91 protein-coding genes and 1 pseudogene (2 of these 92 cut by a window edge) are annotated in these 115,343 nt (G+C 58.4%); 41 read left to right on the forward strand and 51 right to left on the reverse strand.

The genetic code is table 11. The annotated features are described in order from the left end of the window. Positions 1 to 457 carry the 5' end (the start) of a DUF4382 domain-containing protein gene (locus VFQ24_14395; protein ID HET9179543.1) on the reverse strand. 998 nt of this gene lie to the left of the window's left edge, so the window shows 457 of its 1,455 coding nt (coding positions 1-457); the start codon lies at positions 455 to 457; the stop codon falls past the left edge of the window. On the opposite strand from VFQ24_14395, the gene VFQ24_14400 reads away from it, so the two are divergent. Then, complete coding sequence (locus tag VFQ24_14400) at positions 357 to 686, forward strand: hypothetical protein (GenBank protein ID HET9179544.1); 330 nt, start codon at positions 357 to 359, stop codon at positions 684 to 686. The genes VFQ24_14395 and VFQ24_14400 overlap by 101 nt on opposite strands. A 324-nt stretch (positions 687 to 1,010) precedes the next feature. Here VFQ24_14400 and VFQ24_14405 read toward each other — a convergent pair whose 3' ends face one another. The 6 genes from VFQ24_14405 to prfA form a co-directional block, all read right to left on the reverse strand. Further along, a complete protein-coding gene (locus VFQ24_14405) occupies positions 1,011 to 1,946 on the reverse strand; it encodes a hypothetical protein (GenBank protein ID HET9179545.1) in 936 nt (311 codons plus the stop codon). A 317-nt stretch (positions 1,947 to 2,263) separates the two neighbouring features. Further along, entirely contained in the window at positions 2,264 to 3,355 is a 1,092-nt protein-coding gene (locus VFQ24_14410) for a Gfo/Idh/MocA family oxidoreductase (protein HET9179546.1), read from the reverse strand. Positions 3,356 to 3,841: 486 nt separating this feature from the next. Further along, positions 3,842 to 5,161, reverse strand: coding sequence for a CCA tRNA nucleotidyltransferase (locus tag VFQ24_14415; GenBank protein HET9179547.1), 1,320 nt, complete (start codon positions 5,159 to 5,161; stop codon positions 3,842 to 3,844). 100 nt (positions 5,162 to 5,261) lie between these two features. Then, positions 5,262 to 6,431 (reverse strand): DNA polymerase IV, encoded by a 1,170-nt coding sequence (dinB, locus tag VFQ24_14420; GenBank protein HET9179548.1) that lies wholly within the window; start codon positions 6,429 to 6,431, stop codon positions 5,262 to 5,264. Positions 6,432 to 6,437: 6 nt separating this feature from the next. Beyond that, positions 6,438 to 7,310, reverse strand: coding sequence for a peptide chain release factor N(5)-glutamine methyltransferase (prmC, locus tag VFQ24_14425; protein ID HET9179549.1), 873 nt, complete (start codon positions 7,308 to 7,310; stop codon positions 6,438 to 6,440). A 30-nt stretch (positions 7,311 to 7,340) separates the two neighbouring features. Beyond that, complete coding sequence (prfA, locus tag VFQ24_14430) at positions 7,341 to 8,426, reverse strand: peptide chain release factor 1 (protein HET9179550.1); 1,086 nt, start codon at positions 8,424 to 8,426, stop codon at positions 7,341 to 7,343. A gap of 709 nt (positions 8,427 to 9,135) precedes the next feature. Here prfA and VFQ24_14435 point away from each other — a divergent pair. Together VFQ24_14435 and VFQ24_14440 are read left to right on the forward strand one after the other, a co-directional pair. Further along, positions 9,136 to 12,672: a carboxypeptidase regulatory-like domain-containing protein gene (locus VFQ24_14435; GenBank protein HET9179551.1), complete on the forward strand. Its 3,537-nt coding sequence runs from the start codon at positions 9,136 to 9,138 to the stop codon at positions 12,670 to 12,672. 367 nt (positions 12,673 to 13,039) lie between these two features. Continuing rightward, a complete protein-coding gene (locus VFQ24_14440) occupies positions 13,040 to 14,326 on the forward strand; it encodes a tetratricopeptide repeat protein (protein HET9179552.1) in 1,287 nt (428 codons plus the stop codon). Between the two features lie 217 nt (positions 14,327 to 14,543). On the opposite strand, the gene VFQ24_14445 is transcribed toward VFQ24_14440, so the two are convergent. Beyond that, on the reverse strand, positions 14,544 to 15,872 hold the full coding sequence (locus tag VFQ24_14445; protein ID HET9179553.1) for a redoxin domain-containing protein: 1,329 nt from the start codon (positions 15,870 to 15,872) through the stop codon (positions 14,544 to 14,546). A gap of 450 nt (positions 15,873 to 16,322) precedes the next feature. On the opposite strand from VFQ24_14445, the gene VFQ24_14450 reads away from it, so the two are divergent. The 7 genes from VFQ24_14450 to pyrE all read left to right on the forward strand — a co-directional run bounded on the left by VFQ24_14450 (position 16,323) and on the right by pyrE (position 22,124). Then, positions 16,323 to 17,081 carry a sterol desaturase family protein gene (locus VFQ24_14450; GenBank protein ID HET9179554.1) on the forward strand — a complete coding sequence of 253 codons (759 nt, stop codon included), beginning with the start codon at positions 16,323 to 16,325 and terminating at the stop codon, positions 17,079 to 17,081. After that, complete coding sequence (locus VFQ24_14455; GenBank protein ID HET9179555.1) at positions 17,078 to 17,857, forward strand: SDR family oxidoreductase; 780 nt, start codon at positions 17,078 to 17,080, stop codon at positions 17,855 to 17,857. The genes VFQ24_14450 and VFQ24_14455 overlap by 4 nt, the downstream gene beginning before the upstream one ends. A 120-nt stretch (positions 17,858 to 17,977) precedes the next feature. Next, entirely contained in the window at positions 17,978 to 18,871 is an 894-nt protein-coding gene (locus VFQ24_14460; protein ID HET9179556.1) for a hypothetical protein, read from the forward strand. 177 nt (positions 18,872 to 19,048) lie between these two features. Continuing rightward, positions 19,049 to 19,504, forward strand: coding sequence for a Holliday junction resolvase RuvX (gene ruvX, locus VFQ24_14465; protein ID HET9179557.1), 456 nt, complete (start codon positions 19,049 to 19,051; stop codon positions 19,502 to 19,504). Next, complete coding sequence (gene mltG, locus VFQ24_14470; protein HET9179558.1) at positions 19,501 to 20,580, forward strand: endolytic transglycosylase MltG; 1,080 nt, start codon at positions 19,501 to 19,503, stop codon at positions 20,578 to 20,580. The genes ruvX and mltG overlap by 4 nt, the downstream gene beginning before the upstream one ends. 192 nt (positions 20,581 to 20,772) lie before the next feature. Then, positions 20,773 to 21,540, forward strand: coding sequence for an orotidine-5'-phosphate decarboxylase (gene pyrF, locus VFQ24_14475; GenBank protein ID HET9179559.1), 768 nt, complete (start codon positions 20,773 to 20,775; stop codon positions 21,538 to 21,540). Next, positions 21,537 to 22,124 carry an orotate phosphoribosyltransferase gene (gene pyrE / locus VFQ24_14480; GenBank protein HET9179560.1) on the forward strand — a complete coding sequence of 196 codons (588 nt, stop codon included), beginning with the start codon at positions 21,537 to 21,539 and terminating at the stop codon, positions 22,122 to 22,124. The genes pyrF and pyrE overlap by 4 nt, the downstream gene beginning before the upstream one ends. 71 nt (positions 22,125 to 22,195) lie before the next feature. Here pyrE and VFQ24_14485 read toward each other — a convergent pair whose 3' ends face one another. From VFQ24_14485 to rsmA, 11 genes are all read right to left on the reverse strand, one after another. Next, positions 22,196 to 23,473: a dihydroorotase gene (locus VFQ24_14485; GenBank protein ID HET9179561.1), complete on the reverse strand. Its 1,278-nt coding sequence runs from the start codon at positions 23,471 to 23,473 to the stop codon at positions 22,196 to 22,198. A gap of 771 nt (positions 23,474 to 24,244) precedes the next feature. Continuing rightward, complete coding sequence (locus VFQ24_14490; GenBank protein HET9179562.1) at positions 24,245 to 24,919, reverse strand: ribonuclease HII; 675 nt, start codon at positions 24,917 to 24,919, stop codon at positions 24,245 to 24,247. A 65-nt stretch (positions 24,920 to 24,984) separates the two neighbouring features. After that, complete coding sequence (gene rplS / locus VFQ24_14495; GenBank protein HET9179563.1) at positions 24,985 to 25,341, reverse strand: 50S ribosomal protein L19; 357 nt, start codon at positions 25,339 to 25,341, stop codon at positions 24,985 to 24,987. A gap of 234 nt (positions 25,342 to 25,575) precedes the next feature. Next, entirely contained in the window at positions 25,576 to 26,358 is a 783-nt protein-coding gene (gene trmD / locus VFQ24_14500) for a tRNA (guanosine(37)-N1)-methyltransferase TrmD (protein ID HET9179564.1), read from the reverse strand. A gap of 130 nt (positions 26,359 to 26,488) precedes the next feature. Next, complete coding sequence (rimM, locus tag VFQ24_14505; GenBank protein ID HET9179565.1) at positions 26,489 to 27,079, reverse strand: ribosome maturation factor RimM; 591 nt, start codon at positions 27,077 to 27,079, stop codon at positions 26,489 to 26,491. A 38-nt stretch (positions 27,080 to 27,117) separates the two neighbouring features. After that, entirely contained in the window at positions 27,118 to 27,348 is a 231-nt protein-coding gene (locus VFQ24_14510) for a KH domain-containing protein (GenBank protein HET9179566.1), read from the reverse strand. Between the two features lie 124 nt (positions 27,349 to 27,472). After that, on the reverse strand, positions 27,473 to 27,706 hold the full coding sequence (gene rpsP / locus VFQ24_14515) for a 30S ribosomal protein S16 (protein ID HET9179567.1): 234 nt from the start codon (positions 27,704 to 27,706) through the stop codon (positions 27,473 to 27,475). A gap of 110 nt (positions 27,707 to 27,816) precedes the next feature. Continuing rightward, positions 27,817 to 29,172 (reverse strand): signal recognition particle protein, encoded by a 1,356-nt coding sequence (ffh, locus tag VFQ24_14520; GenBank protein HET9179568.1) that lies wholly within the window; start codon positions 29,170 to 29,172, stop codon positions 27,817 to 27,819. Positions 29,173 to 29,744: 572 nt separating this feature from the next. Continuing rightward, positions 29,745 to 32,126 (reverse strand): DNA translocase FtsK, encoded by a 2,382-nt coding sequence (locus tag VFQ24_14525; GenBank protein HET9179569.1) that lies wholly within the window; start codon positions 32,124 to 32,126, stop codon positions 29,745 to 29,747. A gap of 232 nt (positions 32,127 to 32,358) precedes the next feature. After that, positions 32,359 to 34,050: a ribonuclease J gene (locus VFQ24_14530; protein HET9179570.1), complete on the reverse strand. Its 1,692-nt coding sequence runs from the start codon at positions 34,048 to 34,050 to the stop codon at positions 32,359 to 32,361. A gap of 87 nt (positions 34,051 to 34,137) precedes the next feature. Further along, positions 34,138 to 34,935: a 16S rRNA (adenine(1518)-N(6)/adenine(1519)-N(6))-dimethyltransferase RsmA gene (gene rsmA / locus VFQ24_14535; GenBank protein ID HET9179571.1), complete on the reverse strand. Its 798-nt coding sequence runs from the start codon at positions 34,933 to 34,935 to the stop codon at positions 34,138 to 34,140. A gap of 146 nt (positions 34,936 to 35,081) precedes the next feature. Here rsmA and glgA point away from each other — a divergent pair, with 146 nt between their 5' ends. The 7 genes from glgA (at position 35,082) to VFQ24_14570 (ending at position 42,768) form a co-directional block, all read left to right on the forward strand. Beyond that, complete coding sequence (gene glgA / locus VFQ24_14540) at positions 35,082 to 36,560, forward strand: glycogen synthase GlgA (protein ID HET9179572.1); 1,479 nt, start codon at positions 35,082 to 35,084, stop codon at positions 36,558 to 36,560. Between the two features lie 29 nt (positions 36,561 to 36,589). Next, on the forward strand, positions 36,590 to 36,919 hold the full coding sequence (gene trxA, locus VFQ24_14545) for a thioredoxin (protein ID HET9179573.1): 330 nt from the start codon (positions 36,590 to 36,592) through the stop codon (positions 36,917 to 36,919). 151 nt (positions 36,920 to 37,070) lie between these two features. Beyond that, positions 37,071 to 38,399, forward strand: coding sequence for an adenylosuccinate synthase (locus VFQ24_14550; GenBank protein HET9179574.1), 1,329 nt, complete (start codon positions 37,071 to 37,073; stop codon positions 38,397 to 38,399). Between the two features lie 42 nt (positions 38,400 to 38,441). Then, on the forward strand, positions 38,442 to 39,680 hold the full coding sequence (glp, locus tag VFQ24_14555; GenBank protein HET9179575.1) for a gephyrin-like molybdotransferase Glp: 1,239 nt from the start codon (positions 38,442 to 38,444) through the stop codon (positions 39,678 to 39,680). Positions 39,681 to 39,712: 32 nt separating this feature from the next. After that, positions 39,713 to 40,207, forward strand: a complete 495-nt coding sequence (gene moaC, locus VFQ24_14560) for a cyclic pyranopterin monophosphate synthase MoaC (GenBank protein HET9179576.1) — start codon at positions 39,713 to 39,715, stop codon at positions 40,205 to 40,207. A 98-nt stretch (positions 40,208 to 40,305) separates the two neighbouring features. Next, a complete protein-coding gene (locus VFQ24_14565) occupies positions 40,306 to 40,791 on the forward strand; it encodes a MogA/MoaB family molybdenum cofactor biosynthesis protein (protein HET9179577.1) in 486 nt (161 codons plus the stop codon). 87 nt (positions 40,792 to 40,878) lie between these two features. Next, positions 40,879 to 42,768, forward strand: a complete 1,890-nt coding sequence (locus tag VFQ24_14570) for a tagaturonate epimerase family protein (protein ID HET9179578.1) — start codon at positions 40,879 to 40,881, stop codon at positions 42,766 to 42,768. Between the two features lie 18 nt (positions 42,769 to 42,786). On the opposite strand, the gene VFQ24_14575 is transcribed toward VFQ24_14570, so the two are convergent. Further along, entirely contained in the window at positions 42,787 to 44,055 is a 1,269-nt protein-coding gene (locus VFQ24_14575; GenBank protein HET9179579.1) for a lactate racemase domain-containing protein, read from the reverse strand. 63 nt (positions 44,056 to 44,118) lie between these two features. Beyond that, a complete protein-coding gene (locus VFQ24_14580) occupies positions 44,119 to 44,952 on the reverse strand; it encodes an SDR family oxidoreductase (GenBank protein HET9179580.1) in 834 nt (277 codons plus the stop codon). A 229-nt stretch (positions 44,953 to 45,181) separates the two neighbouring features. Here VFQ24_14580 and VFQ24_14585 point away from each other — a divergent pair, with 229 nt between their 5' ends. After that, entirely contained in the window at positions 45,182 to 45,961 is a 780-nt protein-coding gene (locus VFQ24_14585; protein HET9179581.1) for a glucose 1-dehydrogenase, read from the forward strand. A 33-nt stretch (positions 45,962 to 45,994) separates the two neighbouring features. On the opposite strand, the gene VFQ24_14590 is transcribed toward VFQ24_14585, so the two are convergent. The 5 genes from VFQ24_14590 to thiD form a co-directional block, all read right to left on the reverse strand. Further along, positions 45,995 to 47,779 (reverse strand): tetratricopeptide repeat protein, encoded by a 1,785-nt coding sequence (locus VFQ24_14590; GenBank protein ID HET9179582.1) that lies wholly within the window; start codon positions 47,777 to 47,779, stop codon positions 45,995 to 45,997. A gap of 100 nt (positions 47,780 to 47,879) precedes the next feature. Next, the gene (locus tag VFQ24_14595) at positions 47,880 to 49,307 is read right to left on the reverse strand and encodes a glycosyltransferase (protein HET9179583.1); all 1,428 of its coding nucleotides are present in this window, start codon (positions 49,305 to 49,307) and stop codon (positions 47,880 to 47,882) included. Positions 49,308 to 49,311: 4 nt separating this feature from the next. Then, positions 49,312 to 50,796 (reverse strand): hypothetical protein, encoded by a 1,485-nt coding sequence (locus tag VFQ24_14600; GenBank protein ID HET9179584.1) that lies wholly within the window; start codon positions 50,794 to 50,796, stop codon positions 49,312 to 49,314. A 335-nt stretch (positions 50,797 to 51,131) separates the two neighbouring features. Then, positions 51,132 to 52,769: a thioredoxin domain-containing protein gene (locus VFQ24_14605; GenBank protein ID HET9179585.1), complete on the reverse strand. Its 1,638-nt coding sequence runs from the start codon at positions 52,767 to 52,769 to the stop codon at positions 51,132 to 51,134. A gap of 153 nt (positions 52,770 to 52,922) precedes the next feature. Then, positions 52,923 to 53,738: a bifunctional hydroxymethylpyrimidine kinase/phosphomethylpyrimidine kinase gene (thiD, locus tag VFQ24_14610; protein HET9179586.1), complete on the reverse strand. Its 816-nt coding sequence runs from the start codon at positions 53,736 to 53,738 to the stop codon at positions 52,923 to 52,925. A gap of 127 nt (positions 53,739 to 53,865) precedes the next feature. Here thiD and VFQ24_14615 point away from each other — a divergent pair, with 127 nt between their 5' ends. Continuing rightward, positions 53,866 to 54,147, forward strand: coding sequence for a hypothetical protein (locus tag VFQ24_14615; protein ID HET9179587.1), 282 nt, complete (start codon positions 53,866 to 53,868; stop codon positions 54,145 to 54,147). Between the two features lie 140 nt (positions 54,148 to 54,287). Here VFQ24_14615 and VFQ24_14620 read toward each other — a convergent pair whose 3' ends face one another. The 5 genes from VFQ24_14620 to pyrB form a co-directional block, all read right to left on the reverse strand. Continuing rightward, positions 54,288 to 55,709, reverse strand: a complete 1,422-nt coding sequence (locus VFQ24_14620) for a sulfatase (GenBank protein ID HET9179588.1) — start codon at positions 55,707 to 55,709, stop codon at positions 54,288 to 54,290. A 73-nt stretch (positions 55,710 to 55,782) separates the two neighbouring features. Continuing rightward, the gene (locus VFQ24_14625; protein ID HET9179589.1) at positions 55,783 to 56,556 is read right to left on the reverse strand and encodes an ABC transporter ATP-binding protein; all 774 of its coding nucleotides are present in this window, start codon (positions 56,554 to 56,556) and stop codon (positions 55,783 to 55,785) included. Then, the gene (locus tag VFQ24_14630) at positions 56,549 to 57,643 is read right to left on the reverse strand and encodes an ABC transporter permease (GenBank protein ID HET9179590.1); all 1,095 of its coding nucleotides are present in this window, start codon (positions 57,641 to 57,643) and stop codon (positions 56,549 to 56,551) included. The genes VFQ24_14625 and VFQ24_14630 overlap by 8 nt, the downstream gene beginning before the upstream one ends. A gap of 348 nt (positions 57,644 to 57,991) precedes the next feature. Beyond that, entirely contained in the window at positions 57,992 to 58,390 is a 399-nt protein-coding gene (locus VFQ24_14635; protein ID HET9179591.1) for a helix-turn-helix domain-containing protein, read from the reverse strand. Positions 58,391 to 58,661: 271 nt separating this feature from the next. Continuing rightward, positions 58,662 to 59,585 carry an aspartate carbamoyltransferase gene (gene pyrB / locus VFQ24_14640; GenBank protein HET9179592.1) on the reverse strand — a complete coding sequence of 308 codons (924 nt, stop codon included), beginning with the start codon at positions 59,583 to 59,585 and terminating at the stop codon, positions 58,662 to 58,664. 430 nt (positions 59,586 to 60,015) lie between these two features. Here pyrB and VFQ24_14645 point away from each other — a divergent pair, with 430 nt between their 5' ends. Next, positions 60,016 to 61,146 carry an HD domain-containing phosphohydrolase gene (locus tag VFQ24_14645; GenBank protein HET9179593.1) on the forward strand — a complete coding sequence of 377 codons (1,131 nt, stop codon included), beginning with the start codon at positions 60,016 to 60,018 and terminating at the stop codon, positions 61,144 to 61,146. An 80-nt stretch (positions 61,147 to 61,226) separates the two neighbouring features. On the opposite strand, the gene VFQ24_14650 is transcribed toward VFQ24_14645, so the two are convergent. After that, positions 61,227 to 61,553, reverse strand: a complete 327-nt coding sequence (locus VFQ24_14650; GenBank protein ID HET9179594.1) for a hypothetical protein — start codon at positions 61,551 to 61,553, stop codon at positions 61,227 to 61,229. A gap of 318 nt (positions 61,554 to 61,871) precedes the next feature. Between VFQ24_14650 and VFQ24_14655 the strand changes: the two genes are divergently transcribed. The 3 genes from VFQ24_14655 (at position 61,872) to VFQ24_14665 (ending at position 65,014) form a co-directional block, all read left to right on the forward strand. Next, the gene (locus VFQ24_14655) at positions 61,872 to 62,810 is read left to right on the forward strand and encodes a serine hydrolase (protein ID HET9179595.1); all 939 of its coding nucleotides are present in this window, start codon (positions 61,872 to 61,874) and stop codon (positions 62,808 to 62,810) included. Positions 62,811 to 62,888: 78 nt separating this feature from the next. Beyond that, positions 62,889 to 64,040, forward strand: a complete 1,152-nt coding sequence (locus tag VFQ24_14660) for a radical SAM protein (GenBank protein ID HET9179596.1) — start codon at positions 62,889 to 62,891, stop codon at positions 64,038 to 64,040. A 95-nt stretch (positions 64,041 to 64,135) separates the two neighbouring features. Continuing rightward, entirely contained in the window at positions 64,136 to 65,014 is an 879-nt protein-coding gene (locus VFQ24_14665; GenBank protein ID HET9179597.1) for an SAM-dependent methyltransferase, read from the forward strand. A gap of 65 nt (positions 65,015 to 65,079) precedes the next feature. On the opposite strand, the gene VFQ24_14670 is transcribed toward VFQ24_14665, so the two are convergent. Continuing rightward, positions 65,080 to 65,679: a class I SAM-dependent methyltransferase gene (locus VFQ24_14670; GenBank protein HET9179598.1), complete on the reverse strand. Its 600-nt coding sequence runs from the start codon at positions 65,677 to 65,679 to the stop codon at positions 65,080 to 65,082. Between the two features lie 459 nt (positions 65,680 to 66,138). On the opposite strand from VFQ24_14670, the gene VFQ24_14675 reads away from it, so the two are divergent. The 3 genes from VFQ24_14675 (at position 66,139) to VFQ24_14685 (ending at position 73,519) form a co-directional block, all read left to right on the forward strand. Then, complete coding sequence (locus tag VFQ24_14675) at positions 66,139 to 69,189, forward strand: hypothetical protein (GenBank protein HET9179599.1); 3,051 nt, start codon at positions 66,139 to 66,141, stop codon at positions 69,187 to 69,189. A gap of 81 nt (positions 69,190 to 69,270) precedes the next feature. Next, complete coding sequence (locus VFQ24_14680) at positions 69,271 to 70,350, forward strand: VWA domain-containing protein (protein HET9179600.1); 1,080 nt, start codon at positions 69,271 to 69,273, stop codon at positions 70,348 to 70,350. A 427-nt stretch (positions 70,351 to 70,777) separates the two neighbouring features. Then, positions 70,778 to 73,519 carry a glycosyl hydrolase gene (locus tag VFQ24_14685; protein ID HET9179601.1) on the forward strand — a complete coding sequence of 914 codons (2,742 nt, stop codon included), beginning with the start codon at positions 70,778 to 70,780 and terminating at the stop codon, positions 73,517 to 73,519. Positions 73,520 to 73,698: 179 nt separating this feature from the next. On the opposite strand, the gene VFQ24_14690 is transcribed toward VFQ24_14685, so the two are convergent. Next, complete coding sequence (locus VFQ24_14690; GenBank protein ID HET9179602.1) at positions 73,699 to 73,866, reverse strand: hypothetical protein; 168 nt, start codon at positions 73,864 to 73,866, stop codon at positions 73,699 to 73,701. A 446-nt stretch (positions 73,867 to 74,312) separates the two neighbouring features. On the opposite strand from VFQ24_14690, the gene VFQ24_14695 reads away from it, so the two are divergent. After that, a complete protein-coding gene (locus VFQ24_14695; GenBank protein HET9179603.1) occupies positions 74,313 to 74,678 on the forward strand; it encodes a VOC family protein in 366 nt (121 codons plus the stop codon). A gap of 73 nt (positions 74,679 to 74,751) precedes the next feature. Here VFQ24_14695 and VFQ24_14700 read toward each other — a convergent pair whose 3' ends face one another. From VFQ24_14700 to VFQ24_14715, 4 genes are all read right to left on the reverse strand, one after another. Further along, the gene (locus VFQ24_14700) at positions 74,752 to 76,890 is read right to left on the reverse strand and encodes a sulfatase (protein HET9179604.1); all 2,139 of its coding nucleotides are present in this window, start codon (positions 76,888 to 76,890) and stop codon (positions 74,752 to 74,754) included. A gap of 237 nt (positions 76,891 to 77,127) precedes the next feature. Further along, positions 77,128 to 78,240: a UDP-N-acetylmuramate dehydrogenase gene (murB, locus tag VFQ24_14705; protein HET9179605.1), complete on the reverse strand. Its 1,113-nt coding sequence runs from the start codon at positions 78,238 to 78,240 to the stop codon at positions 77,128 to 77,130. A 30-nt stretch (positions 78,241 to 78,270) separates the two neighbouring features. Continuing rightward, positions 78,271 to 79,863 carry a fatty acid--CoA ligase gene (locus VFQ24_14710; GenBank protein ID HET9179606.1) on the reverse strand — a complete coding sequence of 531 codons (1,593 nt, stop codon included), beginning with the start codon at positions 79,861 to 79,863 and terminating at the stop codon, positions 78,271 to 78,273. Between the two features lie 81 nt (positions 79,864 to 79,944). Then, complete coding sequence (locus VFQ24_14715; protein ID HET9179607.1) at positions 79,945 to 81,249, reverse strand: MFS transporter; 1,305 nt, start codon at positions 81,247 to 81,249, stop codon at positions 79,945 to 79,947. A gap of 261 nt (positions 81,250 to 81,510) precedes the next feature. On the opposite strand from VFQ24_14715, the gene VFQ24_14720 reads away from it, so the two are divergent. Next, positions 81,511 to 83,157, forward strand: a complete 1,647-nt coding sequence (locus VFQ24_14720; GenBank protein HET9179608.1) for a hypothetical protein — start codon at positions 81,511 to 81,513, stop codon at positions 83,155 to 83,157. Between the two features lie 50 nt (positions 83,158 to 83,207). Here VFQ24_14720 and VFQ24_14725 read toward each other — a convergent pair whose 3' ends face one another. The 4 genes from VFQ24_14725 to VFQ24_14740 form a co-directional block, all read right to left on the reverse strand. Then, complete coding sequence (locus VFQ24_14725; protein ID HET9179609.1) at positions 83,208 to 83,381, reverse strand: hypothetical protein; 174 nt, start codon at positions 83,379 to 83,381, stop codon at positions 83,208 to 83,210. Positions 83,382 to 83,536: 155 nt separating this feature from the next. Further along, positions 83,537 to 83,977 (reverse strand): DUF6677 family protein, encoded by a 441-nt coding sequence (locus VFQ24_14730; protein ID HET9179610.1) that lies wholly within the window; start codon positions 83,975 to 83,977, stop codon positions 83,537 to 83,539. Between the two features lie 377 nt (positions 83,978 to 84,354). Further along, positions 84,355 to 87,015 (reverse strand): ABC transporter permease, encoded by a 2,661-nt coding sequence (locus VFQ24_14735; protein ID HET9179611.1) that lies wholly within the window; start codon positions 87,013 to 87,015, stop codon positions 84,355 to 84,357. 131 nt (positions 87,016 to 87,146) lie between these two features. Further along, complete coding sequence (locus VFQ24_14740) at positions 87,147 to 87,488, reverse strand: PadR family transcriptional regulator (protein HET9179612.1); 342 nt, start codon at positions 87,486 to 87,488, stop codon at positions 87,147 to 87,149. Positions 87,489 to 87,777: 289 nt separating this feature from the next. Between VFQ24_14740 and gcvT the strand changes: the two genes are divergently transcribed. The 8 genes from gcvT to VFQ24_14780 all read left to right on the forward strand — a co-directional run bounded on the left by gcvT (position 87,778) and on the right by VFQ24_14780 (position 98,281). Continuing rightward, positions 87,778 to 88,887: a glycine cleavage system aminomethyltransferase GcvT gene (gene gcvT, locus VFQ24_14745; protein ID HET9179613.1), complete on the forward strand. Its 1,110-nt coding sequence runs from the start codon at positions 87,778 to 87,780 to the stop codon at positions 88,885 to 88,887. Positions 88,888 to 88,949: 62 nt separating this feature from the next. Further along, entirely contained in the window at positions 88,950 to 89,339 is a 390-nt protein-coding gene (gene gcvH, locus VFQ24_14750; GenBank protein HET9179614.1) for a glycine cleavage system protein GcvH, read from the forward strand. Continuing rightward, positions 89,339 to 90,739 (forward strand): aminomethyl-transferring glycine dehydrogenase subunit GcvPA, encoded by a 1,401-nt coding sequence (gcvPA, locus tag VFQ24_14755; GenBank protein ID HET9179615.1) that lies wholly within the window; start codon positions 89,339 to 89,341, stop codon positions 90,737 to 90,739. Before gcvH ends, gcvPA begins: the two co-directional genes overlap by 1 nt. Further along, positions 90,736 to 92,223 (forward strand): aminomethyl-transferring glycine dehydrogenase subunit GcvPB, encoded by a 1,488-nt coding sequence (gcvPB, locus tag VFQ24_14760; GenBank protein HET9179616.1) that lies wholly within the window; start codon positions 90,736 to 90,738, stop codon positions 92,221 to 92,223. The genes gcvPA and gcvPB overlap by 4 nt, the downstream gene beginning before the upstream one ends. A gap of 346 nt (positions 92,224 to 92,569) precedes the next feature. Continuing rightward, positions 92,570 to 96,352, forward strand: coding sequence for a chromosome segregation protein SMC (smc, locus tag VFQ24_14765; protein ID HET9179617.1), 3,783 nt, complete (start codon positions 92,570 to 92,572; stop codon positions 96,350 to 96,352). 191 nt (positions 96,353 to 96,543) lie between these two features. After that, the gene (locus VFQ24_14770) at positions 96,544 to 97,434 is read left to right on the forward strand and encodes a phosphoribosylaminoimidazolesuccinocarboxamide synthase (protein HET9179618.1); all 891 of its coding nucleotides are present in this window, start codon (positions 96,544 to 96,546) and stop codon (positions 97,432 to 97,434) included. 22 nt (positions 97,435 to 97,456) lie between these two features. Beyond that, positions 97,457 to 98,032: a CvpA family protein gene (locus tag VFQ24_14775; protein ID HET9179619.1), complete on the forward strand. Its 576-nt coding sequence runs from the start codon at positions 97,457 to 97,459 to the stop codon at positions 98,030 to 98,032. A 15-nt stretch (positions 98,033 to 98,047) separates the two neighbouring features. Next, positions 98,048 to 98,281: a helix-turn-helix domain-containing protein gene (locus tag VFQ24_14780; GenBank protein ID HET9179620.1), complete on the forward strand. Its 234-nt coding sequence runs from the start codon at positions 98,048 to 98,050 to the stop codon at positions 98,279 to 98,281. Between the two features lie 162 nt (positions 98,282 to 98,443). Here VFQ24_14780 and VFQ24_14785 read toward each other — a convergent pair whose 3' ends face one another. Next, on the reverse strand, positions 98,444 to 99,796 hold the full coding sequence (locus VFQ24_14785; protein HET9179621.1) for a hypothetical protein: 1,353 nt from the start codon (positions 99,794 to 99,796) through the stop codon (positions 98,444 to 98,446). 576 nt (positions 99,797 to 100,372) lie between these two features. On the opposite strand from VFQ24_14785, the gene VFQ24_14790 reads away from it, so the two are divergent. From VFQ24_14790 to VFQ24_14810, 5 genes and pseudogenes are all read left to right on the forward strand, one after another. Then, positions 100,373 to 101,713 (forward strand): inositol-3-phosphate synthase, encoded by a 1,341-nt coding sequence (locus VFQ24_14790; protein HET9179622.1) that lies wholly within the window; start codon positions 100,373 to 100,375, stop codon positions 101,711 to 101,713. A 93-nt stretch (positions 101,714 to 101,806) separates the two neighbouring features. Continuing rightward, complete coding sequence (locus VFQ24_14795) at positions 101,807 to 103,039, forward strand: dipeptidase (GenBank protein ID HET9179623.1); 1,233 nt, start codon at positions 101,807 to 101,809, stop codon at positions 103,037 to 103,039. Then, on the forward strand, positions 103,036 to 103,731 hold the full coding sequence (locus VFQ24_14800) for a peptidylprolyl isomerase (GenBank protein HET9179624.1): 696 nt from the start codon (positions 103,036 to 103,038) through the stop codon (positions 103,729 to 103,731). The genes VFQ24_14795 and VFQ24_14800 overlap by 4 nt, the downstream gene beginning before the upstream one ends. A 98-nt stretch (positions 103,732 to 103,829) precedes the next feature. After that, positions 103,830 to 104,360 carry a peptidylprolyl isomerase gene (locus tag VFQ24_14805; GenBank protein ID HET9179625.1) on the forward strand — a complete coding sequence of 177 codons (531 nt, stop codon included), beginning with the start codon at positions 103,830 to 103,832 and terminating at the stop codon, positions 104,358 to 104,360. Between the two features lie 123 nt (positions 104,361 to 104,483). After that, positions 104,484 to 104,888, forward strand: a pseudogene (locus tag VFQ24_14810) (four helix bundle protein). Positions 104,889 to 104,941: 53 nt separating this feature from the next. On the opposite strand, the gene mdh reads toward VFQ24_14810, so the two are convergent. From mdh to VFQ24_14850, 8 genes are all read right to left on the reverse strand, one after another. Next, a complete protein-coding gene (gene mdh, locus VFQ24_14815; GenBank protein HET9179626.1) occupies positions 104,942 to 105,868 on the reverse strand; it encodes a malate dehydrogenase in 927 nt (308 codons plus the stop codon). Between the two features lie 185 nt (positions 105,869 to 106,053). Then, positions 106,054 to 107,493, reverse strand: coding sequence for an NADP-dependent isocitrate dehydrogenase (locus tag VFQ24_14820; protein HET9179627.1), 1,440 nt, complete (start codon positions 107,491 to 107,493; stop codon positions 106,054 to 106,056). Between the two features lie 160 nt (positions 107,494 to 107,653). Next, positions 107,654 to 110,374, reverse strand: coding sequence for an aconitate hydratase AcnA (gene acnA / locus VFQ24_14825; GenBank protein HET9179628.1), 2,721 nt, complete (start codon positions 110,372 to 110,374; stop codon positions 107,654 to 107,656). Positions 110,375 to 110,509: 135 nt separating this feature from the next. Continuing rightward, a complete protein-coding gene (locus VFQ24_14830) occupies positions 110,510 to 112,090 on the reverse strand; it encodes an acido-empty-quinoprotein group A (GenBank protein ID HET9179629.1) in 1,581 nt (526 codons plus the stop codon). Beyond that, complete coding sequence (locus VFQ24_14835; protein ID HET9179630.1) at positions 112,087 to 112,914, reverse strand: c-type cytochrome; 828 nt, start codon at positions 112,912 to 112,914, stop codon at positions 112,087 to 112,089. The genes VFQ24_14830 and VFQ24_14835 overlap by 4 nt, the downstream gene beginning before the upstream one ends. Before the next feature lie 487 nt (positions 112,915 to 113,401). Next, positions 113,402 to 114,202, reverse strand: a complete 801-nt coding sequence (locus VFQ24_14840) for an MBL fold metallo-hydrolase (protein ID HET9179631.1) — start codon at positions 114,200 to 114,202, stop codon at positions 113,402 to 113,404. A gap of 69 nt (positions 114,203 to 114,271) precedes the next feature. Next, positions 114,272 to 114,757, reverse strand: coding sequence for a carboxymuconolactone decarboxylase family protein (locus VFQ24_14845; GenBank protein ID HET9179632.1), 486 nt, complete (start codon positions 114,755 to 114,757; stop codon positions 114,272 to 114,274). A 149-nt stretch (positions 114,758 to 114,906) separates the two neighbouring features. After that, positions 114,907 to 115,343, reverse strand: partial view of a radical SAM protein gene (locus tag VFQ24_14850; protein HET9179633.1) — the final stretch only. 859 nt of this gene lie beyond the right edge of the window; the window shows 437 of its 1,296 coding nt (coding positions 860-1,296); its start codon lies off the right edge, out of view — the gene reads right to left on this strand; the stop codon is at positions 114,907 to 114,909.

Below are 115,343 nucleotides of genomic sequence, written 5' to 3' on the forward strand. Positions count from 1 at the left end.
TCGTAATCTGGGAGGCCGGAATCTTGATGCCGGTTTGCGCCTGGCTGGACAATTGCAGTTCCACCGCTGTGCCATCCGATCCGTCCAGATTTCTGGGGACCACACAATTGAACCCTCCAGTGGTGCAGGCATTGCCCGAAAGGGACCCAGATGCGTTGTTCGCCATCAGAATCAGGCGGATCTGCTGGTACTTGCCCGGCGGGAGCGATTTTTGGCCAAGCATGAAGAGCGTGCCGCAAAAATTCGGGGTGGCGGTTGGGTTCAATGACAGCAGGTCCACCTGCTGGGGCTTGTTGGAGAGGTCTACAAGGGTCTGCCAGCCGCTATTGTCTGTAGCACTGATGTTTGCCTCGACTTTGGTAATCGTCACCCATACATGGTTGAAATCGAGCGAACATGTCGGTGGGTCGCTGAGAAAAGTCCTGACGGTGCCGGTGGTCGGGCCGGAAGAAGACATCGTGCTGCCGCCGCAACTGATCAAGGCAGCAACCGCAAATGATAAAACCAATGAAAGCGCAAGCGCCGTGCAAGCACGGGCGTTGCTCCTGCTGATCCACATGGTTCCTCCTGAATTGAGCACGTTGAGCATTAACGTCCTGCTGAAAAACTCCCTGTGTGAAGTCATCGTGAGCGAAGCGGCGGTTGTTACACAACTCTGCTCCCAAGCCGCCAGGCTCAGAACATAACTCGATAGTCAGCGTCCCCCGGTAGAAGTTTGTATACCACCGTGTAGGAAACACCCGCAATAGTAGGCCAGCTAGTAACTACGTAGCAAAATAAGCGGCTTCTAACGCTTGCCTTGAAACACGTCCTGAGTTGGCGGCTGGCCAATCCCTCGCCAGGCGCAGGTAAACCCGTGAGGGTTAAACAAATGTCAATCGAGTAGTGCTATCGGCGGCGAATCGGAGAGAGACTTCCGCCGCTGCATTTCATGGTTGTCGAAAAGCCATCGAGACAGAGGCTTCGACGGATTCAATGACGAGATCTGTTCTTCTTTGCCAAACTGAGAATCACTGGCTGTTCGCGCCGGCAGCCGGATGGCTCAGGTCAGCGCTAGCAGGCTGCCCGGCTGGAGGGCCTGCCGAGCCGGCACCGGTCACCGGTGTTTGGCTGGCATTCGCGGCGGACATCCGGCTTCCTTCGTATTTCGGCGCACTGACGTATCCGTGCATGTGGTTCTTGCTGATGCTGTTGACCACAAGCTGCAGCGGCTGTCCAGCCTGCTCCGTATAAAAGACCACCGGCTCATAAACGTTGATATGCTTCTTGACCAGTTCCCGGTCGTTTACAATGACGTGAAGATCACAAAACTGGTGCTTCGAGTTTGTCTTCCGGAGTGATACTTCAATCGGCCCAACGCGCTGGAAGCGATTGGCCTTAGTCATGTCAAACTCGAAGTAATTGCGCTCGCCCTTCTTTTCCAGTTCAACGAGCTCCGCGTGGGTTTTGGCGATGGAGCCGTTCAGCTCAGCCCGAGTCGAGTCCAGATTGCCCTGGAGGTCGGAGCGGGTCTTCGCAATGTCCTCCTGAGTAGACGCTATAGCTTTTTGATGCGCAGCAAGCTCGCCCTGCACCTCTTTCCATCGAGGGTCGTCCCTGTTTACTACTTTTTTGGCGCCGGCCTGGTGGCGAATGTGTTCCCGCCGGAGCTCAGCGGTGCGCCGAGCCTCCTCAGCAGCCTTTTCGCGTGCCGCCTGCTGCGTTTGCAGAGTGTTCAACTCAGAGGAGAGAGTTTGAACCTGCCCTTTCGTCTGCGTCAGGGAAGCCGTTAGCTCGTCATTACGGGCCGAGAGTTGGCTGGCTACTTTTTGCTGCTGAACGATGAATCCAACGGCGACCGCAACAACACACAAGAAAAGCACTGCCGCCACCCACAAGGGATTCAGGCCCCTGTGGGACGATTCGGGAATGTTCTCATTTGCATGCTGATTCAGATTCTGGTCCATAGGTTTTACTCTCTCAATCGGGTTGCTGCGCAGCGACGGCTTTGAACTCCGGAGATCAGGAAAGGGCCTCTCCGGAATACTTCTTCATTCTCGGGAGCGCACTCCGTAAAAGCCTGATCAGGCCATTTGCAGCAACCATCAAAATTGGAAGTCGCGTGTGTCATTCTTCAACACAAAGCGCCGACCTGTGGCTAAGCAAAAGCCCTGCCACAGGCGGGGGATCGGCTAATCGACTTGTCTACAGCAGGTTAACACCCAACTTGGGAAAACTCCCGCCGCCGTGAATGAGAACAGTTTTCTTGTAAGGTGCAAAATTTTCATGGTACGGGGGTATTCGACGAAACCGATGGCATCCGGCGGCCCATTCCCCTCCTGGCTTCTCCCGTCGGGTCGATGGGAACCCAGCGTCCTTCACGTGCCGCCTGATAAATCGCCTGCATCACTAGGACATCGCGGAGCCCTTCAAGTCCGTCCGGCTCCGGGTCTCTCTCCTTCCGGATGGAATCAGCAAGAGCGTCGAGCTCTAGTGCAAACTCGTCTATGATCCGGAAGCGTTTTTCGAACCAGCGTCCACCGATCTTGCCGAACAGCCGTCTTTCTTCGTCGAATGCGAAGGCAGGGTCAAGCGCCGCCCAACCCTTTTCTCCAAAAACTTTGAGGAAGCTGGCCTGTGCAGCCCCAAAACTGGAGGTGGCCTGCACGAAGAGAGCATCAGGAAATTTGAGCTGAAAACCGATGCTTTCTTCGACGCGCCTGAAGCATTCGGGATGTGTGGACCAGCTATAGGCGCTGGCTTCGAGCGGTTCCTTGCCCGTCAGCCATCGAATGGTATTCACGCAATAGACGCCAACGTCCACCAGCGATCCGCCGCCAGAAGCCGCTGGATCAAAATGCCACGCTGGCACACTCTTTCTGGATGGCAGAAAGATGGTGAATGCAGAATGGATGAGCTTCAGCCTGCCAAGCTTCCCGGCAGCAATAAGCTTTTTAAGAGCAAGGCTCGCGGGCTCAAAATATTTCCGGTAAGCGATCATCAGCCGCACGTTGCTCTCCCGGCAGGCCTGGATCATCTCCCGGCACTCGTCGGGGGTCCTGGCCATTGGCTTTTCGCACAACACGTGCCGTCCGGCTCGCGCCGCCTGCACAGAGTACCGGGTGTGGGTCCCGTTGTCCGTGGCGATGAAGACGGCCTCGACATCAGGATTCGCAAGGCACCGCTCATAGTCTTCGTAGGTGTATGACGCGCTTGCGCCAAAGCGGGTGGCCAGGCGTTTGGCTTTCTTCAGGTCACCGCTGACCACGGCAACCAGTTTTGCTTTCCTACTGTGGCGGAAGGCAGGCAGTACGGCAACTTGCGAAATCCTGCCCAGACCCACCACCGCATAGCCAACTCTTTTCTCGTTCGTCATTTAGAACTCCTGTCCGAAATAGATGGATTCTACACCAGGCGCCGGCTCCATCAGCAGACCTTTGTTTTCCAGCCGGAAAAACGAGTGATCGGGAGGGCATCAGAAAGCCGCCATGGGCGCAGAATTTCGCGCTCGCATTCAGCTTGACTTTTGCACTCGAAGGACTAAATTAGTATCAGGAGGCACAGAGGTGCATGTGCTGTACGCCGGTTCGGACAGGGGTCCCGGTGTGAAGCCACAAGAACTCAAGCTGCTTGCTACTTTCTAACCGAACCATAGGGCCACGTATCTACTCTTACGGTTGAGGTCTCCGTCTGCTGGATCCGACGGTATGAGGAGGGTCCCATGTTTCAGATGATCAACGAAGATAAACCCACTGCTGAAGACCGAAAAATGCTGTGGGTTAAAGTTGGGCTATTCGTAGTTCTGAGTGCTGCACTGGGCGGAGTGGTATACTTCTTCGCCACCACACCCTTTGGAAGGTGACTACAAACGATTCACGGGGAACCGTCGATGCACAAGCCGAAGTGCATCTTCCTGGGTGTGAATCTCGCCTTCTAACTGGGCATCTTCCACCACCTGAAGAATCTGCTTGAACACCGGTCCTGGCTTGTAGCCCTCACGTATAAGATCAATCCCGGACAGAACACAGGGAGGCCTGATTTCCTCTTCCGGAAGCTCACCGAGCATTCGTGTGGCCAGGAGGTAGTTGTCAAGTTTCCCATGACTTGCCAGACAATCCAGCCGATGCAGCTCCAGGTGTTCCTCAAAGCCCTGCATTCGCAGAAATCGAATCTGCGTCGATCTCTTCATTTGCGGAAGGTCCTTAAATCTAAGGTGGTGACGCACCAGTTCAACAACCCGCTCTGTGTCCCGTAGGGAAAGCCGCAGCCTTGTGCAGATTTCTTCCGCCATTTTCGCCCCGACCTCGACATGGTGGTCAAAGCGAATACGCTCCCGCACGGCAAAGGTTCGCGGCTTGCCGACGTCGTGCAGCAACACGCCAAGGGCCAGTGTCGGCGTCGGTTTTTCGAGTCCATCCAGCATCATCAGGGTGTGCGTCCACACGTCGCCCTCGGGATGGAACTCCGGCGGCTGCTCAACGCCCTGCATGGCCTTCACCTCCGGCAGCACCTGCTCCAGAAGATGGGTGCTGTCCAGGAGTTCGAAGCCCCGGCGCGCCTGCCCTTCCGTCAGAATTTTCAGGATTTCGTCGCGAATCCTTTCGGCGCTGATCAGCCGGATTTCGCCGGCCAGTTTTCTGATGGCATCCACAACCGCGGGGTCAAGCTCAAAGTTGAAGCGGGCCGCAAAACGCACGGCGCGCAGCATGCGAAGCCGGTCCTCGCCGAAGCGTTGGTAAGGGTCGCCAACCGTGCGCAGCCTGCGGCCGATGATGTCCGCCTGGCCTCCTACATAATCGATCACTCTGTTTTTCAAGGGATCGTAGAGCAGGCCGTTGATGGTAAAGTCACGCCGGCGGACGTCCTCCTCGGCAGACCGCGCGTACTCCACCTTGACGGGATGCCGGCCATCCGTATAAAGGCCGTCGCGCCTGAAGGTTGCTACCTCCACGTTCCCTTCTTCGCGCGGAACAATCACCACCCCAAAATTCGCACCCACCGTCAGGCTTTCCGGAAACATCCCGACCACCTCCGCCGGTTGCGCTGAGGTGGCGATGTCGTAGTCCTTCGGCTCATTGCCCATCACGATGTCACGCACGCAGCCGCCCACCAGGTAGGCGTCAAACCCGGCGCCTCGTAATCGCCGAACAATTTCGGTTGCCGCGTGGCGCTTAGTTTCCATGAGTGTCCTGGATGGTGCTCCGGTCCCTTTCCGGTTGGCCGCTTCCTCATCAGCCACAACGCTGCCTTCGCAACCTTCGCCTCGACCAAAGTACCACGAGCTACTTCTTTTCCCGCTCCAGAGACCGGGCCAGTTGGACAGCATCGAACCCGTAACGCCCCCGCACCTGGTCTGCGGCGCGAAGCACACGGTCCAGCTTTTCGCGCTTCGCCGAATCAAACAGGCCGCGCTGGAAGGTTGAGCTGTCCAGTTTCGACGCGCGCACGCCTACCAGCCGGATCCTCTCCTGCCCGTCCCACGCCGCGCTAAACATCCGCAGAACGTGCTCAAAAATGACTGAATCCAGATGGGTCGGCTCGTCCAGCGTTGTGTCGCGCGTGATCGTTTCGAACCGGTGGTTGCGGAGCTTTAATCCGATCGTGCGCGCAAACACCCGATGCTCCCGCAGGCGTCTTGCAACAAGCTGAGAAAGATAGGATAGCGTCCGTTCCAGCTCTTCGGACTCTGCCGTGTCTACCGGGAAAGTGGTTTCGTGGCTGATCGATTTCGGCTCCTCTTCGTAAGCGTAGGCTTCAATGTCCTTGCCCATCGACTTGGTGAAGAGCCATTCGCCGTACTTGCCAAATTTATTTCGCAGGCGCTCGGCCCCGTAAGTCTGCAGGTCGCCGATGGTCACAATGCCGAGCGAGAGGAGTTCGGGCTCCGTTACCTTTCCAATGCCCGGCATGCGGCGGACCGGCAGCGGCGCAAGGAAAGCCGCCTCGCATCCTGGGAAGACGTAGAGCAATCCATGAGGCTTGGCCTGGTCGGAAGCGATCTTCGACACCAGGTGCGACGTGGAAGCGCCTACCGAGCAGTTCAGCCCCGTCCGCTTCTGGACACTCTGGATCAGCCGGTCAGCAGCGCTCAACATTCCGCCGTGCAGGCGCTCGGAGCCGGTCAGGTCCAGATAGGCCTCGTCGATGGAAACCATCTCGATGACAGGGGTGAATTCCTGGAAAACCTCGTAAACTTTGTGCGAATACTCACGGTATTTTGCATGCTGTCCGCGGAGGAAGATAGCATGGGGACAAAGCTTTTTTGCCGTTCCGATCGCCATGGCGGAGTGGACGCCGAATTTGCGGGCTTCATAGCTGGCCGCGGTCACTACGCCCCGGCCATCCGGGTCCGCGCCCACGACAACCGCCTTGCCCTTGAGCGATGGGTCAGCCAATTCCTCGACGGACACGAAGAAGGCGTCCATATCGACGTGAAGAATCTGGCGAAGCATAGCTGATCAACCGGTCTTTCGCGCGATGATAACGCGTGGGATTCCGGCGAGGTCCTGGCGCACTTCCCGGTCCCGCCAACCCTCTCCCAGCAGGCGCAGGACTGCGTCCCTCTTATTGTAGCCAATCTCAACCACCACTGAGCCGCCCGGCTTGAGGAGGCGGCGTGCCTGCGGAAACAGCCGGGCATAGACCTCCTCGCCCTGGAGAAGACCACCCCACGCAAGGCGCGGCTCAAATTCACGCACCTCGCGCTGCACACCGGCGAGTTCGTCATGTCCCACATAGGGCGGATTGGATACGACAAAATCGAACGTATCCGCGAATTCCGCACGAAGCAGGAAGTTAAGCAAGTCGGTTTCAAGCAACCTGACCTGCTCCGCCGCCCCCAGGCGCTGGGCGTTCCGCGCCGCAACTTCAAGCGCATCGGCTGAGATGTCCGTGGCGTACAGTTCGGCGCGCGGCAGTTCTTTGGCCAGAGCAATAGGAATACACCCGGAGCCGGTGCCCACGTCTGCAATGCGAAAATGGCCATCCTTGGACAGGCCTTCCAGGCGGACCAGGTCGAGCACTGCCTCGATGATGTGCTCGGTTTCCGGCCGTGGAATCAGGACCGCGGGCGCCACTTCAAAATCCAGGCCCCAGAACTCCTGATGGCCCGTGATGTACTGGGTGGGTTTCCCTGTACACCGCTGGCCTATCAATTCCATGTAGGCTTCAAACTGCTCACTCGGAATTTCCCGTTCGGGATGCGTGTAAAGAAAGGAGCGGTCCTTTTGAAGGACGTGCATCAGCAGCAATTCCGCAGCCAGGCTCGCAGAAGGTACGTCTTGTTCCTGCAGGCGTTTCAACCCCGCCCGGAGCGCATCACGAAGTTGCATGGCAGATACCAGGAGCCACGCGGGCAATCATCAGGCAGCGACGGTCGCCTGCTTGAGTTTTTCAGTCTGGTAGTGGGTGATCAGGGCGTCGATGATTTCGTCCAGCTTTCCATCCAGGATGCGGTCAAGCTGGTGGAGCGTGAGGCCAATGCGGTGGTCGGTTACGCGGTTCTGCGGAAAATTGTAAGTTCTGATCTTTTCACTGCGGTCGCCGGTGCCCACCATCGTGCGGCGCTCTTCAGAAATCTGTTTCTGCTGCTCTTCGAGCCGCTGCTCGTAAAGCCTGGAACGCAGAACGCGCATGGCCTTGGCGCGGTTCTTGATCTGCGACTTCTCGTCCTGGCACGAAACCACCATGCCTGTGGGCAGATGCGTGATGCGAACTGCGGAGTAAGTGGTATTCACCGACTGGCCGCCCGGCCCTGAAGAACAGAAAGTGTCAATGCGGACCTCCTTGGGATCAATCTGCACATCCACTTCGTCAGCTTCGGGAAGCACCGCGACGGTTATTGCAGAGGTGTGGATCCGGCCCTGCTGCTCAGTAGCAGGAACGCGCTGAACGCGGTGGACGCCGCTTTCGTATTTCAGGCGGCTGTAAACGTTCTTACCTTCGATCACCGCAATCACTTCTTTCAGACCGCCAACGCCCGAGAGCGATGAAGAAAGCACATCGACTTTCCATTTCTGCTCTTCCGCATAGCGTCCGTACATGCGGAAGATCTCCTGCGCAAAGAGCGTCGCTTCATCGCCTCCCGTTCCCGCGCGGATCTCAAGCACGATATTCTTTTCGTCATTGGGGTCCTTCGGCAGCAACAACACTTTCAATTGGCCCTCAACCGCCTCCTGCCGCTTCTCGAGTTCCGCCAGCTCTTCTTGCGCCAGAGCCCGCATTTCTGAATCGGAGGATGAATCTTCCAGCAGGGACTTAGTTTCCACCAGCGCCTTCTGAACTTCCTTCCACTCCCGGAAACGGTCAACGAGATCCTCGAGTTCTGCATGGCTTTTTGCTGTCTTTTGGTAGGCAGAGGGGTCCCCAAGCACCCGCGGGTCGCTCAGTGCCGCCGTCAGGTCCTCATAGCGTTTCTCGATCTCTTCCAGTCTGGCAAGAAAAAGCATCTCAACAACCCTTCATCAGCGGTCAATGCAATGCGATCGTCCTGCACGGGCCTTGCGCTCAAGAGTCCTTCAAACTCCAGCAAACTCTCATGTTTCTCGATTTCATGCGAGCGCCGTGTCGGATGAGTGCGCTAAACAAGACCTTCCAAAAGGATAGCCGGGTCTGATTAACGTGTCAATGAACCGGGCCGTCCTTTGCAGATCGTGGCGCGCGGAAGGGCCGCTGGAAATTCCGGCAAAGGGCTTGACACGATAGTAAAGTTGTCATATATATAAGCCAACAATCGATTGTCAATACCTGCTGTTTTGGCGTTGTTGATTGCGTCGAGTTGCCAGGGTCTTCGCGATAGCACGATCGCCGAAAGCAAATCAGGGGTTCTGCGAAAACTCTAAGTTTGATTTAGGCATGGCAGACAACATGCCAGGAGTGATCCGCCCTGAACAAGGAGGCTTTGGCCAGTTGACATAACGCCTGTCCTCGCTTTCTTAATCTGAAAAGTTCCGGGCGTAATAGCCGTCTAGCAATTCCGGTCAATCCTCTTCCTCGACTTCAGAACACTTTGACCGGTCCATAGCCGATGTCACCAAGCGCACTCGCCGGAACATTTCCTCGCTCGATATTCACAAGCGACTCAAATGCTCCGGCTTTTGTGGTGACGTTTCCTTAATTCACCTCAAGTGAACTTGAGGACTTCATGAAAGGAGCATCATGCGCGATATACAAGCGAAAGCGATCATTGCAGTGTTCCTGGGTATCCTGCTTTCTAGTACGCTTTGGGCCCAGTCGGATTTCGGGACCATATCCGGATACATCAAGGACCCGTCGGGCGCCACCGTCCCGGGGGCCGCGGTCACGGTGAGCAATCAGAGCGGAGTTCTACGCCAGGCCAAAACGGACACAGGAGGTTTCTATTCCATTCCCAATCTCCCGCCCAGTTATTACACCATGACGGTCGAGGCGACTGGTTTCCAGAAGTTTGTGTCAAATAACAACAAGCTAGACCCGAGCGGCCGTCTGGCATTAAACGTCGCGTTGCAAGTGGGCGCAACCACACAAACCGTGGAAGTTACAGCCCAGGTAGCAACGCTGCAAACTCAATCCGCAGCCGTGCAAAAGCTGGTTACGCGGCAGCAGATTGACTCCCTGGAGCTCAACGGACGCAATCCTGTCAACCTCGCCCAGCTTGCGCCGGGGGCGCAAGGCGGAACCCTTGCCGGTTTGAATTTCAATTTTGGCCAGGGGCCGGCGCACTTCAACGGCTCCCGCAATTGGAACAACGTGATCACCGTTGACGGCGCAATCGCCACGCGCACACGCGCCAACGGCACCAGCCTGGGTTCCGCTGACGAGGATTCCACCGAGGAGGTCCAGGTGTTGGGCGCGGACTACCCCGCAGAATACGGCCGGACCGCCGGCGGCCAGATCCGCATCGTCACCAAGAGCGGCGGCCCTCAATTCCACGGCGCCGCGTACGAATATGTTCGGAACACCTTCCTGAACGCCAACACCTGGCAGCGGAACGCCAACACCACGACCACCGGCCTGGCCGCCACCAATTTCGTCGCGCCCGATCACTACAATGACTTCGGATACAACATTGGCGGGCCCTTCTATATTCCCGGCCATTTCAACACCAACAAAGACAAAGTGTTCTGGTACTGGGGTGACGAATTTACCCGAAACTATTTCACGGACCAGACCACCATGACCGTTCCTTCCTTGCTGATGCGGAACGGCAACTTCAGCGAGCTGCTCGATCCAAACAATTTTTACTATCACAAGGCGGTACAACTCATAGACCCCAAGACCGGGCAACCCTTCCCCGGCAACATCATTCCAGCGCCCGGAACCGCTACATCAGGTTCGACCGCCAGCGCCAACGGGCTTGGACTTCTCAACGCCTATCCATTTCCCAATCTCACAACGCCTGTCAACGGCAACAAGAACTTTTTCCTTTCCGCCGCTCATCCGCAGCGCCAGCAGAAAAAGACGATTTCCGTGGATGTGAACGTCACACCCACTCAGCGGCTTCGTTATCGCGGCCTTTACTACACGTTTTTTGAGTATCAGCCGCTCGACGGCAACAGCGGAGAAACGCCGAAGTTCTTCAATCGGCCCAACTTCACGAACTCCCTCGATTACACCTGGGTACTGAGCCCAACCAAGGTGAACGAGCTGCTGTTGAGTGTCAGCCATGACCGCGTCCTGATTCCGGTGAACGAGGCGGGCTTTGTTGACCGCACCACGCGCGGCGTCAACTTCCCCTATATTTATCCGGTCTCTGAAAAACTGATCCCCAACCGAATTCCCACCATAAACATGTCGGAGTTCGACGGGTTAAGCGGCGGTCCATATCCCTCGCACTCCGCGGGACCCATTGTGGACCTCTCGGACAATTTTTCCTGGGTGAAGGGCAATCACACCATCAAGTTCGGTGGTTTGTGGGAATGGCAGGGCGAGAACAACAACGACGAAATCAACGTCTCGGCCTGCAACACCTGCACGAACACACAGAACGGGCAATTCCTTTTCAGTGATAACGGTGGAAAATTCGTGCGTCCGGGCTACACGGTGGCGTCATCGGGCGCCGCAGTCGCGAACGCCGCGCTGGGCCTGTTTGATTCGTACTCAGAAATCGGCCATAGAGCCTACACCATCTTCCGCGGCAACATGTACGAAGGATTTGCGCAGGATGCCTGGTCAGTCACAAGCAAGCTGCACATCGACTACGGCGTTCGTTACACAATCATCGTTCCCTACCACGCGGATTGGGGCAACATGATCGTTTTTGACCCAACGTTCTACAATCCTGCAAGCGCCGTAACGGTTGACCCCTCGACCGGCCTGATCACCGGTTCCCCAACCATCAATCAGCTTTACAACGGCATGGTGATTCCGGGCAGCGGGTTCCCTTCATCGGCTATGGGACGCGTCCCCGAAGCCTCTTCCGGCTTGTATAATGACCTGTTTCACGGATTGCCCAACCATTACGGTTTCGTCCAGAAAAACACTGCTCAGCCGCGTGCCGGCATCGCCTATCGCTTGACTGACAAGACTGTGGTGCGCGCTGGGATAGGCCGCTTCATCACTCGCCTGGGAGATAGCGATTCGATCTTCCTGGGCGGGAATCCACCCTTCCAGCCGAACGCCAGCACCTCCTTTGGTTTTGTGGATAATCCTGGCGGGACGGGAGTCAACCCGGTTCCACTGGTGGTGACCACCGCAGCAAGAGACACCAAGAGCCCGGAGGCCTGGACATGGAACGTCACGGCGGAAACTCAACTCCCCTGGCACTCCCTCCTGAGTGTAGCTTACGTCGGGAGCCATGGGCTGCACTTGCAGCGCCAGGCGGATATCAACCAGCCTACCCTGGCCACAGTCGCAGCCAATCCTGGCATAAACCTTAACGCCATCCGGCCCTACAAGGGTTTTGGGTCCATTCGTCAATCAAACGGCGTGGCGACTTCCCAGTACAAGTCGTTGCAAATCGGCTGGAGCCGCCCCTTCGCCAAGGGCCTGCTGTTCAGCTTGGCCTACACGCTATCCAAGACCATGGATAGCGGATCTAACGTGCGCGATGTGGTTCCGGACACCTACGACACCAGCTTTCTGTGGGGGCCGTCGGAGTTTGACGCGCGCAACAACCTGGTGGCCAGTTTCCTCTACCACCTGCCCTTCTTCAGCACTCAGAGGGGTTTGGCCGGCCAGGTGTTGGGTGGCTGGGAGGTCTCGAGCCTACTCCAATTCCAGAGCGGAAATCCGTGCAGCGTGGCCGGATCGACTGACTATGCCGGCGTGGGACTCGACTCGAACTTCGGCTGCGGTGTGAACGGTCAATATTGGGTAGAGAACGGCAAGCCGAAGCTCGTCAAGACATTCGGACCAAACGGCCAGTGGTTCTCAACGACCAACCCCGATGGGTCGCCCATTTTTACGGCGCCTCCCGCGGGTACCTTCAATACGCAACGCGTTCGGGACACCATCTATCAGCCTGGGTTTAACAACTGGAACTTCGGAGTCTTCAAATCATTCCCAATCCGCGAAAGCATGGGGCTCCAATTCCGCGCCGAGGCTTTCAACTTCCTGAACCACCCGAATTGGTGTGGCCCGAGCGGTTGCAGTGGCACTACGAATATCGGCCTCAACCCCACTTCGGCGACCTTTGGCAAAGTGCTGACCAAGGGTGGCAGCCCAGGAAGCGGTGGCGAGCGCAACATCCAGCTCTCACTGCGCTTTTATTTCTAACCATGAGGAGATTTGAGCGCCGCGAAATATGCGCAGAAGGGCGCGAAGAATCTCTTCGCCACTTTCACGAGGACCGCAGGGGTGAGCGGAACGCCTGCCCCTGCGGTTTTTTCCTGATAAGGAATGGCGGATCCGGTTGAAGGCCGTCCTTCCCTGGAAACAAAGTTCTCCAGCCAGGTCAGCCGCCCTGGAGGCGGGCGACTTCCCGCCTGTCCGCCTAAATTTCCAGTCAGAATTTGATATACTTCGGCCCTGTTCCCGTCTGCTGGCTTGGTTCCGTTGAAAGCCGCCCTGGGCTTTGCTGGCGGAACAAGGAAGGCGGCGTGGTCCTGCTGTCGGATGGCGGCGGTAGGCCAAACGAGGTCGAATGCGGATACAAGTGGAGGGCCGGTTCGCACAGAGAATCCTGATGATCTCGCTGATCGCGGGATTTATACTGGCCACCGGATGGATTATAAAAACCTGCCTCGCTTACCGTGCCGGTCACACCCTGACGATCGACAGCCTTCGGCTGGCTACCCGGCTAAATCCCCGGGACTCCACATACCATGTTCAACTGGGCCGCCTGTATCAATACAGCATCGAAAATCCAAAGCCGGCCGAAGCCATTCAGCAGTTCCAGGAAGCCGTCAAGGTGAACCCTTACGATCCGGATGCCTGGATCAATCTGGCGGCCGCGCACGAATTCCAGGGAGACACTTCCAGCGCTGAAGAAGACTTGCGGCACGCATCCACTCTGGCGCCCAACCTGCCCCAATTCCAGTGGACCATTGGAAACTATTTCCTGCTGCACGGAAATACGCAGGAGGCTTTCCAGCACCTGAAAGTAGTACTGGCCGGCTCGCGCCAGTATGACCGCACGGTCTTCAACGTTGCCTGGAAGGCTTCCGGCAACGCTCAACAGATCCTTGAGCAGCTCATCCCGAATAAACTTCCGGCGGAATTCAGCTATCTGAACTATCTGACTGCCGAACAGCGCTTCCCCGAGGCCGCGGCCGTGTGGAAGCGCATTGTGGCAACTCCGGATACCTTCAAGCCGCAAGAAGCCTCAGGCTACATCGACACCCTTGTCAAAACCGGCCAGGCCGGCGCGGCCTACGAGGTCTGGACGGGTCTCCAGGGGAGGGGACTGGTCCAGGCCTCGCCAGGCGGGCCAAACCAGAACCTGATGACCAACGGAAATTTTGAAGACCCTCTGCTCAATATGGGGTTCGGCTGGAGAATTCAGGAAGTTCCCGGGGTGTACGCCGGCCTGGACACGGCCACCTTTCATTCGCCAGGACATTCACTTTCCGTGCAATTCACCGGAAAGCAGAACTTGAATTATCACCAGCTCTTCCAATTCGTCAGGGTGTCGGCCAATCACGCGTATGAACTGAAAGCCTTCATGAAAACGCAGGACGTCACCAGCGACAGTGGGCCGCGCCTTGAGGTTGTCGATGCTTACGACCCTCGTGCACTCGACAAATTTACGCCTGGAATGACAGGGACAAGCGGCGGCTGGAATCCCCTCAACATGGAATTCAAGACCGGACCCAAAACCCAGCTCATCCTTGTCCTTTTGGTGCGCTCGCCCAGCAGTGCGGACGACGACCCTGGAATCGCCGGTAGAGTCTGGCTCGACGACGTGCAGATCAGCTCTGCGACAGAATGAGAAAATAGAGAGCAATAAAATTGGCGCGCGATCAGGACCTTCCACTCGCAACAGGCCCATCGGCCACGACGTAAAACGCTCTCTAAAAGGTTGACGAAAAACCCTCTGTACCACGTCATCCTGAGCGAAGCGAAGGATCTGTTTTGGTCATTTTCAGTGAGATACAGCAGATGCTTCGCTTCGCTCAGCATGACGGGTAACCTTTTTCAACAACCTGCTAAAGGTGAGAAAAGTGCGTCTGGCAATCATTGCCAAACGTGAATGAATTGATCGTCAGTCCGGAGCGGGTGGGAAATAACTCCACCTTGTGGCTGCCGGATTTCGGGTTGGCAGTCAGGTAGTACATCCGCGGCTCACGCACTTCGATGTACGAGTGCCCTTCAGCGTCAAATCGAACGTCAACCCCCGCGTTCTGCTTTGTGAGATCTTTTCCGTCCTGACGAATGTAGACTCGTGATGGACGGCCGTGTTCCACATTCATCACAGAATACAATTCCCGCGCGTGATAGCGCATGACGAGCTCGTCGGTGGAAGGAGCATCTCTGTTTTTCTTTCCGCGGTAGATCATCCCGTTGCTTTGGCCGGAAGTATTTCCCTTATCCGTTTCCCAGCGCCCTGAGACGGCCGCGTGCCCATCCTCGACGTTGGCCGGAAGGGCGTAATCGATCGCTTTCCCCTTGCGGTACCCTTCTTTGTTGGAAAGGATCCCACGATCTCCCCACTGGCCCACATACATTTCAGGCGTCGTCTCGCCACAGGACGGAGCAAATGCATTTCTCTCCGGAGGAATCGCGTAACTCGGGGGGAATTGCAATCCCGGGTGAGCTTCCTTCAGAAGCTGCTGGATGGCGTGTTCCAGCGCGCTGTCTTCGCCTTCGCCGGAACGGTTGTAGCGAATGTAACCTTTGGCATCAATCAGGAACCGGTTCGGCCAGGTGGAATTGTGATAGGCGCGCCAGATCAGGAATTTGTCGTCAACCACAACCGGGTAAGGAAGCCCAAACCTCCTGACCGCCTCCTTCACGTTAGAAACCTGATAGGCGATGTCGAATTCCGGACAGTGGACACCGACGATTTCAAATCCGTACTTGTGGTATCTCTCATACCATTTCTTATTCTCATCGAACGTGCGGACGCAGTTGATACAGGTGTACTCCCAGAAGTCGATCAGAACGACTTTGCCCTTCAGCCCTGCCATCGTCAGCGGCCTTGAATCTATCCATTGCACGTCAGCCCCGGCCGGGGCCGTTGGCGATTCGGGCATGCCTGGAGATTCCGGCGCACGAGTGTCCGGCGCGCCCCGAGGAGAGGCTATTGAGGCTGGCGGAGTAGAGGGCGGAGCAGAAAATTGAGAGCTGGGAGATGATTCGACTGGGAATTCCGGCGCGCGCTCGTGCATCTTGATCAATCCTGAAGCGCCAGATTCCTGAGGCAGCAGGCGGCCTTGATTCAGCAGGAAGCCGGCCACAAGGCAACAGAAAATGAGCACGGCTCCCGTGACCTTGAAAGTGGTCCTGCCGGCCAGGTCTGTGTTGAGATCAGACATAGGTCGTCCTTGGTGCGCAACAGGCGAATCGAACGCGGAATCACAATGATGTTGTTCCGCCGCTTAGCCCCGGCTCGAACGCCGAACCGGCCAGACCGGCCCAATGCGAAGCGCATGCGGTCGCATCCATTCTATCTGATTTCCATCTAAAAGCTATGCAGAGCAGCCCCCGGCCAGTGTCGTCATCTTTCCAACGCACATGGCTGCAGGCGGCCCCACAACGAGGACAGCTTGCCTATAGAATCCCGTGCGTCACTGATCTCAATCGCGGTCATCTGGGTTGAGAACGACCGTATTGATGATGTCGTGACGCCGGGGTAAAATCTACTGATTGTAACTGAACAATCGGGCCGCATCCCTGGAAAACCACGCAGGCGCAGGAAAGTAACGGTGATTTTGCTGGTGCATCTACTGATGGAGATGGCGAGACCTTGCAGGCTGAGAGGATGAATGGTAAAGATCGCTTCAGGGGGAACCGTGGCAACTGAACAGCGTGAACACCGGCTGGCACATTCCGATGTGCCGTTTGGCGTCTATAAGCGCCAGCAGGCCCGCATTTCCCGGCATCGACTTTACCCGATGACAGTTTTTTACACCTTATATGCACTTGTGGTCCTCTTCTTCGCGCTGCGCTCGCCACGCCCTTTGACGGCGATCATTTTCTACGCCTGCGGCCTGCCGATCTGGACTTTCGTGGAATATCTGTTCCACCGCTTTGTGCTGCACGGACGCTTCGCTCCCGGCAAAGGAATCATCCGCAAGTTCCTGCACGAGCGTCTGGATCCGCTCCACTGGGAACACCATGCGCGGCCTTTCGACGGGCATCATATCAATGGAGAGCTCCGCGACCTGCTCCCTTTGTTCTTTGTTGCCGCGCCGGTCAGCCTTCTCGCTCCGGTCTACACGCTTCCAGTCCTTTTGGCAGGGGTGGTGCAATGCTATGTGGTCGAGGAATGGGTCCACCACTCGGTGCATTTTTATAACTTCCGAAGTCCTTACTTCCGTTATATCAAACGGCACCACTTTTACCATCACAGCCCGAAAGGCATGGAAAAGGGGTATGGCCTGACCAACGGCTTCTGGGATATCGTTTTCAAGACGCGTTATTCCGGCCCGGTGCGGGCAGCTCTTTACCACGGAAAGCGTTCTGCAGCCCCGCGTACAAACGCCCGGAACCCACAAACTGCGGCCTCCGAGCTTGAGGCATGAGACCTCCCTTCTATTCACTGATTACGGGCGCCTCCAGCGGCATCGGAGAATGCTTTGCGCGTGAGCTTGCTGGGCGTGGGAAAAATTTGCTTCTGGTCGCCCGATCGAGTGACAAACTGGAGGCGCTGGCAAGCGAACTCAAGCGCGCACACAGCATTCTCGCCGAACCTTTGGCGATGGATTTAGGCGAACCCGGGGCAGGCGAACGCCTGGCTCTGCAGGTTGGCGCGCGCGGGCTAGGGATTGATCTCCTCATCAATAATGCCGGCTTCGGCGCTCGCGGGAGATTCTGGGAACTGCCCCTCGACAAACAAACGGCCCTGATGCGCCTTCAAATCGAGACGCTGATGGAGTTGACTTTTCATCTTCTGCCGGGAATGATTGAGCGGCGAAGTGGCGGAGTCATCAATGTTTCGTCGATGACAGGTTTTCAGCCGATCCCCTACGCCACAGCATACGCAGCCACAAAGGCCTTTATGAACAGCTTCTCGATGGGGCTTCGGGAAGAGTTGAGGCCTTACGGGGTGGCTGTGGTGACGCTCTGCCCCGGCGGCACTCGGACCCATTTTGTGAACGTTGGCGCGAGCGAGGGACGGCACAAATTCCCTGGCGGCCCGCAGCCACCAGAGGAGGTGGTGACGGACGCCCTCGACAAGCTCCAGCGCGGCGGCGGCCTGGTTGTGCCGCGCTTTGTCAACAAGGCCAGCATTTTTGCGCAACGGTTCCTGCCTCGCGAAACCATCGCCAAAGTGCTGGCCAGGATGAGCAAAACCTGACCAGGAGCAGATCACTTCGCAATTAGCTGGAGTCACCTCAGAGTTGTTTTTATTCCCCATAGTCTATAGTGTTAGTCTTGCCTTTGGAGTGTGCGGAACATCGGACCCAGGAATGTTGTTATGAGTGAAAGGGAAGACGGCGTGTCCTGGCTGCACAGGCTGGGGAGTCTCATCGCGGTCCTGACGTTTTTCCTTTACGTGACGGGGGCGCTCGGGTCGAGCGCTGGGCAGGCGCCCAACGGTTCCCCAGGTAAGTCCGCGCATGCCGTAATGGTTCTGGCTGTTGCGGTAACCGCATTGACCGTTCTTTTCGTTTGGCGGTTGTGGAAGAGCAATTCGCCACGTTACCTGAAAAACCTGGGAGCCATAACGGTCGCTGTACTTCTTTTACTGGCGCTTGTGGAACTGGGTCCCGTGCCCAATCTTTTTCCCGCAGCAGCAGCGGTTGGCTACACATTCGGCATTCTGACCTTTTTCTGCCTAACGGTATGCCTGGCACTGTTTACGCGGACCGACTGGCGATGGGATGAGCCGAAAGCACCAGACCTCGCCTCCCCCTCCATCCGGCAAGTGCTGGTTTTCACAACAACGGCAGTGTTCGTAGAGCCATTCCTGGGAAGGGCCTTCCGGGAACAGGCCATCGGGATTGCGCCGCACCTGGTACTGGGAATTGCCGCCATGGCCGGCTCGCTATGGGTCCTGGAAATGGCGCTGACCAAGTTTTCGCACCTGCGCGCATTCAAGATCTCGGCAGTCTTCCTCGCGGAAGTGGTTGGCTTGCAGCTTTTCTTCGGGATCGTATCCTACAGCATGGCCCTCAACGGGCGCGCTGCTCCCGGAACCCAGCCGGGGCTCTCGGTGATGAATGCCACTCATGCTGCAGTAGGCGCGCTGGTCCTGGCGACGAGCCTTTTTGTTGCCTGCCAGGGGTTCAAGTATTTTGCGCCCGCAATGTCCGAAGTTTCTTCCGCAATTTTGAATGATCATCAACAACCGGAACCGAGGGATGGCTGAACAGTTTCCAGGCTTGCTGATTTCGAGTGGCACCGGAACTGTCCAACCGCAATTCGCTTATTGCTAGCGGCCCATCGAGGCATCGCGCGGCACGGTGTATCATAAGAGGCAGTGAAAGCCAGAGGGGCAGCCAGGAAAAGATCTACAGGGTTGCTTTCCGCCCCACAGGAAGGAAGCTTGCCGGCACGGGTATTGGCGATCGACTTTGGTCTCAGGCGCATCGGGCTGGCTGTTTCTGACACCCTGGGCATCACGGCACAGGGGATCCCAACTCTTCAGCGAACTGCCGTGCGAAAGGACATCGAATATATACGCGCTGTAGCCCGGGAGTATTCCGTCGGGAGAATCATCGTTGGAAACCCAATCGGCCATGCCGGCAAGGCGACTTCAATGTCGCGTCACGCGGCAGATTTTGCCAAAAAACTGGGAGACCGTTCGACCTGCCCGGTGGAGCTTTGGGACGAGCGATTGACCAGCGCGGAGGCCAACCGCATGCTCAAAACGGCGGGCATCAGCATCAACAAACGCCGACAGGCGGTTGACCGGGTGTCGGCTGTGCTGCTCCTCCAGAACTACCTGGACCACCATGCCAACCTGGCCGCACAGAATGACGCCGGTGGAGGCCGCCCTTGAAGAAACGGGTCTTCGCGCTCGTCATCCTTCTAGTTGTCGCCGGTCTCGCCGCTGCAGGTGTTGAAATTCTGCGCCCTTATCGCGGTCATGCCGGTCAGGTCATCGTTGAGATTCCACCGGGAACACAGGCGCCGGAGATTGCGACCCGGCTGGCGAAGCAAGGCGTGATCTCCCATCAGTGGCCATTCCTCCTGATCTATGGCGCAGGCCGGTGGCGTTATCATGTCAAAGCAGGTGAGTACCTGTTCGACCGCCCTCTGCGGCCGCTGGACGTCTATCGCAAACTCGTTCGCGGTGAAGTCTATTTCCGCTCGGTCGTTATTCCTGAAGGCTCCAACCGCTTCGATATCGCGCGAATCCTGCAAAGAAGCCTCGGGACCGACCCTGAAGATTTCCTGCGGGTCACCGAGGAAGCGTCTCCGATCCATGACCTCGATCCGAAGGCGCAAACGCTCGAGGGATATCTTTTTCCGGACACCTATCGTTTTGAATTCCACCCCACGACGGCACGAATCGCCTTGACCATGCTGGCGCGCTTCCGGACGGTTTTGCGTCAGAGCTTTCAAAAAGACCTCAACCAGTCGCATGAGAACCTCCATCAGGTGCTGACGCTCGCGTCCCTGATTGAAAAAGAAACCCCGGACCCCGACGAGCGCCCCATCATCGCTCAGGTTTTCGGGTTGCGCTTGCAAAAAGGGATGCTTCTGCAGTGTGATCCTTCCGTGGCGTATGCTGCCGAGATGGCCCATTTGCCGCCGGCGCCCATCACAGAAAGCGACTTGAATCTGAAGTCGCCTTATAACACGTATGTCCACACCGGGCTGCCTCCGGGCCCGATCTGCAATCCGGGAAGAGCTTCCATTCTTGCAGCGCTTCATCCTGCTTCCACGGACTATCTCTACTTTGTCAGCAACAATCACGGCGGCCATCAATTTGCCAGAACGCTTGCGGAACACCAGCGCAACGTGGCGCAGTATCGAAAACAGGCGGCCGCGCTCCGGCACATCGAACCGGACGAAGCGGGAACATCGCAACAACGCGCACACACAATTAAGGCAAAAAAGCGGCAACGCTAATTCCTCCGCCGGTGAGGTGTGACACGAAACCAAGGCGCGCGAATCATCTGGTGATACTGCGAGCGGCGCCATCCGGCGCGGGCCTGCGTGCTCGAGAAGGTTTTTCCATTTAGTTTTTCTTCGAGACAATTTACAATCCCTGTTTACCCGTTTTTCAGTCTGCATGCCAGCGTTCGATGAAACGAGTCCTATTTGAAAAAGGAGATTGCAGTGCAGGTCCGAGACAAGCTGATTGTTGCGCTAGATTTTAGCACCGCTGAGGCCGCCACGCAGATGACGGACAAACTGCGCGGCCGCGCCGGCATGTTCAAAGTCGGGATGGAGGCATTCACCGCGGAAGGTCCGATGCTGGCCCGGTATCTGGTCGATTCGGGAGAAAAGGTGTTCCTCGATCTGAAGTTTCTTGACATCCCCAATACCGTTCGCGGCGCCTGCCGGGTGGCGGCGAATATGGGAGTCACGCTGCTGAACGTCCACGCCCTGGGCGGAAGAAACATGCTGCGTGCGGCGCTCGATGGAGCCGCGGAAGGCGCAACCGGAAGTCGGCCCCGTCCGCTGGTGCTCGCCGTGACCATCCTCACCAGTCTGGCTGCCGGAGACCTGGATGAAATGGGCATCGCCGGCCCTCCCGAGAGCGCCGTTCTTCGCATGGCGCGCCTGGCGCAGTCCGAGGGGCTGGACGGCGTAGTGGCATCTGCACGAGAAGTTTCCGCTCTACGCAAAGAATGTGGGCCGGAGTTTGTGATTGTTACTCCGGGCATCCGGCCCGCGGGTGCTGCTGCAGACGATCAGTCCCGTACCGCAACGCCGCAGGCTGCTCTCGATTCCGGAGCAGACTATCTGGTTGTCGGCCGGCCCATCACTGCGGCCTCCGACCCGGCCGCAGCGGCAGAAGCAATCCTGGAGGAGATGCGCAAATCCTCCGGACATATTCCAAAATCCTCAGAGGGCAGTTCATGACTGAAGACGACATTCTCAAAATCTTCCGCGAGCATTCCGCCCTGCTGGAGGGGCACTTTATCCTTTCGTCAGGGCTCCACAGCGACCGCTATATCCAGTGCGCGCTGGTGCTGCAACATCCCCGAGTGGCAGAGCAGTTGTGCGCCGAATTGCGTCCCAAACTGGGTGGACTCGGAGCAAAGACCGTTGCGGCGCCCGCTCTGGGTGGAGTGATTGTGGCGCACGAAGTTGCCCGAGCAATGGGGCTGAGGGCGCTGTTTACCGAACGGCAGAATGGCGAGATGACGCTTCGGCGCGGCTTCCACCTGGAGCCGGGCGAGCCGGTAATCGTTGTAGAAGACGTCATCACTACCGGAAAATCCACCCGTGAAACCGCTGATTGCGTTGAAAGCGCCGGCGGCAAAGTGGTCGGCATCGGCGCGCTCATTGACCGCAGCGGCGGCAAGGTTGAGTTTGGCGTTCCCAAGGCTGCACTCGTCACTCTCGATGTGAAGACCTGGGAGCCTGACGATTGCCCCCTCTGCGCGGAGGGCAAGCCCGCCGTAAAACCGGGCAGCCGCCCTGCAGCGCCTAAGCGTGCTTAGCAAGCTCAACCGGCAGCGCCGACGCCCGGAAACCCACAATCACCCGGGACACTACCTGGCGCGAGAAGCGATCAGCGCCGGTAGACCACCCGGCCCTGAACGATGGTGGCCGTCACGGCGCCCTGAAATGCCCATCCGTCGAACGGCGAGTTGTGGCTCCTGGAGCGGCCGGCGGCGGCGCTATAGGTCCATTCGAGTTTTGCATCAAACAGGGTGAGATCTGCAGCCCCGCCCAGCCGGATGCGGCCAAGCGGCTGGTTAATGATGCGCGCCGGCTTCGAGCTCATCAACGCGATCAGGCGGCCAATCGAGATCGTTCCGGAATAGACCAACCGTTTGAGACCCAGCGCCAAGGCCGTCTCGAGTCCGGTTACCCCGAACGGCGCTTCGGCCATGGACCGCGATTTCAACTCACCTGCGTGCGGCGCGTGGTCAGTGGCAATCGCATCAACAACGCCGTCACGAATGCCATCGAGAAGAGCTTCCACGTCGTCGTTCTTGCGAAGAGGAGGATTCATTTTGGCATTGGTCCCGCAGCGCGCGACGTCTTCATCGATCAGCGTAAAGTGATGGGGCGTAACTTCACAGGTTACTTTTAACCCGCGCTCTTTGGCTTCACGCACGAGCTGGATGCCGCCCGCCGTTGACAGGTGGGCCACGTGCAGATGTCCTCCGGTGGCTTCCGCAATTTCAATATCCCGGGCAATGCAGCCGTCTTCAGCGCCGTTGGGGATCCCGCGCAGACCCAGCGACCGTGAGTGTACACCTTCATTCATCACTCCGCCGGCGCTCAGCTCCGGTACTTCACAATGGTCGATGACAGGCGCGCCCAGGCCCTTTGCTTTTCCGAGGGCTTCCCTCATCAACGCGGCTGTTTTTACTGGCTTCCCGTCATCTGAAAATCCCACCGCCCCAGCAGCCATGAGCGCCTCAAAATCGGTCAGCCTTTCACCCTGGCTGCCTACGGTTACCGCCGCAATGGGAAAAACGCGCGCCAGTTTCAATTCCTCAGCGCGGCTGACGAGTTGGCGCGTTAGCTCCGGATTGTCATTGACAGGGCGGGTATTGGGCATGGGGCACACAGCCGTGAAGCCGCCCGCCACCGCGGCACGAAGACCGGTTTCGAGCGTCTCTGAAATTTCTCCGCCCGGCTCGCGAAGGTGGACATGAATGTCCACGAAACCCGGCGCAACAATCTGTCCGCCGGCATCGATGATTTCGTCAGCAGAGGCGGAAAGGTGCGGAGCGATTTCACGAATCTCGCCCTCTTCAAGCAACAGGTCCATTTCGCCGTCCAGATTATCTTCCGGCGAAACCACACGTCCGCTACGAATCAGCAATCGAGCCACTGGAATGACCTCAGGCTACCCGTATATCACAAGCATAACATCGGCAGGGCGAAGTTTTGGAAGGCAAGACGTTTCAAAATCAACTGCGCTGACTGCAAGGAAGCCTTGCCAGTCAATCGGGTCCGACGCGGGAGATCAATGATGGGAGCAAACGAGGGGCGATTCCGCGACTGCAAAACAGGCTGGAAGTCCGGGAATTTTCATTCTGAGTTCGCTGTGGTTCGTTTCGGTCCCGTTTTTCCGCCATCTTTTATTTTCAATGAGATCGGTAGCTTCGTTTTCCGGTTTGTTCCGGTTTGTTTTTGGGACATTTCCGTTTGTTTTCAGCAACTTCTCCGGTTTGTTTTTCAAAAAACGTATTTTCTTGTCCCATTTCGTGTACTTTTAGTCCCGGAAAAGCTCGCGGCTCGCAGGCACTGAAGGAAGACTACCATGCTAGGCCAGTGCTTGTCAAGCAAATTCGGCGGGAGAGGCTGGAAGTCAGAAGTCAGGAGCGGCGGGATCAGCGCTGCAGAATTTGCTGATGGGGGTGGCGCAGATATCGATTTTTGATATCAGCGTTCAGCGAAGCTGAGTGGGTTTACGACATGCGGTGCAGTCTTCCCATGGCTTGCAACATGGGCTAAAGGCTTCCGCCTCTGATGGGGGCTGGGAAGGACCACACGGACCTCAAAAGTGGCGGCCCTCGCTACTGGCTATCCGCTGGCTTCTGGGACATTCGGCGGGCTGCATACATTCCAAACTCCGGAACGACCGCAGCATTGTGGCGGTTCAGGCGAGGCCAAACGGCAGGCGGGGAGTGAGAACGTCTTTCACGGGCTGGTAGGTGCGGCGGTGTTCGGGACAGGGGCCATAGCGTGCCAGAGCGTCCAAGTGCTCCGGCGTCCCGTAGCCTTTGTTTCGGGCCAGGCAGTACTGCGGGTATTTGCGGTCAAGGCGTTCCAGATGCAGGTCCCGCTCGACCTTCGCCAGGATGGAAGCTGCTGCAATCGACACCGAGCGCGCATCGCCGTGGATGAGGGGCCAGTAAGGGATGGAGAAGCCCGGCCTGCGGCCATTCTGCAGCGGCATGGCGTCAACCAGCGCAAACTCCGGCAGCGGATCGAGCGCCACCAGGGCCCGGACCATCGCCTGCCGGGTGGCTTCATACACGTTCAGAGCGTCAACTTCTTTTGCCGGCACCGAGATCACCCGCCAGCAGACGGCCTTGTGGCGGATTTCCTCCGCAAAGCAGAAACGCGCCTGCGGGGAGAGCTTTTTTGAATCGTTCAGTCCGGGAATGGGCTGCGCGGCGTCAAGAATCACGGCCGCGACGTATAAAGGGCCAAGGAGCGAGCCCCGCCCGGCCTCATCGGTGCCCGCGACCACACGTATCCCGCGGCGAAGCAGGCAGAACTCAAGCCGCGAGGAACATTCCAGGTCTTCGGGTGTACACAGTCGCGGCATGAAATGACGACCTGAGTTTACTCGAAATAGGGCGGCGGGAAAGCCTGCCGCCCTCGCCGTGCCGATTAACCTTCGCGCTCCGTGCGGGCTTCGCGGATGCGCGCAGCCTTGCCGCGCCGCCCGCGCAGATAACCCAGCTTGGCGCGGCGGACCTGGCCGGACTTGATCCGCTCAATCTTCTCGATGACGGGCGAGTGCAAGGGAAAAATACGCTCGACGCCATGGCCGAAGGAAATCTTGCGGACAGTGAAGGTGGAGTGGTTTTGCGCGCGGTGCTGTCCCATGACGATGCCTTCAAACACCTGGATCCTCTCCTTGTCCCCTTCCTTGATCTTCACGTGTACCCGCACCGTGTCACCCGCATGGAAGTGCGGCATGTCCTTCTTCAACTGTTCCTGTTCGATCTTTTCAACGATACTCATTGTAGTGACGCTCCATCTTCTAACAGGTTGTTGAAAAACTCACATTACGTGCCATTCCGAGGGCCGATGGTCCTTCTCGACCCGAGGAACCTGTTCTGGGTCCAGTAGATTGAGAGAAGCAGATTCCTCGCTTCGCTCGGAATGACGCCCTTTCGAAACGTTTTTCAACAACTTGCCAAATAAAAATTCGTGTGATTTCTGCTCACATCTTCAGGCCATAGCCGCCGGATGAATTCAGCCCTGCCGGGACGTAACGGTCAGCCAGGGCGCCTGGGACAAGCCTTTCAGGACCTGCCGGTCCTCCCCGTCCAGCGGGAGAGCGGCCAGCAGTTCCGGCCTTTTCCGCCACGTTTTCTCGAGCGCTTTCCGCCTGCGCCAGCGGCGAATTTCCTCGTGGTCACCCGAGAGCAGCACGTCCGGAACGCGCAGCCCTCTGAACTCCGCGGGCCGGGTGTAATGCGGCCAGTCAAGAACGCGACGGCCGGGCATCCTTTCCTCGCCGAAGGAATCCTGAACAACCGACTCCTCATTGCCGAGAACGCCCGGCGTCAGCCGCGCGACGCATTCCATGACGACGGCAGCAGCGATCTCGCCGCCGCTCAAAACGTAATCTCCGATGGACAGCTCGTCCGTCGCCAGGCCCTCTGCCACACGCTCATCCATGCCCTCATAGCGCCCGCAGACCATAACGATGCGCGAGTGCCGGGAGAGTTCTTCAACCACCGGCTGCCGCAACAACCGGCCCTGTGGGGACAACAGAATAACCGGAAGCTCTTCTCCCGGCTGTTCTGATTTTATCGACTCCACGGCACGAAAGATGGGTTCCGGCTTGAGAACCATTCCCGGCCCGCCACCAAACGGACGATCATCAACCGTACGATGGCGATCTTCTGTGAAATCTCTCAGGTCGTGCAGCCGGACCGCAAGCTGGCCGCCGGCCGCGGCCCGTTTCAAGACGCCGTGGGCCAAGATGCTCCCGAAAAAATCCGGGAAAATGGTGACAACATCAAATTGCATGGGTTCCTATTTCGCACGGCCATCCCGTTCGCTTCGCTCGGGGCGTGCCTGGCCGTGTCTTTTCATTGCACACGGGCGAGGGCGCCCGTGCCCACAATTACTGAGCCGCCACCCCGCGTGATGACGCCCCTCACTCCGGATTCAGATCCAGAAGGTCTTCCGGAGGTTCGATAACGATCAGCCCGGACCCGGGGTCGATCAGCTTGCAAATCGACTCGGCAAAGGGAACCAGGACTTCCCGGGAACCATGCGCAACGTGGAGCAGGTCCGCTCCTGCTGTGCGCTCAATCTCGGTCACCGTTCCCAGAGGCTTGCTTGTCTCGCCGCTTTCGACCATCACCTGGCAGCCCACAAGTTCCCACACGTAATACTGCCCGTCCGCAAGAGCAATTCTCTCCTCTGCCGGAAGCAGAACCAGCCGTCCCCGGAGCGCTTCGGCATTATCAATGGAGCCGATGCCGGCGAGCTTGAGCACCACCTTACCCTTGTGCAGCCAGGCGTCTTCAACGGCTATCGCGCGGGGAAGATGGCCAGGCTGGTCGATAAAGACGCGCTGAAGGTCCCGGAACCGGGCTGGGAAATCGGTCAGGATCTCCGCCGAGACTTCCCCTTTGCGTCCCTGCGGACGCACCACACGCGCGATGGCAATGAAACCCGGCGCGTCAGCTACGGCAGCGTGTGTTGCTCGCGGAGCCTGCTGGCGCGACGCGGAGTCACTCATCTTGTCCCCGATGCTTGCCGGATGCGCCGTCACTTACGCTATTCCAGGATTTCAAGGGTAAAACGCTTCTTGAGTTTCATCCCGGCAGCCCCGAGAATGGTCCGAATCGACCGGGCGGTCCTCCCCTGCTTGCCGATTACTTTCCCAAGATCCGAGGGATGGACTCGAAGCTCCAGGACAGTGATCTGCTCCCCTTCCACCGGCCGGACAGTAACCTGGTCGGGATTATCCACTAGCGCCTTAGCAATCGCCTCAATGAGGTTCTTCATTTCCACTTGGTCCCTCCTGCCGAACTGACTTTTGCTCCAGCTGTTGAAGAAGAGTTCTTGGGAAACCCAAATGGTGGACCCTGTGCCATGGTGAGGCGAACCGCACGGAACTTTCTGTCTTCTGCTACCCTGACTTCTTCAGAAGGCTCCGCACTGTCTCGGACGGCTGAGCGCCTTTACCCAGCCAGTAATCCACGCGGTCTCGTTTCAAGACCAACTCAACAGGATTTCTCCGCGGGTTATAGTGTCCTACAATTTCCACAAACCCGCCGTCACGTGCTCGCTCCCGTTCAATCACCACAACTCTGTAACTCGGTTTTTTGTTAGCTCCCGTCCGAGCCAACCGTATTCTTAACAATCGTCCTCCCTGCCATTCAAATTAATCGGCGGCCACGGGCCAGCCGTCTTTCCTCAACCCGTTCATGAACACAATCGCAAAACCTTCCATCTTCCCTGAATTCCTGGCGCTCAGGAAGCCGGTCCGCCCATCCCGGAAGGCAATTTCAGGCGACCCAACTGTTTTCCCAGCAGGCTGGCGCTCATGGTCTTCATCATCTTCCGCATCTGAACATACTGCTTCAGCACCTGATTGACCTGCTGAACGGTGGTCCCACTGCCGCGCGCGATGCGCTTGCGGCGCTTTCCGTTGATGATGTCGTGGCGGCGCCGCTCCTTGTCGGTCATGGAATTGATGATCGCCTCGATCCTGAACAGCTCCTTCTCGTCCACCTGGACCTTGCCGATGTTCTTCAGCATGCCCACCTTCGGAAGCATGCCCAGCATCTGGTCGAGCGGGCCAAGCGAACGCATCTGGGCCAGTTGGTCGCGGAAGTCCGAAAGCGTGAACGAATCCGACTGCAGCTTCTGATGAACTTCCAGAGCTTTTTGTTTGTCGATTTTTTCTTCCGCTCTCTCGATGAGCGACAGGATGTCACCCATTCCCAGAATCCGCGAAACAATACGGTCCGGGTAAAAGACATCCAGGGCGTCATACTTTTCGCCTACGCCGATAAACTTGATGGGCTGGCCGGTCACATGCCGGATGCTGAGCGCGGCGCCGCCCCGCGCATCTCCGTCGAGCTTGGTGAGGATGACGCCCGTGGCGCCAAGTCTTTCGTGGAATTCCTGCGCGCTCTTGACGGCATCCTGTCCCACCATGGCATCAGCAACCAGGAGGACCTCGCTCGGCCGCAGGGTTGACCGCAATTCAGTGACTTCCTTCATCAATGGCTCATCGATGTGCAGCCGCCCGGCCGTATCGACAACCAGGACGTCGTGCCCGCGGTCGGCGGCGTCTTTTCTTGCCGCCCTGGCCAGTTCAATGGGAGAATCGATGCCGGCCCCTGCAAAACAGGGAATGCCAATCGCCTCAGCGATCACCGCCAACTGTTCGCGCGCCGCCGGCCGGTAAACGTCAGTCGAAACCAGCATGGGACGCCGCTTTTTCTTGCTCAGCCAGAGGGCCAGCTTCCCAGAGGTGGTTGTCTTGCCGGAGCCTTGCAGCCCTACCATGAGCAGGACCGTGGGAAACTCTTTTGAAAAAGTCAGCAGTGAGGCGTCACGCCCAAGGATATCAATCAGTTCGTCTCGTACGATGCGCACCACTTCCTGCGCGGGCGTAAAGGTGGCGCCAATTTCCTCGCCCAGGGCGCGGACCCGCACCCTCTCAAGCAGCGCCTTGACCACATTAAAGTTGACGTCTGCTTCCAGCAAGGCCATGCGCACGTCACGCAGCGTCTCGTCAATGGCCTCCGGGGTGAGATTACCCCTGCCGCGAAGGTTCTTGAACGCCAGTTGAAACTTGTCCTGTAGGGCCTCGAACATCTACTTCCTCGCACACCTTCTTTTACAGTCCTGCCCCTGATTCACATCCGGCCTTAACCGGAGGCAATCCAAGGGCAAAATGATTTATCTTATTTTACGATACCCTGCAGGTCAAGGAAAGCCTCCCGTTCGTTTTGTCTACTTGCTTAGAGGTTAAAAAGGTTAACAGTTGTCAGGTTAAGCTAATTTTTAGGCCAGGAAACCGCTTCAAAAGCCGTCTGTGGAAAAAGCGCCACAAATGTCAGTCTGAACCCGCAGAGCGGGAGAAGGTCCTGCTTTTAACGCCGAGAAGCCAAAACGGCAGATTCCTCGCCGCCCGCCTTGGCGAGGCTTCTTGGAATGACAGGGTTGAGTCCGCAAGCGCCTGAAATAACTGAAAAAGCGACCCGATGCTCCTGGATAGAAGTGGCGCCGGACTTCAGCCCGGTATTTTCGGTTTTACCGCTTGTGCCGACCCCGCCCCGGCAGGGCCGGCGCTACGAAAACCTGAACAGAAAAACTCCGCCGCCAACCTCGCCAGCCATTGAACTTTTGGACTCTTCTAAGCGGGGCATTTCGATGCTTGCGACGGGTCAGCGAAGGGGTTCATCCATTTCCCGCACCCAGTCAGGGCGCTTCAAGACCTCGCGGGGCTTGGAGCCATCCGGAGCGCTGATGATCCCATCGCGCTCCATCAGGTCAAGCAGCCGGGCGGCCCGGCCGTATCCCAACCGCAGGCGCCGCTGTAAGAGCGAAGTGGATGCCTTGCCGGATTCCACCACCACGCGAACTGCGTCCTCGTAAACCGCATCCAGTTCTGAAGAATCAGTTTCGTCATCCAATTCCGCGCCGCGATCATCCTTGTCGCGTACAGGTTTGAGGAACTCTTCGTTGTATTGCGGCTCGCGCTGCTGTTTGCACCATTCAACGACCTTATCGATCTCTCTTTCGGTAACCAGCGCACCGTGCATGCGGACCAGCCGGGCGGTGCCTGGCGGCAGGCAAAGCATATCGCCGCGGCCCAGAAGGGCTTCCGCGCCATTCGAGTCGAGAATCGTCCGGGAGTCCACCTTCGAGGCCACCCTGAATGCGATGCGCGAAGGCAGGTTGGCCTTGATCAGGCCGGTGATGACGTCAACTGAGGGGCGCTGGGTGGAAAGTATCAGATGGATTCCCACCGCGCGCGCCATCTGGGCAAGGCGCGTGATGGATTCCTCAACGCCTTGGGGTTCAACCATCATCAGATCCGCAAGCTCATCGATAACAATCATGATGTAAGGCAACGGACGGCCGCGCTCCGGGTCGGTCTCAAAAAGATCCAGAGTGGAGCTGTCATCAAACAGATTGTTGTACTGCTCGATGTTCCGCACGCCCTGTTCGGCCAAGAGCTTCAGCCGCCGCTCCATCTCCATGGTGGCCCGGCGCAGAACGTTGGCGGCCTGCTTGGGCTCCGTCACAATGGGGGTAAACAAGTGCGGAATGCCTTCGTAGAGGTTCAACTCCAGGCGTTTGGGGTCGATCAGGATCACCTTGACTTCATCGGGCGTCGACTTGTAAAGGATGGAGACGATAAAGGAGTTGATTGCGACGCTCTTCCCTGTGCCCGTTGAACCGGCAATCAAAAGGTGCGGCATCTGGGCCAGGTCGGCAACGCGTATCTTACCGGTAATGTCTTTGCCAAGCGAAAGGACCAGCTTGGATTTGTGGCCAGTAAACTCGCTCGACTCGATCGTCTCCCGCAGGTGGATGGTTTCGCGACGCGCATTAGGGACCTCGATGCCCACAGTGGATTTGCCCGGAATCCGCTCAATCAGGATGGATTCAGCTTTCAGGGCCAGGCAAAGATCGTCCGCCAGGTTCACAATGCGGCTGTACTTGATGCCGGCTTCCGGCTTGAATTCATACGTGGTGACGACCGGGCCGGGATGGATCTGGGTGACCGTGCCGGTAACCCCAAACTCAGCGAATTTCTGGGTCAGCCGGAGCGCCCGCTCTTTCAGCTCATTCTCGTCGATCCTCTCTTCGGCGTCGGGAGGGTGCAGCAGAGTGGTGCTGGGCAGCTTGTATCGGCCGCGTCCGCGCGCGGGGGCCTTTGGAGGCTTGGGCGCCACCTCTTCTGTTTCCACGTCCCGGATTTCGGAAACGCGCTCGATTATCTCTGGTTCCAGTGAATCAAGCCCATCCACCTCCAGCGCCGAGGCCGGTTGACCGGCTGCAATACCGTCGTTCCTGGCTTCCGCGCGAGACGAGGGTTGGCGATCCTGCTGCGTCACAACAGGCAGGCTGCGCGCAGCCTTTTTCCGCTCAATCTGGAGCCGCAGGCGCTCGGCCCGGCGCCTTTCTCGCCAGTCTTCCCAGCGGGCAACCAGTCTGCCCACAAAAGCAAAGCGTTTTTGAAGGATGGCCAGCAGGGCTGAAAAAGAAAAACGGGTGACGAGGAACAGAGAAGTCAAAAACAGGGCGCCGGCAACGATCGCGGCTCCCAGGGGATTCAAGAGATTGATCAGGCCGATCGCCACCAGGTAGCCCACCAGGCCGCTTCCCTGGATCACTCCGTTGATGCGCGGAGTATAAGGAAACAGTTGCAGCAGTGCGCCCAGTGACAAGATCAAGAGCAAAAATCCAAACACTTTAGTACGTGGCGCCTCGAGGGATTTTCTCCAGACCAGTCTGACACCAGCAAAGAAAAGAGCGAGGGGAACCAGATAAGCCGTCCAACCCAGCAATTGCTCCAGAACATCGGCGCCGTAAGCCCCGATCAGACCAATCCAGTTGTGGATGGCTCCCGAGGCGCCCCCACTGGTATCAAGTGAAGGATCGCGGGGAAAATAGGAGACCAGACTGCACAGAGCCAGCAGGCCCAGGATCACCAGCAGAAAACCTACCAGCTCAGAGAAACGCGCTGAGCCGATCAGAGGATGGCTGGAAGACCCTTTGGCGTGGTCCTTTTTGGAAGCTGAAGAGGAGGTTGGCATGCGCCGAAATCTCTCCGGGAAAGCCCCTGGCTGCGGTTACCCTCCGTCGCAGGTTTGTGGCTCTGGGAATCAATTTCACCGTGTTTAGAGCTCAGTGCCGGATGAGGTGGCGCAACCCCATCTGATGGAAGATACTACCATGCCCGGAGCAAGACAGCAACCAACGAAAATCCAAGTCTTTCAGGGTCAGGCGAACATGCAAAGCGTCTTTGGGATCTGGAAACCGGTGCCCTCACACCTCGAGGACCACAGGAAGGACCATGGGCCGCTTGCCGGTTTCCTGGTCAAAATGGCGGCGCAAAGCGGTCCGGATCTTCTCCTTGATAACGCCCCAGTCGGCAATCTCTTCGGTGTTGGAGACCTCGATGGTCTTGAAAATCACCTGGCGGGCGCTTTCCACCAGGTCCTTCGCCTCCTCCATTGGAATAAAACCGCGCGAAACGATTTCGGGGGGCACCTCAAGCTGCCCGGTATGCTCATTGATCGCCAGAATCGGGATGACGATACCGTCTTCAGAAATGTGCCGTCTTTCCTTGAGGATGACGTCGCCCACCTCGTCCAGCGTTCCGACATCAATACAAACGCGGCCCACGGGAACACGCTCGGCTTTCTTTGCCCCATCGGCTGAAAATTCCAGCACGTCGCCGCTTTCCAGCAGAAACACGTTGTCCCGCGGGATGCCTACCCGCTTGGCCGCCTCCGCGTGCTGGAAAAGCTGGCGATATTCGCCATGGATCGGCACGAAGTATCGCGGCCGAACCAGATTGAGCATCAGGCTGGACTCCTCCGCGCTTCCATGCCCGGAAACATGAACGGGGGGCTGGCTGCCATCGTCGTAATGGATGTGAGCTCCCCTGCGGTAGAGGTGGTCAATCATGCGGAAAATCGACTTCTCGTTGCCCGGAATTACGCGAGCGGAAATCACCACCTCATCGCCGGGCTCGACGGTAGCCCACTTGTGGCGATTGACTGCGACCCGCGGAAGCGCTGCCATCGGTTCGCCCTGGCTGCCGGTTAACACCACGACCACCTTTGAGCGCGGAAGATTGCGGAGTTCCTGCTGCTCGATCAGCAAACCCGGCGGAAGCTCGAGTTTTCCCATCTGCTGGGCAATGTGCGAAATCTGGAGCATGCTGCGCCCCAGAAAGCAGAGCCGGCGGCCGCGTGCATGGGCGAGCTCCGCCACAAGCTGCAGCCGATGGACGGAAGTTGAGAAACAACTGATCAGGACGCGCCCTTCGGCCACCGTCATAATTTCAGAAAGCCGTTCACGGACGGCCCGTTCCGAAGGCGTGATGCCGGGGCGCTCAACGTTGGTGGAATCGGAGAACAGCGCCAGGACCCCTTTTCGCCCGTAATCCGCGAGCGTGTGCAAGTCGCTTTGCCGGCCGTCCATCGGAGTCGGATCGAATTTGAAATCACCCGTGTGGAGGATGGTCCCGGCAGGCGTTGTGATGGCGAGCGCGCCCGACTCAATAATGCTGTGAGTGAGGTGAATAAACTCCACGTGGAACGGCCCGATGTCAAACGGCGTGGCGGGCTTCATCTCACGCATCTCGACGCTCTCTTCGAGCCCGTGCTCCACCAGTTTGGCTTTCGCCAGCGCCAGGGTGAATGCCGTTCCATAGACGGGAGCGTCGATCTCATCCAGGACGTAAGGCAGCGCGCCAATGTGGTCTTCGTGGCCGTGGGTGAGAAGAATGGCCCTGATCCGGCCTTGAATCTGTCGAAGATAAGTAATGTCGGGAACAATGATGTCAACGCCAGGCAGTTCGGAATCCGGGAACATCACGCCGCAATCAACTACGACGGCATGATCGCCATACTCGAAGACCATCATGTTCATGCCGAACTCACCGAGGCCGCCGAGTGGGATGGCTCGTAACTTATTATGAGAGTTTGAGATGTCAGTTCCTCCTCGTATTCGTCAGAATCTTATCATAGCTCCGTGAAGTTCGGAGAGTCGACACCGGCTGGCGTGAATTGACCCCTCGCGGCGCACCCCGCTGGCCTAGCGGACCCTTGAAAAAATCGAGATGAATTGTTCAAGCGAGAGCTCTTCAGCACGGACACTCAGGGGCAGCGCAAGCCGGTTGAGTTGAGCTTCGATTTCCTGTCGTGAATACATCGGAACAAGGCAATTCAGGAGCTTTTTTCGCTTGAAGGCGAACGACTGCTTCAGGAATCCGAGGAACTCCTGCTCGTTTTCCGGACGAATGCCACGCCTGCCCGCGTGCATCTCAAAGCGGACAAAGGCTGAGTGAATCTTGGGCGGCGGAGAGAAAGCGCCCGGAGGGACATTGAAAACCACGCGGGCGGAACTGTAGAAGCGTGTGAAGACCGTAAGATAGCCGTAATCGCGCGAACCGGGCTGCGCAACCAGGCGGTCTGCAACTTCGCGCTGCACCAGCAACCCCATGGCGCGAACCTGAACCGCGGATGCCAGCACATGGTGAATGATGGGGGAAGTAATGTAGTAAGGCAGGTTGCCAAATAAATAGCACTGTTCCATTTTCTTGCGACGGCATAAGTCTCCGAGGTCCGTGAGGAGAATGTCGCCGTGAACGATCTCGACGCTCGGAGATTGCCGGAACTTCTGCCGAAGCTCATCCACAAGTTCACGGTCTATCTCAATCGCCACCACGCGCTGAGCACGAGAGGCCAGCAACCCTGTCACGGCGCCATGGCCCGGGCCAACTTCAATGACAAGCTCGCGGGAGTTCAGATCCAGCGCGTCCGCAATGCGCAAGCAATATCGAGCATCGGAGAGAAAGTGCTGTCCCAGCTTCGGCCGATGGCGTTTCATCATAAAAATTCAGCGGCGCCGCAGCGCGACTAAGGCGAAATCACGCTCGTTATCGGCTGCCGGGTTCGAATCCAATACCTTGACTTTGCCGATTTCATACTCTAACTTAGCCTATTAAGTCGGTGTAACAAATTCAGTGGATTAGCACAATGAAGATAGTTTTTGTTGCGTCTGAAGGTGTGCCCTATTCGAAAACGGGAGGGCTGGCTGATGTTGTAGGCGCACTGCCCAAGGCGTTGGCGTCACTCGGTTACGAAGTAGAGACCTTTCTTCCTCGTTACAAACTCACAAAACCTGGGACCGCTGTCCCGGGCGCCGGAAGTATAACCGTTCCGCTCTCCGGCGGCTTTAAGTTCGCTTCGATCCAGATTGCCGGCTCCGCCAACGGCGTCCGAACGTATCTGATGGATTGTCCGGAATTGTTCGGCCGTGACCAGCTTTATATGGACAAAGGCAAGGATTATCCCGACAATGCCGAGCGTTTCGCGGCATTTTCAATGGGCGCGCTGGAATTCATCAAGCGCTCTTCCCCTGCGCCGGCGGTGATTCACTGCCACGACTGGCAGTCTGCCATGGTCCCGATCTATCTTCGCAGCCTTTACGCAAACGATCCGTTCTACGAAAACACCTCCGTGCTGTTCACAATTCATAACATCGGGTATCAGGGACTTTTCCCTCCCGAGATTATGCCTCGAATATCCATCGATAAGGACCTCTTCAAAATCGAGGGCCTGGAGTACTACGGCAAGGTGAATCTGCTAAAGGGTGGAATCGTCTTCTCAGACTTCGTTTCCACGGTAAGCCAGAAATATGCCCAGGAGATCCAGACTGACGAATTCGGGCACGGACTTGAAGGCGTGTTGCGAAGCCGCGCCGACCACCTGACGGGAATTTTGAATGGGGTCGATTACGAAGACTGGAACCCCGCCACGGACAAATTGATTGAGGCAAATTACGGGCCTGAGGACATGCGCGGAAAGGACGTTTGCAAGAGGGCCCTGCTTGAAAAGCTGGGGGCGCACAATTCCGCAATGGACCGCCCGGTGATCGGCATCGTGTCGCGGTTTGTACGGCAGAAGGGGTTCGACCTGATTGCGAAGGTCGCCGATGAGCTGATGAGGGAGGACCTTTACATCGCGGCGCTCGGGACAGGCGAGCCCGAATACGAAGAACTGTTCCGCACGCTTTCGGAAAAATATCCGGACAAATTCCTGGTGAAAGTGGCCTATGACAACACTCTGGCACACCAGATTGAGGCCGGCGCCGATATGTTCCTGATGCCTTCCCGCTATGAGCCTTGCGGACTCAATCAAATCTACAGCATGAAATATGGTACAGTGCCCGTGGTGAGGGCGACCGGCGGCCTGGATGATACCGTTCAGCCTTTCGACGGCGAAAAGGGAACGGGATTCCGTTTCCGGCAGTATTCACCCGTCGCCTTGCTCGCATGCCTCCAACGAGCGATTGCCACCTTCCGGGACAAGGATGCGTGGTCCAGGCTGCAGCAAAACTGCATGCGGGAAGATTTTTCATGGACGCAATCGGCCAGGCGTTACGCGAGCCTCTACGAAAACCTTTACGCCACCAGGGCCCAGCGAGCAGCGTCCAGCGTTATTTCGTATTCTTAGATTTCGTATTCCCCTGGAGGAGTCAACCGATGGCCGGAGGTAACATCCTGGAGTTTAGTGACCAGAATTTTGAGCAGGAAGTCCTGAAGTCCGACAAGCCCGTGCTCGTCGATTTCTGGGCCGAATGGTGCGCTCCCTGCCGCATGATTTCGCCGGCGGTGGAAGCAATCGCCGGCGAGTACGCAGGACGGGCGAAAGTTGGAAAGCTGAATGTGGACGAGAATGTCTCGGTAACTAGTCGCTACAATATCCGAAGCATTCCTACGCTGCTGGTTTTCAAGAACGGGGAAATCAAAGACCAACTCGTCGGGACCACGTCGAAAGACACTCTCGCCAGGCTGCTGGACAAGAATCTGTAGCCATGCCGGGCCCGAACACCGGCAGGACCCGGACATCCTTGAAAACTTTGTTCCGCTGCTCCCGAACAGAGGTACGATTTCCCGCGTCAACCGGCCCATCGGTCCCCGCAATCAGGCTACAATGCGACGAAGAAGGCAGACATCTAAAGGTATGAAGACGAGCGAGGGAAGTGCCAACGTTGCCATCGTCGGTCTCCAATGGGGTGACGAAGGCAAAGGCAAGATTGTCGATACTCTTTCCGAACATTTTGACATTGTCGCCCGCTATCAGGGCGGCGCCAATGCCGGCCACACGGTGGTTGCGGGAGATAAGAAGTACATTCTGCAACTGGTTCCCACTGGCATCCTTCGGCCGGGGAAGATTGCGGTCATCGGTCAGGGAGTCGTCGTTAACCCTGAGGCTTTGCTCCATGAGCTCGAGGGACTTGAAAACCAAGGCATCAATGCCCGCGATAGGCTTAAAATCAGCGACCGCGCCCATCTGATCATGCCGTACCACCGTAGCCACGAAGTTGCCGCGGAACAGGCGCGGGGCGTGGGAAAGATTGGAACGACGGCCAAGGGAATTGGCCCGACTTACGAAGACAAGTCCGGCCGGCGGGGGTTGCGTACGGGCGACCTCTGCAATCCCGAAGCGTTTCTCCGCAAATGCAAGGCCGTGCTCTCGGAAAAGGACAGAATAGCTTCAGCACTGTTCGACGACACCCCTTTTGGCGGCGAGGACTGGATTGAGGAGTATATCGAGAAGGCCCGCGAACTGCTTCCGATGCTGGTTGACACTTCGGATTATCTCAATAGCGAAATTGACCGCGGCAAGCGCATTCTGTTTGAAGGGGCGCAAGGCACTTTGCTCGACATTGATCACGGCACCTATCCGTTTGTAACATCGTCAAGCGCCTCGGCGGGAGGAGCATCGACCGGCACAGGAGTGGGACCAACCCGGATTGGGGCGGTTTTGGGTGTGTCAAAAGCGTACACAACCCGGGTGGGCAGTGGGCCCTTTCCAACCGAGATCATGGGCGACGGCGGCGAAGAGTTGAGAGCGAGAGGAGGCGAGTACGGCGCCGTCACCGGGCGCCCGCGCCGCTGCGGCTGGTTCGACGTGCCGGCAGCACGCTATGGCGCACGACTCAATGGGCTTAGCGCCATGATCATCACCAAGCTCGACATCCTGGATACTCTGGACGAAATTCCGGTGGGCATGGAATACGAATACCGTGGGAAACGGTTCACCAGTTTTCCTGCTGATGTCGATGTCCTCGATGAGCTCAAGGTTCACTATCGCGTCCTCCCCGGCTGGAAACAGTCAACCTTCGGCCTGAAGGAATTTTCAAAACTTCCTCAAAAGGCCCAGGACTACCTGCATTTCCTTTCCGATCAGGTCGGCGTGGAAATCGCGATGGTCTCAACGGGACCCGAGCGCGAACAGGCTATCTGGTGCGACGAAACCCGGGCGGCTAACCTCATCTCTTCAAAATAGCCCCGATTCCGGTAGAGGCTTTGTGCCGGCGAGCAGATTCCGATGAATCCCGGCGAATCTCCAGTCACAAAGATGCTGAGCTTTGAACAGGCGCTATCGGAGGTTGAGGCCAGGCTCGCAGCAGCCGCCCTCGCTCCCGCGCTGGAAGTTGTGCCCCTCAGCCAGGCATGGGGCCGCGTCCTTGCAGAAGACGTGAGCGCCGATCGCGACTATCCTCCCTTTAATCGTTCCACGCGCGACGGCTTCGCCGTACGCTCCTCAGACGTTGAACACGTGAACGCCGTGCTCACGCTCGTTGGTGAAGTGCGGGCTGGAGAACATTTCGATGAAGAAATTGCGTCCGGACATTGTGTTTCCATCATGACGGGAGCTCCGCTGCCCGCGGGAACGGATGCCGTGGCGATGGTTGAACATACCCGGACCCAGGGCAACAAGGTCGAGATCGAAAGGCCTGTGGCTTCTTTCGAAAATGTCGTTCGCAAGGGAAGCGAAGCCCAGGCGGGACAGGGAATCCTGGCAAAGGGCAGGCGAATTCGAGCGGGCGAGATTGGGCTGCTCGCGTCCATCGGCAAAGGTAGTATTGCCGTTTCTGTCCGCCCGCGAGTCGCAATTATCTCCACGGGAGACGAAGTGGTCCCAATTGACCGCCGGCCCGAGTGGTACCAGGTGCGCAACAGCAACTCGGCTATGCTGGCGGCAGTTGTAACTGCTGCGGGCGCGAATCCCTGGGAAATCGGTATTGGACCGGACAGCAAGGAAGCGCTGCGGAGCCTCATCGAGAACGCGTTGGAAGCCGACATGCTCCTGCTGAGCGGCGGCGTCTCCATGGGCAAGTACGATTTGGTTGAAGACGTACTCGCAGATATGGGCGCGGAATTTTATTTCCGAAGTGTCGCCATACGTCCCGGCAAGCCTCTGGTTTTTGGCCGCGTCCGAGGTAGATTTTTTTTTGGGTTGCCAGGCAATCCCGTTTCTGGTTTTGTGACTTGTACTCTTTTCGCGCGGCCTGCGATGGGCGCTTTGATGGGAGGCGCGTTTGAGCGTCCCGGTTTTCTCCGCGCGAGGCTGGCAAAATCGGTGCATCATAGAATAGGGTTGACAACCTTCATGCCGGCGCGGATTGAAACACGGAATGCGGAGCCCATCGTCGAGCTTGTGGGATGGCAGGGATCGGGCGACCTTGTGGGAGTTGCGGAGGCCAATGGCTTTCTGGTGGTCCATCCGGAGCAGCCACCGCCCGCCGCAGGGGACTGGGTGGATGTGCTGCCGATGGCAAGCTAGAAAATCATAGCTCGGACACAGAGGCAGGATAGTTGAAGAAGAAAAAAGCTTCCGCAAAAACGAAGACCTTGAGCCACTATGACCGCGCAGGACGGGCGCGCATGGTGGACGTTTCCACAAAGCCGGCAAGCCACCGGCAAGCCCTCGCCAGCGTGCTGGTCAAGATGAAACCTCAAACACTGAAGAAGATCAAAAATAATCCCAAGGGTGATCCGCTGGAGATTTCGCGGATCGCTGGAATTGCCGCGGCCAAGCGTACGCCTGAGCTGATTCCGCTTTGCCATCCACTGCTGCTGAGTCACATCGACGTTCGCGCGGAGTTCTGCAAGAATGGCGTCTCCATCACGGCGGCCGTCCGCTCGACAGGATCAACGGGCGTCGAAATGGAAGCCTTGACGGGCGCCGCGGTCGCAGCCCTGACGGTGTATGACATGTGCAAGGCCGTCGATCATGAAATTGAAATCACGGAGTTAAAGCTGCTCTACAAGAGCGGCGGCAAGTCCGGCGAGTTCCGGGCTTCGAAGTAAGGCAACCTGCTCGCGGGAATGAATGATGGTCCGGTGGAAGCATGCTGGAGGCCGACGGCAGTAATCCTGTGGTGAATTCAATCAGTCCAATGAAACATATTTTCCAGGCAAGAATTCTGGTGTTGAGTGACCTGGCCAGCCGCGGAGAGCGGGAAGACCAGTCAGGCCCCGCCGTCCGCGAGATTCTCGAGTCTCACGGCTGGCAGGTAACCGCACTCGAAGTGCTGCCGGATGAATTTGATCAGATCCGCGGCCGTCTGGAGGCCTGGACGGATTCCGAAGACTGCGATGCCGTCTTCACTTCCGGCGGAACGGGCATCGGGTCGCGAGACGTAACCCCGGATGCCACTCGCGAGGTAATCGAAACCGAAATCCCTGGCCTGGCTGAGCTGATGCGCGCCGAGGGGGTAAAGAGCACTCCGCTCGCAGCTCTCTCGCGCGCCATCGCCGGAGTGCGGAACCGCAGGCTGATTGTAAACCTTCCCGGAAGCCCGCGCGGCGCCCGTGAATCGCTCGAGAGCATCATCGAGGTCCTTCCCCACGCCATCGACCTCATCCAGGGACGCACCGGGCACTCCGAATAGCCAGTTCGCTGCTGTCCGATTCAGCGTCTATCGCCTGCGCGAGCACCGGGTGTAAGATTTTGGCATCAAACTTCAATCAGGAGAGCTATGAAATTTCAGTTCGATACTCAGGAAGCTGCCGCAGTCGTAGATGGAATCATCCATCACACTAAAGGTCGCGCCATCGATGCAACGACCCGTGAACAACTCGTGAAACACTTCGGAGATCTCGGTCTGGATACCTTCAGGCCCTACGCCCGGTCTCTCGCAATAGATCCCGTCCATCCGTCGAATTTTTACCTGGCGGCTGACGTCGTGAACGATGGTAAAGCCACTCCGCTGTTGCTGCACATGGCTGTTGACCCATCTTCGTCCGGCAAGCTTCTCGCTCAGCCCGCCCGCCATGAGCGCGTTCAGGTTGACGGGAAGGAAGTGCTGCTCAGCTTCATCCCTTTCGGCAGCCATGACCATGAAACCATCAGGAAGTTCGCCGAGCAGGTTGATCGGGCGTTTTTGCCGCGGCCGCAACGCTCCGAGCCCGCCGTAGCGGCTGGCAATCGCCATCCCGAAATCAGTTTGCCCGCTGTATTCGACGCCTACCGGACCATCCTGAACAAGCTGCACGTTAACATGGCCTCAACAGTGCAGCTCTCCGCGACTCGCGAGATGACCACTGAGGACGCCTTGGAACAGCGCGACGGCGAGAACCCTGTCGCGACCGGCCACACCCGCGTTTCTATTCGCCACCTGTACCACACCGGCCTGTGGGCCGCCATCCGTTCCGGCTGGCGCGACGGTTACAGCGCCGAGGCCGACCACTTCATCGTTTCCGGCAATAGCGCAGAAGAGGTCGTCCAGTCGGTCGAGATGGTCAAGACAGCCATTCGCCACGCAGCCGGCTACACCAAATTCACCACTGACACCTCGCGCCTCTTCGAACTCCAGGCTGATTCCCGGCATCCGGATCCGTGGAGCCATTCCGCCGTCAGTGAGAAATTTCAACAGGTGTTTTCCGGCGATGAACAGAGGTGGTTGCGCAGCGAGTTCTCAAAGCCATTCAAGATCGGCGGCAGGAATTACACATTCGGCGAACCGGAAATCATTCGTCTGGGCGTCAAGTTTGGCCAGAGCCTTAAGCTGAATGAAGAGCTCTATGATTACATCATTCAGGCAAAGTCCAGCGCCGGCTTGGGAACCGCGTTCGACTTTGAACCGTCCATCGACGAAGCCGAGACGCTGACGACCGCCAAAGAGCTCCTGTTTTATATGCACTGGCTGAAGGCGCGCGGCCGGGCCGCTCAGCTTTGCCCGCCGAACCTGGGATTCAAAAAACGCCAGGCTTATCCGGTTGCCATGGCCACTTCGCCGGCGGATGGCGTCGGCCTGCTGGATTATTGCCATCACAAAATGTGGCCGGAGCTTCCGGAGCGTGTCGAAAAGGAATTCCGCGGGAAGCCCCTTGACGAGCTGGCGGCACGCGTTGCGGAGCTGGCCGACGTGGCCAGGAGTTTCGACACCACACTCAGCATCCACTCCGGCAGCGGCAAGCAAGCCGAAGTCCTGGAGCGGATCGGGAAATCGACGGCGGGGCGTGTAAATTACAAAATCTCCGGCGAGCTTCAGTTGCAGCTTTTCGATGTGCTGCGAAGCCAGCCGGCGGCTTCCCACTGGCGAAAACTCTATGAGCGGATGGTGATGCGGGCCAACGATTTCGCCGCCACCGGAGCGTTTGGCTGTGAAAGCGAATTGGCAGCTAAATACACATCGTTGGGCCTTGAATACGACCTGGGTGAGGCATCACGCGGTCGCGTTGACGGCAATCTCTTCCTGGTTTTCTGGCTGGGGAACCTGGTGGGTAGTCGCGATGTGGATTCGCCGGACGGCGACCGGCGCTTTTTCAAAGAGAAAATCGACGAACTTCCGGAAGACCTTCTGGCGGAGGTGCGACGGCGCAACAGCAGGTACGTTGTCTGGCTGGCTGAGCACCTGCAAGGCTAACGGGCTATGCGTTCAGCGTTACGCCGCTTTTGAAACTCTTTCTTCCACGCGGTAAAGCATCTCGCCGGCGCGCGGCACCAGCAGGATGCCTTCGTCTTCCCTGCCTTTCCATTCCTCCAGGTTGACGCTTGCCGGATCGAGGTAACCGAGGTTTATCCGTTGGCAGCGCTCTTTGGATATCCCCGTCGCCAGCGTGACCTGGATGCGCGGTGTCTCCTTGCCGGTTGCGGCATCGTACTTCCCCAGCCCCTTGACATGCGTGGAATGCGCCAGCGCGCTGCCCGGATAGTCCTTGAACCTGTCCCACTGCGCCAGGAAGTAATCGCGGCAATGGTAGCCGATCTCCTCGATGATCCTGCCGTGGGTGTAGCTGACTTCGGTGATGTGGGGCGAATAGATCACCACTTCGCCGCCGTCGGCTACCGCGGGCTCCATCTTGTACATCCCTTTCGCGCCGGTCCACAGGTCGTCATAGAGCGTCGGCATCACAGAAAGGACACGCCGAAAAGGCTTCTTCACGTAGATGATGTGTTTGCGCGCCGAGAGCTCTGACGCGGCTTTCCAGGCTTCCTTTGCTGAGCCAAAGTAAAGTCCCTCAAAGCCGCCGTGGGTTACCACCAGCGCAAAGCACGCCGCGGGCCGGTCAATCATCCCGGCAGCCCGGTCAATGATGGCGCGCACCGGCGTATAGCCTGCGCCGATGATCTTGTAGTTGGTCATCAGCGCGCCCGTCCAGTGGGTCTGATTGATGATTTCCGATCCGCCGATGCCCGGGAAAAAGTATTTGTTGCCGCCCGAGAATCCAACCACTTCGTGGGGGAAAACCGGCCCGCAAATGATGATCTGGTCATAGTCCAGAATCATCCTGTTCAGGCGGACAGGAATGTCCTTCTCGAGCACGCCGCCGGTGATCTCACCTGTTTCCTTTGCTGGAATCACGCCAAGCGTCGCGAAGGTTTCCGGCTTCTCCCAGTGGTGATTGAAGATGCGGATTTTGCCAACTTTTCCGTCCACCACCTCGCGGCCCACCAGCTTGCTGAGGTTCTTGTCATCCATCAAGGGATGCGTCCCAAGCGCCACCAGGTAATCAAGCGCGGCCACGCGCAGGGACAACTCACGCTCAAACAGATCGAACATCAGCGGCATGGGCATCGTGCGAGTGCCGTCCGGGATAATGATCAGCACGCGTTTACCGTCAACAGCCAGCGTGGCCAGACCTTCCTGGACAGTCCGGCTTATTTCCTCGCTGGTCAGATGGCGGTCCGCAAAACCCTGTCCCATCACCATGGCAGGCCTCCTCCAAAATCCCTTCTTCGCACGGCGTGCTTCGGCCGCCGGCCTCCGCTACCCCTATACTCCACTATACGCCGAAAAACCGCCGTCGATTGGCACAATGACCCCCGTCACAAACGCCGACGCGGGCGACAATAGCCACAAGACGGCCCCAAACAGGTCTTCCGGACTGCCAAAACGGGCCATGGGCGTATGGTCAATAATTGCCTTGCCACGCGCGGTCAACGCACCCGACTTCTCATCGGTGAGAAGAAACCTGTTCTGCTGAGTCAGGAAGAAACCCGGCGCGATGGCGTTCACCCGAATTTTTGGCGAGTATAACTGCGCCAGGTGCACTGCCAGCCATTGCGTAAAATTGCTGACGCCCGCCTTCGCGGCCGAGTAGGCCGGTATGCGCGTCAGCGGGCGGAAAGCATTCATGGAGGATATGTTGAGGATGGTTCCGCGGCCTTTCTCCGCCATGACTTTGCCGAATACTTGCGAGGGAAGGACGGTCCCGATGATGTTGAGATCGAAGACCCATCGCAGGGCGTCGGCGGGCAGATCAAAAAACGCGAGATCCGCGCTGGTGGTTGCCTGGGGCTTATTGCCCCCGGCTGCATTCACCAGGCAATCGACCCCGCCGAACTTCTCCAGCACGGCTGTCGAGGCCTGGCGCAGGTTGTCTGCGTCCAGGACGTTGGTCTTTACCGTGAACGTCTGGCGCGCGCGCGGGCCCATCCTCTCAAGGATGTCCTTGGCCGGATCAAGATTCAGATCCAGAATCGCCACGTTGGCGCCGCATCCCACAAGCGCCTGCGCGATCTCGCCCCCCAGTATTCCCGCTCCTCCGGTGATGGCGACCGTTTGTCCGGTAAAGTCATACATCCGCCTCAGTTGCTCCAAGTCCATTCAGTTATAGCCTCCCATCAGGTTTTTGAAATGAGCACGCCTTCGTGTTTGCGCAGGCCTGTTTGTGCGTGGGCCCAGCGCCCGCCCAGCCTGTCCGCGGGTGTGAGTAAGGTGGAAGCCTAACACTCCGGCAACCGTTGACGCAAGCGATGCACCGCTGGACATTGCCCGGGTTTTTTCCTTGATGGTAGGATGGCACTCACGAATCCAGCGGCGGAAAGGAATTCGCTTGTCTTACTACAAAGGACTGAGTCTCGAGGGAAAGTGCGCTCTGGTATTTGGTGGAACCAGCGGGCTGGGCAAGGCTATCGCCATGGGTTTCGCCGAAGCCGGCGCCGATGTCGCCGCAGTGGGGCGCCGGGCTCAAGAAGTCCAGAGAACCGCGCGGGAAATCGAGGCGGCGGGAAGAAGAACCTTCGAGATGACCGGTGATGTGACTGACCGCGACCAGATTCAGGCGGTGATCCGCCGGATGCTGGACGAAATGGGCCGGATCGACATACTTGTAAATTCCGCCGGAGTGACGAAGCGGGTCCCGTCGTTTGACGTGGAAGACAGCCTGTGGAAAGAGATCATGGAAATCAATCTGAAGGGAGTCTGGAACACCTGCCAGATGGCCGGCCGGGTCATGAGAGATCAGCATTATGGGCGCATTATCAATGTCGCCTCGATCGCCTCCTTCGTCAGCGCGCACGAGGTTGCTCCCTACGCAGCCAGTAAGGGTGGAGTGGTTCAGATCACGCGCTGCCTGGCGGCGGAATGGGCCAAACACAACATCAGAGTCAACGCCATCGCGCCGGGCGTCTTTGAAACCGACCTCAACCGCGACATCATCAACCGGCCCGAAAGGAAGGCATCGATCTTTGCACACACGCCGATGAAGCGTTTTGGACAGGTGGAGGAAATAAAAGGCGCGGCCATCTTTCTGGCCTCAGATAGTGCAAGCTTCGTCACCGGAGCTTCCATTCCGGTCGATGGCGGCTTTCTGGCGCAGGGCATTGGCGAGTAGTTCCGGCGCTTCGCCCAGCAAAAAGCGTCCCGCTCAGTATTGCCACCTGGTGCCAAACCGCACTTCGTTTCCGCGAAGCGGGCCCAGAATCTGCGCCGTGTTGTAATGCGTGTATCCGAGAGTCAGGCTTACATGCCTGCTGACTCGCAGCGAAAGGCTGGGGCTCACCTGCCAGGCGTTTGTCACCGCTCCCTCGCGTCCCGTTTGCTGGACGCCAATACCGCCGCTCAAGTCGTATCCCAACGGGCCGAAGAGAGTTCCATAAATGCGCGGAACAAGCTCATGGCGCTGGTAAAAGCTGGGATCAAAAAAACCCATGAAAACGTTCTGCCCCTGGCCCGCAAATCCCTCGATCAAACCTTCATAGCCCAAATCCAATGACAACACGGAGGATTTGAGCAGATGCCCGGTAAAGACGACCGAACCGCCGCGCCCCTGGTCATGATCTGCCAAAACAACCCCTTGCGGAACGCCGCTCACATTCACTGTGTGGGAGTAATCCTCGGAGGTGTATTGCCCGTACCAGTAGGCCAGATGCAGCTCCGTCCGGGGGTTGAAGAAGAAGTTGGCACGTGCCTGGAGGCGGTCCTCGATGACTCCCAGCCTTGTGGAGAGCGGAGTGTACGTGATGGCCGACTTTGTTGCATCCAGGTCCAGGGAAAGTTTTTTTGTAAGCCCTAAGCTGATGCCTGCCAGCCCCACAGGTCGCTCCGGCGCTCCTTTGACGAGATCGGGCTGCCCGGGAATGGAGACGGGTTCGCCGGGACCGAAGCGGGTGAACCCCGCGCCGCCGCGCACCGTCAGCCAGCGACCGAAGCGTGTGGACTGCCAGTAGAGAAAATTGTAGGGAGCGGTGGCGCCCGTGATTCCCGTCGGGATCTGATCGCCATTGCTGTCGCGCAGAGGCCCAGGAGGACTTTCGCTGGGAACAGAGGTGAAAGAAATGTGAGATGTGGTTGCGGGAAACACATTCATGGCAATTGTGGTCCCGTAGGTGTACATCCGCAGGTCTTCGTTGGGCAGCCCTGAACGGCCGTTGGACGCGCTGGGCGGCCCGATTTCGCGCGCGTATGCCGCCGTGGTCATCAGCGTCACCCGCGCTTCCCCAAGCACCCGGTTGCGCAGGGATGCCACCTCGGCATCGCCCGGGCTCAGCTTGTCCGCCTGGTCCAGGAGACGCAGGGTTTCGCGGCGGTGATGTAGCGCGTGTTCGATGCTGGCCAGCAGAAAGACCGCGGAAAAGTCATTCGGCTGCTTTTCAACCGCCAGCGCTGCCCCGGCCTGGGCCTCGGGAAGCTTGCCCCGGTAGAATGCGATGCGAGCCCTGCCCAGCAGAGCCGCCGAGTCCTGCGGGTTCTGCTTCAGCAGAAGATCGTATTGTGTCACCGCCGCGCCATATTGGTGATCGAAGGTCAGCAGGCGAGCAAGCTCAAGCCTGGAGTCGCGGTCGTCGGGATAAATTTCAAGAACGCGCCGATAGTCCTGAATGGCGGCCTGTCGCTGGTTTAACCTCGATTCCTGGTATGCAAGTCCCTTCAATGCATCCCGGTCTTTCGGGTTGATTTGAAGCCGCTGGCGATAGAATTCAATCCACAACAGCGGCGAGGCATCGGCCGGAGGTCTCAAGGCGCTCCGCTGGGCGACCTGCTGGACCTGGCTGTTGCTCTGTGCCGCCATTACCGCATGCGGTTCTATCACGCAGACCACAAACAAGCAAAGCAGGCCCTGAAACAGGCAGATTCTCCAGCCGCACGTCCGTTCGATCACGCCGTGAAGGACAGGCATAGCAAGGCGAGACTTTCTGAAATCCGATGCCATCTACGGGTTCCTCGTTTGAAAATTCCTGCTGAACCAGGGAGTGCGCTGTGCTCCGGTTCGGCCTTATCTGGCCGTCGCGGCGTAAAATTGGCAGCACGGTTCAGGAGACCTGCCCCGTGACTCCAACGTGAGTGACTTTTTCCCAGTGCCGGGACCCGGTCAGGAACCGCACAACGCCTTCAAACCGGTAGTAAAGCACCAGTTGGCGATAGCCGAGGTTTTCGATGAAGGCAAACCACAGCAACTTTGCAAGGTCCGCATAACTCGGGTAACGGCGGTAAGTGAGTTCTTCCAGGAGAACCGCGCCGATGGAGAGCAGTCCGCCGTAGGCAAGGCTGAGCAGGACGAACAGCAGGTAGAGCAAGGCCGGCACCATGCCAAAAATGATGGCCAGCGGTACCATGAAGTAGCCCAGAAACTCCACCACGGCCCCGAGGGCTTCCACATAAAGGTGAAAAGGAAAGCTGAAGTTTCCCACGATTCCGTACTTGCGGTTGAAAAGCATTTCGGAATGTTTCCAAAGTGTCTGGCATAACCCAAGCTGCCACCGCCGGCGCTGCTTGCCCAGCATCTTCAGCGTGGCCGGGCACTCCGTCCAGCAGACCGGATCGGAAGTGAACGACATCCGAATCCGCCGCTTGCGCAGCACCGCCCAATGATGCAGTTGGATAATCAGGTCCATGTCTTCGGTGACGGTATCATGGGCGAATCCTCCCGCTTCCATTACGGTTTCGCGGTGGAAGACCGCAAATGCGCCGGAAACAATCAGCGTGCCGCCCAGCAGGTCCCATCCGGTGCGGCCAAACAGAAAGCTGCGGAGGTATTCCACCACCTGGAAGCGCTCGAGCGACGATTTGGGAAGTCCCACCTTAGCCACGCGCCCATCGCGAATCTGGCAGCCGTTCATCACGCGGACAATCCCGCCGCTGGCGACGGTATTGACGGGCGAATGGATCACAGGCCGCATCAGGCGTAACAGGGCGTCCCTCTCGAGGATCGAGTCCGAATCCAGAGTGCAGAAATAGGGTGTGCGGCAGATATTGATGCCGACATTCAAAGCGTCCGGCTTGCCGCCGTTTTCCTTGCTGACCACCAGAAGATTGGGCAGCTCCGGGTTCATGTAGAAACCGAGCACTGGCTGGGTTGGAATTTGCGGGCGATAGATAAGGTCCATCTTCACCAACTTGAAATGCTCGACCAGGTGGGCCAGCGTGGCGTCGTTCGAGCCGTCGTCCACCACCACGACCTCAAGTTCCGGGTAGTCGGTCTGGAGCGTAGACTTCGTGGTCTCTACGATGATCTGCTCTTCATTCCATGCCGGGATGACAATGGTGACGGGAGGCGTCACGGGCGACTCGCGGATTTCATCCATGTCCTGGTAGGCCAGGCGGCGGTTGTAGAGCCACACCGTTGCCAGGGACAGCACCATCAGCAGCGTGTAGACACCGTTTCCGATAAGGAAATAGGAAACGATGAGGAAGTTGAACGTGTTCATCCCGTGGATAAACACCTGCCGCCACAATTCCATGAGACTACCCTTCCCTCCGGCGCCGGGCGTCTGCCAGAGCCTCTTGAGCAACGATGCGAACTTCAAAATCAGGTTCCTTCACCGCCACCTGCTCCACCCAATGCTGGATCTGAGGGTCAGGCGACTGCCCCAACAACTGAAGAAAGTGTTTGCGCAGTTTTCCGTTCCCTGCCTCATCTTCGAGCGTCGCAACCATGCAGCTGGTCTTACCCAATTCGGCCAGATGCCGCAGGACTGCCGTTTCCCTGCCGTTGCCCGTTTCGGTCGAGCGCGTCAACAGGGCGGGAACCAGGCCCGCGCGCTGGAACTCATCCGCAATCTGTTCCCGGCTGTACCGATCGCGCGTGGAAAGAAAGTGGGTGGTGAGGAGGTCGAGGCCTGGCTGCCCGAAACCTCTCAGCGTCCGCACCGCCGTTTCGCGCACCCGCCAGTTGGGGTCCGTGAGTGCCTTTGAAATTCGCGCGGCGTACGGAAGGAACCTGTCGCCGACAAACGACCTCACTGCATGCAGCCTGACAAACCATACAGGATCCTCCAGCAGCTTGAGCAGCATCGAAGCAGCACGCTCTCCGGCAAGGCGCGCAATCACCGGCGCAGACCGGGCCCGAACGTCGGGATTGTCGTCAAACGGCAGGTCTGCCAGGAAGATCTCTGCCATCTCATCGTTGAAATTCCTGTTGTCCAAACGGAATTCCGGCCTGCCGGAAGCTTCCCGCTCCACTATTTCCCGCATAACGTCCGTGGCCAGAAAGCGAATTCGCGGATTGGTGTGCTGAAGTGAATCGCGCAGCTTGCCGGCGCTCTGGAGCGAAAAACCCACCAGCGCGGATTTTAAGGTTCGCACCGAGAGGTTGGAGGCGGGATCCAAAACCGCCTTGTGGAGACGATCGACCAGGGGCAGGAAGCTCCCGGGGTGATGGATCGCAGCAAGCGAGCGCACGGCCACCACCTGAAGGTCCGGATTGGGACCTTCAAGCGCCTTGACCAGCAGGGGCCAGCTCGCCTCATGGCGAACCAGTCCCAGGTTTTCAGCGCTCTTGGAACGAACCAGGAAATGCAGGAATTTGACCCGCCTCAGCAGCCCCTGTGGATTGTAAAGGGCTTCACGCAATGAGGCGTGGTCAATCTGCCCCATGAGACGTTGCTGCCAGATCTTGACCAGCCCGAGGTCTTCGCAAAGCCGCCTCAGCGTCGGCTCTTCCGCAGGCGTAGCTTTCTTTTCGAGACAAAGCCGTTCGAGAACGGAAAGGCGATCGGGGCTAGAGATCCCGCGCAACTCCTCAAGCCCGCCAGAATAATCGAGACGCCCTGAAAGGACCCCCGCAACGATGGGACCGTATCGTTCGCGGAACGTGTCAACCCGATTGAAGAATTTTTTGCGCCGGTGCCGGCGGTGGAAAACGACCCCGATCAGAAAAAAGTTTCCCAGCAGAGCAAGAATGAAAAATGCAAGGACCAGCAGAGTTACGTTTTCGATCAAAAATGGCATAGCGTTCGAGGGCTGGCGTTAAGCCCTCTTGTCCCGTGTCCAAACTTCTGGGCTATCGCGGGCTGCGGCGGAGGTCCTCCACCTCCCAGTTATCGGCTGTCGAGGGAAAATGATGAGCGGGATTCAGAAGAATCGCGGATGAAGGCGGGCGCCGCCCCGGAGGAGCAGGTAAGGTCAGGCAGGTTACGGCGAGGCAGGTAGAGGCTACCTCGATGAGAGAGACGATGGGAGCCTGCGTCGAGAAAGGTCAGTGAGTTTAGTGGCTTTTATAGCCTTGATGGAACGGGCCAATCCCGATGGGCTGAAAGGAGTTCAATAATGGTGCATGGCAGAAGCTACTGCTTAACCGGAAGCCCGGCCTTTTTCCAGCCGGTCAGACCGTCCCGGTAAACGTTGACGTCACCAAAGGGGAACCCTTGCGCCAGCAGAATGCGGCCTGCTGACCGGCTGAAGGCGCAGATGTCGCCGCCGGATTCGCCTCCCTGATAGAGCACAATCATCTTGTTTTTGGGCAGGCGGGTCCATTGCTGCTCAAAGGAATCTATCGGCATATTGAGGGCCCCCGGGATATGCCCTGCCTGAAAATCGCTTGCGGTCCTCACGTCTACAAACAGGGCCTGAGAGTTGGCGTCGTAGAGTTTCTGTGCCTGCGACGTCCCGATCATCTTCGGCTGGCGCTTCTTGGCCTCGTCCTCGCTGCAGGCTGCCGCGGAGTTTTGGTAGCCCGCAAGGAGATTGGATGTCCCTCCCAGGACCGGCATGGTGTCCGTTGAAGTCTTGGACGGCGTTTGGCTGGGGACGGATTTCTGGCTGGCCTTGTTTTTTTCGGCGGGGGCCGACGCCGGTTCGGCAAGCTTGGGGCCGCCGTCCGGGGCGGAACCTTCCACGGCGGCTATTTTCAATTCGTTTTCCACGAGTTGAGCAAAGGTCGGATAAGGCATGGGCCCCACAGTCATCTGGCCGTTGATAAAAAAGGTGGGAGTGGCGTGGACTCCCAGCGCCCTGCCGTCCATGAGGTCCTGGTCAACCCGTGATGCCATTTCGCCTTTCTGAAGGCAGGCGACAAATTTCTGCGAGTCGAGCCCCATCTCGCCTGCATACCGGTTGATAGCCGGCAGGGTTAAATCTTCCTGGTGATCGTAGAACATGTCCACCGCCTGCCAGAACTTGCCCTGCTGGCCCGCGCATTCAGCAGCCTCTGCTGCCTTCTCAGACTCGGCATGGACGTTAACAAGAGGATATTCACGGAACGCAAAGCGGACCCGGTCGCCATAGTTCTCCCGAATTTTCCTGGCTGACACTTCAGCCTGGCGGCAGGCCGGGCACTTGAAATCCCCAAATTCAACGATGGTGACTTTGGCGTTCGGGTCGCCATAGAAATGGGTGTCGGGACGAACAAGGTGGTTCCTGACTGCCTGGTTCGAAGGAGGCTTCGGCGGAGGCATGCTGCCGTGCGAGGTGAGAATGATAAAGGCGGGTACCCCCAGCACAAAAGCGAACAGGATGAGGGCGAAATTCCGCTGCACCAGAGAGAGCGCCTGGGCGGGTTCCAGAGACTTCGGCGGGTGCGAACGGTCCGCGATGGACAGAATGAAAATTGCAGTCACCAGCAGAGCGGACAGCACACACCACATGCACCACGAATGCAGCACGAAAGCTTCAATCCCGGTGAGATAGACCGAAAAAAGAAATCCCGCGCCTGCAACTACCATCACAACGTGTTGCGTAAGGCGGACATAGGTACTCGGCAACAAAGGGTAAAGGAAAAGCAACAACACCAGGAAGGCATACATGAACACGCCGTATATGGGCACCGGCAGGCCGCCAAGGTGGGAGTACGCGCTGGCGCGAACGGCATCGCAGCCTCCTCCCATGCAAACCATGGGGTGGGCTGGCGAGGTGTATTCCCACAGGAGATAGATAGAGTCAAACAGCCCAACAAGGCTTAGAACCATCAGCAAGATTTTTCGCATTGTCCTCTGTCCTACGGCGCCTGGGTCCGGTGGGACTCAGACGGTCCTTTATTTGCCTTGGGTGTTGCCCCATAAACCACTGGCGGGCAGCGCCTCCAGTCTGAGCAAGCACACCCCTAAGAGTATAAAGCCAAGCTTCGCCCCGCGAAACCTCTACGGCGAGGTTCTCCGCAAATGCATGGGATTGGCCGGCCCCCGGCCCCGGCCGAGCGGAAGACCTTCGCGGATGGCGGCGGTCACGAAGTCCTTGGCCAGGGCCACGCTCTGCCGCACCGTGTTCCCCTTTGCCAGACCTGATGCTAGGGCTGAGGCAAAGATGCAGCCCGTCCCGTGGGTATTTTGCGTTGCGATGCGGGGCAAACGAAACTCGACAAACTCATGCCCGTCAAAAAGCACATCCACGGCCCTCGTGCCTTCCGAATGCCCGCCTTTAACCACGACATTCTGCGAACCGAAGCCATGGATCAGCCTCGCAGCCTCCTTCATCCCCTCGAGGCCGTCAATCGCCCGCCCCAGCAGAGCACCCGCTTCGTGCAGGTTTGGGGTTACCACCGCAGCCAGCGGCAGCAAGCTTTCCCGCAGAGTCATAATGGCTTGGGGGTCGAGTAACGGTATCCCGCTGGTGGAAACCATCACCGGGTCCACGACGACAGGAATTTCACGGTGCCGCCTGATTTCGTCCGCCACGGCCCGAATAATCCCGGGATTCGCAAGCATCCCTGTTTTGATCGCGTCGCAGCCCACATCTTCAATACACACCTTCATCTGCAAGGCCACAAACTCCGGGTCCGTTTCCACTATCCCAAGGACACTCTCCGTGCTCTGGGCGGTCAAAGCCGTGATCGCGGTCATTGCGTAGACGCCAAGCGCGGACGCCGTCTTCAAATCGGCCTGAATGCCGGCGCCGCCGCTGGAATCAGAGCCGGCCACAATCAGCAGACGCGGGAGCTTGGCTGCGCTTGCTTCCATAGCTTTTTCATTTTACCTGCATTGGGTCCGCATTAAAGATGGCTTGGAACCGGCCGGCCAAGATCCGTGCTGCTGGGATGGCTGAGAGATAAAATGAAGGGGCTGCCAATTCCTGAGGAGGTGCAAGATGCCTGCAATCATTCGCGTTGAACGATGCTGTCCCGGCAGCTTTCGAGTCACCATCACGGAAGGCGCCAGCAAGTCCTCGCACACGGTTTCGCTTAGCCGCGAATATTACGAAATGCTCACCGGAATGCAGGTCTCTCAGGAAGTACTCATTGAACAGTCGTTCCAATTCCTGCTGGAGAACGAGCCCAGGGAATCCATATTGCAGCAGTTTGATTTGCCCCTCATCGGCCGCTACTTTCCAGACTACGAAAGTGAGATCCGCAGGCGCCTGGCCGGTTAGCGATTCAGCAAATCTTTGAAAAACCCCCTCTGCCACGTCGTCCTGAGTGAAGCGAAGGACCTGTCATATTCGTTTAGGTGACATACAGCAATGCTTCGCTGCGGCAGCATGACGGGTGGGCTTTTTCACGAACTCGGCCGTCACGGGTTCGCGTAGCCAAGACTCTTCAGCATTTCGAGATCCTGTTTCGAAAGCCGGCCCTGGGGATTAAGTCCGCGATTGGTTTGCTTGTACCAGGTATCCAGGTCTTCCCGATATCCGCTGAGGTTTGCGATGCTCACATTGCTCGAAGACAGTTCCTTTTCCTGTGAAAAGGCATCGCCCAGCCGGTAAACCTTGAGATTATCGTTGTCCCCGGAGGTAATCACCTTGATGTCGCCCTCGACGAATCCCCGCAACGAAGGGGACCGCTTCGTTTCTGCCCAGGTCCAGAACATGCTCATCCACTGCGGTGGCAGCAGCGTCGGTTCCGCATAGGTCAGAAAAAAGGTAGGCTGCTCCGTAGCATTCTTTCCGCCATTCGCGATCACTGGATTCAGGCTATACCCAGATTCGCCCGGAAACTTGAATTCGAGACCTGCATAACTGAGGATCGTCGGCAAAATGTCAACCGTGGAAACATTGGTGCTGATCCGCTCCCCCTGCGGGATTTCTTTGGGGTAGGAATAGATCATTGGAATGTGTACTGCCGGCTGGTCGATGTGGTCGCCGTGTCCCCAGATCCCGTTTTCGCCGAGGCCCTCGCCATGGTCCGCCACAAAAACGATGAGCGTGTTGTCTCGAACGCCCAGGTCGTCCAGCAGCTTCAGCGTTTTCCCCAGATCGTTATCATCAAAAGCGATTTCGCTGTCGTAGGCACGGATCTTGGCAGCCCGGTCTGCATCAACCGACGCCGGTATCGGAAAGATTTTGGCGTTCTTTTCCTGGGGAAGGTTGGCGAACTCGGGATGCAGATCATAGGGATGGTGAGGATCAAAATAGTGGACCCAGAGGAAAAACTTCGAGCGGCCGTGCTTTTCCAGCCAGCGGCGGCTCGCGTCGCCCACTTCGTTGCCGCGGCGGGCTGCATTAACCATTTTGTAGTGATACGAGAAATTCTCGTTGTAGACGTTGAAGCCGCGCCCCAGACCCGTGATGCCCTTCTTCAGAGGCCAGGCGCTGATAAATGCCGCCGTCCGGTATCCCAGGTGATGGAGTACCTGGGCCAGCAAAACCGGGTGGGGACTTTCGGTCATGTGCATGCCGTTGATGGTCGCACCGTGCTGCTGGGGGTAGAGAGAGGTCATCATCGAGATGTGAGAGGGGCCGGTGAGAGGAATGGCCGTATAGGCGTTTTCAAACAGGACCCCGTGCGCCGCCAGGCTGTCAATTGTCGGCGAGGTCCGCCGGGCGTACCCATAGCAGGAAAGATGATCGGCCCGCGTCGTGTCAAAAGTGACCAGCAGAACATTCGGCGCGTCTTTCAGATCGAAATGGGCCTTGCTGACCTTTGCCCGCTGTCCGGCAAAAGAAACCAACGGCACGAGAACAACCGCCAGCACAGCGCCAGAGATTCGGCGCATGGAAACACCTCCAGTAATCAGTATAAAGCAGCCACCCTGCGGAAACGGGCATGGTCAGAATTTCCGAAGGGGCTCAGCGCGGAAAACGGCCTTCGAATCTCTCGACCCATTCGTGCGAGGGCTCAAGGTCTCCCCTCATCAGTTCACGTTCTACGCTGCCATCTTTCATTTGGATGATCCGGTCGGCGCGCAATGCAACCTCAGGGTTGTGGGTCACCATCACGATGGTCAAGCCCAGATCTGCCTTCAGCCGCAGCAGCAGGTCCAGCACCGCGTCCGCATTTCTTGAATCCAGGTTCCCAGTCGGCTCGTCAGCCAGCAGAATGTCCGGGTCGTTAATGAGGGCCCGTGCGATGGCGACGCGCTGCTGCTCGCCGGAGGAGAGTCCACTTACTTTCCGCAGCCGCTTTTTTTCCAGCCCTACGGCCGCCAGGAGGCTGTCAATCGATTTTGTAGAGGACCGCACCTTCCATCCCAGCAGCCGCGGAGCTTCGATGTTGTCCCGCGCGGAAAGGAAGCTCAGCAGATTAAACCGCTGAAAAACGAAACCCATCCGGATGTTCCGCATTTGCGCCCGGGCCGTGTCCCCCAACGAGGAGATCGAGACGCCGTCGATCAGCACTTCGCCCCCGGTCGGTTCCGCCAGGCCCGCGATCAGGTAAAGAAGAGTCGACTTGCCGGAGCCGGAAGGTCCCATAATGGCTGTAAACTGCCCGGCAGGAATTCTCAGATTCAGCGCATTGACAGCAGGTGGAGCGCCAGGTCCACCGTCATAAACCTTGGTCAACGCGCGCGTCTCGATCAGGATTCGCGGCCCTCCGTCGTCAATGCGGGCGCCATTATTCATAAGCAAGTGCCGCAATCGGCTCGCAGGCGCTCGCGCGATAGGCCGGGTAGGCCCCGCCGAGCACGGCGCTGGCCAGCGCAATCGCCCCTACCCGCATCACGGTTGCTGCAGGAAGCAGAAAATGAAGCGATGGATAGATGGACAAAACAATTGTCCTGGTCAGCAAGTAGAGAACGAGGGAAAGCCCTCCCCCAAACAGGCACAGCAGGCAGGCCTCACCCACAAACAGCCTCAACATGTAACGGCGACTGGCGCCCAGCGCACGAAGAATTCCCAGTTCGCGCGTCTGGCCCAGCACCTGGACGTACAGCGCCAGAAAAATCACCAGAAAGTTAATGACCCCTGCGAACACTACGATGACCATCAGGAACTGCCGCAGGCCCAGGAACGATGAGGGCGTGATCAAACTGGCAAGATCGCTCATCCGGGTGATCTGGTAGTCCTTCAGGGCCCCGCCCGCAAACTGCCTCAGCCGTTTTTCCACTTCTCCGATCGGGCTGCCGGGCTCGGATTTTACGAATATCACGGCGCACTTTCCCGGAGCCAGCAGGTCCTGGAGGGTTTTAAGAGGTACGAATACCCGCGCGCCCCTGCCGTGCTCGACCACACCGGAAACCATGAACCGGTGGTCCAGAATATTCAGCGTGCTGCCCAGATGCACGTTATGCGTCCGGGTGTAGACGTCGTCCACAAGGGCTGTGTAAGGACCGGAAAACGGGCCTCCCTGAAGATATATAAAACCTCCCGTCACCCGGCTGAAACTGGGCAGGTCGATGCCAAGAACGGTTTCCAAGCGGTTGGTGAAGCTGACGTTGGTTGCGGTAGGCGTTGCCGCCTCCACTCCATTAACTTCCGCGAGTTTCTGCGCGAGCTCATCGGGCATCACGTTCTCGCCCAGACCCAGAATGTAGGAAGAATGGGGCGGCTGAATCATCAGGTCCGCTCCAATCCCCTGCGTTCGCTGGATCTTTTCCTGCATCACACCGTTGGACAATCCTTTGATCACAAACCCCAGCAGCAGCGCCACGCTGATCATGACCATCGAGAGCAGCATCCTGATGGGATGATGCAGGAGTTGTCGCAACATGAGCTTAAGCACAGCAGCGTTCCCGTCCCTTCAGATTGCTTCCGGTACAGCTCTTCTATTTTCTTATTCTTATTATCTTAAGGCATTTGGACGAGTTTTTCCGGTGCGGAGTTGTGCCGAGGCCTGGAACCGGCGCTCGTGGAAATGTCCAGGTGGTAGTTTCGGCGGAATTGCCGGGGTGAGGACGGAGCCGGCCGAGATTGTTAGTGATTGCTAATGGAAAAGCTTGCAGGAAGGGTTGGTTGGAAAGGGGCGGAGTGGGAAACTCAAAGCTCGTCAAGCCTGCCGTAGAACCCACCAGGACAGGTGGCAAATACTGCGCTGGGAAGCGGGCCTACCGAGCGGTGTTTATCTGGGAGTTGGCAACGGGCGCTCTGCCAGCTTTTTGGCAAGGGTCAGCAAAACGTCCCGGTCAGTGGGCGAAAGCCTTGGCTGCAGGCTCCTGAGTTTTAACAGGAACCTTGCTTCTGCCCCTGCTGCGCCCCCTTCCTGGGCCAGACGTTCGAGAGTCATGTCGGTTGTTGCGAAATCGCACTCTTCTGGGGTCGCATCATCGTAATAAAAGAGCTTGTAAAGTGGTACATCCAGCGCGCCAGCAAACCTCTCCAGAGTCTCCAGTGAGGGAACCGTGTGGCCGTTCTCGACGCGCGAAATGTAGCATCGCAGCAGTCCGGTCCTTTCCTCGATGTCACCTTGAGACAGGTGTTTCTGCTCCCTCAGCTCTTTGATGCGTTCGCCAATACCCATGGTAACTTCTCCTCTATGGTCTGTCGACTGAGTGGCACACGGCCTCACCGCTCCCAGCGTACTGGATATTAACCAGGTGAGACAAGGGTACAGCAGTACTAGCACCTGAGTTCCAGTGGCGAAAAAAGCGGACGGGTAATGGCTACAAACTAATGAAAGGACGTGATTAAGATAGTGTTCGCCGGTTTCCATATTCTGGTATCACCGGGCCGCTGGACAAAGAGTTTCCCCGTAGGATTGCCTCTCGAAAATTCGGAAATCTTTCAACTGGCTATTTGGATAACAGGGCCGTCAGCAACGCCATGCGAACGAAAAGTCCGTTCTGCGCCTGTCGAAAATACGCTGCTCGGCGGTCCTGGTCCACTTCCATGGAAATCTCTTCCAGGCGGGGAAGCGGGTGCATGATGATGGCATTGGGCTTCATTAAGCGGAGTGAATTCTGGTTGATGATGTAAATTCCGCGGCAACTCTCATAATCGGCGATCCGGTCTCCAAACCGTTCTTTCTGGACCCGGGTCTGATAAACCACGTCTACCTCCGGAAGCACCCGGTCCAGAGTGGTTTCCTCGGTAAACCACGACCCGCGTTCCTCGAGGTGCTCCAGGATGTCATCCTTCATTTTCAGCAGTGGCGGGGCAACAAAGTACATCCTGGTGTCGTTGAACTTGCTCAACAAGTATGCCAGCGAGCGGACCGTGCGGCCCTGCGCAAGATCACCCACCATGGCAATCTTCAGGCCATCGATGGATCCGATTTCCTTATGGATCGTGTAGAGGTCAAGGAGGGCCTGGGTGGGATGCTGGCCAACGCCGTCACCTGCGTTGATGATCGGAACCCGCGAGACGGCTGCCGCGCGCTTTGACGTGCCCACCTCACTGTGGCGCAGAACGATCACATCCACGTAACCGTTCATGATGCGAATGGTGTCTTCCAGGGTTTCGCCTTTCGCCACCGAAGAGAACTCTGCGGCATTTTCCGTTGAAATCACCCGGCCGCCCAGCCGGTGCATGGCCGCTTCAAAGGAAAACCGGGTGCGCGTGGACGGCTCATAAAACAGCGTTGCCATCAACCGGCTGCGATACTCGTCCGTGCCGCCGTGCGCCACCAGCGTTTCCATTTCAGTGGCGACCTCAAAAAGGTGGTTGATCATCGGCAGATCGAACTGCTGAGCTTCAATCACATGGTGCAGTCTCATCGTCCACATCCTCCGGCCAAGGGTGCAATGCGTCCTCAATTTTGAATGAAATACAACTTAACTCCAGAACATATCCCCAAGCAGTGCCGGGCGTCAACCTACACCGCGTTATGAATCGCCAAATGAATTCTTCGAGGCTGTAAACCGAAGAGGCAGGCGCCTCTATCGGGTCAATGAAAGCGCCCTGCGCCACGTCATCATGGTTCTGCGGAGCCTTAGAAGGTACTGCTTTGTTGAGTTTAAGCAAGCGGCTGCAAATTCTTCCGGAGGTTGCCCTCAACATGGCGGGTGGCCTTTTCCAGCAACCCGCTAACGCTGGGAAGGCGAGCCTCCGATAGAAAGCAAAGGAGGACCTGAACCTGGAAAGTGAGCGAGCGCTCCACGGCTTTAGCTTTGCGCCGGCGATCAAGGCCCCCAGGGGAGAGCCAACATGCGTGACAAGGAAACCAAGCCGAGAGTCCTGCTGGTGGATGACGAGCGTGCTGTGTGGCAAGTCCTGGGAGAGAAGCTGGGACGAAGCGGATTCGATTGGCACGGCCGATCGAGCGCAGAGGATGCGCTGGCTTGCCTGGAACAGGAACCCATCGACGCTGTGGTGTCAGACCTGAAAATGCCGGGAATGACAGGCCTGGAACTGCTGGCCGAGACGCAGAAGCGCTATCCTCATTTGGCGTTCGTCATGGCCACCGGTGAGGACGACATCCGGGTGGCGGTCGAAGCCATGAAACACGGCGCGGACGACTATCTGGTGAAGCCCTTTCATCTGGAAGCAGCCGTGGAATCCGTGCGCCGCGCGCTGCGAAAGAAGCTCATGGAAGCGGAACTGGACAGGTATCGCCGTCAATTGGAAGAGATGGTAGAACGGCGGACCCACCAGCTCCAACTGGCCATGAAACGCATCGAGCGCGCTTACGACCAGACCCTCGAAGCGCTGGGGGCCGCGCTCGACCTTCGAGACACTGAAACGGCTGGCCACTCCCGGCGCGTCAGCCTCTACTGCCTTGAGATCGCCCGGGCGGTGCGCTGCACGAATGAGCAGCTCAAGACCATTGCCCGTGGAGCTTACCTGCACGACATCGGGAAGATTGGCATTCCGGATTCAGTGTTGCTGAAGCAGGGCAAGCTTACCGCGGAAGAAATGGCCATCATGCAGACACACGTCCGCATCGGATACGAACTGCTCAGCCGCATACCCTTTCTCTCTTCAGCCTCAGAAATTGTGCTCGCGCACCAGGAACGTTTCGACGGGGCCGGCTACCCTCGGGGGCTCATGAGAGAAGAGATCCCCCTGGGAGCCCGGATTTTTGCGATTGCAGACACACTGGATGCGATGACGTCAGACCGCCCTTATCGCCAGGCTCAACCGTTCAAGACAGCGCGCGAGGAGATTATTCGTGAATCGGGGAAACAATTCGACCCGGACGTCGTCCGCGTCTTCCTCTCATTTCCGGAGCAGACATGGGAAAAAATCCGGCTTCAGGTGGCGAGTGGCCGGGGGCGTTCCAGCCACCTGGACACGGACGGCGAAGAAAGCTTTTTGAACGAAATGTTGGTGAATTGACTTCAAAACCGCTCGGCATCACGGCCAGGGATTCATCTAACGAACGTGCTCTTCCGTCCCGGCGGTCCAGCGCGCACCCGCTACTGTTCGATATAGCCCAGGATTTCCGCCGTGCATCCTGCCAGTGTTCTTCCTGTCCGGCCCGGCCGATGGTCCACCTTGGTGGCAAAAGCAACTTTCTGGACCATAATCCTGTACTTCTGAAACTCGCATTCGTCGGCCAACACAAGATGGTCACTGTCGAACAGCTCGTCGAAACGGATTTCCCTGGCTTCGAGGTCCACATACGCTTCAGCGACGCGCGCCACCAGCTTTCCCTTCTGGTAGATAGCGTCCTGCTCCCGGTTTCCGGCGCCTGACGGGACTGCCGGACTTATATTTTCAGGACCCACAGACTTTTCGCTCACTGATTATTCACCCCTCCAAATGGCAGGCAGCCACATTCCATGCGCTCATTGTTGCAGCCCCTGATCTACTGCCAATCGCGCTGGCAGCCCAATCCTATTTCTTAATGGAATCCGGCATCATTGGTCAAGGCCTCACCGCCATCCTTTCCGAAGCCGAATTCTAACGTACAGCCTTTGGGTTGCGAATGTCATGCGAAACGATTACTCTTGCGCAGAGCGGCCGGTGCCGGCAACTGCGACGGCCGACAAAATCTGACGAACGAAGTGGCGCTGCTTCACAAACCAACGGCGCTGTACAGTTCCAGGAGGGATTTTTTCATGGGCTTGATTTCTCAGCGCCGGATGCTTCTCGCGATCCTCTCCCTGTCCTTCGTGTTTTCCGGAGCATTCATGACGGCTGCGCCGCAGCAGCAACAGACGCCGCTTGGCCGCCAGTTGGCCGATATTGCCTCGCATTTTGGCGGCAAGGTCACCTTCGCTGTGGTGGACCTCAAGACCGGCGAACGCCACGGGCTGGCCGCCGATCAGCCCGTCGCAACGGCATCGGTGATCAAGTTGCCGGTTATGGTGGAGGCGTTCTATCAAATGCAGGAAGGCAAGCTGCAATGGTCGCAGCCGGTGGAGGAAACCGGCTTCGACCGCGTCCGTGGTTCCGGAATCCTGCAGGACCTGCATCAGCAAATCGGACTTACGCTTGGCGACGCCATCACCCTGATGATCGACTTGAGCGACAACACCGCGTCCAACATCGTCATCCGCACTGTGGGGATCGATTCCGTGAATGCGCGAATGCGCAAGTTGGGGCTCCAACATACCGCTCTGAATGGCTACGTTTTCCATGAAAAGGATGCTACAAACGAGGATGCAAAAAAGTTTGGCCTAGGGGTCACGACGGCCGGCGACATGCTGCATCTGCTCACCGTCATCAGGCAACACGAGATCCTCACGCCGGCGGCCTGCGACCAGATGCTGAAGATTCTGGGCAAGCAGCGCGACAACGATGCTTTTCCGCGCTACACCAGCGACCTGCAGGGCGTCACCTGGGAGCACAAGACCGGCGCGCTTGATGCCGTCCGCAACGATGTCGGGATCGCCGAAACGCCGGTCGGACCCGTCGTCATGGCGGGCTTCGCTTACGACTCTCCCGACCACCAGTGGACTGCCGACAACGCTGCGCTGCTGGTGTTAGGACGTCTGGCCCAGGCTGCCCTGGCGCATTTCCTGCCGACAAAAGCAGCGGGTGAAGCGGCAAACTAGACCAGAATCTGCCGGCCACAGCGGCTACGTACTCCTTTTCCATAACAGAGTCTAGCTCTGATACAATTCGTACCAGTGATGCCCGTCCAGTCAGGAGCGAGAAGCCGCTCGATTTTCCGCGCTTTCCGGCCCGAGAAGCGCCTCAAGCTTGTCATCTTCTTCATCACCTCTGTGTGCAATGCAAAGTGCCGGACCTGCTTCTACTGGGAAGAACTCAACCAGCGGGGCGACCTCACATGGGAGGAGATCCAGACGCTGTCGGGAACCATGCCGCCCTTCACCGACCTGTGGCTTTCAGGCGGCGAGCCCATGCTGCGACGGGAACTTGCCGACATCCTGCGCCTGTTCTACGTAAATAATGGTATCCGATGGGTGAATCTACCCACCAATGGCCTGCTTCCAGAGCGCACCGCTGCGCAGGCGGCAAAGATCTGCACCGACAACCCAAAGCTGCAGCTTGACGTTAACGTGGCCATGGACGGCCTCTATGCCGTGCAGGATTCCATCCGCTCCGTTCCCGGCAATTTTGAAAGAACCTTGAAAACGCTGGAGGCCCTTCAGCCCTGCCGGGAGAAATTCGCGAACCTGCGCGTCAACATCAACACGGTGATCTGCGCGGAGAATTTTGATAGCGTGCTGGAAATCGGTCGCTTCGTCCGGCAGAACTGCCGAGTGGATGGCCACTACTTCAACATCATCCGGGGCAGCGCCAAAGACCCGACGCTCAAGCGAATTCCAACGGAACGACTTCCTGCTCTCTATGGCGAAATTCGAAAGATTTATGCTCACTATGCGCGCATTGCCACCCGGCACCACGGCGGCCTGTTCAACAGGATCGGGCGGGCGTATTACGAGGGTGTACTGGCATTCCACAACAGGGTGCAGCTTGAAAACGTCGAGTCGTCTCACGCCTGGCCCATGCCCTGCACGGCTGGCGAGACCTCCATCGTGATCGACTACAACGGTGACGTGCGCGCCTGCGAACTCCGAGGCAGGCTCGGCAGCCTGCGCGATTTTGACTGCGACTTCCAGAAATTCTGGAATGCTGAAGCGCGACGCAACGAACCCACCGCCATCGCTCACGACCAATGCTGGTGTACGCACGTCTGCTTTATCCACGACAGCCTGCGCCACTCTCCCAAGGCGCTGCTCTATGACGTTCCTCTGAGCTATCTGCAGCTTAAGCTCGCGCGCTTACCGAACGGCCACCATCGTGGCGATGGTCAGTGAGCCGCCGGGCAGCGGATGGCCGAACCACTGGCACGGCTCGCACGTTCAGCGGATTCTGCAAAACCTTTCCCAGGTTCTCGACCGGAGTGTGAATCGTGAAACTTAACAATGGAAAATCCGAAGACCAGATTCAGCATGTCAGCGACACGGCGTTGATGGTCGCCGCGTGCCGCGCCATGGAGACCGCGGAACCGGATGGCCTGATCCGCGACACTTTTGCGGAGCGCCTGGCGGGCGAGCGAGGCATGGCGATTGCGCGCGGCATGCCGATCCTCGAATGGATGCGGTTCGGCGTGGGCATACGGGCAAAGTTTATTGACGATATCCTGATGGACACACTGCGCGAGAGGCAAATCAAGACCGTCCTGAATCTCGGCTCTGGACTTGACACCCGGCCCTGGCGGCTGGAACTGCCCCGAACGCTTCGCTGGGTCGAGGTGGATTTTCCGGCCATGATGGAATACAAGCGGGAAAAGCTGGCAGATGCCAGGCCTAACTGCCGGCTTGAGCAGGTGGCAGCAGACCTCTCAGACGCTCGGCAACGGCAGAAAGTGTTTGAGAGAGTGGGCGCGAAAGAAGCTTTGATGATCACGGAAGGACTCCTGATGTATCTTCCGCGGGCGGGGCTTTTGGAACTGGCCGCCGGAGCGCCGCACGCTTCCGGTTTACGGCATTGGCTGCTCGACGTCGTTTCCGAAGAAATGTTGCGCATGTCCGCCGTAGGGAACCAGTCGGCCGTGGATGATCTGCGGCCCAAAGACCACATGGTTGGGCAGGCGATTCTGGATGCGGCCACAGAAAACGGGTGGGCGATCACGAAAAAGCGGACGTACGCAGAGGGCGGCGCCGTGGCAAGCCCGGCCCGTAGCCGGAAACTTGGCAAATTGATCATGAAATACACAGGGCTGAGTTCCGTTCCGAAGGACGATGGTGTGACCGGGATTTATCTGCTGACTCGCGACGGAGGCGGGTAGCTTCGACGAATAACCCGGGCTGGCATGAAATCTCGCGAGGCCCCGGCCGCGCCGGGCACCGGATCTTATCGCCTGACGGCCACGATGAGGCCGGTGGCCCAAGACAATGCGGCAATGGCAAAGCGGCCATCGCCGGTGAGTTGATTGATGAGGAGAGGAACCTTTTCACCGTGGCCTGGCGGCCAGTTTGGCTGCGGAAGCAGGTCATCAATCACATAGAAGCCGCCGGGCTTCACAACGCGCAGACAATCTTCAAGCCCTTCGTACTTGCCGGGGACCGCATCGGCAAACACGAAATCAAAACTCTCTGACGGCTGGCGGCCCAGGAACTGGAGGCCGTCTTCAAGCACCAGCGTCAGGCGGCTGTCGCTGCCCAGAAACTCGCGCGCCACCTCCTGGTGCCTGGAATCCACGTCCACGCTGGTCAAGGTTGCGCCGGCATCCATTCCGGCCAGGATCCATGCGGTGGCAACGCCGGTGCCTGTTCCGAGCTCCAGCAGACGACTGCCCGGCTTGGAAGCCGCAAGCGCGCGTAACAGGGCTCCGGTGCGAGGCTCGGAAGCCATGTCGAATCCTATGGCGTGGGTCCGGGCATTGATTTCCGCAAGGGCCGCGGGTGGCTGTACGAGATCGAGATCATTTAATCCTTCGAGGCCTGAAATCATGCCGCCATTCTATCCGTGCCGCGAGGAAACTGCAAAGCGTGGAAACCGCCTCTGCCACTCGATGGTGTGTCAATCTGACGCAGGTTCAAAAACCCGTGTCACGATCCACCCCGACAAGTAAGCCCTCGGAAGGCTGCGCCGGGGTAATGTGCCAATATGAGGATTGAGATTGATTCAGGGACATCCTGAGCTTATACTGGTGCTAACCAGGGAGCTCAGATTCGAATTAGCACACAATTCCCTTGACCTGGGAAAAATGTGGGCGTGTTCGAGCACCGCAAGGATGCGCGGCGTTTTACCGTAGACTGCCGCCTCGGAGCCAATCTACGTAAGGACGTCCTCGCAGAAGAAATCTTCCAGGGCTTGTGAAGCCTTGGAATCATAGGGGGCCCGACGATGAAATCCCTAATCCTCCGATCGGCCTTGCTCACAATTATAATTCTGTTGCCTGGATGGGAGATGAACGGCGCTCCGGGCCGCAATTCGCTTCCTTCTCTTCCCGGAGCGGATTCAGCGCAATCCAGTTTGACCACCATCAGCCTTCCTGGACCTCTGCGCTCCTTCCTGCGTATGGCTGCGATCAGCCAGCAAGTTTCTGAAGATGAGGTCATTCCACTGCTGGCCCACAATGTGGCGGTCGAAGGGTTTACCTACGATCGGAAGGGGCGGAGGCCGGATCCCACCGAATATCTGACCTTGCTAAAGGATTATGTGAAGCAGGCCAGGGAGTTGGTGGCAATTGCCGGTCCCCGGCAGGTTATCCGTATCAGTAGCTGCGACCAGGCCGGGCCGTTGCTCAAAACCCTTGGCTACGAGCTGGCAAGCCCCTGCGGACCGGACACTTACCTCGTCACCGGTGACTCTGAAAGGGCCTTTCTCACCGATGATTCGGGATTCCCTCTTACGGCCCTCGAGCAAACACTGCGCGGAGGCCAACCTTTCGAGTACGGTTTTGAGTCCGTCAAGGTGCCGGTGTTATTCAGCCAGGGCGATTGGATGGCACTTGACCCGAATAAGAAGGATGATTTACTGGACGCCATCCTCTCCGACGCGGGAGTAGCAAGACTCTACTGGGCCATGGCGCGGATTGACCGGCACACTTGCGAATATCTCCGGAAATCCCCGGGCCTCAAGGGCCTTTTGCCTCTTGCCCCGGCCCTCGATTTCTATGGTAGCCAGATCACGATCCAATCGGGACGCATCATGGTGCCTGGAGGAAAACCGGCTGAAGGGGCCTGGGCACAACTGGCGGGAGCAAATCCCGGCTCCCCTGGCCAGTTTGTGCTTCACGTTCTTGCCAAGGATGACGGTTGGCTGGCCGCCTATTTTGATGGGCTGTCGCGGGTTGATCCCGCACAGCAGGCCTATGTGTCACAATCTCATCACCTTCAGAATTTCTATAAGGCGCTGGTTGGCAAGAACCCCTCTCCCGGCCCGGCGCGCCCTGTTTTCAGGCCGGACGCTGGGTTGCTGCTCCTCGTGTCTGGTCTCCAATTGGATGCGAATGGCAAACCCCAGATTCCGGGCGGACTGGTAGCGTGGAAGGCAATTCTGCAGGAGCTCCAGCGCCAGGACCATTCCAAACTGGTCCACGAGTGGGCCGGGCACGCGGCACGGTGGACCACCGCCGAACAGTTGTTGGAATCCATGTTTGCATTCTCCCGGCTCAATATTGACGACGGGCCTCTGCAGGCTTACCTCTCAATCAGCGGAATTGATCGCACGCGTTCTTCAGGAACGCGCCTGACGCCCGATACGGTGCGGTTGCTTGCAACCAACTTCAAGAAGTTTGGCGACCAATACCTCACCTTTTCTGAATTCCCCTTGGACAACCCTTCGATCACAAATTTTATTCGTGCTGCTGAGGCAATTGATGAAATCCACGACCGTAATTTGCGGTCCGACAGCCTCGGCATTTTCCAGGCCAACATAGGCCTCTGGAAAATTCTGGCCAGACAGCGTGAAATCCCTGAATCAAACTGGGACAAATCCTGGCAGGCGTTGATTAAGCCGTTTACGGGAATCCGCACCTCCGGCCAGCTCTATGATGCTGCCCGGACCTCGACTCGGGCGCTCTTGCAGGCATCAGCGGGGAACGCCAATCTCTCGCAGGCCGGGATCATCGACTTGCTGGCAGGGCCGGCGCAGACGAGCCCGGAAGGCAGAGAGGTGAGGACGGACCTGGCCAATAAGCTTCGGATGATGATGGCGGCTCAACGCCTCGTCCCGCTCGATACTCTGTTCGAATTGGGCGACGGCCTGGAACAAATGGCTAAGGGTGGCGCGCCGTCCTCAGCCCTGGTTCCTTTGGCGGCGCAGCTCCGTCAGTTCCAGCTTCCCAAGCCTCTGTTCACCAGAGGTGAAAGGGCCGAGTGGTCCATGGGCCTTTACGAGAACCAGCATCTCCAGAGCGAGATGCAGACAAACCTCGCCAAAATAATACAGACGAGACCTTCGGCTGACAGGCTTCGGGCGGCGCGCGGCGATTTGGTTCCGTTCCTTAGAGACACACTGGTGGGCCTGAACTATGCGTATTACGAACCTCCTGGCGCCCAGATGATTTACAACAACGTTCTGTTCGTGCGCTCCCACGATTTTTCGGGTGCAAGCAGCATGGAAGAAGATCGCTCCTGGAAAACTCCTGATCTCTTCGGTCGCGGCCTCTCAGCCGGCGGAGGCGCTCATCTGGTCGGCTCACTTTCGAACCTCCCGTACGTCCTCGCACAAGTGGAGGAGAACTTCATCGTGCCGAACAGCGTGCAGTCCCTGATCTGGGAAGATCTCGTGCCAACCTTAATAGCCGGAGCGGTGCTTCCACGCTGGTGGCATGTGACAAGAAATGAGCTCCACGCGGTCACACTCTACCAGAGGTTTGGCGAAGAACTGGTGAAGGCTGCTGGTACCGATCCTCAATTGCGCGCAAAAGTGATGGGAATCTTTTCCGATCGCATGCTGCCTGCGCGGTTTGAGGAGGTTGGGCAAGAACTGAGCGACGGCCGTTCCAGCGCCGCCCTTGCCCAGATGACACCGGCTGATTTGTTCTGCCTGGCCGCGGCGTTCAGGAAGAGCTTCCCTTCGGAGGACCCTGAAGGAGGAGAAGCCGAGAAGGAATTCGACCAGCTTGCCCAGCAGCATCCCAATGAGGTTAGCTGGGAGCGGTTGTCAGCGGATTTTGGGGTGCCGCATCCCGCCCTCGGTGGGACTGACGCGCGATCGTTGGTCAACATGAAACCCTTTCCCACCTACCTGGGTTACTCCAGCCGGCTGTTAGCGGAGTCCTGGGAGTCCAACAATTTGTACTGGGCCCGGCTGGCAGACGAAAAAGGCTACTCCCCGGTGATGCTGAATATGCTGGTTCCGCAACTGACCTATCGTATGGTCGAGAACATTGCGGCTACTTATCTGGACGATTGGCCTGCTCTGCTCCGAGCTTTGCGGGTGACGGGGGAGGAGTTTCAGCAGGGAAAGCTGGCTTCGTTGCCAGGCGCGGGGAGTAGAGCCGGACTCTAAACTGCCTTGGCCGATGCGGGCATTAGGCCAGGTGTGGGCGGAATCCAGGACCAAGGATCGGATTTTTACGGAAGGTGATCTATGGGACAACGATACATTCTTCTCGCTTTACTTTCAATCGGGGTGTTCATGGGACCAGCCCTTGCCGCCCAAACCCAGAAGACGGATTCCGATGTGACGATCCTCCACATTACCGTCAACATGGTCCAATTGGATGTGGCGGTAACGGACAATAAAGGCAGGTATGTAACGGGCCTCGGCCCCGGGAACTTCCAGGTGTATGAGGATGGGATTCGGGAGAAAATCGCGGCTTTCGGGGAAGAGAACGGCGCTCCGAGAAGCGTGCGATACTCCGGGCCAGGCGGAAAGGTGCCTCAACTCGGGACGTTCGTCTTTGATGGCGCAGCCGGGGCCAACGCCATTGCCCCGTCCTCTCCGGGAGCCAGCGTTTTTGTCCTGTTTGACACCAGCAATTATATGTATCGGGGCTTTGCTCTGGCCCGGGATGCCATCGCGCAGTTCGTTCGGTCGCTCGACCGCTCAGACCGCGTGGCTTTCTATTCCTACAGCCGCGATTTTTTCCGGGCGAGTCCGCTTAGTGAAAAGCCTACGCAGGTCCTGGAGGCAGTCCGTTCCACAGTGGCTGGCGACGACGCGGCGCTCTACAACGCGCTCTTGTGGACCCTGAAAGACGCCGACAAGTTTTCCGGCCGAAGAGTTATCGTGGTCTTCTCAAACGGGCCTGACGATGCCAGCATGGTCTCGCCTGAGGATGTCCGGGAGCTCGCGCAGTCCGAGGGAATCCCCATCTACATGATCAGCACCCGGGAAGCCGAACGCGATCCGCTTTCGACAGCCGTGTTCAAACGCATCAGCACGAGCACGGGCGGCAAAGCTTATTTTGCCGGGCATTGGCAGGACCAGGAAAAGGCGTTTGCTTCCATCCGTGCGGACCTGGCTCACCTGTATACCATCAGCTACTATCCGGCGCCGAACCCGAATAACGGTTGGCGTAAAATTACGGTGGAAGTGAAAGGTAAAAACCCGAAAAAATACAGCATTCGGACGCGGACCGGGTACAGACCGCGGGTGCTTCCAGAGGCGACCGAGGCATTGCCGATGGATACCGCTCCGCTGCCCAAAAGCGCTGGCGGGAGGTAATTCGGGACCATTTGCGGGGCCTTCTGCGAAGTGCCCGCCCTTGCCGCAGTTCGAAACTGCGCGAGGGCCGGAGAGTTAAATCCTGCCTGCGCCGCCACTCCCGCCCTCATCTTAATCCATGCCACCGAGGTTCCCGGTCCAGTTTTGGACCCGCAATTCCACTGACCCATCGAATTTCCTAACGAGTGACAGTTTTTCGAGATGCCGGTGCGCCAACCGATCAGCTTGAATTGCCGGCACGGCTGGCGTATTCTCGTGCCCCAAGGCAAAACGGCTTGAGGGGCAATCGAGACCGCTGCTGCGCTTCGTCCTGATTGAGATCGCGGCGGCGCTTGACCTCGCCAATCTTTCCATTTGCCGAATCCCCATTTGGACCACCGTGCAAGGGTCATGGCTGATGAGACCCCGATATTCACGAAGAGAATTTTTGCGGACGACTTCTCTCGCGCCACTTGAACTCCGGATGCTGGCCTGGCTTTCCAGATCTTCGGACGCGGCAGCGACAGCCGCCGGCGCGTCGCTGTGGGCGCCATTCATCAAGCCGCCGGATGACTCACGCATCATGATGCGCTGGTGGTGGTTTGGGCCGGCAGTGGCCAACCAGGAACTGGAACGCGAAATCCGCGCGATGAAAGAAGCCGGCATCGGCGGGTTTGAAATTCAACCGGTCTACCCTCGGGAGATGGATGATCCCGCTCGCGGGATTCGCAACCTGGCTTATCTTTCCGACGGCTTTCTTGATGCATTGCGGTTCGTCAACCAGAAGACCCAGGAAATGGGGATGCGGCTGGACCTGACGCTTTCGAGCGGCTGGCCTTACGGAGGGAGCCTCGTTCCGATCACGCAGGCCGCTGGCATGCTGCGGGTGGTGGCTGTTCCGATTCCGGGCACCGACAATTCTGTGGCAGCGCCCAGTCTTGAAGCAGGCGAGTCCCTGATAGCCGCGTGGGCCATGCCTGGCGATCATTTGCGCTTTCCCAAATCGAGTGCTCAGCAACTGGACGACCTCAGCGGCGTCAGAGTCATGGTGCCGGACCGGCGGCAATTCCGCGCGGTGTTGTTCTTCATTTCCAGCCGCACAGGCATGCAGGTGAAGCGCCCTGCCGTGGGAGCTGAAGGCTTTGTGATCGATCACTACGACGCCGCGGCAATCGGTGCTTATCTGCGCTCAACAGGCGATCGCCTGATGCAGGCCTTCAGCGGAAAGCCCCCTTACGCAGTGTTCAGCGACAGTCTTGAAGTCTACGGATCCAACTGGACTCCGGACCTGCTGGCCGAATTTCACCGCCGCCGCGGCTATGATCTCAAACCGCACCTCCTGGCGCTGGTGGGCGATGCTGGAGAGACGACGTTGGCTATTCGCTGCGACTGGGGCCGCACGCTCACGGAGCTTGCCAATGACCATTACCTGGCGCCGCTGCGGGAGTGGGCGGACCGAAACGGCACCAGGCTTCGCTGCCAGGCCTACGGCGAGCCGCCGGTGACCCTGTCCAGCAATCGCCTCGTGGACCTCCCGGAGGGCGAAAGTCCAGACTGGAGAGGATTCAGCCCGGCGCGCTGGGCATCCTCTGCCTGCCACCTCTACGGCAAGCCGGTCGCTTCGGCGGAAACATGGACATGGATCCACTCTCCGGCTTTCCGCGCAACGCCGCTGGACTTGAAGGCTGAAGCCGATTGCGACTTCCTTCAGGGAATCAACCAGATTGTCGGCCACGGCTGGCCTTACTCGCCGCCGGAGGCCGGCGAGCCCGGCTGGCGTTTCTACGCGGCTGGCGCCTTGAATGATCACAACCCCTGGTGGCCCGTGATGGCCGACCTGGCGCTTTACCTCCAACGGATGTGCTTCCTGCTTCGCCAGGGCAAACCGGCCAACGACGTTGCACTATATCTTTCCAACAGCGATGCCTGGGCGCAGTTCACCGCCAACAGCAATCCCTCGGTTAACGGCGTGCTGGCCATGCTGTTGGGGAAGAACATACTCGGCCACATTCTGGATGCCGGTTTCAATTTCGATTTCATCGACGATGAAGCCATCGACCTTGTTGGCATCCCCTACGCCGCTCTGGTTCTGCCCGGTGTTGAGCGAATTCCGCTGGCCGCCTGCCAGAAGGTCCGGGAATACGCGCTTCACGGCGGAGTGGTCATCGCTGCCCGCGTGATTCCCCAACTTGCCCCCGGCCTCCTGGAAGGCAGGCGCGACAGCCCGAAAGTCCGAGCGCTTTCCCGTGAACTCTTCGAGGGGCAAAACGCGCGCGGCCTCTTGGTTCAAAATGAAGCAGCCTTGGGTGCGGCGCTTACCAGCAAGCTGACTCCCGACGTCGAATTGAATGCCGAAGCGCCTGAAATCGGCTTTATTCATCGCAAGCTCGATGAGGGCCACCTCTACTTTCTGGCAAACACGGGCAACAAGGCGCACGATGTTGAGGCCACCTTCCGGGTGAAGCAGCTTTCGCCGGAGCGATGGGATCCGTTTACAGCCACGAAATCCGCCGTGCGATGGAAGTGTACAGATGATGGGCGCACCGCAGTGACGCTTCACTTTGAACCCTATGAATCCGCTGTGCTGATGTTCTCCAGTTCGCCGAGCGCTTCTGCCCCAGCCCCGGCCCGCGCCAGGCGAAGGTCAGTGCCGGCTTCCGTCGATTTAAGCCGCGGCTGGAAAGTCACTTTCACCGGCACGGGCAAATCCATTCAAATGGACCGTCTGCGCCCCTGGACGGAACTGGCCGGCCTTCGCTTTTTCTCCGGCCAGGGCGTTTATGAAAAGGCCGTATCGGTGCCGGAATCCATGCTCAACTCCGGGGCGAAGGTTTACCTGAATTTCGGCAAGGGCGTTCCCATCGAACCGCATCATCGACAGAATGGCACGCAGGCCTGGATTGAGAGTCCCGTGCGCGAGGCAGCCGTCGTGTATGTGAACGGGCAGCGGGCCGGTTCGGTTTGGCGCCCGCCGTACGAGCTGGAAATCACGGAATGGCTGCATACAGGAGCGAACGCGTTCCGGGTGGTTGTCGGGAACCTTGCCATCAATTCCATGGCGGGCAGATCGCAGCCTGACTACCGCCTCCTCAACCTACGCTACGGCAAACGTTTTGACCCGCAAGACATGGAGAACCTTCAGCCCGTGCCCTCCGGCTTGCTGGGGGTCGTCACCTTGATCGCTCGTTAAAAAATGGGCTTACGCATGGCGACGGCGTTCCGGGAGAGCGTTTGGGCTGATTTTTGACGATCGCCTAGCCCTCTTGAGAAGCTCCGGTTCGTTTTAGGTTTGATTTTTCGGCTTTCTAATGTTTTCAACAAGATCGGTAGCTTTGTTTTTAGGTTCGTTCCGGTTCGTTTTTTCCACAGCTACGTGTTTTCAACAACTTCTCCGCTTTGTTTTCCGGTTCGTTCCGGTTTGTTTTTTGGCAATTTCTCTTTTTTTTCAACAACCTCTCCGGTTTGTTTTTCAAAAAACGTGTTTTTCTGTCCCATTTCGTTGTTTTTGGTCCCGGAAAACTCGACAGGCGCAGGCACTGAAAGGAGACTACCATGCTAGGCCAGTGTTTGTCAAGCAAATTCGACGGGAGAGGTTGGAAGTCAGGAGTCAGGAGTCAGGAGCCAGAAGTCAGGAGCGGCGGGTCAATGACGTAGACTTTCCCGATGATCGCTCCGGCCTCCGAAGGAGTAAGGCCTGGCTCCGATTTCCTAAGTTGATGAACGCGGAGCTGAGGCCGGCCGTCTGAGCGGGAGCGCGGTCGGCAATGCCTGGTTGACCGCCGCCGTCCAACGAGATATCGTTGTACTCGTACCTCGGCAGTCCGCGATCAAGGTCACCCAACGGACTCTACCTGCACTCTCCAGCTCTTGAGGGAATGTGGATGGAGGCGCATCAAGAGCACACCGGGAAAGGTGTGCGTGCGCCGTCGATCCGCAGCACACTTTCCCCTATTCCATTGAGCATAAGGCAAAGGAGAGAAGCAATGAGCAATCCGGGAAACCACCATAAGATCAATTATATTGAGTTCGCCTCGAATGATCTCGAACGGACGAAACGGTTTTACGAGAAGGTTTTTGGATGGAGTTTTCAGGACTGGGGACCAGACTATGTCAGCTTCAGTGGGGCACTGGCCGGGATCGACGGCGGTTTCAGAAAATGCTCCCGGCAGGAAGAGTTGGCCCATTTTGACCCGCTCATCGTCCTCTACTCAGAGAATCTGAAGGCTACCCAAGACGCCATCGAGGCCGCGGGCGGCACCATCGTTGTACCGGCGTTTGAATTCCCAGGCGGGCGACGATTTCATTTCGCGGACGGCTCGGGAAATATCCTGGCGGTCTGGTCAAAGTAGCCGCTGGACGAACACGCGCCGCACACATCGCAAACCATCGCGACGTGTGCGGCACCCGGGGCTGCAAGCACATCTAATGGTAAGGCAGGCTCTTCAGCGATTCCTGGTCGGGCCTGGCAGGCTTGTCAGAAGGCGGAATTTCCTCGGAAGCATCGAGGGCCTGCGCCGCTCCGATAAACCGGGATTTGCTCGCGAGCTGGGCGCCGGCGGGTTTGCGGGCGGCCATCAATTCACTCATAAACGCGCGTCCGTTGGCGCTATGGGCAAAAAGGTAGTCCTGATCGCGCCAGGGCTGGGATGAGGCTGCCAACACCTGGATCAGCCGGCTGCGAAGGCCCGCCAGGGTGTCCTGCGAGTCGTCGAACTGGGCGAGATTAATCTGGTCGAGCGGATCGGCCGTCCAGCGGTAAAGCTCCTGGCGGCCGTTCGATTGGTAAATATATTGCCATTCGGGCGTGGTGAGGCTGATCATGGCCTGCTTTCCGCCTTCATTGAAGATAGGCACTAGCTCCGAGATGGCGAAGTTGTCAAACGGCGTCGGCGCGAATTTCGGGTCCCAGAATCGCCCCAGGCTGTCCCGATTGAAGCGCGTCTTGCCGCCCCCGGCCAGATCGAGCACGGTGGAGAAAAGGTCACGGGTGCGGACCAGTTGGCTGATCCGCACGTCTTTGGGGATGCCGGGCCCGGCAATAATGAGCGGCACGTGCAGCGCCTCGCGGTACAGATTGTAGCCGTGGCTGTAAAAGCCCTGTTCGCCGAATTCTTCGCCATGATCGGAAGTAACGATGACGATGGTGTTCCGGCCCTGGGGAGTGTTGTCGATAAAATCGAGCAGGCGCCCAACTTGCGCGTCGAGAAAGGCCAGGCAGTTGTCATAGCCTGCGATCAGCGCAGCCTGCTCGTCCGACGTGATTCCGCGGGGCGGGTCGGGGCCTTGCAGGGCATCAAACAGCTTGTGGACGAGCTTGTCTGAAATCCTGCCGAAGCGATGGTCATAAGGCGGGCTGGTCAGGTAGGGCACGTGGACGTCAAAATAGTTGATAAAAAGAAAATAGGGATTCGCGGGGGGGCGCCGAAGCCAGCGCAAAGCCTCCTGGTTGGTTTCACGCGCGTTCTGGCGCTCGAGATAGTCAAACCGGAAAAGGGTCTGGTAAGCAGGCTGGATGAGCGCCGTTCCCAGCAGCGTGCCGGCCAGATTGCGCTGCAATGACTCGCTGTCGTCGCGGTAGATGTCAAAGCCGCGACCGATACCCCAGCCTCTCTGGCAATAGTCAAAATTAGCTGCGAACCCGGCCGTCCGGTAGCCGTTCAACCGCAGGGCCTCGGCAAGCGTGCGCGGCCCCGGCGGCAGCGGCAGCCACCAGTCGGCCCCGTTCTGATGGGGCAGTAGGCCGGTGAACATGGAGGCGTGCGAGGCCAGGGTCCATGAGCTCGGTGAAATGGCGTTCTCAAACAAAACGCCGCGACGGGCCAGCCGGTCCAGGTTCGGCGTGGTGGGGCGCAAATAGCCGTAGGACGAAAGATGGTCCGCCCGCACCGTATCGAGGACAATGAAGACAACGTTCGGGCTCCCCCGCCGGGCGGAAGGTCCGTCGCTGCTCTGTGCCGGGACTGCCGATGGGAACGACCGCCAGAAAAAATATCCGAGGCCACAGAGGGCAACGACAGCAGCCGCTACAAGCCCCCATGACAGCAAACGCACCACTGGGAAGCGGACCCGGCCGGCAATACGTGAGACGGGTCCCCACAACAGATAAGCGCCCCCTGCCACCACTGCGAAGCCAGCGGCGAAAGCAGCAAGCGGAACCAGGACGTCGCTGCGGAAGGTGAATTCCGTTATGACGATCCGGGTGTGAAGCCAGCGAATCCGCAGCGCCACAAATGCCGCGACGGCCGCGACATCGGCTGCCACAAGCAAGGCGATTCGGTGTTTTCCGGGACGGCGTGCCGCGAGGGACCCCAGGCCCAGGCCCCAGAGCGCGAACCAGGACATGTCAATAAGCGGCGCCAGAAACCATTCCACGAACCCTATGTCGGGAACCAACAGGAACCTGATGCCCGGCGAGCTTCTGAGGAGGGCGGCTTCAAAGGTCCCCAGTAGAAGGCCGGCCAGTGCGCTGATGGCGACGAAGCGCAAAACGATTTCGCGGCGGCCCGTGGCGCTTCCAGGCGAGGTTGCGGGGGCGGCCGAGTCTGTAAGCGCGATTGGCATCTGCTCCGGTCCGGCCTGACTGCTGGCGACTTCAGCCTAACAGGCTTCCAGCTCACCTGACAAACACGCTGGGGATTTACAGCAGCATTCAGCGGTGAGATGCCCGCAGCCGGCCATCAGTTGCATTCTGTAGATATTGGCCAGCGGAAGGTCCCTGCGACAGAAAAGTTACGGCGCCGGATACGGGGATTGAAAAACCAGGAAAGAAACTCGGCCAGAATTTGAGCAAGGACGGGCTTATTTGAGCGCAAGATATTTTTCCACTTCTTCCCGTCTGAAACCTACCAGTTCCGGCTCGAGCTCGATGGTCATGCCCGTGCGCGCGTAAACGGTCCGCCTCACAAGGCCGGCGAGCGTCATCACATCGTGGGCGGTTGCGCCGCCGTCGTTGAGCAAAACCAGTGGCTGGGCTTCATTCACACGCGCGCCACCCTCGCGATGCCCTTTCAGCCCGCAGATTTCAATCAGGAATGCGGTGGGAACCTTCACCGCCCTATCCGCGCCCGAGGGCTTGCGAATTTGTTCGAGGCGCTCCGATTCCGCTGTGGAGAAGTTGCGCCGGATGCTGTCCCGCAGAACCTTAAACTCAGCTTCGTGCAGCACGAGATTCTTGAAAAAAGATCCGGCATTGCCGCCTTTCTCTTCACGCGGGAAAGGGAATTTGCGATCGCGGATCTGGATGACGGCCTCACGGACCTGCTGGATGGAAGGATCCTCGATTCCGCGATCGTTGAAGAAATTGCGCACGTCGGGGTAGCGAAGATCTGGTGTGCCATGCCGGTTGAGCGCCAGTTCGAGCTGCAGGATGATAAATTCGTTTTTCGCGCTGGAGTTGAAAATACTTTTCCGGTAGCCGAATCCGCAATCGGCGGCGCTCAGTCTCATCACGCTGCCGGAGCGAGCCTCCATGACGGTCGCGCTGGCGAAGACCTCGCTGATCTGCTGTCCGTAAGCCCCGATGTTCTGCACGATGGCGGCGCCGCTCTGCCCGGGAATGTGCGAAAGGTTTTCAATGCCATAAAACCCTTCCGCCACCGCGCGGCCGACCACGTCATCCCAGGTTTCAGCCGCTTCAACCCGCAGCATGACCTTCTGATTTTCCGCCGGCTCAATTGCGATGCCGCGCTCGACAGGATGAATCACCAGCCCGTCGAAACCGTTGTCGCTCACCAGGATGTTGCTTCCCCCTCCGAGCACAAAGACGCGCAGGCGTTCATCGTGAGCAAACTCGAGCGCTGCAAGAAAATCTTCCCTCGTGGCGGCGCCGGCAAAAAAAACGGCGGGACCTCCCACTTTGAAAGTGGTGAAGGGCTTGAGCGGCTCGTCCCGTTTGATTTCGAAATGGATCATGCCTCAGTGTAGCGCCTGAAGACCGGCGGGTCATTGCACGCGGCGCTCGCGCCCCGCCCAGTAAGGCTCCCGCAGCACCTTTTTCAGGATCTTGCCGGTGCCGCCTTTGGGTAGACTCTCGAGGAATTCCAATGATTTGGGAACTTTGAATCCGGCCAGGTGGCAGCGACAATGGTCAAGGATTTCGCACCCGGTGGCGCTCTGCCCCGCCCTGAGCACCACAAGCGCCTTCGGGACTTCGCCCCACTTATCATCCGGGACGGCAATCACCGCGCATTCCAGCACTGCCGGATGACCGCCCAGGACGCGCTCAATCTCCGCCGAGGCGATATTTTCGCCTCCGCTCAAGATCATGTCCTTCGCGCGATCGACGATCAGGACATAACCTTCTTCGTCGATGGTGGCCAGGTCGCCGGTGTGGAACCAATCGTCCTGGATGGCATACGCGGTAGCTTCCGGCTGCTTCCAATAGCCGGCCATCACCACGTCGCTGCGCACAATCACCTCGCCCACTTCGCCGCTGTCGGGCTTCACATCATTGCCACGCAGATCCACCACGCGAATTTCGGCGCCCGCCAACGCCCAGCCCGCGGTCGCCTTGCGGCGGTCGAGAACTTCGCGCGACTCGCCCGCCAAGTGGTCTTTGATGCTGGCAATGGAAATAACCGGGGAAGTTTCCGTCAAGCCGTAACCGCCCTTCGCCACACAGCCGGGCAATTTTTCTTCAATCTCGCGAATCAGCCTCGTGTTGCAAGGCGCCCCGCCGACAAACATCACCTTGACACTGGAAACATCATAGCGAGAAAAATCGGGGTGGTTTAGCATCGCAGTAACCATGGTGGGCACCATCTGAATCTGTGACACGCGCTCGGTCTGGATCAGCTCGAGCACGGTGAGAGGATCGTACTTTCTGATGATCACATGCTTTCCGCCCAGCAGCGTCAGGGAGTGCGGCGTTCCCCAACTGTTCACGTGAAATAGCGGGACCGTGTAGATTCCAACCTCGTTGTCAGTTTCCGTATCCGCCTGCAGCTTGTAAAACGCGTGAAGATAGAGGTTGCGGTGCGTGAGCATCACGCCCTTGGGATAGGCCGTTGTTCCGCTGGTGTAGAAAAGCTCGGCCACCGAGTTCTCATCAATCTCGCGGTAATCGATTCTTGCAGGCTCTGCTTCCTCCAGAACCTCGTCGTAGGATTGGGGATGCGCCCACTCGGGCGGGCTGCTGCGAAGAGCAACATAGTGCCTGACGGACGGGATGCGCGGCCGCAGAGTTTCAAGGAGCGGGATAAACTCGGGATCGAAGAAAAGCAAGGCGGGATCGGCATCATTCAAGATATAAGCCAATTCTTCCGGCGCCAGACGGATGTTGAGCGGCAGCAGGATGGCGCCCACTTGAGGAACGCCGTAGTAACCCTCCAGCAACCGATGGCAGTTGAAACTCAGGAAGGCAACGCGCTCGCCTTTCTTAAGCCCCAGCCGGAGCAGCGCGGCTGAGAGCCGGTCGCAGCGCTCGTCAAACTGGCGATACGTGAACCGCAGGTTTTCGCAGACTACGCCTTCCTTGTTTCCGAAAATGCGGGCGGCATGGCGCTTCAGGCGGACTGGAGTGAGCGGAAGAATCATGTTGGTCTATTTTACCTTTAATCATTTCGGGTGAAGATCAGCCAGCCGCGGCACGGCGATGCCTGCGCGTCAATTCCTGAGTCAGGAATCCGCAGTCGCGGCGGCCTCCGAGTCCGCCGGGGATTCGAGCTTGCCGACAACGAACCAGTAGGCGAGCAGGCCGCTCACCAACAGCAGCGGCCCCAGCACAAAACCGGCGACAAACGAGCCGGTCCAGGCAATCAAGAAACCCGTAATCAGCGGCGCCGTAATGCCTCCGATGTTTCCCGCAAAATTCAGGAAGCCGGTCCAGACCCCGATTTCTTCTGACGGCGCGCAGAGTTGCACCATCACCAGAAGGTTGGCGGTCGAGAGTCCCACCAGGCCCGCGCCGACGATCAAGGCAACGGCCACGTTGGCGCTGTCAGCAAACGCCGCGGGAATCATCAGCAGGCCAAACGCGAAGCCAAAAGAGATGATACCTTTGCGCGTCCGGGTCGGGTCCCAGCCGCGGCTGATCAGGCGGTCGGAAATCCAGCCTCCCAGCGGCTGGCAAACACCAAAGACGGCGTAGGGGAGGGCGGAAAAAAGTCCCGCCTTGATGATGCTCAAGTGTCGCGCCTCGTACAGGTAATCCGGGAGCCACGTCAGCATCAGGTACCAGAAATAATCGAAACAGAAAAAGCCCAGGCAGACCCCCAGCAGATTGCGGTCAAAATGCGCCAGCCTGAAGCGCGGGCGTGCTTGCCGGCTGGAAGCTAACGCTTGGGTTTCTGCCCTGTTTGCGAGCGAGGCGGGGAAAGCAAAAAACCAGGGAACCAGCCAGATGAGGCCCAGGATTCCGATCAGCACAAAGGCGTCTCGCCATCCGTAATGGACCAGCAGCCAGGGAATGGCAAGTCCTCCCAGGACGAGGCCGAAGCGGGTGCCGGAATCAAAGAAGCCTGAGGGCAGGCCGCGTTCCAGGCGGCCGAACATCAGGCTGACAATCTTCGTGCCGCCCGGCAGATAGATGGATTCGCCAAATCCCAGCAGCACGCGAAGCAGGATGAGGACGGTCAGCGTGCCGGCCAGCCCCGTGAGCCCTTGCGCCACGGACCACAGCGCAAAAGCTCCGGCGTACACCCACAACAGATTCATGCGGTCTGCCATAAGCCCGATGGGAATCTGCATCAGCGTGTAGGACCAGAAGAATGCAGAGAGCAGAACTCCCTTGGACTCCGGACCCAGGTGGAGATCGTGAGATAGCAGCGGCAGAGCAAACGAAATGGTGGTGCGATCCAGATAGTTGATGATCGACGCGGCAAACAGCAGCCACATCACCACCCAGCGCCGGGTGTTGCTGATGGCAATGGGAGGGACCGGGTTGTACGGTGCGCCGGATGCTATTCCGTTGGAATTATCCATATAATCTCAGCCTTCAGCGGGCTTGGGCAGAATATCGCATTTCTCGGAGAGATCAAGAGAAAGATGGAAAACTGCTCCTCGCGCCTGTGGGTTTGGGCTTTGTTAACGCGCGCCAGGCCGGTAATTCACGCCGCCGGCAGCAGGCCGAAGGCGATGTGAGATTATCTCTCCGCAGCATTTGCCGTGTGGTATTGTTGTGCGTCGAAAATCATTCCATGGCGGAGACATCTTCCGATGCATTCCATTAGCAGAAGACAATTTTTGCAAGCAGGCGCAGCCGCTACGGCTTCGCTCGAAGCTCTGGCCTTCGACGACCCAAGGATTTACCCCGATCGGTGGGTTTACGTTCCAACCGGCCTCGCGAGTGACGAAGAACTGGAACGCGTGCAGGGCATCGCGCACACAGCCTCCAGCCATGGGTTGAACGGCATGCTGCTCTCTTCAGGGTTCGATCAACTCGATTTGAAGCCTCAGGACTACCTCGAGCGGCTCACACGCCTGAAGAAAACCTGCGACAGCCTGAAAGTGGAAATCATACCGCTGGGTTTCAGCGTAGGGTATGGCAGCGGCGTGCTGGCCCACAACAGGAACCTTGCCGCAGGATTGCCGGTCCATGGCGCGCTGTTCGTTGCCGCCGAACATGAAGCGCGCTTCGTTCCCGATTCGCCTGCAAAGCTCTTGAACGGCGGATTTGAAGAACGGCAGGGAAATCTTCCCACGGGCTTTTCCGTTCACGGAGCCTCCGCGTCAATCGACACGGCGGTGTTCCACTCCGGGAAGGTTTCCGTTCGTTTCTCGAATTTTAACGGCTCCTCAGGTGACAGTTACCTGGCGCAGGACATCCGCACCACTCCTTACTGCTGCTATCGGATGCGCTGCTGGGTCAAAACCGAGGATGTGTCGCCGGAAACGCGCTTCCATTTCTGGGCCATCGCGCCGGACGGTCGTAATCTTTCCTACCTGGAGCATCCCCTGAAGGCAACCAGTGACTGGAACCGGTTGGACTGGGCATTCAATAGCTGGTACGCAGACCGGGTGAGTTTTCGCGTCGGAATCGCGGACGGCAAAAGCGGCAGCGTCTGGGTGGATGACGTGGAGATGGAAGAAGTCGGCCTCACCAATGTTCTGCGCCGGCCGGGGACGCCCGTGGTGGTTCGAAATGAGAAGACGGGCGAGGCGTACGATGAGGGACCGGATTATGCTCCCATCGCCGATCCTCAACTCAACTTCCGATGGGACCACGTCGGCCCCTCGATTCACCTGCCTGCGGGCAGCCGCATTCGTCCCGGTGACCGCCTGCGTGTGGATTACTTCCATAGTTTGATGATCTACCACGGCCAGGTCCCCATCGACATGTCTGAACCGGAGGTCTACGAAATCTGGAAAAGGCAGATTCCGCTGATCGAAAAATACCTCGCGCCGAAAAAATACTTCCTCAGCATGGATGAAGTCCGCATCGGCGGCTTCTGCAAGGCATGCAAAGACCGCCGTCTGCCGATGGCGGAAATACTCGGAGATTGCGTCAAAAGGCAGGCGGAGATGATTCACGCCGCCAATCCCGGCGCGCAGGTTTTTGTGTGGTCCGACATGTTTGATCCGAACCACAACGCCCGCAAGCAGTATTACCTGATCGACGGCAGCTTTGAAGGCGCATGGAAATATCTGCCGAAGGACCTGGTGATCGCCTGCTGGTACTACGAAAAACGCAACCTGAGCCTGCCGTTCTTTTCCAAACTGGGATATCACACGCTTGCCGGGGCTTACTATGACGCCGACAACCTTGACAATCCAAAGGGCTGGCTGGAGTCGCTCGACCGCACGCCCGGCGCCGTCGGCATCATGTACACCACCTGGGAGCACAAGTACAAGCTGCTACCTGCCTACGGCGACCTGGTTTCCAAAAGATGAAGCAATCGCGGCATTGTGAATAGGATTTAGAAGAGAATACGAAGACGGACTCATGCAAAGGGAAGCATGATCCAGCCGAGCAGCAAGGCGATGCCGACAAAGGCAACAAAAACCTTGGCGCCGTAAATCACCTGCTCCCGCAGTGTCTGCTTGCTGAGAATCGCAAACACCACGGAGACCAGGAAGGAAAACAGCACCAGAGCTTCAAAATGAGAGAGGACCATTTTTCTCACCTTGCCGGGCAATCATCGCCGGCTGCCAGCTTCAACAGGACGCTGAAAAAGACTGTAGCGGCGGCTTTACGCCGCCAACTCACGTTGAAAGCATGGGCCTTATGGCAGGATGAACCCGCCGCTACGCCGGATCTTTCGGAAACCTGCTAAGCCTTTCTTCCCACCGCGATGTCGTACGTGTCAAGGATCGTCAGAATGTTCAGCATGCCGGCGGAGATCAAAAACGCCGTACCATAATCCGAGCAGACAAAAAAAGTGTCGCCGCCTCCATAGCCGAAGAAGGTGGCCGCCGGCATGGGTAGTCCGGTGGAAAGCTCCGCAAAGTAGCCCAGCGTGTGCAGATATGAACCGGAGCCGGTGGCAAAAAACTGCCCCTGCATCGCCAGACCGAAAGCAAACATTCCCACAATGGCCAGAAACAACACCAGGGCCCGCCATTTGCGGCCCTGAAGGAAATGTCCAAGACCGGGGACCAGCCACGCAGCAAAGCACAGGCCGAACAGGCTGCCGGTCGAGGGCGGTGTGCCGGAAGGCTTGCCGGCCTCCCTCGGCGCTTTCTCTGCCTGTTCCTCGGTTTTCCTGGCCATAAGCTGGATTCAGAAGGCATTGCAGAACCTGGCCCCACGGCCCGCGAGGCCCCTGCACAGCCAACCTGTAACCTTACCACACGGCCCAAACCAGCGGCAATTAAGGTGACGACGCGGCAACGCGAGAATTCGAGGATGTTTTCGAGGAAAATTATGAATGCTGAATTATGAAAGATGAGTTCTGTGCGGGAGTTTCCAAGGTTCGTGACAGTGAATTCGGGACGCAAAGCCCAGAACCACAGGGGCATTCATAACTCGTAATTTGTAATTGCGCCTTTTCAATCACCAATCGCAAATCACAATTCGCAAATGGCGCGATAAACGCGCCGCTACAGCGTTTCCTTCCACTCACTAACCACTAACCACTAGCCACTGCCTTATTCATACCTCAACGCTACCATCGGATCAACTTTCGCGGCACGGCAGGCGGGGATGTAGCAGGCCGCGAGCGCGACGGCAATCAGGATGAGCGAAACGGCGATAAACGTAAGCGGGTCAGTGGGCTTCACGCCAAAAAGCAGGCTGGCCAGGAACCGTGTGAGCGCCAGAGCGCCTGCGATGCCGATCGCCACGCCAATCAGCGCCAGTTTTAGCCCTTGCCCAACTACGCCACTCAAAACTTCTTGAGGCCGCGCTCCGAGCGCCAGACGGATACCGAACTCGCGGGTGCGCTCGGCGACCGAGTAGGACATCAAGCCGTAGACGCCCACCGCCGCCAGGACCAATGCGAGCGCGGCAAACAATCCGACCAGGAACGCACTGAATCGGTGGGGCGCCAGCCAGTCCGACAGCCGGGTTTCCATCGTCGCAACATCGTAGACCGGCTGATCCTTATCAATGAGCTGCACCTGCCTGCGAACCGCAGCGGCGAGACTTAAGGGCCGTGAGAGTGTGGTGCGGATGGCAAGAACCATCTCCGAGTCCGGGCTTTGCAAGAATGGAGCAAAAAGTTGGGGAGCGGCGTTCTGGTCAAGGGACTCCTGTTTCACGTCGTGAATGACGCCGACAATCGTCCGCCATTGCCCGCGTATCTTGATGGTTCTCCCCAGCCGGTTCTGGTTCGGGAAGTAGCGTCGAGCCAAGGTCTGATTGACGATTGCGACCTCCGGCGCGCCCTCACGATCTGACTCGCTGAACTCGCGGCCCGCGACGAGCGTAATACCGAGAGTCCTAAAATAGCCCGGGCTCACTACCGTGTAAGGAGTATCGGGAGCCATTCCGGGCGGTGGCTCGGGGTGCCCGCCCAGTACGAGGCCGGCCAGGCCGCCATAGCCCATCATCGGGAGACCACCCCCGGCAGCAACGGAGGCGACTCCTGGTAGGGCCTTGACCCGATCCAGAACCTGGCTGAAGAAGGCCGCCTGCGCCGCGGGCTTCGAATACCTGTTCTCTGGCAAAGGAATCCTCAGCGTCAGGAGCTGGCCGGGACTAAAGCCAAGATCGACATCCGTAAGGAGCATCAAACTTCGCATCAGCAATCCCGAGCCAGTCATAAGCGCCAAGGCCAAAGCCATTTCCACCATCACTAGCACAGCGCGCAATCGTCTCCCATGACCTGCGTGCGCCGCGGGTGCGCTCTCCTTTAGCGCCTCACTCAAATCAATCTCTGACGCAGCGACAACAGGTGCGAGACCAAACAGGACGCCTGTGAGCAGAGCTATCAGCAAAGCAAAGACGAGAGCCGGGCCCTGGATTCCGGCGCTTTCGAGCCCACGGATATCATGTGGCCCGAGGGCACGCAGAGAGTGAACACCCGCGAAGGCTAACAGCACTCCGGCGGCACCACCCAGACTGGCCAGCAGGACACTCTCGGTCATCAACTGCCTGGCAACTCGTTTCCGCCCGGCTCCCAGTGCGGCACGAACGGCCACTTCCCGCTGTCGCGACGCGGCACGAGCCAATTGAAGATTGGCCACATTGACGCACGCGATCAGGAGAACGAAAACGACCGCCCCGAACAGCGTCCAGAGAGCCGTCTGCATGCGTCCTAGCAACTTATCGTATAAAGGTGTCACTGACAGTTTCATGCCTTCGCGCATACGCGCGTAAATTGGTGGCACGTTCGAAGCGCTCTCACGCAGGATTCGATTCAGGTCGGAAGCGGCCTGTGCCACCGTGACGTGTGGGCGGAGCCGTCCCAGAACGTGGATCATTCTCAGGTCGTCCTTTGCGGCATACCAGCTTGATGAATTGAGCAGATCAATCGGCATCAGGACGTCAGCCTTGCGTTGGTCGGGAAACCGGAAGCTCGGCGGCATGACTCCAATCACGGTCCATTTCGCATCCCCGAGCGTGATGGACCTCCCAATGATGCGGGTATCCGATCCGAAGTGCCGCTGCCAAAGCCCGTTGCTCAATACCACGACGCGCGGACCACCGGAACGGTCTTCGTCGGGCAAAAAGGCGCGACCCAAGAATGGCTGCACACCGACAAGTGGAAAGAAGGTCGCTGTAACCCGCACACCTTCGATGTGTTCCGGTTCATCGATTCCCGTCAGGTTGAGAGTGACGCCTCCGCCGTATCCGGCCAGCCCCTCAAAAGCACGATTGCGATCACGAAAGTCCACGTACTCGGGGCTGGGGATGAACGACAGGCCGGAAACGCCGAGGTGCGGCCACTGCTCGGTGATCGAAACCAGTCTGCCTGGTTCGCTGTAGGGGAGTGGCCGAATCAAAGCGGCATAAACCACGCTGAAGATCGCCGTGTTTGCGCCGATGCCAAGGGCGAGGGTAAGAACGGCGACGATGGTAAAACCAGGGTTGCGACGAAGCTGGCGGAGGCCGTAGCGAATATCCTGACAGAGTTCCTGCAGCAGGCGCGTGCCCAGGGCTTCGCGGCATTCTTCCTTGTAACGCTGATAGCCGCCGAATTCGACGCGGGCCTGGCGCTCCGCCTCTCGCTCGGAAAGGCCCTGTTGCTCGAGGTCCTCAGCCCGGAGTTCGAGGTGCGAGCGGAGCTCTTCGTCCATTTCGCGCTCGATGCGGGAACGGCGGAATACAAACCCCGTGACGGTTCGAAGCCACGACCACAATCTCATGATCTCCTCCACTTAACGCTACAGGTTAGGAGTTCAGGGGTAGCGCGAACCTCCGATTTTGAGGTCCGCGGTTCTTTCTCTATCCGAAATCCGCAGACCGCAACGCCGGCGGTCTGCGCTACGACCTACCACTACAACTCGCCTGTTTCCGTCTTCAGCGCCGCGCCGATGGCGGCTACCAGCCGGTTCCAGCCCTCGGTTTCCTCGCGCAGCCGTTTACGGCCGGCCGGTGTGAGCTCGTAGTACTTGGCCTTGTGCTTGTTTTCTGAAATCCCCCACTCGGTTTTCAGCAATCCCTGGCGGACCAGCCGGAACAGCGCCGGGTAGAGCGCTCCCTGTTCGATGGACAGAGCTCCCCTGGAAATCTGTCCGATGCGCAACAGGATGCCGTACCCGTGCAGGCGCCCGAGCGAGACCGCCTTGAGGATGAGAAGGTCGAGCGTACCGGGAAGAATCTGCGCCTGCTTGTCCATGCTTCACTCCTAAGATGATTAGGAGTATAGGACGGCTTGTGGCGCTTGTCAATGGAAGACGTTCGCAACTTGTATTTCAAATGCCCTCAAAGATGGATAGAAACGCACAAAGGATGGAGTGTGAAGTCTGAAGTATGAAACAGGACCGGCCGAGGTTTTTTCATCCTTCATCCTTCATCCTTCACACTTCATACTGCAGTTGCGGCGCAATTTCTTGACCCGTTTCGTGCGGGCGTGATAACTTCCATCTTTCAGTATCATTCAAGCATTTGGTCAGGGAGGATTGGATTTGGCGACGCCGGCGGAGTCCGGGCCAAAGCGGACGGCGCTCTATTCTGTCCACAAGGCAGCGGGCGCGCGGATGACGGAATTCGGCGGCTGGGAAATGCCCATCGAGTACTCGGGCATTGCCCAGGAGCACCTGGCCGTGCGGACGCGGGCCGGCCTGTTTGACGTCAGCCACATGGGCGAGATCACCGTGCGCGGCCCCAAGGCGCTCGCCTTCCTCCAGTCGATCACCTGCAATGACGTGGCGCGCCTGAGCGACCGCCAGGCACAGTACAGCGCCCTCATGTTACCCAATGGCTGTGCTATTGACGATTGCGTGGTCCACCGGACGGGTGAAAACGATTACTTTATCTGCGTCAACGCGGCCAATACCGATAAAGATTTCAAGTGGCTTGTGGAGCACAACTCCGCGGGAGCGGAACTGGAAAACGTTTCATCACGCTATTCGCAGCTTGCCGTGCAGGGCCCGCGGGCTGCGGCGATCTTGAGCAAGGTGACCGGACTTGATCTTGCTCCCATCCGTACCTACTGGTTTTCGCCCGCTGAATGCTGCGGAGTGGAAGGCATCCTGGCAAGGACCGGATATACCGGCGAAGACGGCTTTGAGTTTTATTTTTCACCCGAGCATTCCGTGCACGTGTGGAATGCCCTGCTGGAAGCGGGAAAAGATGACGGCCTGCAGCCGGCCGGCCTGGGCGCCCGCAACACGCTGCGGCTGGAGGCCGGGTACGCGCTTTACGGCCACGAACTGGATGAAGACACCACGTTGCTGGAAGCCAACCTCGGATGGATTTGCAAGCTCGAAAAGGGGGAATTTCTCGGCCGGGATGAACTGCTGAAGCAGCGCCAGGAAGGCGTGCGCAAAAGGCTGGTGGGCTTTGAGATGGCCGAACCCGGAATCGCCCGCGACGGCTACCCGGTGTGGATTGATGGCGAAAAGGCAGGCCTCGTGACCAGCGGTTCACCAGCGCCGTTCCTGAAGAAAAACATTGGCCTTGCCTATGTGCCGCCGGAGGCAGCCCAGCCCGGCTACGAGATCACCATCGAAATCCGGCAGCGGCAGGCGCGGGCAAGGCAAGTGATACTACCTTTTTACAGACGGCCAAAGTAGGATGGGAAGACGGGGTAAAATAATACCAGCCCCGAAGCTAATCATAAGGGAGCGCGGGTCTCATGTACCCTGAAGAATTTCAATACACCAAAGACCATGAGTGGATTCGAGTGGATGGCGAAACCGGGACGATCGGAATAACCGACCATGCACAGAAGGAACTGGGCGACATTGTCTATGTTGAGCTTCCCAAGTCAGGCGACACAGTGACGGCTGCTGAAATCTTTGGAACGGTGGAGTCGGTGAAAGCCGTTTCAGAGATTTATTCTCCCGTCAGCGGAGAAGTGACGGCCGTCAACGACAAGCTCCAGGAGCATCCGGAGCTGCTGAATTCCGACCCGCACGCGGCGGCGTGGCTGATCCGCGTCCATCTGTCGGACGCTCAGGAGCTGGGAAAACTGATGTCGTCGGAACAATATGAGAAGTACATCCGGGAGGGTGGGTCGCAATAATGCGCTATCTCCCGAACTCCCCGCGCGACCGTGCCGAGATGCTGCGGACGCTTGGCCACGGGTCCATCGAAGAGCTCTTTTCTCAAATTCCTGAACAGGTCCGGCTTCAAGGCCGTCTGGATCTGCCCGGCCCGCTTTCAGAACAGGAAATTCTGGAATTCTTTAAGCAGGCTGCCAGCCGGAGCACACGCGAACATGCGTCGCTGCTGGGCGCTGGCGCTTATTCGCACTTCCGGCCCGCGGCGGTTGACGCGCTGCTTTCCCGCGGCGAATTCTTTACCGCTTACACGCCTTACCAGGCCGAGCTTGCGCAGGGCACGCTGCAGGCGATGTTCGAGTTTCAGACGCTGATTACCCAGTTGACCGGGATGGAAGTGTCGAACGCCTCGCTTTATGACGGCTCCACAGCGACAACTGAAGCGGTGTTGATGGCCCTCCGGCTGACCCGCCGCAATCGCGTGGTTGCGGCACGCACCCTGCATCCGGAGTACCGCGAGGTGATGGCCACCTACCTGCGCCACCTGGGGACGGAAGTCGCGGAAGTCCCATACGCAGCTTCCGGGCAAGTTGATCTCGCTGCGCTCGAGAAGGCGCTGAATGAGGAAACGGCCGTCGTCGTCATTCAGTCGCCGAATTTTCTTGGAGTCATCGAACGTTTCAGTGAAGTCGCGGAGATTGTCCACCGAAGCGGCGCTTTGCTGGTGGTTACAGTGAATGAGCCGCTCTCGCTGGCGGTGGTCAATCCTCCGGCGGAAGCGGACATCGTCTGCGGCGAGGCGCAGTCGTTTGGCGTGCCCGTCGCCTTTGGAGGGCCTTACGTCGGCTTCCTCGCTACGCGTGAAAAGTTTGTGCGGCAGATGCCGGGCCGGCTGGTGGGCCAGACCACGGATTCCCAGGGCCGCCGGGGATTCGTGCTGACCCTGGCCACTCGCGAGCAGCACATCCGGCGCGAGAAGGCCACTTCAAACATCTGCACTAACCAGTCGCTTTGCGCTCTGGCCGCAACCATCTATCTGTGCCTGCTGGGCAAGCAGGGATTGCGGGCGCTGGCTGAGCATAACCTTGGCAAAGCGCACTATGCCGCCCACCGGCTGGCTAAGGTTCCGGGAGCGTCCATCGCATTTGCCTCTCCGTTCTTCAATGAATTCGTCGTCAAGGCGCCAGGCGATGCCGGGGTGCTTCTGCGCGACCTGCGGCAGGAGAAAATTCTGGGCGGCATCAATCTCGAACGCTTCTACCCTGAGTTGAATAATCACCTGCTGGTTTGCGTCACCGAAACGGTGAACAAAGCCGCTCTCGACCGGATGGTCAGGGTGTACCAGGAATTTTCCGCACAGAAACACGCCAGGGCCGCGGCGCCTTCCGCTGTGTCGCATACGGTTGGCCAGGAGAAAGCATGAAGGAACGTCCCCGCCACGCCAGGCCGCACATCACACGGGACGAGAACCTGATCTTCGAGCGGAGTTCACCCGGCAAATGCGGTGTTGATCTTCCCGTGCCAGAAGTCCAGGCTGCATCGGCGGTTGAGCTCCTGGGTGATGATCTCTGCCGGAACGACATCCCCGGCTTCCCGGAGGTGTCGGAACTGGAGGTCATCCGGCACTTCACGCGCCTGTCCACCTGGAATTATGGCGTCGATACGGGACTTTATCCGCTGGGCTCCTGCACCATGAAGTACAATCCGCGCATCAATGAAGTGGTGGCCCGCCTCGAAGGCCTGGCGACAGACCATCCTTACGCGCCGGCGGAACTCACCCAGGGTTGCCTGAAAATCCTGTACGACACGGAGCGCTGCCTGGCTGAAATAACAGGCATGGACGCAGTTTCGCTGCAGCCGTCGGCGGGCGCGCAGGGTGAACTGGCGGGCATCCTGATGATTCAGGCCTGCCTGGCGGACCACGGCAACCCCCGAAAATACATCCTGATTCCCGACTCGGCGCACGGCACCAACCCCGCCAGCGTTACCACATCCGGCTACCAGGTGAGAAACCTGAAATCCGACGCCCACGGCTGTATCGACCTCGCCGAGATTGACCGCGCCATGACGGAAGAAGTGGCCGGGCTGATGCTGACCAATCCGAACACGCTGGGCATTTTTGAGGTCCGTATTCGCGAGATTTGCGAACTGGTCCACCGCAAGGGCGGCCTGGTCTATATGGATGGGGCCAACATGAATGCGCTGGTGGGCGTGGCGCGTCCTGCCGACTTTGGCGTGGACGTCATGCACCTGAATCTGCACAAGACCTTCACCACCCCTCACGGCGGCGGCGGGCCGGGCTCGGGACCTGTTGCGGTGAGGAAGGTCCTTGATCCGTATCTCCCCTCGCCTACGGTTATCCAGTCGCCTGACGGGACTTACAGCCTGAATTATGACCGTCCGAAGAGCATCGGCCGCGTCCGCGCGTTCTACGGGAATTTCGGGATGGTGGTGCGCGCGCTGGCCTTTATGGCCGCCAACGGAGCCGAAGGTTTGCTGCAATCCACCCAGGATGCCGTGCTCAACGCCAACTACGTGATGCGGGGGCTGCAGGACCTTTACGATCTTCCCTACAACGAACCCTGCATGCACGAGTGCGTGCTCTCAGACCGCCGCCAGGCCATGCGCGGGGTTCACACCATGGACATCGCCAAGCGGCTGATCGATTACGGTTTTCACCCCTACACAACCGCGTTTCCGCTGATCGTGCCGGGTGCCATGATGATTGAACCCACGGAAAGCGCCAGCAAGGAAGAATTGGACGAGTTCATCGAAGCCATGCGGGCCGTGGCTGAGGAGGTTGAGGAGGACCCGGAATTCGTTTTGGACGCCCCACACTCCACCCGTGTCAGCCGCCTGGATGAGGCCGCCGCCGCCCGCAAGCCGATCTTGCGCTGGAAACCCTAGCGCATCGGTCGTTTGCAGAAACCAGCCAAACCACAACATCTAGCATCCTGCGAAATTCTGCCCCACGATATTGGGTTTTTTTGACTTTACAGCACTCGCGAATCGTGGTAGGTTGAGCAAAGTGTTTGGGGTAGCTCGCTTATAGCCTTTTGTTGCGCGCCAAAGGCATGACGGGTAAGGCGAGCGTGTTAAAGAAAAAGCGGCAAGGGCGTCGAGGAAAATCGGCGAGAACCTACCTGTGTGGGTGGCGCGCTTCCTTCGAAACTTCAGGAGAAGACGTGTGCCTGAGGTGCATCTGCGGGGCGCTTGGTGTAGACAATTCCGGTTTTGATTGGAGGCAACTACCTTGCTGAAATTAAAGAGATTGGAGCTGCTCGGCTTCAAGTCGTTTGCAGACCGGACACGCTTGGAATTTCAGGACGGAACGGTCAGCATCGTGGGGCCGAACGGGTGTGGCAAGTCGAATCTGTCAGACGCCATGAACTGGGTGCTGGGCGAGCAGAGCGCGCGACTGCTGCGGGGCGAGCGCATGACAGACGTCATTTTCAACGGAACGGGCAGCCGGCCTCCGACGGGCATGGCGGAAGTGAGCCTGACGCTTGCGGATCCCGAATACGATAGCAGTGAAGAACCTGCGGAGGACTCAGAACCGGTCAAGGCCCAATCCGCAGATTACGCAGATTCCACAGATTTAATACAGTCCGTACGTTCCGCAGATTCCACTGATAACCCGAAAGGCGAAGCATCTGAAATCGAACGGAGCGCAGCGGGCAAACGCGCCGTGTACAGAGGCTACCTGAAGGACGGCTCCGGTCACATCACCGTCACCCGGCGGCTGTTCCGCTACGGCGAAAGCGAATACCTCATCAACGGCCGCGCCAGCCGCCTGCGCGACATTCAGGACCTCTTCATGGGCACAGGCCTGGGCCCGGAGTCCTACGCCATCATCGAGCAGGGGCGCATCGGCCAGATTCTGAGTTCCAAGCCGTCGGACCGCCGCCTGATCCTGGAAGAAGCCGCCGGCATTTCCAAATTCAAGGCCCGCAAGCGCGCGGCGGAGCTGAAACTGGAATCCTCGCGCGGAAACCTGTCGCGCATCACAGACATTCTGGAAGAAGTCATCAAGCAGGTCAGCTCGCTGAAGCGCCAGGCGTCGAAGGCTCGCCGCTTTCGGGAACTGCACGACGAGATGATGGGCCGCCAGAAAATCACTCTGGCCTCCCGGTTGCGAATTCTTGAATCGCAGTGCCAGCAGCTTCGCAAAGATTCTGAAACGCTCCAGCAGCTCTCGGCGGAAGAGAGCAGGGGGCTTGAGCTGCTGACGAACGAACAGCGGAGCACCACGGCTCGCTGTGAAGAGCTGGAAGGCAGGCTGATTTCCATCCGCGAGACGCTTTCCGAGAATGAACTCGAACGCCAACGCTTGCAGTCGCGGCTCGAGCAGATCCGCCAGCAGATTGCAGCGCTCGATTCGCGGAGCGCCGACGCGAAACAGGAGAGCGGACAAGTCCGCTCGCGCATGGAGTCACTGGAGCGGGAAGCCGAGTTGCGGGCGCAGGAGCATGAGGCGCTGCTGCATGAACAGGCGTCTGCCGAAGAGGACGGGGCGCGGCTGCAGGCAAAGCAGGAAGAACTCGGCCAGCGCATCCGCGAGGCCGAACGCGCCGTCGAGCAGTCTCGCCAGGCGCTGCTGGCCTGCCTCAGCCGGGCGTCCAACCTTCGCAATCAGCTTGTGCAGGCGGAGGAAATGGGCCTCGCCCTCGAGCGGCAGGCAGCGAGGATCAGCGAGGAGCGCGCCGGCGTTGAAGCCGAACGCGTGCAGAGTTCGACCGAACTTGAAATGCTGTCGCAGGAAAATGCACGCTTCCAGAATGAGCTGGCGCAGCTTGCCGAATCGGTTTCGCAAACGGCTGCGGCACTCGACCAGGCGCAGAAGGCGGAAGCGGCGGAGAGGCGGGACCTGGAAAACCTTCGCCGCGAGTTTTCCGGCATGCAGGCCCGCAAGCAGACCCTTGAAGAGTCGCTGGCGCGCCATGCCTACTCAACGGAAAGCGTCCGGCGGCTTTTGAACGGAGAGTTCCCCTCGAACGGCCATCACTTCCGGCCACTCGGCGTGCTGGCCGATTTTCTGGAAGTTTCTCCCGGATATGAGGAGGTTGTTGAAGAATTTCTGAAGAGTGAACTTGATTGCGTGGTGGTTGAGCAGCACGCTGAGGCGCGCTCCGGCATTGCGATCCTTCAGGCGGAAGGCACGGGCCGGTCAACATTTTTTGTGACCCGCGCGGACGCCGCCGGACACCTCAGCGGCAACGGGCATCACCAGATCAGCCAGGAGCCCGGCGTGGTGGCATCGCTGCGTGAGATGGTGCGCCTCGAGCCGCGGTTGGGACTGAACGGTGACCCGCCGCTGCCCTCGCTCGACAAGGCCTACCTGGTGGAGGATGCCGCGGCTGCGGAGCGGCTGGCTGCCGGATATCCCGAATGCCACTTTGTGACGCGCTCCGGCGAGCACTATCACCATCGGCTGGTTTCCGGCGGGCGCGGATCGAGCGCGGGACCGCTGGCGCTGCGCCGCGACTTCCGTGACCTGGAGCGCCGAACGGTGGAAGTGGAATCAGCCATTCAGGCCCGGGAAACCGGGCTGGCCGCGTTTGAAGAGCAGGTGCGAACGTTAGGGGCGACACTGGGCGGCCTGACGGCGGCGCGGCAGGAGTCAGAAAAGAACTCCGTGGTGGGATCGGAGCGGCTGCGCCAGGTGCAGCAGGCGCTTGCCCGCGCGATCGAGCGGCTGCGTGTTTTTGAAGAGGAGAGCCGGCGGCTTGAGGCTGAGCGCCTGTCTCTCGAATCAAAGCAGGTGGCGATACGCGCCCAGCTTGAAGCCGAGGAAGCTGAAAAGGTCCGGCTGGAGGCTGAGATCGCTTTCAGCTCTGAAACGGTAGGTGTGGAGCGGCAGCGGTTTGACCACGGGGCGCAAGCCCTGGCGCAGGCCCAGGCCCGCTTCAGTTCCCTCCAGGAGCGCACTCGGGCGCTTGCCGCCGAGCGCGAGCGGCTGGCCGCCCAGGCGCGCGAAATGGGCGACCGCGCGGACTATCTTGCCCGGCAGGTGAGCGGCTGGGAAGAAAACCAGCGGCAGCTTGCCGCGGAAGCCGATTCGGAACGGGCGCGCAATGCCGGGCTGGAAAACACTCACAGCCGGCTGAAGCAGGAGTTGCAGGGCGTTGGCGATGAATTGCAAACGGTGCGGACACGGCGGGACCAACTGCGCCCGCAGGTTGAGCAGGCCCGCGCGCGATATGAAGCGGCGCGTGAAAAACGTTCCGAAGTGGAGATCGCGCTGGCCCGAGCGGAATCTGACCGCGATCACCATGCCGTGCAATGCCGCGAATCCCTTCAGCAGGAACCCGAGACTCTGCTTGCCGAACTTGCCGCCGAAGTATTCCTGGTGGGCGAAGCCCTGGAGCTTGCGGAAGAAGAAGTTCGCCAGCTCAAGAAGAAGATTGACAACCTCGGACCGCTCAATATGATGGCGCTTGAAGAACTAAAAGAAGCCGAAGAACGCTATGAATTTCTGGAAAGCCAGCGGCAGGACCTGCTTGCTTCCATCGAAGATACCGCGCAGGCCATCCGGGAAATTGACCGGCTCTCGCGCCTGCAGTTTATGGAAGCCTTCAAGGCCATCAACATTCACTTTGCCGAGTCGTTCCGCACGCTGTTCGGCGGCGGCATCGGTCAGTTGCGGCTGACCGATGAGGAAGACCCCGACAGCGGGCTCGACATCGTGGCCCAGCCGCCGGGCAAGCGCCTGCAGAACATCCTGCTGCTCTCGGGCGGTGAAAAAGCGCTGGCGGCGCTGGCGCTGCTGATCGCGATTTTCCGCTACACGCCAAGCCCGTTCTGTGTGCTCGACGAAGTGGACGCTCCGCTTGACGACACCAACGTCGGCCGCTTTACACGCATGATCCAGAGAATGAGCGCTGCCACACAGTTCATCCTGATCACTCACAACAAGACCACCATGGAAATTGCGCGCGCCATCTACGGCGTAACCATGGAAGAACCCGGCGTCTCAAAGCTGATTTCGGTTCAACTGGAAGCATTCGAGGAAGAGCCCGTGGCCATCACGGCGTAATCGGCGTCAGCGAAAGCTCATGCCCCGGTCGATCGACCTGCGCCTATCTACACCTCACAACTCAAATGCAACCGCGCGTTAGCTGCGCATGTACCGTGCAGAACAATGTACGCTTTTTCTTTCCCATTGACATGATTTTCTGATGCCGTAGAATTAATGACTGCCGACTTCCACAATTAAGGGACACACACTTGATCATTCATGAGACGAACCTCCCAGGAGTAGAACTATTATCTCGCGGCAAAGTACGCGACATTTACGCCGTGGGTGGCGACCAGCTTCTTGTGGTTGCCACGGACCGCATTTCCGCATTTGACGTCATTCTCGACCAGCCGATTCCGGACAAAGGACGGGTGCTGACGCAGCTTTCCTGTTTCTGGTTCGACCGCTTTCTGGGCCTTGTGCCCACTCACTTTTTGACGGCCGATTTGTCGGAGTACCCGAAGGAACTCCAGGCGATGGCGGACGAAATCGAAGGGCGCTCGATGCTGGTGAAAAAGGCCCAGCCGTTCCCCATCGAGTGTGTTGTCAGAGGTTATCTGGCCGGGTCGGGGTGGAAGGAATATCGTTCGAACGGCACCGTTTGCGGGATCAGGCTGCCTGCGGGGCTGATGGAATCGAGCCGCCTGGACCAGCCGATTTTTACGCCGGCCACCAAGGCCCAGACCGGCCACGATGAAAACATCTCCTTTGAGGAGGCCGTAAAGACGATTGGAAGACACGCTGCCGAAAAACTCCGCGACATGAGCATTCGGCTTTATACGGAGGCGAGGAAGTACGCAGAGGAACGCAGAATCATTATTGCGGACACTAAATTTGAATGGGGCCAGCTTGGAGATGAGATCATCCTGATCGATGAAATGCTCACTCCAGACTCTTCACGCTTCTGGCCCAAAGACAGCTACGCGCCCGGAAGGTCCCAGCCTTCCTTTGACAAGCAGTTTGTGCGGGACTACCTGGAATCGATCCACTGGGACAAAAATCCTCCCGCGCCGCCTCTTCCCCCCGAGGTTGTCGAAAAAACAAGTCAGAAGTACAGGGATGCCTATCGGCTTCTGACCGGCAGAGCGCTGAATTCCTGATTCTGAATGGGCAGAGAACTGCATGGCACACTGGAACTGGCTCGACTGGGTCCTCGCCACCATCGTTTTTGTATCGGTAGTGACGGCCATCCGAAAGGGGTTTGTCGCGGAGCTGCTTACCCTGGCCTCGGCGATTGCCGGCCTGATTATTGCAGCGATTTACTATGAGCGCCTGGCCCATCTGCTGACGGGGTTCACGCGGAGCGCCGGCGTTGCGCGCGGGGTCAGTTTCTTCCTGTTGTTTGTCGCGGTCCTGGTGGCTGGCGGGCTCATCTCACTGGCTGCCAGAAAGTTGATCAAGCAGGTTCAGCTTCAGTGGTTCGACCGCTTTCTTGGCGGGATATTCGGCCTGGCCCGTGGCGTGCTGATTGATTGCGTCATGCTTCTGGTGATGATGGCCTTCGCCATCCAGCAGGGGACTGTTGAAAAGTCGGCGCTGGCTCCTTATTTCAGCGCGGGATCGAGGGCCCTGGCCGTTGCCATGCCCGCCAGCATGAGAAACGGCTTCCGAGACAGCTTTGAAAAATTCAAGAAGGAAATGATTGAAACCGACAAGAAAGCCATGGAAGCCCGTTCAGCGGAGAAGAAGAACCTGTAGGATCGGAGTGCGTCGATGAAGAACCAGCTCGATGCCGTCGTCAATCAACTCGTCGAACACGATATTCTCTTTGAGGATGCCGTCTGCGAATTCGAAAAACAATTCATCAGAAAAATCCTGGAGAACAACCACGGAAATCTGTCCAAAGCCGCCAAGGTCCTCCACATCCATCGCAACACTTTGAGCCGAAAGCTGGCGACTTGGGAGATTGACCGCCAGCCTAAGCGCCGAAGACAGGCCACCGCCTGAGGACAAAAATCCCGAACGCCGCTGGAAGTCCCTCTATACGGCGCCCTGTAACACCTTCACCATTGGTTCAGTGCGGACCGGCCTGGGGCCAGACCGCCAGTTCCACTGCTGGTTGCTGATGTGAAAGAACGGAACTTCGGATTTATTTCCCCGGCCGTTCGCTCACTTCTTTTTCTTCTGCGCGGCGGCTGCGGCCTTCTCCTGCGCGGCCTTCAAAACGGCCTCATCAATCTTCACGTCACTCAGGGTGAGATTGAAATTAGGGGTGGTTGAATAAGCCTCGATGTTTCCCTGGAACCGCAGCGGATCGCCCGGCTGCAAGTACTTGGCGTTTGGCTGCGTATCCTGGAGGACGATGTCGTAGACTCCTGGCTTACTTTGTGCGTCGGGAGTGATGTCCACCCGGACCAGAGTGGTTTTGGGATCGCTGCTGGTGTCAACGCTGTCCACGTGGCCTACCAGACCGAGGGGCTGGCCCTTCAACTGCGACCAGTTTTGTTCGGCCGTATCACCGCCCACCGCGAGCGCGTCCTCAATCTTATAAAATCCATCGAGGTAGGTGTCCCCGGTGGGCTTGTGTTGTGGCGGCGGCGCTACGCTAAAGCCGGCTGGCATGCTGTCTGAAGTCTTCGCGGCTTCCAGCACCTTGTCTTCTCCCTCATTGGAGCCGTGCTGGGCCTCATACACCTGGCCGAAAGATTTCTTGAGCTGTTCCGCATTCTGGCCGTTCTTGCTCTCCGCCAAAATCGCGGCCCGTGCCAGGCTCCAGATCGCTTTGTTCACGTCCCGCGGGTTTTCGTTGTAGTACGCCTGGCCAAGGAAGGAATAAATCAGCACGTTGTCCGGCTGGTCCTGTTCTGCAGCTTCAAGGAATTTGATGGCCTCGCTATAATTTTTTTGCATCAGCGCGGCATAACCGGCGGCTATGTTGAAGACCGCGCGTTTTGTTTTCGGCTGAACATATTTCTCAAACTGTTCGTCGGTGACGCCCGCGGGCTTCTTCAGGTTTTGCAGAACTTCCAGACCGTGCTGGGCGTTTTTGCCGGCCGTCGCCAATTCCCCCGAGGCGTTCGCATCAGAAGCCTTGAATGTGTAAGGGAACGTGAAGCTCAGATAAGAAAGCGCGTCCAGATTGTCGGCGTCAGCAGCCAGGGCCTTCTTGGCCGACGCGATTGCGCTGGTGGTCTGGTTGAGTTGAACATAGGTTTGCATTTCGGCCACATACGCATTGGCGAGATAATCAGAATTGGCATACTTACTGATGAAATCCTGAATCAGCGAAATTCTCTTTTGCGCGTCGGCTTCCTTGACAAAAGCCTGAAAGGCATCATATTCGGCGCGGCTCTTCCATCCCCGGGCCTGGGCCTGAGGCGCGGCGGGCGCCGGCGCTGGCAACGCGGCTGCTGGAAACAAAGCAAGATGTCCTTCGAGTTTGCCTGAGGCGCGCATTGAGCTTGGCAAACAGACGAAGCCAGCCAGCAACATCATGCTGAAAAGCACAGTCGTTTTCTTCATTGTGAAACTACCTCTTGTTTTAGGGTTTTGGTTTCCGGGCCACAAAGACGTTTTCTGTACCTGGCCCGGGTCCGCCGCGGAAGACTCGCAGAACTCCGCCCAGTCACTCGGCCGGTCAGACCCCATCGTTCGGGAGCAGTTCTCCAAATACCAAGACTTTCTTAACATTGCAAGTAAAAACTTATCTTCCACTGTTCGCCTTCGCTCAGCGAGCCCAGAGCAACCCTGTGACCTTAGATGCAAAAAAAAGGGGCTAAGCCGCTTTCGACAGCTTACCATCAATCTCCCCTCGGTACATCCTCAACAAAACAATCGTCCAATTCGGCCTCTGAGCTTTCAGCACCCTGGTTGCGCCCGCCGCGGCCGCAAAGCATCCCGCGCCTTCCAGAAAGCTCTCTGAACCAATCTTATCGGCCAGCACGCCTCAAAGTCGTTCCGCGTACTTCATGCGGGCAGTGTGTTATTTGAAACCCGGAAAAACAGAATTCACCTTATCTGCAAGTTCCGAGAGGGATTGCAATTTTCGCACGTTTAGCACAATATGGCAACTTCCCTTTAGCAATTTTCAGCGAACAAATGAAAGGACGACAATTGGCAAAGAAAAATATCCAGATCTCGAAGCCTCAGGGCAAGTTAGGCGTTATGACCTGCGGAATGGGCGCCGTAGCAACCACTTTCTTTGCGGGAGTGGAGGCGGTCCGCCGGGGCCTCGCGCCGCCCATCGGCTCGCTGACCCAGATGGGCGCCATTCGCCTGGGAAAGCGGACGGACCGACGCGTCCCGCTGATTAAAGATTTTGTTCCCCTGGCAGAACTTCACGACCTTGTTTTCTCAGGCTGGGATATTTTCCCCGATAACTCCCACCAGGCTGCTCTGAAAGCCGGTGTGCTCAGGACAGAGCATCTCAGCGAAGTGAAGGATTTCCTGGAAGAGATTCGTCCTCTCCCGGCAGTATTCAACCGCAAATACGTGAAGAAGCTGAATGGGCCGAACGTCAAGCGAGGCAAGAGCAAAATGGACCTCGCCAAGCAGTTGATGGACGATATCCAGCAGTTCCGCGAGAAGAGCGGGGCAAGCCGCATGGTGATCATCTGGTGCGGGTCAACGGAAATCTTCATGAAGCCGGGACCGGTACACCAATCTATCGCTTCATTTGAAAAAGGCCTGCGGTCCTCCGATCCTGGCATCGCGCCCAGTATGGTTTACGCTTACGCGGCGCTGAAGCTTGGCATTCCCTTCGCCAACGGCGCTCCCAACCTTACCACTGACATCCCCGCGCTCCAGCAACTGGCGCTTGAGAATAGGGTCCCCATCTGCGGGAAAGACTTTAAGACCGGGCAGACGCTGATGAAGACCATCCTCGCCCCGGGACTCAAAGCGCGAATGCTGGGATTGAGCGGCTGGTTTTCAACCAATATCCTCGGCAACCGGGACGGAGAAGTGCTCGACGATCCCATGTCATTCCGGACCAAGGAAGAGAGCAAGCTTTCCGTACTGGAATACATCCTCCAGCCTGAGGTCTATCCGCAACTCTACAAGGACTTCTATCACAAAGTGCGAATCAACTACTATCCGCCGAGCGGCGACAACAAGGAGGGATGGGACAATCTCGACATCTTCGGTTGGATGGGCTATCCCATGCAGATCAAAATCAACTTCCTTTGCCGCGATTCGATTCTGGCCGCCCCCATCGTTCTTGACCTCATCCTGTTTATGGACCTTGCCCAGCGCTGCCCTGAAATGGCGCGAAAGGGAATCCAGGAGTGGCTCTCCTTCTATTTCAAGAGTCCCATGTGCGCTCCCAACCTCTATCCCGAGCACGACCTGTTCATCCAGCTCATTAAGCTCAAGAATACTTTACGATATCTGCGAGGCGAGGAGTTGATCACGCACCTCGGCCTTGAGTACTACGACTGAAAAGCTTGCGGGCTTCCCAGAAATCCTTCAACTCTATTTGACAAAAGCGCGCGACGGTTCGGATAATCGATGGGTAGCCCGCGACGCTGCCCTATGAAAAAACTTTTCCTTGCTCATCTTGCGATATTGGTGGCGGCGGCCTGCTTGCCGGCGGCGCAGCGTTCGGCGGCGGAGGCGCGGCAAGTTACGGAGCAGGCGCTTCGGCACGCGATCATCATCGATACTCATGCCGACACTCCTCAAATGATGCTGGACGAGGGCTACGATCTTGCCAGTCCGGCAAGCCCCTACATGATCAGCATCCCCAAGATGCGCAAGGGCCACCTGGGCGCGGAATTTTTCTCCATTTGGGTTCCCGTGGATTGGCCCTCACAAGATCTGGTTCACCGCGCTCTCGATCTCATCGACGTCGTGTACGAGCAAGTGGCGCGGCACTCGGATACGCTTGGCCTTGCGCGCAGCGCCGCGGATGTGGTTCGCCTCCACCGCGAGCACAAGATTGCCATCCTGATGGGGCTGGAGGGCGGGCACATCATCATCAATGATCTGAGGGTCCTGGACAATTTCTACCGCCTGGGTGTCCGTTACATGACGTTGACTCACACCAGGAACACGGATTGGGCGGACTCTTCCGGAGACAAGCCCCGGCATAACGGACTCACGCCTTTCGGCCGCAGCGTGGTTGAACGCATGAACCGCCTGGGCATGATGGTGGATATTTCGCACGTCTCGGACAAGACCTTTTACGACGCAGTGGCGGCGAGCAAGGCGCCAGTGATTGCTTCGCACTCCTCCTGCCGCGCTCTGTGCGATGCGCCGCGCGACATGACTGACGACATGATCCGAGCTCTGGCCAAAAATGGCGGCGTGATCGACATTAATTACTACTCCGGTTTCGTTGATTCCGGTTTCCACGCGGCGCAGGACAAGATCTCCAAGCAGGTTGACGCCGCCGTGGACGCCGCCAGGAAGCAGCGCGCGCTGCAGGGCAAGAGATTGACGTATGCGGAGGAGAATGTCATTCGCAGGAAAATGCAGGCTCACCTTCCCAAGCCGAGCTACCAAGAGATTGCTGACCACATTGACCACGCTGTCAAAGTGGGCGGCATCGACCACGTTGGTCTTGGTTCGGACTTTGACGGCGTCGATGCCATCCCACGCGGTATGGAAGACGTTTCCCAGCTTCCCAACCTGGTGGCGGAGCTGGCCCGCCGCGGTTACAGTGAGAAGGACTTGGAAAAGATCCTGGGCGGAAACGTCCTGCGAGTCATGCGGGAAGTGGCCCAAGTGTCCCGGGAAATGCAGGCGGGAGGAAGTTCGCAATGAGAAATGGCAGTCACCTCAATCGGATACTTTGGGCAGGGCTCATCCCGGCGCTGCTTTTGCTGGCGGCGTGCGAGTCCGCCAAAAAGGAACAAACCGCCAGTAACGCCGGCCAACCCTCCCTCAGCAATCCGTCGTCGCTAAACGCGCAGGCGCCGGCCCTCTACTGGGCAAAGTTTGACACCACAAAAGGTAGCTTTGTGATTAAGGTAACGCGAGACTGGGCGCCCATTGGCGCAGACCGCTTTTATAACCTGGTGAAGAACGGCTACTACAACAACGCAAGTTTTTTCCGCGTGATCCCCAGTTTCATCGTCCAGTTTGGCATTAGTGCTGACCCGAACATTTCCGCGGTATGGCACGATGCCAACATTCAGGACGATCCCGTCAAGCAGAGCAACGCGCCGGGCACCGTCACCTTTGCCACGGCCGGGCCTGGTACGCGCACAACGCAGGTGTTTATCAACCTGGCGGACAATAAGGGCCTGGACGCCCAGGGCTTTTCGGCCTTTGGGGCCGTCACCGACGGAATGAACGTCGCCCAGAGCTTCTACAGCGGATATGGCGAAGGCGCTCCCATGGGGAGCGGTCCCGACCAGCAACTGCTCCAGAGCCAGGGCGAAGCCTATCTCGCCGCGCAATTTCCCAAGCTTGACCACATCAAGTCAGCAACCATACTGCAATCGGCGCCTTGATTTTCTTGAGTTCCGCCCCCTGCCGGAGCGATTCAGGTGTCGCCTGCAGCCGCCCATTTTCCGAAAAACATCCTTGAGCAACAGGAACAGGAGAACCAATGGAAAAATTGCAGCCCGGGCTTCATGCCATTATCGAAACATCTGCCGGAACCATGACCTGCCGGCTCTACCCGGAACACGCGCCAAAAACGGTGGAAAACTTTGTGGGCCTGGCGCAGGGAACCAAAGAATTCAGCGATCCACAGACCGGCAAGACGGCCAAGCGCCCGTTCTACGATGGACTCATTTTCCATCGCGTGATGCCCAATTTCATGATTCAGGGTGGCTGTCCGCTCAGCACCGGAACCGGCGGCCCCGGATACCAGTTTGAGGACGAGTTTACAAAAGAACTTCGTTTTGACGGAGTAGGCCGGTTGGCCATGGCCAACGCGGGCCCCGGCACCAACGGCAGCCAGTTCTTCATCACCGTGGCGCCTACGCCGTGGTTGAACAACCATCACACGATTTTCGGCCAGGTGGTCGAGGGCCAGCACGTCGCCACCAAGATTTCCATGGTCACGCGCGACCGCCGCGACAAACCCGTCGAGCCTGTGGTCATCAAACAGATTCGAATTGAAGAGGTGAAATGAAGGATGAAGTGTGAAGGATGGATGAAGAAGTGTGAAGGATGAAAAAACTGCCGCGAGGAGCCGCCATTTGCCTGTGGCTCCGGGGTTTTTGCTTCGCTTCGACTTAACGATGGTGAATGAAGGATGAAGTATGAAAGCAAACCAGATGACCGGCCAGCCGACATAAGGAGACGGTCCTTCCAATATGCCCTCCGCGCACTGAAGCTCTATCGTTATCTGGGCGAACAAAAAGATGACGCTTGCTGGCAGTTGGCGAAGCAGTATGCGCGGGCGGCAACTTCAATTGGCGCAAACTTGCAGGAAGCGATTTCCGGCGAGAGTCGTGCCGATTTCATTCACAAGTAAGGAGTGGCTCAAAAGGAAGCGAGAGAAAATCTTTACTGGCTTGAATTAATGGCCGAATCCGGTCTTGTACCCAGGAGCAGCCTCGATCCGCTAATTCAGGAAACGGACGAATTGATTGCAATCATTACGACCATCATCGTGAAGTCGAAGCGAAGCAAAAACCCCGGAGCCACCGGCGATTAGTGGCCTGCCACGGCGGCTTTTTTCACCCTTCATCCTTCACACTTCATACTTCTTCAGACTCCGATCACTTCCACGAGTTCTTTCACGGCGTCTGCGGATTTTTGCAGCGCAGCCTGTTCTTCTGCAGTCAGTTTGATCTGGATGATCTCCTCGATGCCATTCTTTCCAAGCTTGACGGGAACTCCGACAAACAAGCCCTTGATTCCGTACTCGCCTTCCAGGTAAGCGGCGCAGGGCAGAATCTTCTTGCGGTCGTAGAAGATGGCCTCCACCATTTCCACCGCCGCGGCGGAGGGCGCGTAGAAGGCGCTGCCGGTTTTCAGATAGTTCACGATTTCCGCTCCGCCCTTCCGCGTGCGGTCGATGATGGCGTCGAGTTTGTCCTTCGGCATCAGCTCACCGACCGGAATACCCGCCACGGTGGTGTAACGCGGCACCGGAACCATCGTGTCGCCGTGGCCGCCCAGCACAAATCCCTGGACGTTCTGCACCGAAACGTTCAAGGCCTCGGCGATGAATGTCCGGTAGCGCGCGGTGTCGAGCACGCCCGCCATTCCAATCACGCGGTTCCTTGAAAAGCCGCTCACCTTCAGCGCCGTTTGCGCCATGGCGTCCAGCGGATTGGTCACGATGATCAGGAAGGCCTCAGGCGACGTCCTAGCAACTTTTTCGATGGTGCCCTTCACCACGTCATAGTTGGCTTTCAGCAGATCGTCGCGGCTCATGCCGGGCTTGCGCGGAAAACCGGCCGTCATCACCACCACGTCCGAATTTGCGGTGTCGGCAAAATCATTCGTGCCCTTGACGCGAACGTCGTAACCTTCAATAGGCCCCGCTTCCAGCAGGTCCAGCGCCTTGCCTTGCGGCACTCCTTCCAGAATGTCGATCAGCACAACGTCGCCAAGCTGCTTGTCGGCCAGGCGATGGGCACACGTGGCGCCAACATTTCCCGCGCCCACTACGGTGATCTTTTTGCGCATCTTCAGCCTCCGTTGGTAAGTTCGAAAGTCGTGGCCACCATACGCCGTCATTCCGATGGCCGGTGCTCTTCCGGCCCGAGGAATCTGCTTCTACGCAGGAGCAAAGACAGATCCTTCTCCCGCTTCGTGGGATCAGGACGACAGGCGAAGGGTTGGCATTACGGGTCTCCGTTGCAAGCCGTCTGCTACACAGCCCCGGCCCTCACTGGCGCCATGTTTTCGATGATGGCGTCGGCGAAGGCGGCGGTCCCGAGTTTTGTGACTCCGGAAATGCCTTCCATCTTCAGCAGGCGTTCCAGGTCATAAGTCACGCGATGCTGCGCGATGGTTTCGGCAAGCGCCCGCTCGATCATCTCCCCGGCTTCCGGCCAGCCAATAAATTCAAACATCAGCACCGCTGAGCGGACCAGCGCCGCCGGATTGATCACATCCTTGTCGGCGTATTTCGGCGCGGTGCCGTGCGTGGCTTCGAAAACTCCGTAGCCGTCGCCGATGTTCGCGCCTGGCGCCAGCCCCAATCCGCCAATCTGCGCCGCGCAGGCATCGGAGAGATAATCGCCATTCAGATTGGGCGTGCAAAGCACCTGATACTCATCGGCGCGGGTGAGGATCTGCTGGAAGATCGAGTCGGCGATGCGGTCGTTTATCAGGACCATCTTCTTCCATTTGCCGTTGCCGTGCGTCGGGTAAATGGAGTCCAGGCAGTCCTTCACCTCCTTGCAGATTTGCTGCCTGAAGGCGTCCGGAGCCATTTCAAGCCCGGGCTCCACCATCGCGGCGTTCTCTTCAATCGAAAGGCCGGGATCGCTGTCCTTGTTGCCGATCATCCAGCTTTCGCGCTCGGTCACAATGCGATCGCGGAATTCCTCCCGCGCCAGTTGATAACCCCAGTCGCGGAAGGCGCCCTCGGTGAACTTCATGATGTTGCCTTTGTGTACCAGGGTGACGCGGTTGAGTCCGTGGTCCAGCGCATACTGAATGCCCCGCCGGACCAGCCGCTTGGTCCCCAGAATGGAAATGGGTTTGATACCGATGCCCGAATCCGCCCGGATCTGCTTGTTGTTCTTGTCTTCGCGCAGCAGCGTATTGACAAATTCGATGGCGCGCCGGGCCTGCTCCGTGCCTTCCCGCCATTCGATGCCCGCATAGACGTCTTCCGTGTTTTCACGAAAGATAATCACGTTCATATTGGTCGGGCGCCGCACGGGCGAGGGCACGCCTGGAATGTATTTCACCGGCCGCCAACAGGCGTAAAGATTCAGCAACTGGCGCAGCGCCACATTGAGGCTGCGAATGCCGCCCCCCACCGGAGTGGTCAGCGGACCCTTGATGGCGATGTGAAATTCCTTGATGGCGTCCAGGGTCCCCTGGGGCAGCCACTCGCCAAATTGCCGGAAGGCCTTCTCGCCTGCGAAAACCTCAAACCAGGCCACGCGGCGTTTGCCGCCATAACACTTTTCCACCGCAGCATCCGAGACCCGCGCGGTAGCTTTCCAGATGTCGCGGCCGGTGCCGTCGCCTTCAATGTAGGGAATAACGGGATTGTCAGGAACCAGCAGCCTGCCATCTGCAGAGGTGATTGCCCTGCCGTTTTCGGGGACGGGAACTCCGTTAAACGATTTCATACCCAAAAATTCCTCTCAGCAAGTTTTCGACAAACACCAAATGCCTGCCTGGAGCAACTGGACGAGGGAGCAGTCCGCCCAGGGCGTTCATTGCTCAAATCTTGATTTTCACCGCGTCCTGCGGGTGGAATCGAACTGAGCGAAGGCCCGCCGGCCTCGATCAGGCATCCCGCAGAAAATTCCGAAGGACGGCTGGCAGGATGCCGCCGTTACGGTAGTAGGTGACTTCGACCTCTGAATCCAGGCGTGCGATCGCCTTAAAACTGTTCGGCCTGCCGTCCGGAGCCACAGCAGTCACGCTGATTTCCGCGCGGGGCTGGATGTGTTCCCCAAGCCCGGTGATGTCAAAGACCTCTTCCCCAGTCAACCCGAGTGAAGCTGCATTCTGGCCCGGCAGGAATTGCAGGGGAAGAACGCCCATGCCCACCAGGTTTCCGCGATGGATGCGTTCATAACTTTCTGCAAGCAGGGCCTTCACGCCTAGCAGCAGCGTGCCTTTGGCGGCCCAGTCTCGCGATGAGCCGGACCCGTATTCCTTGCCGGCCAGCACCAGCAGCGGGACTCCCTCCTGCTGGTAGCGGATCGCGGCGTCAAAAATCGACATCTGCTCGCGCTCCGGTAAATGCAGTGTGTAGCCGCCTTCCTTGCCTGCCACGAGCTGGTTGCGCAGCCGGATGTTGGCGAACGTTCCCCGGACCATCACGCGGTCATTACCGCGCCGCGACCCGAAAGAGTTGAAATCCTTTTTGATGACGCCCTGCTCAATCAGGTAGCGGCCTGCCGGGCCGTCTTCCGGAATGTCTCCGGCGGGTGAAATGTGGTCCGTGGTGATCGAATCGCCCAGCAGCGCCAGCACGCGCGCCCCGCGGATGTCCGCAACGGGCGGGACCTTCGCCGTCAAGTCTGTGAAAAACGGTGGTTCCTGAATGTAAGTCGATTTTTCACTCCAGGGATAAAGCGCTCCACCGGCCACCGGGATATTGTTCCAGGTGGAATTGCCATTCCAGACATTTTCGTAAACCTCGCGGAACATCTCCGGCCGGATCCCCCGGTCCATGGCATCAATGATTTCTTCGCGCGTCGGCCAGATTTCGCGCAGATAAACGGGCTTGCCCGCGCGATCGTTGCCGAGCGGCTCGTTGGGCAGGTCGATATCCACCGTTCCCGCCAGCGCATAAGCCACCACAAGCGGCGGAGAGGCCAGATAGTTGGCGCGGACCTGCGGGTGAATGCGTCCTTCAAAGTTGCGGTTTCCCGAAAGCACCGCGGCCGCCACGAGATCGTTTTCTTTCACCGCCCGCGCTACTTCGGGCGGCAGCGGGCCGCTGTTGCCAATGCACGTGGTGCAGCCGTAACCCACAAGGTCAAAGCGGATCTTCTCGAGCGGTTCCAGCACCCCGGCGGCTTTCAGGTATTCGGTCACCACCTTCGAGCCCGGCGCGAGGCTGGTCTTCACGTAGGGCGGAACGCTCAGACCGCGCTCAACCGCTTTCTTGGCCAGCAGGCCGGCGGCCAGCATCACGGAAGGATTCGAAGTGTTCGTGCACGAGGTGATGGCGGCAATCACCACCGCGCCGTGGCCGATCTTTGCGCTCGAGCCGTTAAAACCGATCGTTGCCGTGCGGCCAACCTGTTCTGGCGCGAGGCCCAGCCCGCGCTCTTTGGTTGGAGCGGTCAGCGCCTTTTCGAAGGCAAGTTTCATGTTTGAAAGCGCCACGCGGTCCTGCGGGCGCTTGGGCCCGGCCAGGCTGGGCTCAACCGTCTCGAGCTGCAACTCCAGGGTGTCACTGAATTCGGGGTCGGGCGTATCGGCGGTGCGAAAGATTCCCTGCTCCTTCGCGTAACGTTCCACGCGTTCCACTTCATCGTCCGCGCGGCCCGTCTGGCGGAGATAGCGCAGCGTTTCTGCATCCACCGGGAAAAATCCCATGGTCGCGCCATATTCCGGCGACATGTTGCCGATGGTTGCGCGGTCCGGCAGCGCCATTTGCGCAAGGCCGTCGCCGAAGAACTCCACAAACTTGTCCACCACGCCTTTTGCCCGCAGCATCTGGGTGACGGTCAGCACCAGGTCTGTGGCCGTCACGCCTTCCTTCAGCGCGCCCTTCAGCTTGAAGCCGATCACCTGCGGCGTGAGAAAGTAAACAGGCTGGCCCAGCATGGCCGCCTCGGCTTCAATGCCTCCCACGCCCCAGCCCAGAACGCCGAGGCCGTTGATCATGGTTGTATGCGAATCGGTCCCAACCAGCGTGTCAGGATAAAGGACCGTTTCGCCGCCCTGTTTTCCGGCCAGCACCACTTTTGCCAGGAACTCCAGATTCACCTGGTGCACAATGCCCGTGGCTGGAGGGACCACGCGGAAATTTGCAAAGGCCTGCTGACCCCAGCGCAGAAACTCGTAGCGCTCGCGATTGCGCTTGAATTCGATTTCTGCGTTCATCTCGAGCGCTCTGGGAATTCCGAAAACGTCCACCTGCACCGAGTGGTCGATCACCAGGTCGACGGGCACCAGCGGATTGATTTTCGCCGGATCGCCGCCCAGCCGCTGCATGGCCGAGCGCAACGCCGCCAAATCCACCACCGCCGGAACGCCAGTGAAATCCTGCAGAACCACGCGCGCGGGCTTGAAAGGCACCTCATGTGGGGCCGGCGACCTGGCATTCCATGCAGCCAATGCCGCTACGTCGCTTTCCTTGATCAGGTTGCCGTCGCAGTTGCGCAGCACGGCTTCCAGCAGCGCTTTGATGGAAAACGGCAGCCTTGAAATGCTGCCGAGGCCTGCCTTCTCAAGCGCCTCGAGGCGGAAAATAGTGGCGCGGCCACCTCCAATTTCCAGTTGCGCACGCGACCCAAACGGGTTGTTGATCCTATTCTCAGTCATTTGGGGTGTCGTAAAAACTCTTTATTTTATCAGGAAAGGCGGCTGCTGACGAACCATTTGTGTCCGCCGCGGCATCCGAGGAGCGCGCCCCCACTGGGAATCTGTGCGCAGCCACTCTATCGCGAGAAGTTTCTCTTATTGCGCGGACTGGCTCGATGGCGGCAGCGTCCACGCGTAGAGCACGCTGCCTACGGCGGTCAGGAGGTATTGCCGGCCGTTCAGTTCGTAGGTCATGGGGCAGCCAGTCAGGTCGTCGCCGCCATAGGTGTGCCACAGGGATTTGCCGGTGGCGGGATCCAGCGCAACAATGTCGCCGGAAATGTCGCCAGTGATCAGCAGGCGGCCGGCAGTGGTCAGAATTCCCGAACCGTTCTCGCCGAATCCCGTTACGGCGGGAGCCTCCCTGTGCCATGCCATCTTTCCTGTCTTATAGTCAATCGCCAGCAGTTGGGCGTGCGACCAGAGCCGGCTGACCACCGCGCCCTGGTGGTCGGACTCGTTGGCCTTTCCCTCCCGGGTCAGGTAGGCGACGAAAAGCCCGCGATAGGCGTTCACGTAAAAGAGGCCGGTATCCGGATCAAAACTGGGAGCCCACCAGTTCGTTCCCATACTGTCCAGAAACGTTCCTGAGTCTTGCGGCTGCTTTTTCAGATTCGGAATCGGCTCTCCGCGCTTGTTGAGGCCTTCCGACCAGTTCTGGGGGCCGTAAGGCACGCTGAGAAGATCTTTGCCGGTGGCGCGATCGAGCAGAAAAAAGTACCCGTTGCGGCTGGCCTGGGCCAGCAGCTTGCGCGGCTTTCCCTGGAAATTCGCGTCAAAAATAATCGGCGTTTCGTTGGCGTCGCGGTCCTGAGTGTCGTGCGGCGAAGCCTGGAAGTACCACGCCATTTTGCCGGTGTCCGGGTTGATGGCCACAATCGAGCAGGTATAGAGATTGGCGCCAGGGCGCACCTGGCCGGCCATGACCGGGTGTGGATTCCCTGTTCCCCAGTAGATCAGGTTCAGCTCAGGATCGTAGCTGCCCGTCATCCAGGTTGTTCCGCCGCCGTGGGCCATGATGTCGGCGTTCGGCCAGGTATCGGCGCCCGGCTCTCCGGGCTTGGGCGTGGCCCACCACCGCCAGATCAAATGGCCATCCTCCGGACTCCGGCAATCGAGAAACGCCTTCACGTCTGTCTGGTCGCCGGAGATGCCCACGATCAAATGATCGCGAACCACCAGCGGCGCCATGCTGATGTAATATCCGAACGCCGTGTCAGCAACCACAACGTCCCAGAGCTTCTTCCCGGTGCGCGCGTCGAGGCAGATCAGGTGCGCGTCGGGCGTGCCGAAAAACAATCTGTCCCTGAACATCGCCACGCCGCGATTGGCGATAAAGTTTCCTTCCGACTCGCGCTGGAAATGCCAGATCTGCCGGCCGGTGCGCGCGTCCACGGCCCACACATGGTTCGGGACGGTGAAGTAAGCAATTCCGTCCACTTCGAGCGGCGTCGATTTCATCGCCTGTTGGTGCGTCTGGAACGCCCAAGCCACCGTCAGCGAATTCACGTTACTTTGATTAATCTGCGACAGCGGGCTGTATCGCCGGCCGGTGTAATCGCCGTTATAGGTGGGCCAGGTGTCTGTGGGAGGCTTCAGCAGCGCGCTCGGGTCGAGCCCCTGGGCGAAAATCGACGGCGCCCAGAGCAGCATCAGAATGGCGATCAGCTTCCTCACTTCAGGGTCTCCAGGTAGGCGAACAGGTTGTGCATATCGGTGTCCGTCATCACGGAAAGCAACTGCCGGTGCGCCGCCAGCGGGTCGTCAATCTTGACCTTGACGGAATCGAGCGGCCAGGAACGGTACCAGCCCGCGCCGTCAACAATCGCAATGTCATATTGTGAGAGCAGGCGAATCTCGCCGGTGTATTGTTTCCCCGATTCATCCGTCACCGTAGCCGTGGGATGTGGTCCTCGGCTCGGGTAAAGCATCGCCGCCTGCAAATCCACCGGTGGATACCTGCTCGCAATGCCTTTCAAGTCGCCGGTAGGCGAGTGGCAACTGGAACACTTGCCTGCGCCGTTGAAGAACTCTTTCCCGGCCTCCGCGTTGCCCACCAGCAGCTTGGCAAGTGAGTAGCCTGCGCCGGCCTGCGCGGCCGAGCGGCGGTCAGACTCATTCAGTCGGAAGCGGAGGAACGCCACGACATCCATGATCTGGTCGCTTGGAAGCTGGAAAGCCGGCATGCCCTTATCAGGAAATCCGTTGCGAATCACCGGACCGATCTGGTCGCCCTTGTTGTCGTGGCGCACCACCGCGCTGCGCATCAGATTGGGGCCTGTCGCCCCACCATTGGCGTCAGGGCCGTGGCAGAAGGCGCAGGTCTTTTGGAACTGGATTTTCCCGCGTTCCACCTGCGCGGCCGGATATTCATTCCAAATTCCCCGGCGCCTTCGCGGCGCTTGCCGTTCCTGGCCCGCCAGCAGCATGGGCAGGCAGCAGCACGCCACGACCAACAGTGCCCTCCAGGTCTGCTTTGGGTTCGGAAAGATTTTAATCATTAGAATGGGTGGGTCTGCCCCTCTCCATATGCCCAACCCCGCCAAAGTTCAGCAACTTATCTGATATATGAATGCAATGTCAAGAAAATCGAGTGCCGGGTAATGACTCGGTTTGGTTCGTGGCACGGGCGTCCTCGCCCGTGCTTCCGTGAAAAGACACAGCCATGCCCGCCCTGAACGAAGTGAACGGGATGGCCGTGCCACAAAACAGCAACCAAACTGGTTCACCGCCCACCTACGACCACCACGCGTCCCAAGAGTGCCCAAGGCATACTAGCGTAGTGCGTCTAACGGATATCTGCGGACTATGGAGTGCGAATCATGACGCACTACCCTGGCACCGTCCCTGTACTGAGGCGCCAGCGTAGCTGTCACCGGAACGTAGAGGCCATAACCGCCTGGCTAGGGGTCGAAGACCAGAAAGCCTCCTCAAAGCTCGCCAAAGACCCGCGCCGCCAGCACATCGCTTAAAACCGATAACACAGATTCAGGATGCGGCTGGCGCGAAGAGAGCCACTGAGGTGCTTTGGCCAGGCTCTAGTAAGCGCAGGCGATTGGAGAGACCAGCCCCGGCAAATGCCTTCTGAATATCGTCAGGGCCTTCCGAGAAATGCGCCCAGCCCTCAAAGTGGACCGGCACAATCACTACGTGCGGGAAAGCGTGGGCCGTTTTGATCGCGTCTTCCGTGGTCATGGTCACCGGCTCGGGCCCTATCGGGGTTGCCGCGCCCATAGTCAACACGATGACTGTGACGTTGTACCTCCGCGCAACTTCTCCCACGCCTTCAAACCACACCGTATCCCCTGAAAAATAAACAGCCTCGTTCGGCCGGTCATCGAAGGCGAGCACAAAGCCAGTGACTTCTCCGCTCACAGGCTCAATGCCGGGCGGCCCGTGCCGGCCAGGTGTGGCGGTAATTCGCAGTATTCGGCCGTCCGGTGCAGAAAGTGTCGCGGATTGCCAGGGCTTAAGTCCGATGGCCAGGCCGCCGAGCCGCCCGCCTCCCGAGGCTGTCGTAAACACGCGGCCCGCTTTTCCCAGCATGGCGCGGCCTGCGTGATCGAGATTGTCGAAGTGCTGATCATGGCTGAGCAGCACCGCATCGATGCGCCCCACAGCGTCCGGGCCAAGCGCCGGGCTGGATAGTTTCCTCAGCGTGACCGGTCCGGTGGTATACTCGCCGCCCGCCGGGTCGAAAGTCGGGTCCGTCAGCAGCCGCAAGCCGGACGTTTCCAGCAGGGCGGTTGGCCCACCCACCAGAGTGATCTTCAGATTCCCATCGCTCACGTCGCGCCTCCTCTGCTCGCGTTCTTTGGATGCATACGGTTTGGATGCGCGGGAACGGTGCGCGTTCCATTACGATTTCGCGCTTGCAGTACTGTGCCCTTGCGCCGGCTGGTAGCTGCCCGGAACGGCCCGGAATCCGATGGACAGCCGGTTCCAGCCGTTGATGGTCACGATGGCGACGGTCAGGTTCACGAGTTCCTCTTCGCTGAATTGCTTGCGCACCTCCTCGTAAACTTCGTCCGGCGCATGAGTGGAGCTGATCAGCGTAATCGCCTCAGTCCATGCGAGAGCCGCCCGTTCGCGGTCGGAGAAAAACGGCGTCTCACGCCAGGCGTCGAGCGTGTAGAGCCGTTGTTCGGTTTCGCCCGCGGCCCGCGCATCCTTGCTGTGCATATCCAGGCAGTAGGCGCAGCCATTAATCTGTGAAGATCGCATTCTCACCAGCTCCAGCAGCGGTTTCTCCAGGTTTGATGATTGCTTTACATAAACTTCCAGCGCCGCCATGGCTTTGTACGCTGCCGGCGCCACTTTTGTAGGATTCAGTCTTGGTTCCATCATTTTCCTCCTTTTAAAGCCCCTGGATATAGAGATGCACGAGAAGAAAAAAAGGGCCGGCTGATGCTCAACCGGCCCTCCCTGAATGTTCCATTTTATTCCGCAGGCCATCTCCGAAGGCGCAGCGCCCTCGGAAAACCAGCAAGGCCCTAATCGTCGAAGTGGCCGCTGACCCCGCGGAAGCCGCGAAACGCCTGTTTGACGCCCCACCGGATCACGCGCGAGCTGTCATAGCAGTGTGACAGGATGTAGTTGCAGGTAGACAGGCACGTGGTTGAGCAGGTCTTCTTCATCTCGTCGAGTTGGGCCACGTCAAACTTGTGGCTGCCCACGGTACCCCAGTCATAGCTGGCGGAATACATTGGGAAGCACGGTGCCAGCGTGCCCTCCGGACGGATGATCAGATTGTTCTGTCCCGCCCGGCACGGCCAGGATTTTACCTTGCCGCGCATCAGCTTTTTCATGTCATGCATGTGCTGCTGCGGATTGGCCATCTTGTAGCCGTGGCGGCTCTTGTCAATCAGGTAATCGAGCAGCGCCTCCACCTTGGGGAAATCGTCAGGCGTCAGATAGGTGGAGTTGTCGT

This window comes from Terriglobia bacterium, assembly GCA_035712365.1.
Classification (GTDB): Bacteria; Acidobacteriota; Terriglobia; order UBA7540; family UBA7540; genus SCRD01.

What these genes read in the sequence shown, in the direction of transcription:
- VFQ24_14405 (HET9179545.1), bottom strand. Translation starts at nt 1,946, where the DNA reads ATGGACCAGAATCTGAATCAGCATGCAAATGAGAACATTCCCGAATCG.
- VFQ24_14410 (HET9179546.1), bottom strand. Translation starts at nt 3,355, where the DNA reads ATGACGAACGAGAAAAGAGTTGGCTATGCGGTGGTGGGTCTGGGCAGG.
- VFQ24_14415 (HET9179547.1), bottom strand. Translation starts at nt 5,161, where the DNA reads ATGGAAACTAAGCGCCACGCGGCAACCGAAATTGTTCGGCGATTACGA.
- dinB (HET9179548.1), bottom strand. Translation starts at nt 6,431, where the DNA reads ATGCTTCGCCAGATTCTTCACGTCGATATGGACGCCTTCTTCGTGTCC.
- prmC (HET9179549.1), bottom strand. Translation starts at nt 7,310, where the DNA reads ATGCAACTTCGTGATGCGCTCCGGGCGGGGTTGAAACGCCTGCAGGAA.
- prfA (HET9179550.1), bottom strand. Translation starts at nt 8,426, where the DNA reads ATGCTTTTTCTTGCCAGACTGGAAGAGATCGAGAAACGCTATGAGGAC.
- VFQ24_14435 (HET9179551.1), top strand. Translation starts at nt 9,136, where the DNA reads ATGCGCGATATACAAGCGAAAGCGATCATTGCAGTGTTCCTGGGTATC.
- VFQ24_14440 (HET9179552.1), top strand. Translation starts at nt 13,040, where the DNA reads ATGCGGATACAAGTGGAGGGCCGGTTCGCACAGAGAATCCTGATGATC.
- VFQ24_14445 (HET9179553.1), bottom strand. Translation starts at nt 15,872, where the DNA reads ATGTCTGATCTCAACACAGACCTGGCCGGCAGGACCACTTTCAAGGTC.
- VFQ24_14450 (HET9179554.1), top strand. Translation starts at nt 16,323, where the DNA reads ATGGTAAAGATCGCTTCAGGGGGAACCGTGGCAACTGAACAGCGTGAA.
- VFQ24_14455 (HET9179555.1), top strand. Translation starts at nt 17,078, where the DNA reads ATGAGACCTCCCTTCTATTCACTGATTACGGGCGCCTCCAGCGGCATC.
- VFQ24_14460 (HET9179556.1), top strand. Translation starts at nt 17,978, where the DNA reads ATGAGTGAAAGGGAAGACGGCGTGTCCTGGCTGCACAGGCTGGGGAGT.
- pyrE (HET9179560.1), top strand. Translation starts at nt 21,537, where the DNA reads ATGACTGAAGACGACATTCTCAAAATCTTCCGCGAGCATTCCGCCCTG.
- VFQ24_14490 (HET9179562.1), bottom strand. Translation starts at nt 24,919, where the DNA reads ATGCCGCGACTGTGTACACCCGAAGACCTGGAATGTTCCTCGCGGCTT.
- rplS (HET9179563.1), bottom strand. Translation starts at nt 25,341, where the DNA reads ATGAGTATCGTTGAAAAGATCGAACAGGAACAGTTGAAGAAGGACATG.
- trmD (HET9179564.1), bottom strand. Translation starts at nt 26,358, where the DNA reads ATGCAATTTGATGTTGTCACCATTTTCCCGGATTTTTTCGGGAGCATC.
- rimM (HET9179565.1), bottom strand. Translation starts at nt 27,079, where the DNA reads ATGAGTGACTCCGCGTCGCGCCAGCAGGCTCCGCGAGCAACACACGCT.
- VFQ24_14510 (HET9179566.1), bottom strand. Translation starts at nt 27,348, where the DNA reads ATGAAGAACCTCATTGAGGCGATTGCTAAGGCGCTAGTGGATAATCCC.
- ffh (HET9179568.1), bottom strand. Translation starts at nt 29,172, where the DNA reads ATGTTCGAGGCCCTACAGGACAAGTTTCAACTGGCGTTCAAGAACCTT.
- VFQ24_14525 (HET9179569.1), bottom strand. Translation starts at nt 32,126, where the DNA reads ATGCCAACCTCCTCTTCAGCTTCCAAAAAGGACCACGCCAAAGGGTCT.
- rsmA (HET9179571.1), bottom strand. Translation starts at nt 34,935, where the DNA reads ATGATGAAACGCCATCGGCCGAAGCTGGGACAGCACTTTCTCTCCGAT.
- glgA (HET9179572.1), top strand. Translation starts at nt 35,082, where the DNA reads ATGAAGATAGTTTTTGTTGCGTCTGAAGGTGTGCCCTATTCGAAAACG.
- trxA (HET9179573.1), top strand. Translation starts at nt 36,590, where the DNA reads ATGGCCGGAGGTAACATCCTGGAGTTTAGTGACCAGAATTTTGAGCAG.
- VFQ24_14550 (HET9179574.1), top strand. Translation starts at nt 37,071, where the DNA reads ATGAAGACGAGCGAGGGAAGTGCCAACGTTGCCATCGTCGGTCTCCAA.
- glp (HET9179575.1), top strand. Translation starts at nt 38,442, where the DNA reads ATGAATCCCGGCGAATCTCCAGTCACAAAGATGCTGAGCTTTGAACAG.
- VFQ24_14570 (HET9179578.1), top strand. Translation starts at nt 40,879, where the DNA reads ATGAAATTTCAGTTCGATACTCAGGAAGCTGCCGCAGTCGTAGATGGA.
- VFQ24_14575 (HET9179579.1), bottom strand. Translation starts at nt 44,055, where the DNA reads ATGGTGATGGGACAGGGTTTTGCGGACCGCCATCTGACCAGCGAGGAA.
- VFQ24_14580 (HET9179580.1), bottom strand. Translation starts at nt 44,952, where the DNA reads ATGGACTTGGAGCAACTGAGGCGGATGTATGACTTTACCGGACAAACG.
- VFQ24_14590 (HET9179582.1), bottom strand. Translation starts at nt 47,779, where the DNA reads ATGGCATCGGATTTCAGAAAGTCTCGCCTTGCTATGCCTGTCCTTCAC.
- VFQ24_14595 (HET9179583.1), bottom strand. Translation starts at nt 49,307, where the DNA reads ATGGAATTGTGGCGGCAGGTGTTTATCCACGGGATGAACACGTTCAAC.
- VFQ24_14600 (HET9179584.1), bottom strand. Translation starts at nt 50,796, where the DNA reads ATGCCATTTTTGATCGAAAACGTAACTCTGCTGGTCCTTGCATTTTTC.
- VFQ24_14605 (HET9179585.1), bottom strand. Translation starts at nt 52,769, where the DNA reads ATGCGAAAAATCTTGCTGATGGTTCTAAGCCTTGTTGGGCTGTTTGAC.
- thiD (HET9179586.1), bottom strand. Translation starts at nt 53,738, where the DNA reads ATGGAAGCAAGCGCAGCCAAGCTCCCGCGTCTGCTGATTGTGGCCGGC.
- VFQ24_14615 (HET9179587.1), top strand. Translation starts at nt 53,866, where the DNA reads ATGCCTGCAATCATTCGCGTTGAACGATGCTGTCCCGGCAGCTTTCGA.
- VFQ24_14620 (HET9179588.1), bottom strand. Translation starts at nt 55,709, where the DNA reads ATGCGCCGAATCTCTGGCGCTGTGCTGGCGGTTGTTCTCGTGCCGTTG.
- VFQ24_14625 (HET9179589.1), bottom strand. Translation starts at nt 56,556, where the DNA reads ATGAATAATGGCGCCCGCATTGACGACGGAGGGCCGCGAATCCTGATC.
- VFQ24_14630 (HET9179590.1), bottom strand. Translation starts at nt 57,643, where the DNA reads ATGTTGCGACAACTCCTGCATCATCCCATCAGGATGCTGCTCTCGATG.
- VFQ24_14635 (HET9179591.1), bottom strand. Translation starts at nt 58,390, where the DNA reads ATGGGTATTGGCGAACGCATCAAAGAGCTGAGGGAGCAGAAACACCTG.
- pyrB (HET9179592.1), bottom strand. Translation starts at nt 59,585, where the DNA reads ATGAGACTGCACCATGTGATTGAAGCTCAGCAGTTCGATCTGCCGATG.
- VFQ24_14645 (HET9179593.1), top strand. Translation starts at nt 60,016, where the DNA reads ATGCGTGACAAGGAAACCAAGCCGAGAGTCCTGCTGGTGGATGACGAG.
- VFQ24_14655 (HET9179595.1), top strand. Translation starts at nt 61,872, where the DNA reads ATGGGCTTGATTTCTCAGCGCCGGATGCTTCTCGCGATCCTCTCCCTG.
- VFQ24_14660 (HET9179596.1), top strand. Translation starts at nt 62,889, where the DNA reads ATGCCCGTCCAGTCAGGAGCGAGAAGCCGCTCGATTTTCCGCGCTTTC.
- VFQ24_14670 (HET9179598.1), bottom strand. Translation starts at nt 65,679, where the DNA reads ATGATTTCAGGCCTCGAAGGATTAAATGATCTCGATCTCGTACAGCCA.
- VFQ24_14675 (HET9179599.1), top strand. Translation starts at nt 66,139, where the DNA reads ATGAACGGCGCTCCGGGCCGCAATTCGCTTCCTTCTCTTCCCGGAGCG.
- VFQ24_14680 (HET9179600.1), top strand. Translation starts at nt 69,271, where the DNA reads ATGGGACAACGATACATTCTTCTCGCTTTACTTTCAATCGGGGTGTTC.
- VFQ24_14695 (HET9179603.1), top strand. Translation starts at nt 74,313, where the DNA reads ATGAGCAATCCGGGAAACCACCATAAGATCAATTATATTGAGTTCGCC.
- VFQ24_14700 (HET9179604.1), bottom strand. Translation starts at nt 76,890, where the DNA reads ATGCCAATCGCGCTTACAGACTCGGCCGCCCCCGCAACCTCGCCTGGA.
- murB (HET9179605.1), bottom strand. Translation starts at nt 78,240, where the DNA reads ATGATCCATTTCGAAATCAAACGGGACGAGCCGCTCAAGCCCTTCACC.
- VFQ24_14710 (HET9179606.1), bottom strand. Translation starts at nt 79,863, where the DNA reads ATGATTCTTCCGCTCACTCCAGTCCGCCTGAAGCGCCATGCCGCCCGC.
- VFQ24_14715 (HET9179607.1), bottom strand. Translation starts at nt 81,249, where the DNA reads ATGGATAATTCCAACGGAATAGCATCCGGCGCACCGTACAACCCGGTC.
- VFQ24_14725 (HET9179609.1), bottom strand. Translation starts at nt 83,381, where the DNA reads ATGGTCCTCTCTCATTTTGAAGCTCTGGTGCTGTTTTCCTTCCTGGTC.
- VFQ24_14730 (HET9179610.1), bottom strand. Translation starts at nt 83,977, where the DNA reads ATGGCCAGGAAAACCGAGGAACAGGCAGAGAAAGCGCCGAGGGAGGCC.
- VFQ24_14735 (HET9179611.1), bottom strand. Translation starts at nt 87,015, where the DNA reads ATGAGATTGTGGTCGTGGCTTCGAACCGTCACGGGGTTTGTATTCCGC.
- VFQ24_14740 (HET9179612.1), bottom strand. Translation starts at nt 87,488, where the DNA reads ATGGACAAGCAGGCGCAGATTCTTCCCGGTACGCTCGACCTTCTCATC.
- gcvH (HET9179614.1), top strand. Translation starts at nt 88,950, where the DNA reads ATGTACCCTGAAGAATTTCAATACACCAAAGACCATGAGTGGATTCGA.
- gcvPA (HET9179615.1), top strand. Translation starts at nt 89,339, where the DNA reads ATGCGCTATCTCCCGAACTCCCCGCGCGACCGTGCCGAGATGCTGCGG.
- gcvPB (HET9179616.1), top strand. Translation starts at nt 90,736, where the DNA reads ATGAAGGAACGTCCCCGCCACGCCAGGCCGCACATCACACGGGACGAG.
- VFQ24_14775 (HET9179619.1), top strand. Translation starts at nt 97,457, where the DNA reads ATGGCACACTGGAACTGGCTCGACTGGGTCCTCGCCACCATCGTTTTT.
- VFQ24_14780 (HET9179620.1), top strand. Translation starts at nt 98,048, where the DNA reads ATGAAGAACCAGCTCGATGCCGTCGTCAATCAACTCGTCGAACACGAT.
- VFQ24_14785 (HET9179621.1), bottom strand. Translation starts at nt 99,796, where the DNA reads ATGAAGAAAACGACTGTGCTTTTCAGCATGATGTTGCTGGCTGGCTTC.
- VFQ24_14790 (HET9179622.1), top strand. Translation starts at nt 100,373, where the DNA reads ATGAAAGGACGACAATTGGCAAAGAAAAATATCCAGATCTCGAAGCCT.
- VFQ24_14795 (HET9179623.1), top strand. Translation starts at nt 101,807, where the DNA reads ATGAAAAAACTTTTCCTTGCTCATCTTGCGATATTGGTGGCGGCGGCC.
- VFQ24_14800 (HET9179624.1), top strand. Translation starts at nt 103,036, where the DNA reads ATGAGAAATGGCAGTCACCTCAATCGGATACTTTGGGCAGGGCTCATC.
- VFQ24_14805 (HET9179625.1), top strand. Translation starts at nt 103,830, where the DNA reads ATGGAAAAATTGCAGCCCGGGCTTCATGCCATTATCGAAACATCTGCC.
- mdh (HET9179626.1), bottom strand. Translation starts at nt 105,868, where the DNA reads ATGCGCAAAAAGATCACCGTAGTGGGCGCGGGAAATGTTGGCGCCACG.
- VFQ24_14820 (HET9179627.1), bottom strand. Translation starts at nt 107,493, where the DNA reads ATGAAATCGTTTAACGGAGTTCCCGTCCCCGAAAACGGCAGGGCAATC.
- acnA (HET9179628.1), bottom strand. Translation starts at nt 110,374, where the DNA reads ATGACTGAGAATAGGATCAACAACCCGTTTGGGTCGCGTGCGCAACTG.
- VFQ24_14835 (HET9179630.1), bottom strand. Translation starts at nt 112,914, where the DNA reads ATGATTAAAATCTTTCCGAACCCAAAGCAGACCTGGAGGGCACTGTTG.
- VFQ24_14845 (HET9179632.1), bottom strand. Translation starts at nt 114,757, where the DNA reads ATGGAACCAAGACTGAATCCTACAAAAGTGGCGCCGGCAGCGTACAAA.